We start from the raw sequence: 115,343 nt of genomic DNA on the forward strand, positions 1-115,343 counted from the left end.
TCATTTATTATGTGATGGTCATGGTTCTCACCATCTTAGGCAAAGTGATTGAAAGGAGAATGAGACGCAGTGATTAAAATTGATGGACTCAAAAAAAATTATGGCAAGCTCGAGGTATTAAAAGGAATCAGCACCGAGATAGGGCAAGGTGAAGTGTTAGCGATCATCGGTCCATCCGGGTCGGGAAAATCAACTTTCTTGCGCTGCATCAATATGCTTGAAACTCCAACAGATGGTCAAATCAGGTTCAAAGATCAAATCATCACTGAAAAAAAGACCAATATCATGAAGGTACGTGAAAATGTCGGAATGGTATTTCAGCATTTTCATTTATTTCCGCATAAAACCGTACTGGAGAATCTGACATATGCACCTATGAAGGTGAAAAAATTGTCAAAGGCCGAGGCTGTAAAACAGGCTCGTGAGCTTTTGACTAAAGTCGGTTTGGCCGATAAAGAATCGGCTTATCCGAATCGACTGTCAGGCGGACAAAAACAAAGGGTAGCTATTGCACGGGCATTGGCAATGAACCCGGAAGTAATGCTTTTCGATGAGCCGACTTCAGCGCTTGATCCCGAGATGGTAAAAGAAGTGCTCGAGGTTATGAAGTCACTGGCACATACGGGGATGACCATGCTGATCGTAACGCATGAAATGGGATTTGCCAAAGAAGTGGCCGATCGAGTACTATTCCTGGACGATGGTCTGCTCGTTGAGGAAAGTGCTCCGGAAGAATTCTTTTCCAATCCGAAAAGCCAGCGCGCAAAAGACTTCTTGGAAAAAGTTTTATAAGTTAAAGCAAATAGTATATAATTGTGAAAAAAAGGTAACGTTTAGGTTACCTTTTTTTGTTTTTTTCCTATAATGTATTTTTGCGTGAATGTATTTAGAAAAATTGGAAATTTAACTCGCAAAGGACTGTGAAAATATCTCATTTCCTGATAGTATTATAATAGATAGAGAAAGAGCCAGGTGATACATAACAATGTTTAAAATCGGATACAGGACGATTAAAACTGCTTTGGGGGCCACCCTGGCAATTATTATTGCACAAATGCTTAATCTCGAATATTTCTCTGCTGCTGGAATCATTGCGATCTTATGCATTCAAGTTACGAAAAAGAAGTCGGTGTATGCCTCCTGGCACCGGTTATTAGCTTGTTTGATTGCAATGGCCTATGCATCCCTATTGTTTCATTTCGTCGCATTCCACCCGCTGGTAATAGGTTTGATCCTCTTGATTTTCATTCCAACGACAGTTGCCTTGAAGATTAATGAGGGGATTGTAACGAGCAGCGTCATCATCATGCACCTATATGGGGCGGGTGACATCACTCTTTCCCTGCTCATCAATGAAACGATATTAATTGCAGTTGGAGTTGGAGTGGCGCTTGTCATGAACCTGTACATGCCCAGTGTCGATGACAAACTGCTGGCCTATCAGGAAAGTATCGAAGCTAATTTTAGTGCGATCTTGATGGGGATTGTCCGTTACTTAAGGGATAATGATCACACATGGGATGGTAAGGAAATCACCGAAACGGCCAATCTTCTTAATCAGGCCAAAAGCCTCGCCTTCAGGGATGTGGAAAATCATTTTTTAAGGGAAGAAGACCTGTATTACCATTATTTCAAAATGCGTGAAAAGCAGTTTGAAATAATTGAACGAATTCTTCCCCTAGTCACGAATATTCCGTTGGTCGTCAAGCAAAGCGGGATAGTGGCTGATTTTATAGAAGATTTGGCAGAAAACGTCCATCCGCAAAATACGGCCATTCTTTATCTGAAAAAGCTTGAGGAGATGGAGATTCATTTTAGGGGAATGGTACTGCCGCAGACACGGGAAGAGTTCGAATCCAGGGCCGCATTACTGCAGCTCATGAAGGAAATGGAACGCTATTTATTGTTGAAGCATTCTTTCAAGGGATTGCCCAAGCTGACCAGCAACCGAATGAAAAAGAGGCACTTGGCTTAAACTAAGCAAAAAAGTAAAGGAATTGATACAAATGAAATGGGTCCTTTCTTTGTTGCTTATGCTATCTTTATGGCCGCTTCAGGTACAAGCCCAACCTCAGTCGGTCAAGCCTGGCGATCCGTTTATCATCATCAATAAAGCGAACAATAAATTGGCGTTCATTGATGGTAATGAAGTCAAGGAGATTCTGCCGGTCGGTACGGGAAAGAGTCAGGAACTGACGCCTGAAGGGATTTTTACGGTAAAAGTAAAAGCGGTCAATCCATATTACCGGAAAAAGAATATTCCTGGAGGCGATCCAAGGAACCCTCTGGGGTCGCGGTGGATTGGATTCGATGCACGAAATACCGATGGGAGGATTTACGGCATTCATGGTACGAATCAGCCATCATCAATTGGTAAATACATATCAAATGGCTGTGTACGGATGCATAAATCCGATGTAGAGCGTTTGGACGAAAAAGTCCCCATCGGCACTAAGGTGTTAATCACCATATCGAACGAGGATTTCAAAACGTTGGCAAAGAAAAATGGAGCGATAAAATAAAGAGAGGGAAGCGTTGCTTCCCTCCCCATTACAGAGTCTATTACAAAAGAAATGCGATACCTGATAATAAGCTTGTTAATAACATTGAGATAAGCATTAAATATACGACGATTTTTCTGATTTTCTTGTTTCCCATATGCCCTCTCCCTTAAAACAGTTTAATTGATTTTATTTTAACTTGAACATTTAGTAGAAACAAGTAAAAGTATAATGTTCATATTATTCCGAACTTTAAGAGGCTTTAATGCAAGATTAGTAGTATTTTAATGGAGTCATCCAATAATACATAGCATGGAGGTTTTTATGATGATTAAAAATATCGATCATATCGGTATTGCCGTCAAGTCACTGGATGATGCCTTGCCGCTTTACACGGAAACGTTGAAATTGCAGCTTGAAGGAATCGAAACAGTGGAGAGCCAAGGAGTGAAAGTGGCATTCATCCTGGCAGGCAATACGCGTTTGGAATTGTTGGAAGCGTTATCACCGGCAAGCCCAATCGCCAAATTCATCGAAAAACGCGGTGAAGGAATTCATCATGTGGCCCTTGGCGTCGATGACATCGAAGATAGAATAAAAGAAATCAAAGAATCTGGATTGCGCATGATTGATGAATCATCAAGAAAGGGAGCGCACAATGCCGATGTTGCTTTCGTTCATCCCAAGTCAACCGCAGGTGTATTATATGAGCTTTGTGAACATGCATTATCAAAGGAGGAGCAGGAATGACGGACATCTATGATACGATCAATGACCTATATGACAGACGCCGCAAAGTGGAAATGGGCGGCGGTGAAGAAAGAATCGATAAGCAGCATGAAAAGGGCAAACTTACTGCAAGGGAAAGAATTGAACTTTTAGTTGATCCGGGTACTTTCATAGAGCTTAACCCTTTTATCAAACACCGTAATACCAATTTTGGCATGGAAAAGGCAGAAGGGCCGGGAGAAGGTGTTGTCACCGGCTACGGAAAGGTCAACGGCCGCGACATTTATCTGTTTTCACAGGATTTTACTGTTTTTGGCGGAGCACTCGGTGAAATGCATGCTCTGAAAATTGCCAATGTTATGGATTTGGCAGCGGAAAATGGGGCGCCATTCATTGGTTTGAACGATTCTGGCGGAGCTCGTATTCAAGAAGGTGTAGTTTCGCTTGATGGATATGGCCAAATATTTTACCGGAATTCGATTTATTCAGGGGTCATTCCACAGATTTCGGTCATTATGGGACCATGTGCAGGCGGAGCCGTCTATTCCCCAGCCATAACCGACTTTGTCTTCATGGTAGAAAAAACGAGCCAAATGTTCATAACAGGGCCTAAAGTCATTGAAACGGTTACAGGTGAAAAGATTTCTTCTGAAGGATTGGGTGGAGCCACTGTACATAATACCATAAGCGGTAATGCCCATTTCAAGGGGGCATCTGAGGAGCAAGTATTGGCGGACGTCAGACGTCTCCTGAGCTATCTTCCACAAAATAATGAAGAGAAGCCGCCGGTTTTGGATGCGGACGATGGAGATGACTACCGTCCGGATTTAACGGATGTGGTACCTTATGAAGGGATCCGTCCATATGATGTTAGGAAAGTATTGGAGCAGGTTGTCGATGAGGATTCCTTTATGGAAGTTCAAGAGGGCTTTGCGAAAAACATAGTGGTCGGCTTGGCGCGCATCAAAGGGAAATCAGTGGGGCTTGTCTGTAACCAGCCAAAGGTGTTGGCAGGGGGGCTTGATATTGATTCATCAGATAAGGCTGCCCGTTTTATTCGTTTCTGTGACTCATTTAACATTCCCCTAATTACGTTTGAAGACGTTTCGGGTTTTTTCCCGGGCGTTAAACAAGAACATGGCGGGATCATTCGCCATGGTGCAAAGCTCCTATATGCTTATTCGGAAGCGACAGTACCAAAATTGACGATCATCCTGCGTAAAGCCTACGGAGGGGCTTACGTGGCACTGAATAGTAAATCCATCGGTGCGGATCTTACGTTTGCATGGCCGAATGCTGAAATCGCGGTAATGGGTTCTGCTGGAGCGGCAAATATCATTTTTGCCCGTGAAATACAAAATAGCGAAGATCCGGAGGCGACACGTGCAGCTAAAATTGAAGAGTACCGTGAGAAGTTCGCCAATCCTTATGTTGCCGCAAGTCTTGGAATGGTTGATGATGTTATTGATCCCCGTGAAACCAGGATTAAGATCATTCAATCTCTAGAAATGCTACGCAACAAAAAAGAAACTCGACCATGGAAAAAACACGGAAATATCCCGTTGTAATTCAACATTACAAGGAGCCCAAACTAGTTGTTTTGGGCTCTTTTCCATACTGGGAAATATCATTTTTAAAATCTCTTTTTGTAAAGATTGTTGTTTTTAAGACAAAACGATTTAAGGTTGATTGGAGCGGAAGTGCGAGACTCCTGCGGGAGGAGCGGGACAGGTAAGACCCCACAGGCGTTTACGCCGAGGAGGCTCACCGCCCGCCCCGCGGAAAGCGAGCTTCTGGAGGGGAAATCAACCACACCGCACTACTTGGTAAATAGCAGTAATTAGCAACAAAGGATGCGAAAACAGCATTTTTAAAAAAACATAATAAGTCATTATTCACCTTTTAACAAGGCCTTCTGGCAGGGAAATGACCAGCATGCTTTTTCAGGCGGGGTTCTTCCTTTCACATTATTTGCCGGGGCGCGGCTTTTAGAAGTATAATTAAAGAGGAAAACTTTTTTGGAGGTTTTATTTTATGATTAATGAAGAACGTTTAGTTAATGAATTTATGGAATTGGTGCAGATTGATTCCGAAACGAAAAATGAAGCAGCCATCGCCAAAGTGCTGAAAGAAAAATTCGGGGCACTGGGTGTAGACGTTTTTGAAGATGATACAACAGCAGTTACCGGTCATGGTGCGGGGAATTTAGTGTGTACTTTAAAAGGAATGAAAGAAGGCGTAGATACCATTTATTTCACCTCCCATATGGATACGGTTGTTCCAGGGAACGGAATCAAGCCTTCCATCAAAGATGGATACATAGTGTCAGACGGAACGACCATTTTAGGGGCGGATGACAAAGCTGGATTAGCGGTCATGTTAGAAACGCTTAAAGTGTTGAAAGAACAGAATATAGAACATGGAACAATCGAATTCATCATAACAGTCGGTGAAGAATCCGGCTTGGTTGGTGCAAAGGCATTGGATCGCTCCCTTGTAACGGCTAAATTCGGTTTTGCACTTGATAGTGATGGAAAAGTGGGCAATGTGGTTGTTGCAGCACCTACTCAGGCGAAAGTGTCTGCAACCATTTTAGGCAAGACTGCTCACGCTGGTGTCGCTCCTGAGAAAGGCGTTTCGGCCATTACAATTGCTGCCAAAGCAATCTCTAGAATGCCATTAGGCAGAATCGACGAGGAAACGACAGCCAATATCGGACGTTTCCAGGGTGGACAGCAAACGAATATTGTTTGTGACCATGTGGAAATCCTTGCAGAAGCAAGATCCTTGATTCCTGAAAAAATGGAAATACAGGTAGCGAAAATGAAAGAGGCATTCGAGACTGCAGCCATTGAAATGGGCGGACGTGCTGAAGTTGAAGTTAACGTCATGTATCCTGGTTTTAAATATGGTGCTGGTGATCATGTAGTCGAAATCGCAAGGAAGGCAGCAGAGAAAATCGGCCGTCCATGCGAGCTGGTTAAAAGCGGCGGAGGAAGCGATGCGAATGTCATTGCAGGCTTTGGCATCCCTACTGTCAATCTCGCAGTGGGCTATGAAGATATCCATACTACGAATGAAAGAATTCCGGTTGAGGAATTAACGAAGCTAGCTGAAATGGTCATCACTATCATCCAAGAAGTATCAGGGGAATAATCACCTGTAATATGACAGGGTAATATAGGAGTTTTCCTGAGTAATCGAAAAAGGCGGTCGCATTATGCGAAGGATGAGGAATATGCCTTGTCGATTGAACCCTTGAAATTCTTGATTTATACCCTTTGAACGGTGTCTTATTAAGCAATCGGTGTTGCCGTTTGATTACGACATTGATCAGCAACAACTTGTATATAATTGTAAGGCGTTCAAAGTATGGAAGGAATACAGTCATCAATGACATGATGGCTGTTTTTCTTCGAGTGGAGCATCTTTCGCCGAGGTTACCAAAGATAAATAGGGGTACGTTAATAGAAATGGTTTTTTATTGTCCCTATTATCCGGTGTTTTTTATTTTTACAAGGATGTGACGGTCGAACATGAAGGACATGTATCCCAAAAATGGCAGGGTCATTCTCCATGTAGACATGAATAGTTTCTATGCCTCAGTGGAAATGTCATATGATGTTTCATTGAAAGGCAAACCGCTTGCCATTGCGGGCAATGTTGAAGAGAGAAGGGGGATAATCGTCACCTGCAGCTATGAGGCGAGGAAGTTCGGGGTTAAAACGACCATGCCGATTTGGCAGGCAAAAAAACTATGTCCTCAATTGGTCATTCAGAAACCGAATTTCGAGCGCTATCGAAAGGCATCACTGGCTATTTTTGATGTATTGAGGCAATATACAGAGATGGTTGAACCGGTTTCGATAGATGAGGGGTATCTGGATATTAGTGAATGCGCCGAATTGGGTTCGCCTTTAGATATAGCCAATAGCATTCAGGAAAGAATTTTTAATACGATGGATCTCCCTTGCAGCATCGGGATTGCCCCTAATAAATTTTTGGCTAAAACTGCTTCTGATATGAAGAAGCCAATGGGAATCACCGTGTTAAGGAAACGGGACATTCCGGAAAAGCTCTGGCCTTTACAAGTTGGCGAAATGCATGGCATCGGGGGTAAGACCTCGGAAAAGCTTCAAACTATCGGGATAAAGACGATCAGGGACCTTGCACACGCCAATGATAGTCAACTTAAACAGCTACTTGGTATCAATGGCATCCGTTTGAAGGATAGGGCTAATGGAATCGACCCCAGAGTAGTGGATCCCGAAGCGATTTTTGAGCATAAAAGCATTGGGAACTCCACAACTCTCCCGCATGACTCCGCGAATCAAAAAGAACTGATTGGTGTATTGGTAAAGCTTTCCGGTAAGGTAGCCGTCCGTTTGAGAAATAAACGCCTGCTTGGTCAAAAAATAGGTGTGACGATCCGTTACAAAGACCGCCGCACTATAACGAGAAGCAGAACGGTTCCTAATCCAGTTTTTGAAAAAAAGGATATTTTGGATGAAGCTATCGACCTATTCATGAAAAATTGGAATGGGGAAGGAATCAGGCTTCTTGGTGTCACTGCCTATGATGTCATCGAAAAAGAGTCAGCCTTCAAGCAACTGGATCTTTTCTCCTTTCAAGAGGATGCAGAAAAAGAACCCTTGTATGAAGCGATGGAACACTTGCAAAATAAGTACGGAGAAAATATTATTAAAAAGGGATTACCCTTGAAAAATCGTTCAATTGGAACAGACACTAGCTTCAGTAAAGATTTCTTTGAGCAATCCAGGAGGAATGATCCTTCTTTTGACAAAGAATAGCGTACAAGCTGTGTAAAGATATAGAGAAGGGAAAGATGAAGCATGACAAAACAGCAGATTGGCGTTATCGGACTAGCCGTAATGGGCAAGAACCTTGCATTTAATATTGAAAGCAGGGGATATTCTATTTCCGTGTATAATCGCTCAGGATCAAAAACGGACGAAATGATGAAGGAAGCGGAAGGCAAAAACGTAACAGCCGCTTATACGCTTGAAGAATTCGTCAATTCCTTGGAAACACCCCGCAAAATTTTATTGATGGTTAAAGCTGGAGCGGCAACGGATGCAACAATCGAGCAATTAAAACCGTTACTTGAAAAAGGTGATATCGTTATTGATGGAGGGAATACCTTCTTCAAGGACACTCAGCGCCGCAATGAGGAGTTAAGCAAGCTTGGCATCCATTTCATCGGTACAGGCGTGTCAGGAGGGGAAGAAGGAGCTTTGACAGGTCCATCCATCATGCCTGGAGGTCAAAAAGAAGCATACGAACTGGTTGCACCGATCTTGAAGGACATTTCCGCTAAGGTCGATGGGGATGCTTGCTGCACGTATATCGGACCGGATGGGGCAGGTCATTATGTTAAAATGGTACATAATGGCATTGAATACGGGGACATGCAATTGATTTCCGAATCTTATTTCCTTCTGAAAAATCTTCTTGGATTATCTGCTGAAGAATTGCATGAAGTCTTCTCTGAATGGAATGAAGGGGAACTTGATAGCTATTTAATTGAAATTACTGCTGATATTTTCAAAAAATATGATGAAGAAACCGGCAAACCGATGGTCGATGTCATCTTAGATAAAGCTGGCCAAAAAGGTACTGGGAAATGGACAAGTCAAAGTGCGCTTGATCTTGGTGTTCCGCTTCCAATCATTACCGAATCCGTATTCGCCCGGTTTATTTCAGCAATCAAGGACGAGCGTGTTGAAGCGAGTAAAATCCTTCGTGGGCCAAAAGCCGAATCATTTACAGGCGATAAAAAGGCTTTGATTGAAAGTATCCGTAAAGCACTTTATATGAGCAAAATCTGTTCATATGCACAAGGATTTGCACAAATGAAAGCAGCATCGGAAGAAAATGACTGGAACTTGCAATATGGGGAAATCGCGATGATTTTCCGTGGCGGCTGTATCATCCGTGCACAATTCCTCCAAAAAATCAAGGAAGCGTACGATCGTGAAGCGAACTTGAACAACCTTCTTCTAGATCCTTACTTCCAAGGAATCGTCGAAAGCTATCAAGGGGCTTTGCGTGAGGTGGTATCAACGGCAGTGATGAATGGAATCCCGGTTCCTTGCTTGTCATCAGCACTTGCCTATTTCGACAGCTATCGTACAGAAACGCTGCCAGCTAACCTTATTCAAGCTCAGCGTGACTATTTTGGAGCTCATACTTATCAACGCATTGATAAAGAAGGAACGTTCCATACCGAATGGATGGAAAAATAAAAAGTTCAAGCCGGCTTAAAAGGGGATTCCCTTTTAAACCGGCTCTTTTTTTTACTATCTCCGATGCTCTACAAGGTCAATGACCCCTAATACAACATGGGCCAAACCGAAACCAAAAACCGTATTAGCTACCATTTTGTTTGAGCCCCGGGTTTGCTTCATTGCATAACCCGCAGCTGTCACGGCTGTGCCCAAGGCTGTTGGAATTAATCCTTCACGAATGTCCATCGTTTAATCCCTCCACATCGAAGTTAGTGGTGCCGTCACAGGCGCCTTTTCTAGTGTAACCTTAGCAAGGACTTACCATTCTATTTCTATAAAGTGGTTAGAAGGGTAAAAATGGTAAAGATGAACTAGTTGTAAATAGTTCCAATTATTTTACCTTTTTTAGGGAAAACATAGTATGATGTAAGTCATTCATCCTTGCTTTTTAGGTTTAAACACCTGCGGAAAAAGGAATATAAACATTGAAAGAGATGGACGGACCGTAGGATACAGTAGGCAGAGAGAAGAGAGAAGGAGCGGATGATATATGTTCATCATTTGGTGGGCTGTAGCCATATTTTTATTTTTCATCGCCTTAGAATTCGGTGTTTCATTTTGGCTCAATTCGGAAGTGGAGGAAGAAATGTCTAAGCCCAAGGAAATGTATCATATTATCCGTGATAAATTGCTGAGGAAGAGTGTTTCATGAATGAAAAAAAGGGATGCAGATTCAAATCTGCGTCCCTTCTTCATTTCAATCATTATTATTTTCGTTTTTCTTGACTTGCCACCAAATATGTCCATCTTCTTCCAGGAGTTCATCGGATGCGAGTGGACCTGTGGATCCAGCTTCATAGTTAGGGAAAGATTCGTCTTTAGTGTTTTCCCACGCATTGGAAATGGTATCGACGAACTTCCATGAGAGGGCAACCTCGTCCCAGTGCGTAAAGTTTGTAGCATCCCCGCGCATGCTATCAAACAATAGCTTTTCATATGCCTCGGGAGAATTGATGTGTTCGATCCCTTTGTTCGAGACGGTCAGCTTCATTGGCTTTGTATTGGATGTCGTCCCGGATTTCTTGACATTTAGGTACAATGTGATGCCTTCGTCAGGCTGGATATTGATAACGAGAAGATTCGGGTTCAGTGTTTCTTCCGTTTTATAATACAGGTTCATTGGGATATCTTTGAATTGAACAACGATATTCGTTGATTTGACATCCATTCTCTTACCGGTGCGGATATAAAAAGGAACACCGGCCCATCGGAAGTTATCAATCATCAATTTACCCGCAACATAGGTCTCTGTGTTGGATTCCGGATTTACGTTATGTTCATTGCGGTAGGCGGGAAGTGTTTGACCGTCTATCGTTCCTTCACCATACTGGCCACGGACGAAGTATTGATTGACTTCGTCCACTTTCATTGGTCGAAGTGAACGCAATGCCCGCACTTTTTCGCTTCGAATCTCTTCTGTCGTCAAAGCGATCGGGGGTTCCATGGCTAGAAGGGCAACCATTTGCAGCAGATGGTTTTGGACCATATCCCTTAGAGCACCGCTGGTTTCATAATAACGCCCGCGTTCTTCAACTCCAAGTGTTTCGCTTGAAGTTACCTGGATGTTGGATATATATCTGTTATTCCAAAGCGGCTCGAATAGGGCATTGGAAAAACGGATGACCTCAATATTTTGTACCATTTCCTTACCTAAATAATGATCGATACGGTAGATTTCATCTTCAGCGAATGCAGTTCGAATCTGCTCATTCAATTTTTGTGCTGTTTCGAAACTGTGTCCAAATGGCTTTTCTATGACCAGGCGCTTATATCCATTTGTGTCACTCAGGCCTTGTGCTTTAATCTGTTCGGCAATCGTTCCGAAAAACTCAGGCGCCATCGCCAAATAGAAGATCCGGTTTCCTTCTAATTGATATTGTCCGTCTAATTGTTCGGCAATGTCTTTTAACTGCAGGTATGATTCCGAGCTGGAAACGTCGTGGGAGTGATAATGGAAATGGGAAATGAATTCGTCGACCTTTTCTTCCGCATGTCCGAACGTAAGTATCGAGTCCTTGACACTTGTTTGAAACTCCTCGTTCGTCAATGGCCTCCTTGCCACTCCAACGACGGCGAACTTATTGATTTTCTCTTTTTGAAATAGTCGATATATGGAAGGAAACAATTTCCTTTTCGCTAAATCTCCGGTAGCACCAAAAATCATGATCAATGCTGTGGGTTTATTGTTTTCTGTCATGTTTAAAACCTCAACTTTCCGTTAAATCTGTCTATAAAGTTGGAATTCCCGTATGTGTACCAATTTCTAATTTTACGTTTAGCTTTCCCTCAAAGCAATTAATTTGCGCATTTTTTCTCTATATTTCATTAAAAGTTTCATTTGGTTTCGGTTTTAATGGGTGATAAATGAAAGAGCACCTTGGTTATGCTATAGTTAAGTCATAAAGTATTTGCAACGGAGGTAGTATGAGTGGATTTCGTTTTATTGGGTACAGGCGCTGGCGTTCCGGCTAAAGCGCGTAATGTGACATCGATCGCCCTTCAATTATTGGAAGAACGTGGAACGGTTTGGTTATTCGATTGTGGGGAAGCAACACAGCATCAAATATTAAAAACGGCGGTCAAACCGCGAAAGGTTGAAAAGATCTTCATCACCCATTTACATGGTGACCACATTTTCGGACTGCCTGGATTTTTAAGCAGCAGATCATTTCAGGGCGGAGTGGATAAACTGACCGTATATGGTCCGCAAGGTATAGATGCATTTATTATGACGAGCTTACAGGTGAGTGGAACTCATTTAAAATACCCCTTGGAAATTATCGAAATAGAAGAAGGCGAAGTGTTTGAGGACGAACAATTCACAGTGACGGCCATGTCGCTTGATCATGGCATTTATAGCGTCGGTTACCGGATTGTGGAAAAAGATCGTCCGGGAAGCTTACTGGTCGACCGGCTGCGGTCTGAAGGTGTGAAGCCGGGGCCTCACTTTAAAGCATTGAAAAATGGACAAACCGTCTGTCTCGATGATGGCCGTGTCTTAAATGGGAAGGACTATATCAGTGCTCCTCAAAAAGGCCGGATCATCACGATTCTAGGGGATACAAGAATGTGCAGCAATGCGCTCATTCTTGCTGAATCGGCGGATTACCTTGTTCATGAAGCTACATTTTCAGCGGAAGAAGCGGAAATGGCATCAGCCTATTATCATTCGACCACCGTTCAGGCTGCAGAAACGGCTTTGAAAGCGGGGGCTAAGCATCTAATCCTTACGCATATCAGCTCACGGTATACTCCGGAGGATGCTGAGAGGCTAAAAGAGGAAAGCAAGGCGATTTTTCCAAACACGATTATGGGTGAAGATCTAATGGCCATTAAAATTCCTTTGTATTCAGAGGAATTGGGCAGCTGAAATCAAAGCCGATGTTTGATATAATTAATCAATTGTTCATTGGATATTTAAAGGAGTGTATATATGACTGACAAAAGTGCCCTACATACTAAAGCAATGGATTTTCTCCTAAAAACAAGCCGGACTTTTTTCATTCCGATCAGCTATCTTCCAAAGGAATTACAAGAGGCCATTGGAGCTGCATACCTTTGCATGCGAGCCATTGATGAAATCGAGGACCACCCAGGTCTTCCAGCAGATATTAAGGTTTCCCTGTTACAGGCTCTTAGTGAGCGTGATGGGGATTTCAGTGAAGAAAATCTTCAATCGTTATTTGAACCATATAAGGATGAACTGCCCGAGGTGACCCTGTTTCTTTCGGACTGGATTGAATTTTGTCCTCCCGGTGCAAAATCCAAGGTCTTGGAGTCGACAAAGGAAATGGCCGAAGGCATGGCAAAATGGGTTACTAAGGACTGGCAAATCCATAATGAAGAGGAACTCGATGATTACACCTATTATGTTGCAGGTTTAGTGGGGGTCATGCTGTCCGATATGTGGAACTGGTACGATGGAACCGAAACGGACCGTGAACTTGCCATCGCATTTGGCCGTGGACTCCAAACAGTCAATATCCTGCGTAACCGTGAGGAAGATGCAGAACGTGGTGTGAACTTTTATCCGGATGGCTGGGGTTTCGACGAGATGTTTGCCCATACGGAACATAATCTTGCATTAGCCGATGCGTACATTGGAGAGATTGAAACGAAAGAGATCATCCAATTTTGTAAAATACCCTTGGAATTGGCAAAAGCCACATTGGAAGCCCTAAAAGAAGGCAAAGAAAAAATTGATCGTGCTACAGTTACCGAAATTGTCAGCCAGGTCGTCGAACACTGATTTTTCATAAAGCTGCTGTGAAAGTTACCATACCTTTCACAGCAGCTTTTTTCATGTTTTATATTTAGAACTCAAAAAATTCAAAAAAGTTAAAAAATATATTGGAATAATTGGGACTAAACGATTATAATTTAGGACATAAAAGCGAAAAAAGCTGGCGTCGTTAGAAAAACATTATTTTAAATAAGGAAAAAGCGGGGGGAAAATATGAAAAAGAAATTATATTCAACTGCAGCCATGACATTGGTCGCAGGTTTATTATTGGCTGGGTGTGGAAATGACAAGGAAAAAGATACAGCAAAGGATGAAAGCGGAAAGGATACCTTCAACATTGGGGTAACGCAAATCGTTCAGCATGATTCCCTGGATCAAGCATATGAAGGATTCCAGGCGGCACTGAAGGACAGTGACATCAAAGCCAAATATGATCTTCAAATTGCACAGGGTGACCAAAATAACAGTCAGACGATTGCCAATAACTTTGTTGGGGATAAAGTGGATCTGATATTTGCGAATTCGACTCCTAGTGCTCTAAGTGCTTTAAATGCGACCAAGGATATTCCAATCGTCTTTACATCGGTTACCGATCCTGTAGCTGCAGAGCTTGTTACTTCTTTGGAAAAACCAGGCGGAAATGTGACGGGTACAACGGACTCCCATCCTGAAGCCATTGCAAAATCAATGAAATTCCTAGCGGAAGAGCTTGGGGCGAAGACAATTGGAACTGTCTATAATACAGGGGAGCAAAATTCAGTCGTCCAAATAAAGAATGTGAAAGCGGAAGCGAAAAAAGCTGGTTTGAAAGTCGTGGAGGCATCCGTCTCGACTTCAGCGGATGTTAAACAGGCAACGGAATCTTTAATCGGAAAAGCGGATGCTTTCTACATCATTACTGATAATACAGTTGTCTCGGCACTGGAATCGGTCATTTCTGTGGCAAATGATCAAGATATCCCATTGTTTGTCGGCGAACTTGATTCTGTAAATGCTGGCGGTTTTGCAGCATATGGCTTCAGTTACTATGATATTGGTTATGAAGCGGGGCAAAAAGCGGTTGAAATCCTGAAGGATGGTAAAAAACCTGGGGATATCCCGGTTCAATATCCACAAAAACTGAAATTGGTCATCAATGAAAAAGCAGCAAAAGATATGGGTGTTGAAATAAAAGAAGAATGGAAAGCAGATGCTGAGTTTGTAAAATAAACTCTGCTTTTGTTCGGGGAAGGAAGAAAAAAATGTTCTCAGCCTTATTCAACTCTTTTGAGTCGGGAATGATTTATGCGATCATGGCACTCGGTGTTTATTTAACATTCAGGATTCTCGACTTCCCGGATATGACTGTGGAAGGCAGTTTTGTGACAGGGGCCTCCGTTGCCGCCATTATGATCGTTAACGGTTTCTCGCCAATCGTTGCCACGTTGAGTGCCATGGTGGCAGGGTTCATCGCTGGGACGATAACTGGTTTCCTGCATACGAAAGGGAAAATCAATCCTCTCTTGGCAGGTATTTTAATGATGATCGCGCTCTATTCGATCAATTTGAGGATCATGGGTGCATCCAACATTCCGTTGCTTTCTCAAACGACCATTATCACGAATATCCAGGATGCCTGGGCTGGCACCGGGCTGGACAATTTGTTGAATGGTCTTTTATCCTTCATGGGTCTCGGTGACAGCCTGCCAAAAACATGGGCCATATTAATCGTCATGCTGATTGTGGCTGTCGTCATCCAAGCTGGAATGTCAGCTTTTTTAAAAACGGAAATTGGTCTTGCCTTACGTGCGACTGGTGATAATGAAGCCATGGTCAAGAGTTTTTCCGCCCATACTGGCAACATGAAGATTCTGGGACTTGCAATCGGAAATGCACTTGTGGCTTTTTCGGGATCCTTGGTCGCCCAATATAACGGTTTTAGTGATATAGGCATGGGGATTGGTATCATTGTCATCGGATTGGCATCCGTCATAATCGGTGAGGCTCTATTTGGTGCAAAAACGATTGCACGTGCGACGCTGGCCGTCATTGGAGGGGCGATCATTTACCGTATCGTCGTAACTTTGGCACTTCGCGTAGAATTCCTTGAAACGGGTGATGTTAAATTAATTACGGCACTTATTGTGGTCGGGGCACTTGTCATTCCTAAAATTTCCGATAAACAAAAGGAAAAAAACCGGAAGAAAAGGCGGCTTAAAGAAATACAGATGCGTCATGATGGGACTTTACCGACAGGGAGGGAAGAATATGCTTCGGTTAAATCAGATTTATAAAGTTTTCAATGAGGGAACACCAGATGAAAAGTTAGCCCTTGGAAATCTGGAACTGCAGATGACAAAAGGTGAATTTGTAACAGTCATCGGAAGTAATGGAGCAGGTAAATCGACGTTGATGAACATGATTTCCGGCAAGATTCTCCCTGATGCAGGTGAAGTCATCATCGATGGTGAAAACGTATCGGCCATTGAAGAACATGCCCGTGCCAAAATGATTGGCCGTGTTTTTCAGGATCCCATGCTGGGTACGGCACCACATATGACGATTGAGGAAAATATGGCGATTGCCTATGGCAGAACCAATAAAAGAGGTTTAGGCTTTGGGGTGACAAAAAAACGGAAAGAACTGTTTAAAGAGTGTTTGGGCACCCTTCATTTAGGCTTGGAAAATCGGATGACTGCAAAAGTGGGATTATTATCAGGTGGGGAGCGCCAAGCACTATCATTGCTGATGGCGACCTTCACCGACCCTAAAATCCTGCTACTTGATGAACATACAGCAGCACTTGATCCTTCACGTGCGGAGCTCGTTACAAACCTGACGAAGGAAATCGTCGAAAAGAACCAGTTAACGACGTTGATGGTGACTCATAATATGCAGCAGGCAATCGATCTTGGAAATTCCTTGATTATGATGGACAAGGGACAGATCATTTTTGAAGCCAGAGGCGCTGAAAAGCAGAAGCTAACCGTCGAAAAACTGCTTAACGAATTCCAGCGCATCAAAGGCGAAAAAATGCTCAATGACCGTGCAGTATTGATTTAAGATGATGAAAAGGCCCGACCCAGGTGAGATTAATCTTGGGTCAGGGCCTTTTTATTTTGGGGTAATTAATAAGATCAGGTCCTGAAGAAATGCTTTGCATAAGAAAAATGGCTATCGCGGGGTGCTCTTGAACGATCTTGATACTCGATGTCAATCGCTGTCGGCTGTGCTCCATGATGAACTATCGTTCTTTCTGTTTCCGAAAATCATTTTTATGAATGGCCTTTTCTTCGTCTTTTTAGTGGCAGCAGCCTCTTCAGCCGCGAGGAAATAATCAAAGTGCTGACCCATTGGTTTTTCTAACGCTTCGATACGGGCTTCGAGCTTCTTAACGAGTTTGTGCATTTCTTCCATTTCGCTTCTGTGCTGTAAAAGCTGATAGGATACAACATCGTCCGCTTTAGTTTTCAGTCCATTTTCAAGCCGGATGATGCGTTCTAGCAGTTGATCATTTCCTTTATTCGGTTCAGGATGTTTCTGGATTGTCGCTTTTCTAAGCTTCTTCTCTGAGATGCTAACCTTTTGGAGAATGATGCCCTCGTTCAGCTGATCTTGGATTTTTCTTAATAATGTAATGTCTTCATCCGAAAACTGGTAGTGACCAAGCTGATTCCGTTCTACTTCCATGTTCAATTGGGTGACCCAGCGTTGAATCGTACTATGGGAAACATTCAGTAACCGGGCAACTGCGCTTGTATTCATCGAGATTCCCCCTTTTGGTTGTTGAATTCGATAAGTATGAGGGAATTCCTTTACTGTTGACAAAACATGTATTCATTCGGCAAAGAAAGTGGAATTCCAACGTAATTTGCATGAGGGTCAATTCAAGGTGGAATTCCCCGTGGAACAGCTTTTTGCAAATGGTAGCGTTGTTAGGAACTTTTAGATGCATTTGTGATGGCGTGGCTAATGGTAATCAAGCTAAAAAGGGAAATGTGATGCAGATGTCGAATTTACCCTTAAAACATGGAAAAAGGAGGACCAGTATGAACAGGATCAACATTATAACTTTAGGTGTCAGGGATATTGCTGAATCATTAAGGTTTTACCGGGACGGGTTGGGATTTCATACAACGGTTAAAGAGGACGAACCCGCAATCGTCTTTTTTAATAATGCCGGAACAAAACTTGCTTTGTATCCTTTAGAGGAGCTGGCAAAAGACATCAATGAGAAAGAACCGCCTAAGAAAAATGGGTTCCCGGGTCTTACGCTTGCTTATAATGCTAAATCAATTGAAGAAGTGGATGATGTGATCAACAAAGCTGAAAAGGCCGGGGGAACAATCGAAAAATCACCTCAGGATGTTTTTTGGGGAGGGTACAGCGGATATTTTTCAGACCCCGATGGTTATTATTGGGAGGTTGCATATTCGAAGGATTGGAGTTTTGATGAAAATGACATGCTGATTATAAAGTAACGCACACTACGGAAGGATTACCCCTTAGAAAAAAGGGCTGTTGCCTGGCAACAGCCGATCATCATCATGCACGTTACTGCGAAACTACATATTTGGCCAGTTCTTTACTTATTTGATTGCCCATTCGTTTTGATTGCTCAGTCGCTTCTTGTACACAGGCAATGAATGCTTCTTCCACTTGATGTGCTTGAAGTGCTTTCAGACCTGCTTCTGTCGTTCCGCCTGGTGAAGTGACTTCCTTTCTTAGTACGGCAGGCGTTTTAGGTGATTTCTGCAACATATCGGCCGCACCCATCAGTGTCTGGAGAATCAATTGCTTAGCGGTTTCGGAATCGAGACCTATTTTTTCTGCTGATTTTTCCAATGCCTCGACCAAGTAATAAATATAAGCCGGACCGCTGCCCGATAAGCCTGTTACCGCATCTAGCTGGGTTTCGTCGACAACTGCCACTGTACCTACCGTTTCAAAAAGGGTAATCGCCGTTTGTAATTGCGCGTCTTTCGTATGACAGTTAGCCGCAAGGGCCGTTGCTGATTTTCCTACAGCTGCCGATGTATTAGGCATGGCACGGACGATCGAGAACCGCTTGTTGGCGATACCTTCCAAGCTTGTTGTATGAACGCCGGCAACAACGGAAATGAACAGCATTTCTTCACGAATATATTCTTTTATTGATTGCATCGTTTCTAAAATATCTTTCGGTTTCACCGCCAGTACGACAAGGTTTGCATCCTGTACTAATAGCTGCAGCGATCTTGTGGCAGTTACACCATATTGCTTCTTTAAATAATCGAACCGATCATCATTTGATTTATTTGTGACAAAAATATTTGCTGGTTCAATTACCTGTTGGGTCACCAGCCCCGAAATGATTGCTTCTGCCATCGATCCAGCTCCGATAAAGGCGATTTTATTCATACTTCCCGCTCCTTTTTCTTTTAAAGTTTTCGGCTTTTTTGAAAACAAAAAGACCCCTCATCCAATAAAGGACGAAAGGTCTAGCTTCCGTGGTACCACCTTTGTTCAACTTTTCCATAATAAATAAACAGAAAAGCTGCACTTGAATCCTCTAACGCGGGAATTACGTCAGGTTTTCCTGAAGGCTCATAAGGTAGGTTCAATAATGAGAGGGCGATGAAGCCTTTCAGCACATTCCGAGCTTCACTCTCTTTACGCCATCAATAATTTACTTGGCCTTAATCAAAGCCATGCCGTCTTTAATTACTTGTGATTATGAAGGATATATTAGCACTCTGTCAATGATAATATATGCATGGACGAGAAAAAATAGACATGAATTATGTGAAAATAATGACAGTAATTAAAAATACATGTAAAATGGTAATTATACATGATAAGTATACTTAGAATTCTGTTTAGTGTATAAAAAGTTTTATATAAATATAATTTTCTAAGGTGGAAAAGATTATGGTGAATTGGACTGGAGATATTGCAAAAATTACTTTGCCCACGCCATTTGCAGTGGGTGATGTGAATGTTTATGTAGTTAAAGGGGATGCTTTAACGCTAATCGATACTGGAGTGAAAACAAAACGATCAAAGGAAGCCTTGACTAACGGGCTTGGGGAATTGGGTCTAAAACTGACTGATATCGAACAAATCATTTTAACCCATCATCATCCTGATCATGCTGGTGGACTCGATTTCTTTGAAAAAGAGATCCCGGTTTATGGACACAAAAACAATCAGCGCTGGCTGACTATCAGTGATGAATTCCTTGATACACATAATCGTTTTTTCCTTGAATATGCCACAAAGTTCGGAGTGGCAGAAGAGCTGAAAAATAAACTGATTCATAATCGTGACGAAATCAGTTTCCTTAGTGAACGGAAGCTGCATGGATATTTGGCTGAGGGAGATGAACTCCCTGGTCTTCCAGGCTGGAAAGTGATCGAGACTCCAGGGCATGCGCAAAGCCATTTATCCTTTTACCGGGAAAGTGACGGGGTCATGATCGTTGGCGATCATTTGCTTGCCAAGATTTCACCTAATCCATTAATGGAACCACCTTTACTTCCCGGAGGCATGAGACCTCGTCCGTTACTGCAGTATAATGCATCACTTCAGAAATTATTGGATTTTTCCATATCCACCGTTTACTCCGGACACGGATCTGAAGTGGATGGAGATGCGGTTGCTGACTTGATTCACTATAGATTCGAACGGCAGCATAACCGTGCCATGCAGGTGAAAAGCATGCTTCAAGATAAGCCTTTATCGGTCTTTGAAGTATGTCAGCAGCTGTTTCCGAAAGTATACCTTCAGGAAGTGGGCCTGACACTTTCGGAAACGGTCGGTCAGCTGGACTATTTAGAAGACTTGGGTGAAGTCGAAACAGAAATCCAATCAGGGGTCATTCTGTATTCAATCGCCTAATGTTCGCAAGGAGGCTCACTTTTTTGAATAAATTGCAAGGCAAAGTCATTGTTATTACCGGAGCTTCCGGAGGGATTGGCAAGGAAGTCGCCATTCAAAGTGCAAAGCAGGGGGGCCGTCTCGTCCTCTTGGCCAGAAGCATGGATAAATTACTGCAGCTAAAGAATGAACTGATCACCCAATATGGGATTGATGCGTATGCCTATAAGCTTGACGTGGCAGACACTGATCAGGTGACAAATGTATTTAATGACATCCATGCGCAAATAGGTGAAGTGGATGTGTTGGTCAACAATGCTGGTTTCGGCACGTTTAAAGAAGCGCAGGATACGGAATTAAATGAAACGAAAGCGATGTTTGCTGTCAACGTCATTGGATTGATGGCCTGCACAAAGCTGGTTCTTCCGTATATGAAGCAGAGAAAATCGGGGCATATCATCAATATCGCTTCACAGGCCGGTAAAATCGCCACTCCTAAATCAACCTTGTACTCATCGACCAAGTTCGCGGTTCTTGGCTATTCGAACGCACTTAGGCTTGAGCTGATGGAAGATCATGTTTTTGTGACCACCGTCAATCCTGGCCCCATAGAAACGAATTTCTTTAACATTGCGGATGAATCAGGTACATATTTAAAGAATGTTGAAAAATTCATGCTTAAGCCAGGAGATGTCGCTGCTAAAATCGTAGCGGCGATGCTGACCAATAAGAGGGAAATCAATCTTCCTGGCTGGATGAATTTTGCTGGGAAATGGTATAACATGTTTCCGAAAATCACCGAAACATTAGGGAAAAAAGCATTTTTTAAAAAGTAGCTAGACTTTAATGCGGGACAAATTATAGGCAAAGGGGAATGTCGATGACATTCCCCATTTTGAAATACCCAAAGTTTTCTATGTTAAATAAATTGGTAACTATTCCAGGGGGAATTCGTCTATTTCTAGTAGGAGGGATTTGTATGAAGAGGATTGTAAACCTTTATATATCTATATTCGTTGCCTTTATTCTGGGTAGCTGTCAATCCCCTGATTCATGGATGAAGCCATTGATAAGGGGGAAGAGGGTTTCATTACGGATCTTGACGATAAAAGGATTTTGATTAAAGAGACGTATTATAAGGTGACCACTGATACATCCATTCAAGATCAACATGGTAATGACCTCGATTATTCCGACCTGGAAATCGGGATGAAAGTGAAACCATGGCACCGGGGCGGGGTGAGGAAATCATTTCCTGGGAAAGCGGAAGCGGAACTGATTCTTGTTTTGACCGATGAAAAAAGCTTGGCCGAACAAAGGGCGGTCACTGCTGCCCTCGATCATGTCAGCAAAGCGGAAAGTCAGCGATTCATGGTTCTCGAAGTCGTCCATTTACCCTCAGAGCATGTTTATAATATCGAAATGATGAACCGTTCCAACTTGGACTCTTCATTCATGGTGACTGTTGAGGATGTAACGGAGGAAATATTATATATAAAATAAAACAACCGGACTGAATCACTTTGAATTCCGTCCGGTTGTTTGTCCTCGGTTTTATAAAGTTTTCGCACCCAAATATTTTGGTTTCCAATATGAATTATCCATATCCGTGATGGTTATTCCTTTAGAAGACGTAGCACTGATGAATTGACCATTTCCGATATAAATCCCAACATGGGATACCCCTGTTCCAGAAGTATTAAAGAATACAAGATCACCCTTAGCTGGTGAAGATACTTTTAAACCTGTATTGGAATAAAGCAAGGATGTTGTACGCGGTAAGGTGATTCCTTGTGATTTCTGGAATACGTAATAGACGAAGCCTGAGCAGTCGAATCCAGTTGGTGTTGTTCCGCCCCATTTGTAGGGTTTGCCTATTAAGGTTTTTGCATAGCTGATCAAGCTAGTATTATTGACATTATAAACACCAAGCGCATTAAATGTGCCTCGGCCGGCAATTCCGTCGGCAGTCAACCCTTTAGCTTTTTGGAATTTTTTTACTGCTGATACAGAATTGGTGCCGTAATATGTAGTCAGTGAACCTGAATATGTGAAATAACCTTTGGTTTTTAAAAGTTGTTGTAGTTGTTTGACATCACTATGTGTCATTCCGGGTCTGAGGGTTTGGTCTCCAATATTGGCAAAGGCTTGCAGTGGGGTTAGCATCATGGCAGAAGCAACAGCTGCTGAAGCGATCCATTTCTTCATAATTTTCATTTCCTCTCTATCTATCTCTCTATGTTCTTAACAATATTATCCTACAATACCATTATGACAATTAGACATAATTTCGGTTACAGTTTCATTACAAAAAATGAGTAGTAAGACTACATATAAAATGGACGAAAGCCTGTTGAAAAGGATGAAAAAATTTAAAAAAACTAAGTATAAGGATCCATTAAAAAATATTCAAGCTGCGAATGGATTCTTTTTAAAAAAACTATTTGGATATGCAGTTTAAATTTGGTATTTTAACCATTTTTAGTATCTATTATATTTTTCAAGGAAATTACAATAAAAAGTAGAAATTTGTATGAAAACTTCCATTGAATAAGAACGTATATTCGGTTAAAGTTATGAATATAATAAAAGCGAACATATATTCTTGTTAGGGTGAGAAATGATGGATTATGGGACGATGCCGAACCAATCAATTATGTGTATCGATATGAAAAGTTTTTATGCAAGCTGTTCAGCGGTCATGCTTGGTCTGGACCCGCTTGATTGTTATCTGGCGGTGGTTGGTGACTTGAAGAGGACAGGGAGCATTGTGCTTGCGGCTTCTCCAAAGATGAAGAAGGAATTTGGCATCAAGACAGGTTCGCGGATGTTTGAGATCCCGAATGATCCGAGGATTGTCGTCGTTGAACCTAAAATGGCGACCTATTTAAGGGTTTCGACGGAAATCACCCGCTTGTTCAACCGTTATGTGCCCAAAGAAGCGATTCACGTATATAGTGTGGACGAAAGCTTTGTGAAAGTCGATGGTGCCGCTTCTTTATGGGGAGATGCCCGCATGATAGCTGAAAAGATAAAGGATGAAATTGAACGGGAATTACAGCTCCCTTGTGCCATTGGAATTGGACCGAACATGCTTATGGCAAAACTTTGCCTTGATTTGGAAGCCAAACATAAAGGGATTGCGGAATGGAAGTATGAGGATGTGCCAAGCAAACTTTGGCCAATTTCCCCGCTTCGTGAAATGTGGGGGATCGGCAGGCGCGTAGAAAAAACCCTTCATGGAATGGGCATATTTACGGTTGGGCAGCTTGCCAATTATGATCTTGAATTACTTGAAGCCAAGTTTGGAATTATGGGCAATCAGCTTTACCACCATGCGTGGGGAATAGATTTATCCGATATGGGGGCAGTGATCATCGAAGGGCAGGTCAGCTTCGGCAAAAGTCAAATCCTGCTGCGGGATTATAAGGAGGAGCATGAGGTAAAGCAGGTCATGCTGGAAATTTGCGAAGAAGTTGGAAGAAGGGCACGCACCCATCGCAAGGCAGGAAGGACGGTGAGCCTCAGCATTGGTTACAGCAAGGACGAGTTTGGCGGAGGTTTCCATCGTTCGCGTTCGATTAGCGAACCGACCAACATTACGATGGAGTTATATAAAGTTTGCCTGGAGCTTTTTCATGAGAACTATAGGCAAAAAACGGTTCGGAGCATAGAGGTCAGGCTCTCGAATATTGTGGATGATAACGAAATGCAGCTGACTTTATTCGATGCTTCGCGCTGGAAGAAGCGGGAGTTGAGTTACACGGTTGATCGAATCCGCCATAAATATGGAGCCAAATCGTTATTGCGTGCCGTTTCGTATACAGAAGCAGGTACAGCCGTTTACCGAAGCAAGCTGCTTGGTGGGCATAAGGCGTAAGGTTGATTTTGAAGGGAGGGAAAAGGATGATACGTGATCGCGGCCGTATCAAATGGACATCGATGATGTTGCCGGAGCATGTGAAGATGCTTCGGGATTGGGTGGTGGAGGATGGCTATGAAACGAAGCGCATCCTGGATGAGCAGCAATTGGAAGAAATGAATGCGGTAATGGGGGAAGCGATGGAGGAAAGAAAGGATGTCACGATTGCTCATTATGAAGGAAACCGGTATCAGCTGTTAATCGGCAGGATCCATTATTATAATGAGCTCACCCAAAAGCTTCATATCGTCGATCGGTTTCAGCAGGCTCACTATATCAGGCTTTCCGATATCGCGGATGTAAGGATAATGGAGTGATGAGCGGAAAGGCTGTTCCCAAGGGACAGCCTTTCTGATGAAAGGAATTGGCGTTAGAAAATCGGCATTTGTTGGATCGGCCATGAAGAAAATGATTTTCGTGTCGGCTGACGCTTGCAAAGGAAGGCAGTTTCTTTAACAGAAGCGTTTTTATCGTTTATAATGGGGGGAAAGGAAAAGACATCGGGAGGCGTGCAATCATGTATATTGAATGGACGGAAACAGCGGCTGAGAAAATGGCCGATAAGGTACAGGGACAAGAAGGATATTTACAGTTGAAATATGATACTGATGGCTGTGGCTGCGTGGTAAGCGGTGTGACCGCGCTATGGTGGGTCAACGAACCTGAAGAAGGTACCGAAAAAGTGGAAACAAACGGGATTCCGCTATATGTGGAGAAATCAAAAATGATTTTTCTTGATGAAGTGATGAAAATAGACTTTGTTCCGGAAGCGAACAGCTTTCAATTAAAAAGTCCGAATCAAATCTTGAATCCGAGGATGAGTTATTTTAATAAAATCTGATTAAAAGCAAAGAGGGATCTTGGATACCCTCTTTTTTCTTCTCAGACAAGTTTTAGAAACTGATCGATTTGATCTTCATATTCTTTTGGATTTTCATTATAAGATTGAGCGTGGGCCCCTTTTTTAGCGATGTAAAGCTGCTTTGGGCCCTCTTTTGCTGCATATAATTCCGCTGTCATGGAAGCGGGAATGAAACTGTCATTTTCACTATGGATGAAGAGCACCGGGTTTCGGATATTTTTTATATAATCGATTGGGGACACTTCATTGGTCCAATATCCGTCACGGAGTTTGATGAACATACGCCCAAGCGGAAACACAGTCCAGGAAGGAAATGGGACTTCATGCTTGAGCTGGTATTTGATTTGATCCTCGAAATTTGAAAATGGACAGTCGGCAATGTAAAAATCAGCACCATCTTCAAGCAGTCCGGCATATAAAAGCAGGGTTACGGCTCCCATGGATTCACCATGAATGCCAATATGAAGGTCGGGACCTTTACGTCTTTTCAATTCATCGATTACGGCCTTCAGGTCGAATTTTTCATAATGTCCGTAACTGCTCGTCTTGCCACCGGAATCCCCATGCCGGCGGTGGTCATAAATGATCGCATTGAAGCCCCGCTTAAGAAATATATTCATGTACTTAATCGAATTGACTTTGTTTTCCGTCACACCATGAGAAATGATCACCCACTTATTGGTGGCATGCGGTTCGATAAACAAGCATTTCAAGGAATATCCGGATGGTGACGATACCCAAATTTCCGTTTTAGGCAGATTATCAAAATCCTCCCGGATCAGGCGTTTAGCCATGATTTCACGATTCTGGATAAAGTCATCTTCCTTCTTTTTCATATACATGATCCGATTGGAAAAATAAATGCCGACGCCAACGATATACGATAAGATTCCGGCGAGTGTAAACCACCATTTCTTCATGAAAGGTCCTCCTAGGTTGATTTTCTTTATTTTACCATGTGGGAAATGGGAAAACACTGTTTGAAAACCATGACGAGGAAAACGGCAGTCGTGATATAATAATTTCATAAATGGCCAGGAGGTTTTAAGGATGAAAAAGAAACAGCCGCGAAATCAAAATCAAAGCAAAAACCAAGATAAAGATTCATCTTCATTGAAACTTGGTGATATGATCAATCAAGATATCATGTCCCAGCTTCGTCAAAAGCAAAAGGAACTTAATGAGGCTGAGCAAGAAAAAAGGGCAGCGGAAGAAGAAAAGAAACGCGAAGAAAGAAAGCGGCGGGAGAAGAATAAATCATTTGAAGAACTATTGGGTGAAAGCAACCTGAACTGGAAGAACTATAAATGAAGGACAGGGAGCAGTTTAAGTTTTAAGTGGGCTGGCTCCCTTTTTTTCGTTCAGGAAGACCATTCCTTGCCGATACTCCTTTATTTTATAAAGTATAACGATTATATTAAAGATAAGTTCGATATGACTTCATATCGGATGGACTACTATTAGCTGGTGATATGATGCAAAGTAAAATAGAAAAAGTGCTGGAAGACCAATTATGTTTCCTGCTTTATGCAAGTTCAAGGGAAATGACGAAGAAATATAAACCGCTGCTTGATAAACTCGAAGTGACATATCCTCAATATCTGGTCCTGCTTCTATTATGGGAACAGGATACACTTACAGTAAAAAAACTAGGGGAGCTCCTTGCCCTCGACTCAGGAACGCTTACCCCCATGTTGAAACGAATGGAGCAGAATGGCTTGATTGTCCGTGAACGTTCGACTGAAGATGAACGGTCTGTCATGATTAAGTTGACGGAAAAGGGACTTGGTTTACAGGAAGAGGCCTGCTTCATTCCCGATCGCATTTCGGCTATGTCGGGTGATGATAAGAAGGTGGTTGAGGATTTAAAAGCTTCCTTGATCCAACTATTGAAAACTTTACAGCAATTTTAGCAAAGAAAAGACGCTTGGGGTTCCCCAAGCGTCTTTTTGTCGGATTTAATCTACACTTATTTCAAAGGCGACATCCACATTGCCGTTGATTGCTTTTGAATAAGGACACATTTGATGTGCTTTATGAACAAGGGTTTCGAATGTCTCCTTATCGATTCCGGATCCCTTCACAGCCAAAGTTACAGCCAAGCTGTACTGATGCATCTCACCCATCAATAGGCTTACGCTTGCGGTGACTTTGGAATCGAAGGAAACGCGTTCGATTTTACCAACTGATTGCAAGGCACTATCAAAACATGCAGCATATCCAGCTGCAAAAAGCTGTTCCGGATTAGATGCTTCAGGCATCTGTTTAGCTCTTGGTGTTCCAGGCATCGCAATATCAACCGTGAAGTTGCCGTCAGCAGAAATAGCCGTTCCTTCTCTTCCGCCATCAACTGTTACAGACGTTGTAAATAATGTTTTTGTCATCATTTTTTCTCCCTTATCTTCGTATTTTGGTTGTGCACAATTTAATTGTATAACACTTGATTTGTATTGTCCAATGAATAATTTCAATTGGTATGAAGTAAATTTGGTTTGGAAAGGGGGTAAGAATGATGGGAAACTTGAAAGCGGTACAGAAGCAGAATGGTGAAAAAAACGTTGGAACGGAAAAAGGCTGCCTATCACGTTATTAAACGGAGATAGTGCAGCCTGATTTATTTGAAACATTTAATTTAGTTCTATTCTTTTTAATCCCGGTGACTTTCATATTTGTTCGCTTTGGTCAACTGCTTTAAGATATCCAACTCGGTTTTGGACAGTGAAGGACTGTTGGCAGCCTGGCAGTTCTCGCGGAGCTGCTGTACTGAACTTGCTCCTGGTATAACGGTAGCGACGCTTGGATGGGACAATACATATTGAAGTGCCGTTTCATTCAACTTCCTATGGGAAAGTTTGTCCTTTATTTGCGGAAGCAAATCTTTAAGTTCGTGATAGCTAAAGTCAAGGTATCCATCCTCATTTGCCTTTTCAAGCATTTTTTCACTGAGCAGCCCTTTGGCAAGGGGGCCACGGGCAATAATGCTGATCTGTTTGTTGGCCAAAAGGGACATCCACTCTTCTGGGCGGCGGTCGAGAAGATTAAACTGCATCATCACGGAATCAAGCTCAGACTTTTCAGTGAATTCCTTGATCACATTCGGACGAATCGAGGAAATTCCATAATATCGGATATAGCCTTCTTTTTTCAAATCTTCAAATGCTTCTACCGTTTCTCCGATATTGTCTGAAATGGTGCCGCCATGTAACTGATAAAGATCAATATAGTCAGTTCCCAATCTCTTTAAGCTATCTTTTACTGCCGTTTTAATATATTCGCCAGATGGATCCCAGCTCCAGGAATCTTTGTTTTCATTCCAGCGGTTTCCGACCTTGGTAGCTATGTATACCTTATCGCGGACCAATTTTAAATTCTTTCCGACGATTTCTTCATTCATGCCGAAATCATATAAGTCAGCAGTATCAAAATAATTGATTCCTTCATCTAAAGCGGCCTGTATGATTTCGGATGCCTGATTTTCATCAGTCCCCAATGACATGCATCCGAGCCCGATTTCAGAAACTAGCAAGTCTGAATTTCCTAGTCTGCGTTTTTTCATGTTATCCACTCCCTTACACTTCATTGTAAAGGAGAAATCCATTTCACTCAAAGAATTCACTTGATCCTTTTTAAAGGAGTGGGCGGCACCTGATCGTGTATGTCGGCTATCCAATCATTGATATAGACATATTGATTTTGCAATTGTTTTAGTTTTTGAAGGATTTCCCAACTCTTTCCGGATAAAGTAACGCTTTTTTCCAGTACGTAAACTTTCATTAAATCGCCCTCCATCTCTAGTATGGTAAAATGTATGAGGAATCATGCTGCAATTAGAACAGAGGAGTGGTCAGGATGAAAAAATTTGAAGAAAAAACGCTGTCTTCGGAAAAAATCTTCACAGGAAAGGTAATCAGCCTGCAAGTGGATGATGTAGAGCTTCCTGATGGGAAAACGGGTAAACGTGAAATAATCAAGCATCCGGGAGCGGTTGCTATCATAGCTCTCACGGCAGAAAATAACATCATCATGGTTGAACAGTACCGTAAAGCGCTGGAGAGAAGCTTGGTGGAAATTCCTGCAGGAAAGCTTGAAAAAGGCGAAGAACCGGTTCTGTCGGCTAAACGGGAGCTGGAAGAGGAGACGGGTTATGAATGTGAAAAAATGGAGCACATCATTTCCTTCTATACATCCCCAGGATTCGCCGATGAATTGGTCCACCTATATGTGGCCCACAATTTGAAAAAGAAAGAAAATGCGGCCCCGCTGGATGAAGATGAATTCGTCGAGATGATTGAACTCACGCTGGAGGAAGCTCAGACTTATATGGATGAAGGGAAGATCCAAGATGCCAAAACGGCATATGCAGTTCAGTATCTGCAGTTGAAAAAGGCGATGAAATCGTAAATGAAAGAGTTTTACGCTGACCTTCATATCCATATAGGCAGAACGAGAAGCGGAAGAGCCGTGAAAATAACAGGTGCTAAAACGTTAACCTTCAGCAATGTGCTGCAAGTGGCAAGTGAAAGGAAGGGCCTTGATCTAATCGGGATAATCGATTGCCATTCTCCTGAAATTATCGAAGAAATCGAAGCGGGGATGCTGGACGGCGAAATCACGGAGAAGATTGAAGGCGGACTTCAATATAAGAATACAACCATCATTCCAGGCTCGGAGATTGAAATTTATGATCAAAATTGTAATGGACCGATCCATGTCCTCGCTTATTTTCCCACTATAAAAGCGATGAAGGAATTCTCCTCATGGATGAGCGGACATGTTAAAAATATTACCTTGAGCTCCCAAAGGATTTATTGTGATGGAAGAACGCTGCAAAGGATCGTGAAATCATTGGGCGGCCTGTTTATCCCGGCACATGTTTTCACCCCATTTAAAAGCTTATATGGAAAAGGGGTGCGATCCAGTCTGACTGAAGTATTCGATCCGAAGCTAATTGATGCCATCGAACTTGGTTTAAGTTCTGATACAGAAATGGTCAAGGATATCGAGGAGTTGGACTCCTATGTATTCGTAACGAATTCCGATGCGCATTCGCTTGGGAAAATCGCTCGTGAATATCAAAAAGTCCTGCTAGAAGAACCGAGTTTCAATGAGCTGGCAAAAGCACTTGAAGAAAAAGGGGATCGTAAGGTGACCGTTAATTATGGATTGAACCCCTTATTGGGAAAGTATCATCAAACTGTATGTTCAGGGTGTTTACACCAGGTATTGAGGGAGAGTGAACAATGTCCCGAATGCGGAAATAAATCCATTATAAAAGGGGTATCGTCCAGGATTGAAGAGCTCTCCATTTCCGGGATGGAAGGGAGAAATGGCAGGGAAAGGCCGCCGTATATCCATCAAGTACCACTTGATTTCATCCCGGGACTCGGTCCTAAATCCATGGAAAAACTGCTGGTGGCATTTGGAACAGAGATGAATATCCTACATGAAGTTACGCTTGAACAGCTCAAGGAAATCGTTCCTGAAAAATTGGCGGGCTACATCGATTCTGCCAGAAAAGGGACGCTATCTTTTGAAGTGGGGGGCGGAGGAAAGTACGGAAAGGTCAAAAAGGAATGAACTGAAAAAAGTCCTGACAGATGAGATCTGTCAGGACTTTTTTAGTTTGTTGTTTTTGCATAAATGGAGGTGTCCCGCACTTCCTTGCCATCTGCACTAAGGCAGTCATTACGTAAAATACCTTCAAGCGAATATCCCAGCCTCTCAGGAATCCGTTTGCTGGCAATATTATTAGGGTCACAGCGGATCTCGACCCGCTTTGCGCCATAATGGTAAAAGGCGAATTTAGTTAACTTTTCCACTGCCTCCGTTATGTAGCCTAGTTTACTGTATCTCGTATCAATCCAATAACCAATTTCGAATTTAGGGATGTCCCAGTTAATTCGGTGCAGACCAGTGGAGCCGATGAATTGATCATCTTCTTTCCTATAAATATGGAGCCTGATATCCTCTTTTAAAATAAAGTCCGCAAAGGACTTAAGGACATTCTGTTCAGAAGTTTCCAACGAGACATCTTGATGGGCAAACGGCAGCCACTGTTTCAATTCAGGTTTAGAATGGACAATGGCTTCGTAAAGGTCCAGGCCATCGCCAGGCTGACAAGGTCTTAGATATAATCGTGGGGTTTCAATTTTTTCGGGAAAATCCATTAATATAGCTTTCATATCCTGCCTCCATCCATCATTGATATGGAAAATTATAACACGGATTGGGTTCAAGGCGTTCGGCTGATGGGGGAAGTTTTCTTAGCATAAATGAGAGAGTGAAAACATAGATTCTAGTAAGCGGAGTTGGGAGGATGAAAGATGAAAAAAAAATCTGTCGTACAAAATGCCGTAATGAAACATATTAACGAACATTCCTCATTATATGTCTTTATCACTGTGCTTTTTTTGATGGGTGTCATTTTTGGGGCAATATTGGTGAATAGTTTGAGCTTTACCCAAAAGGAAGACTTGTTCTATTATTTATCGCAATTTTTCGGACAAGTATCCAAGGGTGAATTTGCCTCTTCGCATGATATGTTCAGCCAAAGTATCATGCATAATATAAAATATATCGGGGTCATCTGGATTCTCGGAATATCGGTCATCGGTTTGCCTGTCATCCTGGTTTTGTTATTTATAAAAGGGATGGTTGTTGGATTCACAGTCGGCTTTTTAGTCAATCAAATGGGATGGAGCGGATTTTTATTATCATTTGTCGCTATTTTGCCCCAAAATATATTCATCGTCCCGATATTCATCGTGATAACCGTCCTTGCCGTCTCACTATCAATGAAAATGATCAGCCGAATTTTCCTAAAGCAGGTTCGTGAACCGCTGAAGCCGATAATTTCGCGGTATATTTTCTCATTGATTTTGTCGGGATTGTTTTTGATTACGGCTGCTGCGTTTGAAGCGTACCTATCCCCTTCTTTAATGAAAAATGTCGTAAGTTTATTGGGTCATTGATGAAAATTTACCTTTCCCGGAAATTTTTTTATCATTAACAAGAAATCTATTTTGACAGTTTTCCCTCTTTTGATATAATGGATAGGATAGCGGCGCGGGAGGGAATATTAGGTATGGAAATAGAAAACAGAATTGATAGGATAAAAAAGCAGTTACACTCGTCCAGCTACAAATTAACGCCTCAGCGAGAAGCGACCGTCCGCGTTTTACTTGAGCATGAAGAGGATCATTTAAGCGCAGAAGACGTTTACCTCCTTGTCAAAGAAAAGTCGCCGGAAATTGGATTGGCAACAGTTTACCGTACGCTAGAGTTGCTGACTGAATTGAAGATAGTAGATAAAATTAACTTTGGAGACGGGGTTTCCCGTTATGATTTAAGACAAGAAGGAGCTGCGCATTTCCATCATCATCTTGTTTGTGTGGAATGTGGTGCGGTAGATGAAATTCAGGAAGACCTGCTTGAAGACGTAGAAGACATTGTGGAACGCGACTGGAACTTCAAGATTAAAGACCATAGATTAACCTTTCATGGCATTTGTCATCGATGTCATGACAAAGAAGAAAATAAAGGTGAATGAAGCCAGACCTTTTCCATTTAATGGAGAAGGTTTTCTGCATTTTTAAAAGCCTATTTCTTAAATAAGAGTTGTTTTTGTTTTCTCCTTCCGAAACACGTATAAAACTTGTCCTGTTGGGCATAGATTGATACAAAGGATCGAATGGGAGGGGAAAGCTGATGAAAACATCATTATCGCTTGTTTTGCATACGGCTAAAGTGATGATTCTCTTTGTTAGCTTCACTGTTCTTTTTTATATAGGAATGGTATGGTTAAATCAGGAATATCAAGATTATCATCGTTATGATGAACCGAAGGGCATGGCAGTAAAAGTATCGAAGGCTGTAGATACGGGTGATGATGCATGGCTTGAACGCTTAATGTTGTTTTATTTAAACGGGGAGTAATAACATATGGAGAATCAAATTAGGGATTTCATTCATTTTTTAACCATTGAAAAAGGGCTTGCCAAGAATACGCTCGTTTCTTATGAGCGTGACTTAAGGTCATATTGGAGCTTTCTGAAAGAGGCTGAAGCCATCGAAGATTGGAATGATTCACGGCGGGTCAACATCCTGCATTTTCTCGTGCATTTGAAGGATCAAGGGAAATCATCGAAGACGGTGGCGCGTCATATAGCCTCCATTCGGTCTTTTCATCAATTTCTTCTAAGGGAAAAAGTAACCGATCAGGATCCGTCCATACATATAGAGACGCCAAAACCGGAACGAAGTCTTCCAAAGGTATTAAGCATGGAAGAAGTTGAAGCACTATTGGAAGCCCCAAAGAAAATGGATGAATTCGGTTTACGCGATAAGGCAATGCTAGAACTGATGTATGCGACGGGTATGCGTGTCAGTGAGTTGATATCCATGGATGTAAGTGATGTCCATGCATCGATGGGTTTTGTCCGTTGTGTAGGGAAAGGAAATAAAGAGAGGATCATTCCGATTGGCCAAACTGCATTGGGTGCCATTGAACATTATATGGAAAGTTCCCGGGGGAAAATGGCCAGCCCCAAGCACAGGACAGATTCACTTTTTTTGAATCATCATGGAAACAGGCTGACAAGGCAGGGATTTTGGAAGATTCTAAAAAAACTTGTAAAATCGGCACAAATTGAAAAAGAAATTACACCGCATACACTAAGACATTCTTTCGCGACACATCTATTGATGAACGGGGCTGATTTACGTGCGGTCCAAGAAATGCTTGGTCATGCGGATATTTCAACAACTCAAATTTATACACATATTACGAACGTACGGATCAAGGATGTATATTCAAAATTCCATCCGCGAGCTTGAAAGAATAGTAGAATGATAGAAAGGCTGTGAATTTAACTGCGAAGCGGTTGAAGGAGCAGCCTTTTTATTTCAGTGTGGACTGACTGGTAAGGGGGCTGATGCTTCTAAAGCAAGGTCTGGTGGCACTTTGTTTTATTCCGAAATATATTATTTGTCTCCATCATGGTAATCGTTTACAATGTAGAGAGGTCAGACTTCTGACGTTCTCGCGGTTTCATTTAAAATGAAGAGTAACTGAGCAGAATAAGGGTATTATAGAGAGTATAAAAAGTGATTTACTATTTTAGGAGGAATGACTCATGAAAGGAAATTCAGCATTTAATCGAATATTTGTAATAGTTATGGATTCAGTTGGAATTGGCGAAGCACCTGATGCAGATTTATTCGGTGATAAAGGGGCGGATACACTTGGCCATATCGCAGAAAGAATGAATGGATTGAACATGCCGACTCTTGCAAAATTGGGTTTAGGCAATATCCGTGAAATCAAGGGAATTGAAAAAGCTCAGCAACCTCTCGCATACTATACGAAAATGAAGGAAGCCTCTACAGGAAAAGATACGATGACTGGGCATTGGGAAATTATGGGTTTGAATATATCAACTCCATTCCGTGTATTTCCGGATGGTTTCCCAGAATTATTAGTCAATGAACTCGAGGCGAAGATGGGTCGGGGAATTATTGGGAATGTCCCGGCAAGCGGCACGGAAATCATTGAAAGGCTCGGCGAGGAACATATGAAAACGGGTGCACTGATTGTATATACATCAGCAGATTCCGTATTACAGATTGCCGCACATGAAGACATCGTCCCGATAGACGAATTGTACAAGATTTGTGAAATTGCCCGTGAAGTGACAATGGCTGATGAGTTCAAGGTTGGACGCGTGATTGCCAGACCTTTCACAGGTGAACCAGGAAACTTCCAAAGAACGCCTAACCGTCATGATTATGCATTGAAGCCTTTCGATCGGACAGTAATGGATGAATTGAAAGATTCTGGATATGATGTGCTCGCAATCGGGAAAATCTCGGATATCTTTGATGGGGAAGGCGTCACTGAATCATTAAGGACCGTATCCAATATGGATGGAATGGATAAATTAATCCAAACGGTAGAACAGGATTTCAAAGGGTTAAGTTTCCTTAATCTAGTCGACTTCGATGCTTTATACGGTCACCGCCGCGATCCTGAGGGATACGGAAAGGCATTGGAAGAATTCGATGCTAGGATGCCGGAAGTCCTTGATAAACTGAAAGAGGATGATTTATTAATCATCACTGCCGATCACGGGAATGACCCGGTCCATGAAGGAACCGATCATACACGTGAATATGTACCTTTATTAGTCTATTCCAAACGATTTACAGAAGGTGCCGAACTCCCGATAAGAGATACATTTGCTGATATCGGGGCGACGGTGGCTGCTAACTTTGATGTGAAAATGCCTGCATACGGGAAAAATATATTGGGCGATCTAGATTTAGGGGAGATTAAATAGATGTTTAATAAAATGGAAACTGCTGCGTCATTTATAAAAAGTAAAATTGAAGGCTCTCCGGAAATAGGCCTGATTCTTGGTTCCGGACTTGGAGTATTGGCGGATGAAATTGAAAATCCCATAACGATTCCATACCACGAAATCCCGGAATTCCCGGTATCCACTGTTGAAGGACACGCTGGACAGCTTGTCATCGGACAATTAAGTGGCAAAAAAGTTGTAGCCATGCAAGGGCGTTTCCACTTTTATGAGGGGTACTCCATGGAGAAGGTCACTTTTCCCGTACGTGTAATGAAACTTCTTGGTGTTGAGCAGTTAATTGTAACGAATGCTGCAGGAAGCGTTAATGAAAGCTATGAACCAGGTGACTTGATGCTCATTACGGATCATATTAATTTAATGGGGGCAAACCCATTGATTGGTCCTAATGAAGAGCGTTTCGGCCCTAGATTCCCTGATATGTCGGAAGCTTATAATAAAGACCTTCGGACACAAGCGAAAAAAATAGCAGCTTCATTAGGATTGGATATTAAAGAAGGTGTCTATATCGGGAATACAGGACCAACCTATGAAACACCTGCAGAAGTGAAAATGGCACGGATCCTTGGCGGGGATGCAGTTGGTATGTCTACCGTTCCGGAAGTGATCGTAGCAAGGCATAGCGATATGAAAGTGCTCGGAATCTCATGCCTTACCAATATGGCCGCAGGCATCCTGGATCAGCCTTTGTCGCATGAAGAGGTCATTGAAACGACGGAAAAAGTGAAAAGCAGCTTTCTGGAATTTGTTAAACACATCGTTAAAGACATATAAAACCGACCAAAAAATACAAGTACACCTAAAAAAGTGGGGATTCTAATATGAGAATGGTAGATTTAATCGAGAAAAAGCGTGATGGAAACGCTCTTACTACAGAAGAAATACAGTTCATCATCAAAGGGTTTACCGACGGATCGATTCCGGATTACCAAATGAGCGCTTGGTCAATGGCTGTTTATTTCAAAGGAATGAATGAGCAGGAACGTGCTGATTTAACCATGGCAATGGTCGAATCAGGAGATCAAATCGATTTATCGATGATTGAAGGAATTAAGGTCGATAAACATTCAACAGGCGGTGTTGGTGATACCACAACATTAGTGCTTGGACCATTGGTTGCTGCTGTAGGTGTTCCGGTGGCAAAGATGTCAGGACGGGGTCTTGGCCATACAGGGGGAACGATCGATAAGTTGGAGTCTGTAAAAGGATTTCATGTCGAAATAGAAAATGACGAGTTCATTCGACTTGTTAATAAAAATAAGATAGCTGTCATTGGACAAAGTGGCAACCTGACTCCAGCCGACAAAAAGCTATATGCATTGCGTGATGTTACCGCTACCGTTAACAGTATCGGTTTGATTGCTGGCTCGATTATGAGTAAGAAAATCGCCGCTGGTGCTGATGCAATTGTACTTGATGTTAAAACGGGAGCGGGCGCTTTCATGAAAACGCTTGAAGATTCCGAAGAGTTGGCGCATGCAATGGTTAGCATCGGAAACAATGTAGGGCGAAACACGATGGCTGTCATTTCCGATATGAGCCAACCGTTGGGTTACGCAATCGGAAATGCTTTAGAAGTGAAGGAAGCCATCGATACACTTAAAGGAGAAGGACCGGATGATTTGACGGAACTTTCTTTAACACTAGGGAGCCATATGGTATACCTTGCCAAAAAGGCAAACTCTCTGAAAGAAGCAAGAACCTTGCTGGAAAATGCGATTAAGGATGGTTCTGCACTTAACTCATTCAAGGTTTTCCTAGAAGCGCAGGGAGGCGATGGTTCGGTTGTGGATCAGCCGGAAAAACTGCCGCAGGCTGCTCATACTTTCGAACTGGAAGCGAAAGAGGACGGATATGTATCGGAGATCATCGCTGATGAAGTAGGAACGGCAGCCATGCTGTTAGGTGCCGGGCGGGCGACTAAGGAATCAGAGATTGATTTGGCAGTCGGACTGGTACTTCGTAAAAAAATCGGGGAAACCGTGGCAAAAGGTGAATCCCTTGTGACGATTTACAGCAACTTTGAAGATATTTCAAAGGTAAAAGAAAAATTGTATGAAAGCATTGCGATTTCAAAAGAGAAAGTAGAAAAACCTACATTGATCTATAAAGAAATCATGGAATAAATATTTTCCAAAAAAAGGCCGCGCTTTTGAGCGGCCTTTTTACGTTTATTTGATTGAATGTTTAAAAGAGGATGCCCATGCGCATCCTCTTTTAATTTGGTTCACTTTGTTACCCTATATCCAGTATATGTTCAAAATTCATCTTTATTTGTATAAAAATGGGTTTAATGGAAAAAATAAATCCTATAAAGATTGGAGGGTATGGAGATGAAGCGGATTCTTTCTCTATTTTTAACCGTATTGGTAGCAATGGGTTTTAGTGTCCCACAGACAAAAGCAGCTGAGGAAAAAGGAGTCGAATTGGCGGCAAATGCTAAATCGGCTATTTTAATTGAACGGGATACAGGTACTGTTCTCTATGATAAAAATGCAGACGTTCGTCTTTCGCCGGCAAGTATGACGAAAATCATGACAATGCTGCTGATCATGGAAGCGATCGATAAAGGCGAACTTAGCATGAAGGAGAAGGTCAGGACTAGTGAGTATGCAGCATCGATGGGCGGTTCCCAGATCTTCCTTGAGCCAGGTGAAGAAATGACCACAGAACAAATGCTCAAGGGCATCTCGATTGGTTCGGCGAATGATGCATCGGTGGCGATGGCAGAACGTCTAGCTGGATCGGAAGAAGAATTTGTTAGGGAAATGAACAAAAAGGCGAAAGACCTCGGATTGAAAAATACAAAGTTCCAAAACGCAACAGGCCTTCCTGTTAAAGATCATTACAGTACGGCACATGATATGTCGATCATGGCCAAGGAATTATTGAAATACGAAACGATTACAAGGTTCACGGGTACATATGAAGATTATCTCCGTGAAAATACAGAAAAGAAATTCTGGCTTGTCAACACGAACAGATTAGTGAAATTTTACCCTGGGGTCGATGGACTGAAGACAGGATTCACAAATGAAGCGAAGTATTGTTTGACAGCGACCGCCAAAAAAGGGAATATGCGTGTCATTGCCGTCGTTTTCGGAGCCGTTTCTCCTAAGGAACGAAACGCTCAGGTCACCAAGATGTTAGATTATGCATTTTCACAATATATCACCTACCCGATTTATAAACGCGGCGAGGTGCTAGGTGAAGCCAAGGTAAGTAAAGGCAACAAGAAATCCGTGGTGGGAGTGACAAGTGAACCAATTTCAGTTTTGACAGCCAAAAACGGAACGGCAAAGGACTTTACAAAAAAAATCTCGCTTGATAAAGATTTGGATGCCCCGATTAAAAAAGGTGATGAAATTGGTACGCTTGAATTGAAGAAAAACGGCAAGGTATATGTCGAATCTCCGATTGTTGCGAAGGAAACTGTTGAAAATGCCAGCTGGTGGCAATTGTATAAACGGGCTTTCGGCATGTTTACCCAAGCGAAATAGAATAAATTGTCGCAATGCCTGTTAATCGTACTAATTTAGGCGAAACTCCACTAGTTTTGCTAGTAAGGAGGAATCGTCAGGTGAAAAAGAGAATTTGACTCTTTATAAGACAGTGAAGGAGGCTGTATATAATGAGTCTTACGATTAATATGGAGGCGAAAAATCGCGTACTGTGCATTCGTCTCAAAGGTGATTTAGATCATCATACAGCAGAAAAATTGAAAAACCAGGCAGAGGCAGCCATTCAAAAGCATAATATCAAACATATCATCCTTAACATGGAAGAATTGGATTTTATGGACAGTTCAGGCCTCGGGGTTATTTTAGGGCGCTATAAGCAGGTGAATAAAAAGCAAGGTGAAATGGTGGTCTGTGCAATTTCTCCAGCAGTAAAGCGGTTATTTGAGATGTCAGGGTTGTTTAAAATTGTTAAAATGGAACTATCCGAAAAAAACGCTTTGCAAAGACTGGGGGTTGCCTAAAATGAAAAATAAAATGGAAACGAAATTTTCTGCACTTAGCCAAAATGAATCTTTTGCCAGGGTAACTGTTGCGGCATTCATTGCCCAATTGGACCCGACGATGGATGAATTGACTGAGATCAAGACTGTCGTGTCAGAGGCCGTTACGAATTCGATTATCCATGGATATGAGAATGACCCGGAAGGTTGGGTATACATTTCAGTGATCATCGAAGACGATACTGTGGAATTGACCATCCGGGATGAAGGACTGGGCATTGAAGACGTCGAGGAAGCTAAACAGCCGTTATTTACAACAAAACCCGAACTTGAACGTTCCGGCATGGGATTCACCATCATGGAAAACTTCATGGATGAAATCAATATAATTTCCCATAAGGGCGAAGGCACGATTATTCGATTAAAAAAGCACTTAACTACAAGCAGAGCTTTGTGCAATTAAGGGAGACTTGCATATGGATGTGGAGGTTAAAAACGAGAAAAGCAAGAAAGGCCAGCCCCATTTAAAAGATGAGGAATTGCGGAATTTAATCCAACGCAGCCAGAGTGGTGACCAAGATGCGAGAAATCTGATTGTCAATAGCAATCTGAGGCTTGTATGGTCAGTAGTGCAAAGATTCCTCAATCGAGGTTACGAACCGGATGACCTTTATCAAATAGGCTGTATTGGTCTGTTAAAGTCCGTGGATAAATTTGACTTATCGTTTGAAGTGAAATTCTCAACGTATGCTGTGCCTATGATCATTGGTGAAATACAACGTTTTATCCGTGATGACGGAACGGTTAAAGTAAGCCGGTCATTAAAGGAAATGGCGAATAAAATTCGCAGGGCCAAAGAGGAGCTTTCAAAAACGTATGGCCGCGTTCCGACTGTCAATGAATTGGCGGAACATCTAGAGCTGTCGCCAGAGGAAATCATCATGGCCCAAGAAGCTAGCAGGAGCCCTTCATCCATCCATGAAACGGTTTACGAAAATGATGGGGATCCGATTACTCTTCTTGACCAGATTGCCGACAATAATGAAACCTCCTGGTTCGATCAAATCGCTTTGAAAGAAGCCATACAAGAATTGAATGAACGTGAAAGGCTGATTGTTTTCCTGAGGTATTATAAAGATCAGACGCAATCGGAAGTGGCGGCAAGGCTTGGTATTTCCCAAGTCCAGGTGTCAAGGCTGGAAAAGAAGATTCTTCAGCAAATGAAAAACCACATGAATCAATGATTCATGTGGTTTTTCGTTGATCTTGAAAATAAATATTGATTTTAGGAAAAAGTAAAAGTGCTTCTTATCAAGTAGAATGAAAAAAGAGCTGGATCGAATTTTTTAGTTGAATTTAGGAATAAAAACGAATATTATAGTAAAGGTCGCGTTTTTCATTCGTTTTTTTAGCTTTCCTTTACTCAATAATGGGTAAGATAAACGTCGATGCAGTACAATATTAGGACACCTTGTCTTTTCGTGCAAACGGTTGTCGGTGTTTCCTTTAGATCTGGAGGTCTAAAATATGTTTATGGAAAAGTTTTTCTCCCTGAAAGAAAATGGGACGGATGTCCGTACAGAAGTCATGGCGGGTGTTACGACATTTTTAACTATGGTTTATATCCTAATCGTGAATCCGGCTTTATTGTCTTCAATCGGAATTCCATTTGAACAAGTTTTCATGGCAACGGTCATATCAGCGGTGATTGGTACCCTTATCATGGGACTCGTTGCAAAATACCCGATTGCAATAGCACCAGGGATGGGTTTGAATGCGTATTTCGCCAGCGTAGTGGGGGCACAGGGCCTTTCATACCAGACCGTATTCGGTACGGTTTTCATTGCTGGTTTACTATTTCTCTTAATTAGTGTGACAAGCTTGCGTAAAATGATAATTGATGCGATTCCTAACTCATTAAAATATGGCATCACATCAGGAATTGGTTTATTCATTGCGTTTATCGGATTAAAAAATGCTGGAATCGTAGTTCCTAATGAATCAACGATGGTGACGCTTGGAGATTTGCATCAGCCTGGAACCGTTTTAGCATTAGCAGGTTTATTCATTACCTTGATTTTTATGGCCCGTAATATAAAAGGGGCAATTTTCATCGGTATGATCGTTACGGCAATCATTGGCTACTTTATCGGTTTGCTCAATTTCGATGGGTTCTTATCCGTACCTCCAACACCGGTATTTTTCGATATCGATATCGCTGGGGTCTTCACGAATTCTTTATATTCAATTGTTTTCGCCTTTTTACTTGTGACGATTTTTGATACGACAGGAACCTTGATTGGAGTGACGGAACAGGCAGGACTAACGAAGGATGGGAAAATCCCTCGTGCCAAGAAAGCCTTTTTAGGTGATGCGATTGCGACGACAGTCGGCTCGGTGTTTGGTACAAGCCCTTCGACTGCCTATGTTGAATCAAGTACGGGAGTGGCCGCAGGGGGACGTACGGGGTTAACCGCTACTGTCGTGGCAATTTTGTTTGCTGTATCGATTTTCTTTTCTCCATTGATATCGGCAATTTCTTCCGTTCAAGCAATCACAGCTCCTGTTTTGATCATCGTGGGATGTTTCATGATGGAAGGGCTGGCTAAAGTCAATTGGAAAATTTTCGATGAGGCATTTCCGGCATTTGCGATCATTTTAACGATGCCGCTTACTTCAAGTATATCTACAGGGATTGCAATCGGGTTCATTACTTATCCCCTTATGAAGGTATTCAGTGGAAAAGGAAAATCCGTACATCCGCTCATTTATATTTTTGGATTGATATTTTTGATTCAGCTGATTTTCTTCCCCACTCATTAAAGTATGAATCTACATCAAAAAGACATGCTGTCATTGCAGCGTGTCTTTTTTTTGTTTTCAAATTAGTAATATTTGGACATGGTTCACTTCCTGCATTTTCAAACTGTTTCCAATCCATACTACTAGCATAAGGAAATAAAAGGTCGGGATGTGATGATAGTGGCAGTTGTATATATCAGGATGAGGAACCGTGTACAGGTAAAGGGAAATCAAACAGTGAGAATAAAAGATATTGCAAGGATAATCGGACCTGAAGAAGTGATTGCCTTAATTGAAGAAATCATATTATTAACGGTCAAGAAGGAAGATAGGAATATTATTGTCATTGATTTGGCTCAAGTTATCATGGCCATCCGCAAGGTGGATCCGACTATTGAAGTGGAGACATTCGGGCCCTCCCAAACGATCATCGAAATCATCCTCTCGAAAAAGAAAATGTCATACCTGACATTCGCCTTAGTTTGGTTTTTGTTATTTGTCGGCGGCGGAATGACGATCATGAATTTTCATGTGGATGTCAGCATGGGGGAAGTGCATCAAAAAATCTTTACTATAATAACGGGAAAAGTGGAAGAAAAGCCGTTATTAATCCAAATCCCATATAGCTTCGGCCTTGGTATGGGCATGATTCTATTTTTTAATCACTTCTTTAAAAAACGCTTCAATGAGGAACCTAGTCCGCTCGAGGTTGAAATGTTCAACTATCAGCAGGATTTGGACCATTATGTAATCATGAATGAAAATAAGGAGAACGTGCGCCACCTTGATGACCGGTAAAATCATCTTCGGAATCTTTGTCGGTTTAGCTGGGGGTTTTGCGACAGGTGCCGGTTTTGTAGCGTTTTTAACTGTACTTGGGGTGATTCCGAGGCTGACCCAGCTGACAAAAACAATGAAAATGATACATTACTACGAAGGAGCCATCATAGCCGGAGTTGTCGCAGGAACATGGTTAGGATTACAGGAAACGGAACTTTCCCTCCCGCATTTTTTATTAATTCCGATCGGTTTGGCTGACGGGATATTTAATGGGATGCTTGCTGCTGCTTTAACTGAAGTCCTTAATGTATTTCCGGTTCTTTCAAAACGTATCGGAATTCAAGAAAAGATTATTTATCTGTTGATGGCACTCGTATTGGGAAAAGTAGCCGGATCATTATTCCAATGGATTTATTTTGTCGATTTATAAGTTTATAAGGTAACTATTCCTGATGATGAAAGGTAGGCCCAAGATGGTGACCAAACGAAAAGTAATATTGATTACGGATGGAGATGAGTATGCAAAACGGGCTGTCGAGCATGTAGCCATGGAAATTGGGGGAAGATGTATCTCCATGTCTCAAGGTAATCCATCACGATATACGGGCTTGGAGTTAGTTGAATTAATAAAAAAGGCCAAGTATGATCCTGTATTGGTCATGTTTGATGATAGCGGTTTTATAGGAGAAGGATCAGGCGAACAGGCAATGAAGGTAGTTGCAGGACACCCTGATATTAACGTCCTTGGCGTAATAGCGGTCGCTTCAAAGACTAGAAGGGAAGAATGGACCAAGGTGGATATCTGTATTGACCGTGATGGTAATTTGACACCGAATGGGGTTGATAAATACGGCGCCGAGGAATTTGAACTGGGCAAGTTAACAGGAGATACGGTGTATTGCATCGATCAATTACATGTTCCCATCGTAGTGGGGATAGGAGATATAGGGAAAATGTCCCATCAGGATGATTTTAAAAGAGGAGCACCGATAACGAAGCTAGCGGTGGAAATCATATTGGAAAGGAGTGGTCATGATGACTTCAGAAAAACCTGAAAACATGAAACCGATTCCGAGTAGGGTAGCGGAAGTTGACGCGTACATGGAAGAGAATGTAGGTCTAGGCGTCAGCTTCGACTTAGGAGTAAGAAAGATAAAGGTCTTAAGAAAAGATGTCCATCTTTACTATATAAACGGGCTGACGGATACAGAGTACATCATTGATATCCTTGATTCTCTTATTCATAACAAAAATGCCGATATCGTGTCAACTAAAGTTTTTGATACAGTCAAAGACTTGCTCGTACACCAATCCGTTCAAGAAATAAAGACGATGGATGAGCTTGTTGATCAGGTATTATCCGGTTTAATAGTCGTTGTTGTGGATGGTAAACCAATAGGATTGGTTGTGGATGTCAGGAGTTATCCCGGGAGACAGCCTGTAGAACCAGATACGGAAAAAGTCGTCCGTGGATCAAGGGATGGTTTTGTCGAGAATATCATCATTAACACAGCGATAACCAGGCGGAGAATCCGGGATGAAAGATTACGTTTCGAAATGCTGCATGTAGGGGAACGATCGAAATCGGATATTTCCATCGGCTACATTAAAGATATTGCCGATCCCGATTTAATAGAAATCGTTCGTAAGGAATTGAATAGTATTGAGGTTGATGGTATAACGATGGCTGATAAAACGATCGAAGAGTTCGTCGTCAAGCAAAAATATAACCCATACCCGCTTGTCAGATACACGGAACGGGCTGATGTAGCGGCAACGCATTTGCTTGAGGGTCATGTCCTTATTTATGTGGATACTTCACCGAGTGTCATCATTACCCCGTCCACTCTTTTCCATCATATGCAGCACGCTGAGGAGTATCGGCAGGCACCTGCCGTTGGGACCTTGGTGCGCTGGGTCCGGTTTCTCGGGATTTTCGTTTCGTTATTCTTGCTGCCGATTTGGTTGCTGTTTTGTTTAGAGCCTTCCCTCCTGCCGGAAAAGTTTGAGTATATCGGACCGAATGATAAAACCCATATACCCATTGTATTCCAAATCTTCATATCCGATATTGGGATAGAATTCCTAAGGATGGCAGCCGTTCATACTCCGACCCCGCTTTCTACGGCGATGGGCTTGGTTGCGGCAGTTTTGATAGGGCAGATAGCGATAGATGTTGGCCTCTTTGTTCCTGAAGTGGTCCTCTACGCTTCAGTGGCAACAATCGGTACATTTGTCACTCCAAGTTTAGAACTAGGGGTTGCGAATAAAATTTCCCGTTTGGCCCTGCTAGTTTTGGTCGCTTTATTTAAAGTGCCTGGTCTGGTCATAGGCGTCACGCTCTACATTATCATGCTTACTAGCATAAAAACGTTAAATACACCTTATTTATGGCCGCTTCTACCGTTTCAGCCGAAAGCCTTGTCACATATAATATTTAGAAGACCTTATCCAGGTTCTATAGAACGTCCGAGTATTGTACATCCCCAGGATCTATATAGGCAGCCGAGAAAATCTAAAGGTTGATGTTGTCGAAAAGTTGTGGTAATTTAATTTTATTCGGATAAAGCGGTAAAGTTAGGCTTCACAAAGAGATAAAGCTACTATGACTCTTTGGAGTTTAAACCAATCTGTCTTTCCCTTCGAACTACCAAGCAGTCATAGAGGACAATATTTACATGGAATAATCGATTTGGATGAGGCTTGTTCATATAGAGAACCTCTCATAGGGTTTCTTTATTTGAGGCTGCCTCATTTCTTATTAATCTTTAGTTTTAAGTCAGGAAGGTGAGGCTATCATGCATTTGTACGGAACCGGTGGTGTCAATGAACGTGGACATCTGGAGATTGGCGGAGTGGACACGATCGAATTGATCAAACAATTTGGCACACCATTATATGTTTATGATGTAGAGCTAATTCGCGAACGGGCAAGAGGGTTTAAGAGAACTTTTGAGGAATTGGGGATTTCAGCTCAAGTTGCTTACGCAAGTAAGGCCTTTTCTTCGATCGCCATGATCCAGTTGGCTGAGCAAGAAGGACTTTCTCTCGATGTTGTCTCAGCGGGGGAATTGTATACGGCAATTAAGGCAAACTTCCCAACAGAACGGATTCACTTTCATGGAAATAACAAAAGCGAAGAAGAGCTACATATGGCTTTGGACTATGACATTGGCTGTATAGTAGTCGATAATTTTTCAGAGTTGACACTGTTGGAAGAGATTTGTACAAACCGTGAACAAAAGGTGAAAATCCTTCTTCGTGTAACACCAGGCATCGAAGCCCATACGCATGATTATATTTTGACAGGGCAAGAAGATTCGAAATTTGGTTTTGACCTTATTAACGGCCAGGCCGAAGCAGCCCTTAGGCAAGCGCTGCAAAGTGATTTCCTGGAAGTTCTAGGGCTGCACTGCCATATTGGTTCCCAGATCTTTCAAACGACGGGTTTCCTTCTCGCGGCCCAAAAAATTATTGGCAAGCTGAATGATTGGCACGATTCGGTAGGGTTTCAACCAAAGGTATTGAATCTCGGAGGGGGATTCGGGATTCGATATACACAAGAGGACGATCCACTACCGGCGTCTCAATATGTTGAGGAAATCGTTAGAGAAGTGCAGAACCTGATTGCTGATTCCGATTTAGAAATGCCTGAAATCTGGATTGAACCTGGCCGTTCTTTAGTCGGAGACGCCGGTGTGACGTTATACAAGGTCGGTTCTGAAAAGGAAGTTCCTAATGTCCGTAAATATATTGCCGTTGATGGGGGCATGAGTGATAATATACGCCCAGCTCTTTATGAGGCGAAGTATGATGCAATTCTGGCAAACCGGCCGCTTGACCCTGTAGAAGAGACAGTGTCCATTGCCGGGAAATGCTGTGAAAGCGGGGATATGCTGATTTGGGATTTACCATTGCCAAAAGCCGGACGCGGTGATGTTTTGGCGGTATTTTGTACAGGGGCATATGGATATTCCATGTCGAATAATTACAATCGGATTCCGAGACCGGCAGTCGTCTTTGCCGAAAATGGAGAAGCCCGGTTGGTCATCAAACGTGAGACGTACGAAGATCTTATCCATTTGGATTTGGCCCTTCATGAAGCGGCAGTCGTCAATAAAGAATAGAAAAAAAGGATGGCATTGGCCATCCTTTTTTTATTTTATTCAGCTGAAAAGTGACTTGATCGCGTCTATTAAACTACTGAAGACTTCTTTCAATTTATCCAAAAATGATTGACCTTCTTCGGATTCAAGAAAATTGGAAAGCTTATCTTTAGTTGCAGTAAGCTGATCGCCGACGGCGTTCCAATCAATATTCAATTCTTTTAGCTTATTGAATAAATCAATTAAACTTTGGACTTGAGCATCGTTTAAGGTGATTCCAAGGTCTTTTGCTGAAGACTCGACAACCTCGCGGACCTCCTCAGTATTGGCTGGTGGATTTGCAGCCATTTCCTCTTTGATTTTCGTAACAAGTGCAGAGGCTTCTTCTGTACCGATTTCGTCACCCAATTTTGCTGTTTTCACCATTTCTTCATTCGCTGCCTGTTTCACATCTTCAGGAATTTTCTTATCTGCAGAGATTTCATAGGCTTTAATGACCCCTGTCAAAGCCGCTGTACCGGAGACGGGTATAGGTGCAGTGACATAAACGGTAGCATCCTTTACTCCAGCAGTTGCCAGTGCATTGATATACATTTCATCGGAAACCCAGTTAATGTTTTTCGACTCCAATTTAAGTCCGGTCCCTTTTTCCTCCAAAGTAATCGCAGAAGATGAAATCGCTTTTGTACCGATCAGACGGCTAGCAATATAGTCACCTAAGTATTCATGTTCCTCCGCATTTGTAACCGTAAGGACCTCAACATCATTAGGTGCTTTCATTTCAGATAAAATCATATTTTTTTGTTCATTCGTCAAATTTTCACCAAGTGTGACGATCATTTCACCAACAGCTGCATCTGCAAAAGCCTTATATGGCAATAATAGACATAATAAAATGGTTACAATGACCCATTTATTCATTTTTTTCATGATAATCCTCCTTAACTTTTCCTGCTGATTTGGGAATCTTTCAATAAAAGGGCAGCACTTTAAATCAGATTCATAGTATATGACGAAACAAAGGATAAAAAAGATACATATTTTCCTGAAAAAAATTTTAGTAGCCCAAGATAGCGGCGTTTTTTTAACGAAAAAGTTTGGTATATCTTTGTCTTTTATACCTAAGAGGGCATTCTATGAACCTAGATCACTTTACCAATGTAGTAAAATCGAAGCAAGATTGCAAGGATATTTGTCAGATTGTGTTAAGTTATAGTAGAATGAATTCGTTATTTAAATATTTGGACCTTTCATAAAGGGAGTATGGGATGAGGAAAAGTAATAAGACTCTTTTACTTATGATGCTTATTATCGCTTTGATGTGGGGAATCGTATACTGGCTGTTTATCGCTTAGCACATAGCACATCGATAAATCAAGTGCTGAAAGTGATGTTGAAACGAACGAGGTTTTTATGTATGATGTAAATGTTATATGTGAGGATTATTATTCAAAGCAAATTAATTGTTAACAGGAAGATAATAAAAACGTTATTTAGTAACGAGGGATATTATGTTGATTAAGTATAAGAAAAGTTATGAGAAGTTTGCCATGGGATTATTATCTTTCATGCCAAATGAAAAAGAGATAAAAACGCTTCGGAATACGATGAAGAATTATGAAACGGATGAAAACTTACAGCTGTTCTTATGGAAAGATGAAGAGATTACGGGCTTGATCGGGATAGAAGTCTCTCCAAATCACATTGAGATACAACATATATCTGTAAATCCATCATTCCGGAAGCAAGGTATCGGTAAAACGATGGTCAGGGCCATCAAGGAGCAATATCCTGACAAAGAATTAAAAGCAAATGAGTTTACCGAAAGCTTTCTTGACAGATGTGAAGAATACTGAATATGAAAGCGTGAAAGGAGGACCACCTTTAAGGGCGGTCCTCCTTTCTTGATTTTCGAAGGGATAGCTGCCGAGCCCTTTCAGAAATGACATCCGAGCGGTCACGCATTAGGTGCTTATCGACTATGGATGAATTAGCCATGTCGCTGTCTGCCCCCCATATATACCCTCCTTGCAAACACATGGTCTGGCATATTTCGATCAAGCCTTGATCCGTAATCGGCAGATTAATGCTTTCATATGGCTTTTGAGATAATATTCGCTCATGGGTGTCCTCGAGCAATTTGGACAGTCGTTCTGGATCGAGTCCCAACTCCAGGAGCTCGGCCTTTTTAAGGTGGAGATTTGACAGGGCTTTAGACAGGGTCCTTGCAGCCCCTTTTTTGTTTCCCCTGCGATCATGATACAGGGCAACCGCAATTTGAATGAGCCCAACCCAATGAGAGTCACGCTCTTTTGGCGCAGTTTCTTTCCAATATTCTTCAAGAATTTCATGACATTCGAAGTAATCCCTAGTCCCATGGAAATGGACAAGGAAGGAAAGGTAGTCTTCCGCGTAATTCAATAGGAGCACCCCTTTTGTTTGATGGAATTTTCTAATGTAAGGCAAAAAACATTTTCTTATAGCCTAACACCCGCTATGTATACTCACCAAGTTTAGCATAGAATTTTTTCTTGGAAAATAAAGAAAGCCGATTGCAAGGCAATCAGCTTGATTCGTCAGTCTTCAATTAACACCAAGAAGCACCAACGATAACTAATAAAATGAACAATACTACAATAAACGCGAATCCGCCGCCGCTTCCAAAACCACCTGCACCCATAATGAGTACCTCCTTTGTTCTGCTATTCTTACATTTCTAGGTTATGTTGGATTTCGTAATGTGATTGGGCAACGACCCATTTGTCGGAAATCCGTAATAAAAACTTTTCTAGGGACAGTAAATAATTATTTGGATAAAGGGCGGCAATCCACTATACTTGATTAGTAAAAGAAATAGGCCTTTTCCGGCCAATTAGATTTAAATGAGGTAATTTAATGGGTTATAATATAAAAATTGACGCTTTCGAAGGTCCGATGGATTTACTCCTGCATTTGATTAATCGCCTGGAAATAGACATATACGATATTCCGATGGCTGATATTACAGATCAATACCTAGGGTACATCCATACAATGCAGCATCTGGAATTGGATGTGGCCAGCGAATATCTGGTGATGGCTGCAACATTGCTTGCCATCAAGAGTAAAATGCTGCTTCCAAAGCATGAAGATGAACAATTGATCGATGAAGATGGGGAGATATTTGAGGAGGATCCACGGGACGAGCTTGTGGAAAAACTATTAGAATATAAAAAGTATAAATATGCAGCCGAAGAATTTAAAGGGATGGAAGAAGAACGCAGCTTGCTGTTCACTAAACCCCCAAGTGATTTATCTGATTATGTTAAAGAAGCGGAAAGTGATAAACAAGAGTTGAATATAAGTCTATATGATATGTTGGGTGCTCTGCAAAAACTGCTTCGGAGGCAAAAAATTCAAAAGCCGCTATACACGAAAGTAACGAAACAAGAGATATCGATAGAGAAACGAATGGATGAAATCATGATTGAGTTACAATCAATAAAAGGGAAGAAAAGTTTTTTTGAACTGTTTTCGCTCCCGGTTAAGGAGCATATCGTCATCACTTTCATGGCGGTGCTGGAACTGATGAAACTAAATGAAATCATCGTTGAACAGGAAGATAATTTTTCGGAAATCATGATTGCTGCTAAGGAAGGTGTAGAACCAGTTGGAAGTTATTAATTGGAAAGGGATTCTTGAGGCATTATTGTTTGCAGCCGGAGATGAAGGGCTCTCCGTCAAACAAATTGCCTCTGTCCTGGAAATTACGGAATATCAAGCAACGGACATCGTTGAAAGTTTGAAGGAAGAATATATATCTGATGTACGCGGGATTCAGGTGATCGAAATAGCGGGTGTTTATCAAATGACGACAAAGAAAGAGCACTCGGATTACTTGAAAAGGCTAGTGGAAACATCAAGCACTCAAGGATTGTCCCAGGCGGCCTTGGAAACACTTGCAATCATTGCCTATAAGCAGCCGATTACCAGAGCGGAAATTGATGAAATTCGCGGAGTGAAAACGGAACGCCCCATTCATACACTTGTCACTAAAGTATTAATAAAAGAGGTCGGACGTGCTGAAGGCTCCGGCCGGGCTTATTTATATGGGACAACAAAAGAGTTTTTGGATTACTTCGGCCTGAATTCCATAGATGAATTGCCGCCTCTCGCCGATAATTCGGATGATAGCTTTGAAAATGGTGAAGCCGATCTGTTTTTTGAAAAATTTCAGCAAACAATCGAATAACATTTTTCTTTAAATTGTGATAATATAGAAAAAAATGAATGCGGGGGGATTGCGGGTGCAAATTGTAGCATGCAATGGATTTGGGCTTGAAAAATCAAAGTCAAATTCACCTGAGGACTTCTTTAATCGATCCGTTATACAATACATAAAGGATGGAGAAGAAAAGACGCTGAATGTACTGTATCTTCGCTATTTTGATGAGATGGTCACCCGTTGGACCCCATATCCCGCCAATCCCATTTTCAAAAGCCCTAACAGGGATATTTATATGGCTGATGTCATTGCCATGGTCTGTCTACTCAAGGACCCGAGCCTGGTTAACCGAAAACGTATATATATAAATACAGAAAAAGAGCTGGCTGGTTATTTCGAAAATATGGATTTTGAAAAATTGGAGAAAGTGTTTATATCTATTGACCAAGCTAAACCATATGATATAGAATCACATGTTGACTATTATATTCAATCTTAATCATTTTGAGGAGGGTTCACGGTTGGGGAATACATTGGTAAAATCTCAGCTTGAGGATGTAAAAGGCTTTTTAGAAACGACAGTGGCTCAGCTAGAGGAATTTATAAATGAGACGACCTATTCTAAGCTGCAAGAAGAAAAAAGCGGGGATGAAACCTATTATAAAGGGATCCTTTCCAGTTTAAGAAGAATGCTTGTAAGTTGTGAAGAGGGCTTGGAGGCTTGCCAAATCGTTCTGAAAAATGATGTTTTCAATAAAGCTGCAGCTGAAAAGACGCTTTATAGAATTTATCATCAATGTATCGAAGAATACTTTTCCCCAAAATCAGATCGGTGGTTTGAGGACAGCAGATCTGCCTATACAGGGAAAAACTCGATTAAATTTCACCAAAGTGTACCTGACAGCATAATATCCATTCTGAAAGACGTGGAAAGTGGATTCCAGACCATGCGTGAAGAATTGGAGTTTTATGAAACGGATTACCGGACGAAAATGTTGCAGTCAAGATAATGAAACAGCTAGGCTTAATAGGCCTTGCTGTTTTTTTTATTTATAAATGGAATCTCCGCTTATTCGAAACATAAAATACTTTGATGATTTATGTGCATAAGGCCAAGAGGAGGTTGCAAGATGTCTGATGTAAGAGATTATGCTAAAGAGGTAAGTGATTGGGTTGATGGAGTGATGGAATATCTTGAGAAGATCGATATCACCGATTCGCCATTGCTGTCAAACATTGAACGGCTTTCCGAAATGACAAAAGATATGGATGAGGAAGAAATGGATTATGATGATCTGGTCCTGATTGAAGAAGAGATGGCTCGGGTCTACGAGGAAATTGAAGAGCTAGCTAGGGAATTCAATATACGGGAAAGGCAATCGGTGCCGATTGGGAAGCATACGCTACCGCCGTTACCTTATGCCTATGATGCGTTGGAGCCGACGATTTCGAGGGAAATCATGTATCTGCACCATGATAAGCATCATCAAGCATATGTCGATGGACTGAATAAAGCGGAATTGATGATGAAAAAAGCGAGGGAAACAAAAGATTTTTCCTTGTTGAAACATTGGGAAAAGGAAGCAGCCTTTCATGGGTCAGGCCATTATCTCCATACGCTGTTCTGGGAAGAGATGATCCCGGGAGGTGGCGGACAGCCAAAAGGGGATTTACTTAACCAGATAGAAAAGGATTTTGGAAGCTTTGCCGCTTTTAAAAGTCATTTTAGTGAAGCTGCCAAACAAGTAGAAGGTGTTGGCTGGGCGATTTTAGTCTGGGTTCCGCGTGCGGGGCGGCTAGAAATACTTCAATCGGAGTTGCATATGGTTTTGACCCAGTGGGATACGATCCCAATCCTTGTTCTTGATGTATGGGAACATGCTTATTATCTGCAATATAAAAATAATCGGGCAGCTTATGTGGATAAATGGTGGGATGTAGTAAACTGGCCGAAAACAGCCGTAAGGTTCACCGAAGCGAAAAAGCTTATTTGGAAAAAGCAATAACAGGTAAAATATAGTGAAGTTTTTGGAGAACCAAATACAAATACACGAGTCGTAAAGGTTCGTTCCAGACTGTAGACAAACTCGATGAAAACTCAGTTTGCCTGCAGTTTTTTATTTGAAAAGTTCTTTTGATTTCAGAAATCCGCTCCCTTTCAGCCAGCCAAGCCGAATCAAAGCAAGCGCCTTGGATGTCTCAGCTACCCAGTTTTTCGGCAGAAGTGTCGCTAATTTCTTAATTCAATGAAGATTACAGTAAAAAACCATAAAGACCGCTTTATTCGACCCACAGCACGGTCTTGGGAGGTTAACACAGTTAATCGACCTAAATCACACTTTATTCGACCTACCCAGCACAGTATTCGACCGTTCACAAATTTTTTTCGATCTTCACCTTACTATTCGGAATCCGAACAACATTTTGCCGCCAAACTGACACGAGCCGTAAAGGGTCTTTTTTTTTGCCTGAAATTTTGTATCAAGAATTTTTTAGGGAAATTATGGCAAGGATATGAAGGAGAACCATCTAATTTACTTTTAGAGCGACTTATAATTCTCATTTGGATATTATAATTAGATTGAAAGGGAGATGATATCATTTCACGAAATAATGAGGATATGACTTATTTAAATCCTTGAAATAGCATTGGAAATGTGTTAATAATGCTAATTTGAGGTACAATGGGTTTTTAAAAATAATTAATTTATATCAATATAAAAACTGTGACCAATTTGTGAACTTAAAAATTATTAAGGTATATTTATTGACTAGTTTCTATTTAATAATTATTATAAATAGGAGCAGATAAAAAAATAGCTATTGGAGGAATTTATTATGTCATTGATCAATAAACAAGTTGAAGATTTTAAAGTACAAGCTTACCATGCAGGAGAGTTCAAAGAAGTTACACTTGAAGATGTTAAAGGAAAATGGGCAGTATTCTTTTTCTACCCAGCTGACTTCTCTTTCGTATGTCCAACTGAATTAGCTGATCTTCAAGATAACTATGAAACATTCAAGGAAATTGGTTGTGAAGTTTACTCAGTTTCAACAGATACTCATTTCAGCCACAAAGGATGGGCTGATGCTACTGATACAATCGGTAGAATCCAATATCCAATGCTAGCTGACCCGGCAAACGTTTTATCCCGTCAATTCGGTGTATTGATTGAAGAAGATGGTTTGGCTCTACGTGGAACTTTCATCGTAAATCCAGAAGGACAAATTAAAGCATACGAAGTCAATGATTTAGGAATTGGCCGTAATGCAGAAGAACTTGTAAGAAAAGTTCAAGCTGCACAATTCGTAGCGGAACATGGAGATAAAGTTTGCCCTGCAAAATGGACTCCAGGTGAAGATACTCTTGAACCAAGCCTAGACCTTGTAGGTAAACTTTAATTTTTAATGGGAGGGTCCATTTCTACAGGTAATGGACATAGACATACCCAGCATTGATTACGATTACTGTACAAATCGTCCGGCATGATCTAATGACAAAAGGCACTTACCTAAAATAAGTGCCTTTTGTTTTTCAAAATAATCAGTTTAGCACGTTATAATCATTCAGCAAGGAGCACAAAAGATGAAAAAAATATATGATTTATTAATTATTGGTGGCGGTCCTGCAGGCCTTTCAGCCGGTGTTTATGCAGGAAGAGCTAAGTTAAAAACAATAATCCTAGAAAAAGGAACTGGCGGCGGACAAGCTGCAACTACGTCGGAAATAGCCAATTATCCTGGTATCCGTCATATATCGGGCCCTAGATTAGTTGAAGAAATGAAGCTTCAAAACGAAGATTTTGGCGTTGAGTTCGCCAAAGCCGATGTAACGGGCGTGGATTTCTCCGGTGAGGTGAAAATCGTTAAAACCCTTGGCGGGGACTACCATGCACGGGCCGTCATCATTGCAACGGGTGCTTCTCCAAGAACACTGGGATTTCCAGGTGAAGAGGAATTTACCGGTCGCGGTGTAGCTTATTGTTCAACATGTGATGGTGAATTCTTTGAAGGGTTGGAAGTATTCGTTATCGGGGCAGGATATGCAGCTGCTGAAGAAGCTATTTTCCTGACACGCTTTGCAACAAAAGTTACAATCATCGCCCGGGAATCAAGCTTCTCGTGTGCCCCGTCCATTGTTGATAAAGTAATGGCCAATGATAAGATTGAAGTGAAATTCAACACGGAGATCCTTGGGGTATATGGAGACGGGATGATTCAAAGTGCCCGTTTCATCAATAATGCGACTAAAGAAGAATTTGAATATAAGGCGAAGGATGAAGACAGTACGTTTGGCGTATTCGTTTTCATAGGTTATGAGCCGAAAACAGAGATTTTCACTGGCCATATCGAAATGGATGGTGCTGGTTACATTTTAACCGATGATGATATGAAGACGAATGTGAAGGGTGTTTATGCTGCGGGCGACCTAAGGCCAAAATCCTTGCGCCAAATCATCACAGCTGTATCCGATGGAGCGATAGCGGCAACGGATGCCGATAAATATATTGCAGAAGAAAAAGATCGCCTGGGAATCAAAGATGAACCTGAAGTTGAGAAACCGGCGAAAAAAGAACAGGCCGCTGTCCCGGCTGGCAAGAGCGCTTTATTGAGTGATGCGTTACGTGGCCAATTAAAGGGAATCTTCGGCAAGATGGAGAGCGACGTTACATTAGTGTCCATCGTCGATGAAAGTTTGCCAAAATCAGTCGAATTACGAGACTTCTTGTTGGATGTTGCGGAATTAGGAGATAAGCTTCATCTTGAGTTATACAACAAAGGGGAAAATACGGAAATTGAAGAAAAAATCAATGCAGACAAGTTCCCTGTCGTTTCCCTCTTAAATTCGAATGGTGAATACAGTGGCGTCAAATACCACGGTGTACCAGGCGGCCATGAGTTGAATTCCTTCATTTTGGCTATCTATAACCTGGCCGGGCCTGGTCAAGCATTGGATTCAGCCGTATTGAATTCAATCAAGGGTATCAGTAAAAAAGCGAACATTAAGGTTATGGTTTCATTGGCATGTCACTACTGTCCTGACGTTGTAGTGGGCGCTCAGCGCATAGCGATTGAAAATCCTAATGTTGAAGCGGAAATGGTCGATATAAGCAATTTCCAGGAAATCAAGAAGAAATATAAAGTCATGAGCGTGCCGGCCATGATCATCAATGATGAAGAAGTGGTATTCGGAGCTAAGAAAATTGATGAAATTGCTGCATTATTAGTATGATAGAACACTAAATCGATAGGGGTCCCCCTATCGATTTTTTTTATGGGAAATCAAAGAGAAAATCAGTAGATATCATGATGGTTTACATTCTTTTATTCATAACCCTTGTCCCCTTGCATAAACTTGTACAAAAACAAGTAAAGAGACGAGGGGGCACTCATGCGTTTTCCATATAAAGGGTTATCAAGTTTGTGTATCGTCATTCTCCTGTTGTCTTTTATGGCTCCTGTACAAAGCGCCAAAGCAAATGTATCCGTAAGTGCCCATAGTGCGATTTTAATGGATGAGGATAGCGGAAGGGTCATTTATGAAGTGAATGCCCATGAAAAGAACCGTATTGCAAGCATTACGAAAATAATGACGGCTATCTTGGCAATTGAATCGGGACAAATGGATGAAACAGTGAAGGTAAGCAGCGATGCCTTCGGGACGGAGGGCTCTTCACTTTATTTAAAAGTAGGAGAAAGAATTAAGCTCGAAGACTTGGTTTATGGCTTGATGCTTCGTTCAGGTAATGATGCAGCAGTCGCAATCAGCGAAAAGGTTGGCGGAAGCGTGGAGGGATTCGTCTGGATGATGAATCAAAAAGCTGAAGAAATCGGAATGAAAAATACCCATTTTTCAAATCCACATGGTTTGGATAATACGAAGAACCATTATTCAACCGCATATGATATGGCCATACTCACTCGTTATGCCATGCAAAATAAAACGTATGTAAAGATTGCCGGCACAAAGGAACACAGGGCACCTAATTCCAATGAACAATGGGATTATGTATGGAAGAACAAGAACCGTTTACTTACACAACTATATGAGTATTGCACAGGAGGGAAAACAGGGTATACCAAACTAGCAAAACGAACCTTGGTCACGACGGCAACAAAAAACGAACATGACCTGATTGCTGTGACATTGAATGGCCCGGATGATTGGAATGATCATATTCAAATGTACGAATCCGCCTTTAAGGATTATAAGCCGACAGAAATTTTACCCGAAGGCATGGTAAAAAATATGGAAAATAAAATATATAAAGGGCATGTCTACATTAAAAATGATTTTTCGTACCCACTGACAAAAGAAGAGAGGGAATTGGTCAATGTAAAAATGAAATTGCTGAAGCCCCAGAAGGCTTGGAAAGATAAAAGGAAAATCCCGGAAGTGGTCGGCAGAGCATCCATCTATCTCGATGGAAAGAAAATAGGCACTCGTTCGATTTTTTATGGGGAAGCAAAAGAAAGCTTCAAACAACAATCATTCCAATCTTCATGGGCTGAGGTATTTGAAGCGGTATTGGGAATCGGACGAAATGGTTAATTACATTTGGTTCGGGATGTTTGTGATCGGTATTGTCTTTGGCATGGTTAATGGGACGATGGAACAGGTGAATGAAGCTCTTTTTGTCAGCGCAAAGGAAGCGGTCACCCTTTGTCTGGGATTGATGAGCATACTTGTTTTTTGGCTGGGTCTGATGAAAATAGCGGAGGAGTCGGGGCTGTTAGATAAACTATCCAACTTGTTCAAGCCATTCATGAGATGGCTGTTCCCAGAAGTTCCTCCTAATCATCCCGCTATGGGGTATATACTTTCCAATATGATGGCAAACACATTCGGATTGGGGAATGCAGCTACGCCCCTTGGTATAAAAGCCATGGAACAGCTAAAGAAACTAAATGGGGGAAAAGCAACGGTCAGCCGCTCGATGGTCACTTTTTTAGCAATCAATACCTCAAGCGTAACGTTGATTCCAACTACTGTCATTGCGATCCGCATGAATTACGATGCCCACTCCCCGACGGACATCGTTTTTCCGACCATAATAGCAACGGCCATTTCTGCCGTTGGAGGAATCGCGATAGATCGATATTTTTATTACAGGAGAAAGAGGAACGGGAGGGAATAGGATGTTGCACTGGATGACCACCATTTCAATTTGGATGATACCGATTTTGATTCTCTGTATATTACTGTACGGCACATTGAAAAGAGTTCCCACCTATGAGACCTTCGTTGAGGGGGGGAAAGAAGGAATCAGCATGTCCTTTTCCCTCATCCCTTTCCTGGTAGGGATGCTTGTGGCGATTTCAGTATTTAGGGCATCAGGGGCCTTGGATTTCATTGTACAATCACTGCACCCCTTGCTTTCCTTTCTTCATTTTCCGTCCGAGGTTTTACCCCTTGCGATTATTAGACCAATATCCGGAACAGCCGCTTTAGGAATCACGAGCGACCTGATATCGGTTTATGGACCCGATTCCTTTGTTGGGCGCTTGGCTGCCACGATTCAGGGAAGTACAGATACCACCTTCTATGTATTGACCGTTTATTTTGGAGCCGTCGGAATCAAAAAAATGGGTGATGCCCTTAAGGTCGGCCTTTTGGCAGATTTGATCGGAATCATAGCTGCCGTTATTGTCGTCACACTGGTTTTCGGTATGAATTAAAGGTAGGGAAATGGGTGATTCCATTTCTTTTTTTTTGTCATTTTTCTTAAAATTGGCCCTCCATTAATAAGGTGCAATCAAACTTTCATCAAAAGAAACATTTTTTTGTATGGAAAAATAAGCTATGTTACACTCATTATGGAAACAAACCCATTTAACCGTCCCGTTATTGGTGTAATAATAAAAGAAAAGCTCTTAATCGCGAAAAACCTTTTGTTTTTGCCTCTCCATATGTAATAATTGTATGATTGTGTATGTATAGACAATAACAAACGAATGATTATACTATGGGGTGAAGATAGATGGAACGATTACAAAAGGTGATAGCACATGCTGGACTGGCTTCCCGCCGTAAAGCAGAAGAGTTGATTTTAGAAGGTAAGGTAAAAGTGAACGGCAAAGTAGTGAAGGAATTAGGTGTGAAGGTTGGGCCTAATGATAAGGTTGAGGTTAATGAAGTCCCGCTTGAAAAAGAAGCCCCGGTTTATTTCCTATTCTATAAACCGCGCGGCGTCATTTCGGCAGTTTCTGATGATAAGAATAGAAAAGTCGTAACGGACTTTTTCCCTTACATCAATGAACGGATTTATCCAGTTGGCCGCTTGGATTACGATACTTCGGGCTTATTGATTTTAACGAATGACGGAGAATTTGCAAACACGTTAATGCATCCGAAGCATGAAGTGGATAAAGTGTATGTGGCAAAAGTGAAAGGAATGCCTTTGCGTGAAAGCTTGAAAAAGCTGGATAAAGGTATCAAGTTGGAGGATGGCAAGACTGCTCCAGCCAAGACAAGGGTATTGTCTACCGACAAGAAAAAGGAAACAGCCATCGTTGAAATCACAATACATGAAGGCAGGAACAGGCAAGTCCGCAGGATGTTCGAAGCAATTGGCCATCCCGTCATTAAATTGAAAAGGGAACAATATGGTTTCTTGACCTTGGACGGTTTAACAGCAGGAGATTCCCGGGAGCTGACTCCACATGAAGTTAAATTAATGCGGACATTGGCAACGACCGAGCCTAAACAGCGGAGAATGTAGATTAGAATTTTTCCTGTATTGATAGGCTGAAACCACTATCCCATTCTTCTCCTGGAAGAATGGGTGGTGGAAAACAACCTATAAATACCTTTTCCTTCATGAATCGGGAAAGAATGTCACAAAACCTTCAGAAATGTAAATAAAAAGGACATGGTGTTAAATGGTATAATGGTATGGTTAAATTTAGTGTGGCCTTAGGAGGATATCTATGGATAAAAAGAAGCGACGCCTCATTAGCAGAACCATCATTCTCCTGCTTTTAGGTGCAGCTTTAGTGTTTGCCCTTTATACGAACTTCACTAAAGATAAGAATGAAAGTCTGAGAAAAGGATCTGATGCACCCAATTTCGTCTTGACTGATATGGAAGGCAAAGAGCATAAACTTTCCGATTACAAGGGAAAGGGCGTCTTCCTGAACTTTTGGGGTACATATTGCAAGCCGTGTGAATATGAAATGCCTTATATGGAAAATCAATATAAAAACTTTAAAGACCAAGGTGTTGAGATATTGGCGGTTAATGTCGGGGAATCTGACTATGCTGTCGATAATTTCATTACAAAGCATGATCTTACCTTTCCTGTCATGATCGATAAAGGTAGGGAAGTGGAAAATGCTTATCGCGTGGATATATTGCCTGTCTCCTTTTTGGTTGATAAAGAGGGGAAAGTGATAGATATCATCACCGGAGCTTTGACAGAAGAGAGCATCCAAAAGCATATGGAGAGAATTAAACCATAATATTGGGGAGTTTTTGACATGAAAGAAGTAAAATGCGATTGTGGTCATGTAAATCCGTTTGGCACAAAGATTTGTGGGAAATGCGGAATGGTGCTTGATAACGAAAAAGAGAATAAACTTATTGATATGAGATATGAAGGAAGTGCCAGGCGTTCACAAACATATAAAAAAACGATCATCGATAAAATATGGAACTTCTTTTCTTCCGTTAAGGTCGGTGTGACGCTCATTGTCATTGCCTTGATCGCTTCAGCTATCGGGACGATTTTGCCCCAGGAAATGTACATCCCTGCAACAGCGACGCCTGCTGAGCATTATGAACTGGAATACGGCTGGTTCGGAATGGTGTATTATGAACTCGGGTTTCACAACTTGTATAGTTCATGGTGGTATTTGATTATCATAGGCATGCTGGGCATATCACTGTTGATTGCCAGTATCGACCGGTTCTTTCCATTATATCAATCGTTAAAAAAACAAGGGGTCACCCGTCATGACGGGTTCATGAAACGTCAGCGGATTTATGGGGTGACAAAGCTTGAAGATCAAGATATAAACCTTGAAGAAGTAAAGGGTAGACTAAAAAGGCAGCGTTATCATATACGAGAGGAAAACGGTCATATACTTGCCGAAAAGGGTCGTTTTTCACGTTGGGGACCCTATGTAAACCATATTGGACTTATCATTTTCTTAATTGGAGCATTATTGCGGTCCGTCCCTGGGATGTATATCGACAAAGTACTTTGGCTGCGTGAAGGCGAGAGAAAAGAAATCCCGGGTACAAATGGTGAATACTACCTCCAAAATAATGAATTTACCTTAGAGGTATATGACAAAGAGAATGAAGAAGATGAGCAGTACAGTGCTGCCATTGATAAAACCGGTACGATCGCAAAAACCTATCAATCCGATGTTACGCTCTATGAGCGCAAGGGAGAAACTTTACCAGGGGAAAAAGTGGACCTTCAAAAGCTTAAAGATTATAAAATCAAAGTCAATGAACCTCTGAAACATGATCATTATGCTCTCTACCAAGTAGACTATAAATTAGATGAACTCAGTACGATGGCTTTTAATTTGATAAATAAAAAAACGGAAGAGAAATATGGCAGCTTAAAGGTTGATTTGAATAATCCTCAAAAGAAATACGAGTTGAAAGAAGGATATTCGGTTGACTTGATCAGTTACTTCCCTGATTTCGAGTTCGATGAAAAAGGCAAACCTAGAACGATATCGAAGATTCCGAATAATCCAGCATTTATCTTTAAGATGCATACTCCGGATAAGCCAGAGGGTGAAGTCAGTTTCGTGGCGATTAAGGAGACTGTGGAGCCTTTAGGGGAAAACACTTATAAAATGGCTTTTAATGGTGTCGAAACCCAAGATGTCACGGCTTTGACCGTCAGGAAGGATTTAACGCTTTGGATCCTATTCACGGGTGGAATCATTTTCATGATCGGCGTTATCCAAGGGTCTTATTGGAATCACCGGCGTATATGGATCAAGAGGAAAGATGATGAGATATTAATGGCCGGCCATACAAACAAAAACTGGCACGGCATTAAAAGAGATATAAAACAAGCGATAGAATCAACATCACTTTCCGAACCAATGGATCAACTTGAAGAGGAGAAATCTTCTAGTAAGGGGGAAGTTTTAAATGGCTGAATTAAGCAGTAACCTTTTATATGCAGCTTTTATTTTATATCTGATCGCTACCTTTTTATTTGGGGGATCGATCAAGGATAAACGCGGAGCGGAGGAAAAGAAACAAAACAAATGGGCTAAGCTGGGCATTTTCATTACCATTATCGGATTTGCAGCGCAAATTGGGTATTTCATCACAAGATGGATTGCTGCCGGCCATGCTCCGGTAAGTAACCTGTTTGAATTTACGACCTTTTTCGGAATGATGCTGGTCGGTGCTTTCATATTAATTTATTATCTTTATAAAACACCTGCCCTTGGGCTATTCGCTTTGCCGATTGCGTTATTGATAATCGCATATGCAAGTATGTTCCCTACAGAGATTTCGCCACTTATCCCTGCTCTGCAGAGCGATTGGCTTCATATTCATGTAACGACTGCAGCGGCAGGACAGTCCATCCTTGCCATAAGTTTCATTACTGCCATCATTTATTTAATCAAATTCGTCGATCAGACACAATCAAGCAAAAGAACGTTCTGGCTTGAAACCATCATGTTCACCTTAGTCTGTACCATCGGTTTCGTCATCATCACTTCTTCTTTTGCTGCCATGGATTATAAGGCGAATTTTGATTGGGTCGATAAAAAAGGTGTACCGGCTAAGCAAGAATTTAACCTACCTGCACTTGTAGGTCCCCATGAAGGGAAACTTATCGAGACGGATCGGTTTGAACCACTGGTGGACATGCCTGCACTGATCAACGCCAAGAAACTGAATACTGTAATTTGGTCAATCGGTGCGGGACTCATCCTGTATGGTTTAATAAGGTTGATTGCTCGCAAAAGAGTGGCGGCATTGATTAAACCGATCGTTAAAAATGTGAATTTGAATTTATTGGACGAGATTAGTTATCGTTCGGTCCTTATCGGTTTTCCGATCTTTACACTCGGTGCCCTCATTTTTGCAATGATCTGGGCTCAAGTGGCATGGACACGATTCTGGGGATGGGATCCGAAAGAGGTCTGGGCACTGGTTACTTGGTTGTTTTATGCGGCTTTCTTGCATCTGCGCATGTCAAAGGGGTGGCAAGGGGAAAAATCAGCTTGGCTTGCCGTAATCGGTTTTGCCATCATCATGTTTAACTTGATATTCGTTAATCTTGTTATTGCTGGTTTGCATTCATATGCTTGATTCTGTATTGTAATATTTAGATGAAGGGGGTCTTTTGATAGAAACGTCGAGGAGTTGGCTTATCGATTTTTCTAGAGAATGATCCCTTTTTCCGTCACTCCTTTTATAAAAAATATTTCGCTTAATTAGCATTTGTTAATTCTTGGTAGCGGTCGAAGTCTTTTTTTTTGTGACAAAATGGTGAAAGGTTCATGGAAGCCATGCGAAATACGCTCTTTATCGTACTTTGTAAGGAAAAAGTATTAGTCATGGAAGTTTTCATTTTGTAGAATATATGAATAGGAGGCTGATTACATAATGTATAATGCTATTAAAATTCTCGTGGTGGATGATGAGGAAAGAATTCGCCGGCTGCTAAAGATGTATTTGGAAAGAGAAGATTACATGATCGATGAAGCTGAAAATGGAGATGTGGCTTTAACAAAAGCCCTTGAAAATGATTATGATTTAATTTTATTGGATATTATGATGCCTGGTAAAGATGGAATCGAAGTTTGCCGTGAATTAAGGGAAAAGAAAACGACACCGATTATCATGCTGACTGCTAAAGGGGAAGAAGTGAACCGCGTACAAGGGTTCGAAGTGGGGACCGATGATTATATCGTAAAACCCTTCAGTCCCCGTGAAGTCGTGTTAAGGGTTAAGGCTTTATTACGCCGCTCATCAAGCACAAGTTACATGCAGACGGAAACGACGGCAAAAGATGTGATCGTCTTCCCGCATCTAACCATCGATAATGATGCCCACCGTGTGCTTGCGGATAACAAAGAGGTTTCATTAACACCAAAAGAATATGAATTATTATATTTCTTGGCGAAATCCCCAGATAAGGTTTTCGATCGGGAGCAGTTGTTAAAAGAAGTGTGGCACTATGAATTCTTTGGAGATCTTCGAACTGTAGACACGCATGTTAAACGCTTACGTGAAAAATTAAACCGCATATCCGAAAACGCAGCCAAGATGATTGTCACCGTTTGGGGTGTAGGTTACAAGTTCGAAGTCGTTAATGACTGATGCTATGGGGCAGTGTTGTAGGGAAGCTATGGGCAACGATCCTATTGCTCGTGTCATTTGTATTAATCGTCTTAACCGTTCTGCTGGTCGAATTCTTTGAGAATTTCCAAATTGAAAATATTGAAAATGATTTAACCAAAACCGCTGAACAAATCATTAAGGTTACCAATGAACATCAGGGATCCAGCAATGAGGTTTTACAAATAGCTTCGGAAATAATAGGCAACGAATCGAAAATGATCATTCTTAATGATGACAAAATGATATTCTCATCCATCGGAGGAGATAATGAGTTCGAAATCACACCGGAACTCATAAAAAATGATTCAGAATTACTCAAGGTTTTTACGGAAAGAAAGACTGTAAAAAAGGAAATGGCGCTATCCGATGAAACGGGTAACGAAGAATTGTCAGCAATCGTAGTAGGCATTCCACTTGAATTGAATGGGGAACAGGATGAAGTTTTTCTATTTCAATCGTTGGAGTCCATGGAAGAAACCACAAAATCTACAACACAGTTCATTTTATTGGCGGCGGGCATCGCCATTATTTTGACAACGATTTTTGCTTTCTTTTTATCCACAAGAATCAATGCCCCATTGGTGAAGATGAGGGAAGCCGCTCTAGCGATTGCCCGGGGGAAATTTGATACCAAGGTTCCAATTCTGACTCAAGATGAAATCGGTGAGCTGGCAATAGCGTTTAATCAGATGAGGAAGCAGCTAAAATTCAATATGAATGCACTTAGTCAGGAAAAGGAACACCTCTCAAGCATTCTTAGCAGTATGGCAGATGGGGTCATTACCTTCAATAAAGATGGCACCATTCTTGAAACGAATCCGCCCGCGGAAAGGTTTCTGCAATCCTGGTACTTTGAAAAGGGCTCTAACCGTGAAGATAATGTGAATGTTCCCTTGGTTTTAATGAATCTTTTTGACGAATCAGAATCCTTCGATAAGGAGAAGGTCGGTGAAATTACCTTGCAGGGACGTGATTGGGGATTGATTGTCAGTCCGCTATATACAAATGCCGACAATATTCGGGGAGCGGTCGCCATCATACGGGATATGAGTGATGAAAGACGTATGGACAAACTTAGGACTGATTTCATAGCGAATGTCTCCCATGAGTTAAGAACGCCGATTTCAATGTTGCAGGGATATAGTGAAGCAATCGTAGATGACATTGCGAGCAGTGAAGAGGAAAAGGTGGAAATGGCCCGCATCATCTATGATGAGTCTTTGAGAATGGGACGTTTAGTCAATGATCTGCTCGATCTTGCTAAATTGGAATCTGGTAAAATGAATCTTAGCTATGAATGTGTACCTATTTCACCTTATTTAAAGAGGATTACAAGTAAGTTTTCCGGACTAGCTAAAGAAAAAGGGATCACAATATCAGCCAGTCTTGAAGATGATCAAATTCAATGGCATTTCGATCCGGACCGTATTGAACAGGTTTTAACCAATTTAATTGATAATGCGATTCGTCATACTCCTTCAGGAGGTAACATTGATGTCATTCAGAGGACAAATGATCGAAGGGGTCTGATCATTGATGTGAAGGACTCTGGATCAGGAATTCCCGAAGAAGATTTACCTTTTGTATTCGAGAGGTTTTATAAAGCGGATAAAGCAAGGACCCGCGGGCGTTCGGGAACCGGATTGGGTTTGGCCATCGTAAAAAATATAATCAATGCCCATGATGGCTTCATATCGGTAAACAGTTTGCCTAATAAAGGGACGACGTTCAGTTTTATCCTGCCTCGAATTTTGGAGAATGCTGAATGAATGACGGGTGGCTTGCCAAAAAATCTTGTTTCATAAGGAACTGAGAAGACAAAGGCAATTGGATTCTTTCCAACTTGCCTTTGTTTTTTTTAGGAAACAGATAAGTCCCGAATATGTGGAAATTAACGGAATTTTATAATAAGATAAAAGCCGAAGTATGTAACTTTTGTTTAGGATTGACGACTATATTTATGAACGGATGTGGGGAAATGATGGATTCCGTTTTCCACGATCTTTATGAGAAATATCATCAGGAAATTTATCAATTTATATTTTATATGACTAAAAATCGAGAAACGGCTGAGGACCTTGTCCAGGAGGTCTATATCCGGGTGATGAAGGCGTATGAACGGTTTGAAGGAAAGAGCAGTGAAAAAACGTGGATGTATTCGATTGCTAGAAATGTGACGATTGATTACTTTCGGAAACAAAAAGGGTGGAAAGACAAAATCTTTCCTAACTTTGATTGGGATAGGCAATTGATAAAAGATAAAGAACCCATTCCCGAAGAAGTGGCTATCATGAACGATAAAATCCAAGATATTTATCAATGCTTAAACCGGTGTACCACGAATCAAAGATCCGTCATCATTTTACGATATATTCAGGGATTGTCCATTACGGAAACTGCTGAAGTATTGAATTGGAGTGAAAGTAAGGTAAAAACAACCCAGCACCGTGCTTTAAAGGCTATTAAAAAGTTGATGGAGGATTTATCAGGGAAGGAGGGCCACCGCATTGAGAAGGTCCCGTTGGAAAGAAAGCGAAATTGAAGACATGCTCCGAGAGCTTCCGAAATTTAAAGATGACCGAACCAAGGCAGAGGTGTTTGCAAGAGTGCATGATAAAAAGAGAAAGAAACACTGGATACCTCTAATTGCGGGTGTTGCCTCCTTATTCTTAATGGTTGTTTTGGCATCATCGTTAATTATTGAAAAAAAAGGAACGACAAGTCAAGAGGGTAGCGGCAGTAGTGGGAAATTATCTCTATCTGAAGATAAGGAAACGGCAGATCGTGAACGGCAGGATGCAAGCAACAAAGAAAATCCTCCAGAAGATAAACAGGATATTCAAGAGTTTTCGAGTAAGCAAGCAAAAATCGAATCTAAAGACGGGGTTTCTGAAATGGAACCCGGAAAAGGGAAAAAGGAAAAAAACTTTGCACAAGCGATCTATCAAGATGACCTACACAATTCATCGATCATTACGATGGGTATCCCAGATGATCAAATGAATTTCATCGTTCCCATTTCAATTAAACTCAAACATTATGATCAAAGTGATACATTGAAACAGTTAGTTAATCAAATGTCCGATATCAATGAAGAGCAATATGGGTTATCTGACTATTTTCCACTTGATATAAAGATTAGCCAAGGAAACGATATGGCCACTGCTCATATTGATTTTCAAGAAAAAAGCCAACTATTGGATGAAGATACACTTTTTCTCCATTCGATGGAGGAAACGCTTTCCTACAATAATATAGAGAAATTGACATTTTCTACAGAAGGTAAGAAAGGTGCCAAGTTTGCACATGCGGGATATTTAAAGGAGGTGGCAATACCTCATCAAAAAAATCGCACATACCTGCTTTACCAAAAAGATAAGTCCTCCCCAAGGTTTCTTGTTCCAAGCAATATGGGATATCAGGACTTTGAGGAGGCGCTGCAAGCTGGAAAAGGGGAGGCAGACATCGAGGGAATTTCTCCTGCAATCCCGCCTGACCTGAAATGGGAAAAGATAAGCTCTAATGGAGATCTTGTGATCATCCAATTATCAGATCAAGCTGCAATTGAAAATAATGAGGAATCCCTTCAAGCCTTAGAAGCCATACTCTTCATAGCTAAGGATTTTGGTTTTGAAAAAGTGAAGTTTGAAAATGCTCCAATTGAAGAGGTAGGCCAGCTGAATTTAACTGACGACATATTGGTGCCCAAAGCACCGAACCGAGTGAATTGATGCAGCGGGCAATGCGTTTATAAACACCCTGTCCATGGTTGGCAAGAGCCCCATGCATTCACAGAAAAAGTGCCCGCGCTAACGGGCACTTTTTTTCTTATAATGAAATACGGGCCATGAATGTAATGTCTTCTGTTTCCATTAAAAATTGTTTCATGTTATCTTCCAATGGTAAATCAAAGCTCAAAACCATGATGGCTTCCCCGCCAGCTTCTTTTCGGCCAACCTGCATGGTGGCGATATTGACTCCGTGATCTCCCAGGACCTTACCTACGTTACCGATTACACCAGGTTTATCGGTATGCTGGATATAAAGTAAATTCGGTTCTGGGTGAAAGTCGATTTTGAAACCATTCAAACCTACGATTCGAGAACCGTAATTTTCGATATAGGTCCCACTGATTGTTAATTCACGGTGGTCACCTTTTACTTTTAGGCTGATCAAATTCGAGTAACCTAAAGAGTCCGTAGAGATTTTTTCACCAACGGTTATGCCGCGCTCTTTTGCGATCAACAAGGCATTCACTTCATTTACTGATGCATCGACCCTTGATCTGAAAAATCCAGAGATTAGACTTTTTGTAAGAATCGCTGTATCGAAATCCAATGATTCTCCAGCATACGTAACGGAGATTTCCTGAATTCCTTCATTCATGCACTGAGAAGCAATGGATCCCATTTGCTGAACAAGCTGATAAAACGGCTGTACCTTTTCAAACACTTCTTTAGATATGGCTGGAAGGTTGATCGAACTTGAGACTGGATTTCCTTCGAAATAGGTCAACACTTCTTGGGCAACCTGTACGGCAACATTTAATTGTGCTTCTTTAGTGGAAGCGCCCAGATGCGGTGTAGCAATGACTCTATCCAGTTCAAGCAGTTTATGGCCAAGTGGAGGTTCTTCGACGAAAACGTCCAGTGCCGCCCCTGCAACATGTCCTTGAACTATCATTTCATATAAATCATCTTCGTCCAGAATACCGCCCCGGGCGCAGTTCAGTACATACACCCCTTTTTTACAGGTAAGCAGTTTTGCTTTATTGATTAATCCTCTAGTTTCATTCGTAAGTGGTGTATGAACAGTAATGATGTCTGCTTTAGGAAGCAATTCATCTAACGGCAGGGCGGATACGGACATTTTCTTTGCTCGATCGACAGTAAGGAACGGATCATAGACAATGACATCCATGCCGAATACCTTAGCGCGTTTGGCAATTTCCCCTCCGATACGTCCAAAGCCAATTATTCCTAATGTTTTCCCGCGCAGTTCAGTACCCGTATATGAAGAACGTTTCCACTCCCCATTCTTCAGTGAAGCATAAGCTTGCGGAATGTGGCGCATTAATGAAGCCATCATGGCGAATGTATGTTCAGCTGTTGAAATGGTGTTGCCGTCAGGTGCATTAACCACGACAATCCCGCGTTTTGTCGCCGAGGGGATATCTATGTTATCAACACCGACACCAGCGCGTGCTATAATTTTTAGCTGCGGCATACGGTTCATTAAATCCTCCGAAACCTTCGTAGCACTCCTTACAAGAATTGCATCAATCTGATCAAGTTCGTTTGCAGCTTCCTCTACGGTCTTCTGAATGAGATGAATATTGGATGCCTCAGATAGCGGTCCGAGTCCTTCTGGTTTAATGGCGTCTGCTACTAAAATCCGATACACGTCTAAACACCTTCCTAGGAAAAGAATTATCTTAAATTTCAGTTAATTTTACAATTGAAATGCTGAATATGTCAATTTGGCTTATCTGGATGTAAGCGCTTAATAGAAAATCTATCATCTAATCATCTGCTTAATGTCGCGATATAAATGGCTTCATCAAGGATTGAATAATATAAAAAAATAATTTTCATTATTTTGTATTTTCATTTTGTGTATCCACTATGAATCAACTGAAAAAAAAGTGCTATCAAAAAACGTGTAATTCAGATATAATGGGAAGTATAAAAAATTTTATAGATCTATCTTCGGGGCGGGGCGCAATTCCCCACCGGCGGTGATGAAGGATTTCTTCTTCTAAGCCCGCGAGCCTTACAAGGCAGGATTTGGTGCGAATCCAAAGCCGACAGTATAGTCTGGATGGGAGAAGATGGAGGTTCCTGAGTGCGTTTCAACAGTTTTTTGCTGAACGTTTGTTTGATGTAACCTTTAATTTATCCCTTTAATTCTATTGGAATTAAAGGTTTTTTTATTGAGCATCAACATATTTTGGAACCCTAACCTCTTTTTCAGGTAGATCGGAAAAGAAGGAGAGAGACCTATGAAAAAGAACAAAGTGAAAAAAACGGTTACACTTGCCATGATGGGAAGCATTTCTTATTTATTAATGCTTTTAAATTTCCCGTTTCCGGGATTCCCTCCTTTTCTCAATGTTGATTTTAGCGACATACCAGCACTGATGGCGGCATTAATTTTCGGTCCAATGGCTGGAATTCTGGTCGAGTTCATTAAGAACCTATTGGATTTAGTCATGACAGGGACCTTGACTGCTGTACCTGTCGGGCATATCGCTAACTTTATAGCCGGAATACTGTTTGTCTTGCCGACTTATTATGTATTTCAGAAAATCAATTCAAAAAAAGGGATGACATTCGCTTTACTTGCGGGAACAGTTTCCATGGCAGTATTCATGAGTGTTTTAAACTATTATGTCTTCTTACCGGCTTATACCTTCTTTATGGGATGGGATGCAATGTCGGCACCCGAGTCAAGAAAGTTCGTTACGACGGCAATCTTGCCTTTCAATGTAATTAAAGGCCTACTCATCACATCTGTATTCATGCTGCTGTTCATTAAATTACAGACATGGATCAATAAGCAAACATTATATAAAAATGCTTAATGGCATTGACGATAGAAATAAAAAAACAACCGGATATTCGTATTCGGTTGTTTTTTTATGCCTGTTTTAGTATGGGAGATGACAAAAGAAAAGCCATTTTCGATAGAAAATGGCTTGTACGTTATTCGAATTTAAGTGCATCTCCGTCAAATGCTTCGTCAGCAACTTTAATAGAATCCGTTGGGCATCCTTCAAATGCATCCATCATGTCATCTATAAGTACATCAGGAATTTCAACGATTCCCTCGTTATCGTCAAGGGTAACAAACGCAATCCCTTCGTCATCGTAATCATATATATCTGGTGCCGCTGCTCCGCAAGCTCCACAAGCTATGCATGTTTCTTTATCCACAATAGTAAATTTAGCCATGAATATAACCCCTCCTAAGTTGATTGACAACTGATAATCTTTTTATTTCAGATTATTATCTCTTTCTTATTGTAAGACCGAATGCCAAACTTTTCAATAGAAATTGTATTGATAATAACTATCATGTAGCACAATGACAACGGATAACATCGAAATAATTAACTTGGTTCTTTCCATGATTCGTCATTTAGTCACATGATTTCCATTGTATTCATCAATAATAACGGCGATTTTTGCAGTTATTTGTTACAATGGGTTTATTGGTTAAATGAAACAAGGATGTGAGTCCCATGAATAATTATCTACAGGCCATCATTCTATATGCGATAAAAAAATTTCAAGGCGAACGCTCCATTTATGCTATATACCATATGCTGCAGGGGAAGAAATCGTCACAAACAATCCAAGATGCCCATTTATTCGGGCTAACGGATATTTTTGGGACAATACCTCGATTTACCCGTCAGCAATTAAATCAAAACATTGAACTTTTACTTAAGCATGATTTGATTAATTTAACGGATAAACCAGATGCATATGAGATTAGTATGCAAGGTGAGGGGAAGTTAGTCGATTACTTTAAAAATAATCCTTTTCCAGCGTATATAAATGGTTGGAAGTATCACAATATCACCCCGGTTTTCTGGGGAAGGTTAAACTTACTCATTCAAACCATATCCCATATTGTCCACAATGAAAGACGTTTTTATCCGATACAAAGAAATCCCAAAATCCAATTCTTCGTAAAGGAATTTTTACAGGCCAATCGTCAGGATCGAGCGTTGATTGCCCAACATCTATATGATGAACTGATATCCCTTTTAGAAAGTCAAAGTGATATGAAACGAGACATTTTCATTTTGAAAATAACCGGGATTAACAGGATTGGACTTACGTTTGAACAGATTGCAAAAAGGAAAGACGTAGAAGAAGAGTATGTTCGCTTTACATTCCTTGACTCATTGCATCAAATGCTTGCCGAATTGGAAATGGGAAAGGATTACCCTCTCTTGTCCAGATTAACAAATGATTGGAAAAGTAGTGGATATCCTCATTTGACACAATCTACACAGACTACTTTACGATACATCCAGGAAGGGAAAAGTCTGGGTGAGATTGCTGAAATCCGCAGATTGAAAGTCAACACCATCGAAGATCACCTCGTAGAAATTGTCTTATCGGACAAGAGTTTTCCGATTTCAGATTATGTGACTATCGAGGATGAGAGGAAAATTGCTGAAGCTATTAAGGAACTTGGAACGAAAAAGCTTAAAGCAATTAAGCAGATGGTCGATAATAAAGAGATAAGCTTTTTCCAAATAAGACTTGTACTTGCGAAAATAGGTGAGTGATGATGAAAATAGAACGAGTCCTCAAAGAAAAATTCGGTTTTGATGAATTCCGTCCTGGACAAAAGGAAGTGGTCGAATCATTGATGTCCGGCAATCATACTTTAGCGATGCTACCGACCGGGTCAGGTAAATCATTATGTTACCAGCTGCCGGCTTATCTTTTAAATAAGACTGTCCTAATTGTCTCCCCGTTATTATCATTAATGCAGGATCAGGCAGATCAGCTGAAGATGAGTGGCGAAAAAAGTGTATTGACCCTCAACTCTTTTTTGTCATTAAAACAAAAAAGGAAAGCTTTCGACCGGTTGCATAGTTATCGTTTTATCTTTTTATCTCCTGAAATGCTAAGCCTGGATGGTGTGATAAAATCCTTGAAATCCATAGATATAGGCTTGTTCGTCATAGATGAAGCACACTGCATCTCACAATGGGGGTATGATTTCCGTCCCGATTATTTGAATTTAGGAGAAGTGAGGCGTGAATTAAGCAATCCGTTGACTCTTGCCCTGACAGCAACTGCAACCGATGAGGTCCGGAGGGATATCGTTGGCAAACTCAATATTGAGCCGGTCAAGGAAACAGTCTCATCAGTTGATCGGGAAAATATTGCAATCATTGTCGAACGACTGTTCAGCTACGATGAGAAGCTAGCACGTGTGCTGGAGCTTGTAAGGAAATTTACCGGAAGCGGGATTATTTATTTTTCCTCTAAAAAAGTGGCGGAATCGGTCACAGGGTTTTTACAGGAAAACGGGATCGATAGTGTCAATTATTATCACGGTGGAATGGAACAGGATCAAAGGATGCTCATTCAGCAGCAATTCATTTCCGGCCAGTTAAAGATCATATGTGCAACAAGTGCTTTTGGAATGGGTGTGAATAAGTCCGATGTCAGATATGTTATCCATTTTCATATGCCATCGACGATGGAAGCATATCTTCAGGAGATAGGCAGGGCGGGACGGGATCGGAAGCAAAGTGTGGCTGTCTTATTATATAGCGAAGGGGATGAAGGGCTTCCGCTGCATTTGATGGAGCAACAGTTGCCTACGGATTCGCAAATCGATGGTGTATGTTCTTTCCTTCATGCATCACAAAAAATTCCGCTGAATTTGACCCTCCCAGAAAAAGAACAGCTGTCTCAATCCTTTTCGTTGAACGAAATCCAGCTGCGTTTTTTTACCCAGTTTATTGCGGGCAATAGCCCACATCAAGTGGCAGAGATGAAAGAGTATTGTCAAAAGAGGAAGTCCAGTAATCAAGAAAAACTGCATAAATTCCTGCACTGGATCTATGCACAGGAATGCCGCCGTTTAGGGATACTGGACTACTTTGGGGAAAAGCATCGGGAAGTGAACCCCATCTGCTGTGATAACTGTGGGATGAATACCGAAAAAATGGCTGATGTATGGCCGGAAGTCAAGGTAGGTCCGGTCAATTCCTTTTCCTCGTGGAAAAAGGAATTGGCTTATATCTTATTAAAGAAGGAAAATGGCGATGAAAAATAAGCAAGCTGAAATGATTAAACAACTTACAGATAGACAGTTGCTATATAATTTGTTTCTTACACAAATTATTCTCTTAACGTTAGCCATCTTTTTAGGTATTATTTTATTTAAGGACCGTTCTGCCTTTTTCGACTTATTTATCTATGATGACCTGAACATTTTGCTGATTGGAATTCCCGCAGGAGTCATTGTCGTGCTATTCGACTTATTGCTTATGAAAGTGACACCCTCTTCCTATCAGGATGATGGTGGTATTAACGAACGCATTTTCAGTAATTTGTCATACCCGATGATTTTTGTCGTAGCTTTAGCGGTAGCGATAAGCGAAGAATTATTATTCCGTGGAGTGCTGCAAACACATTTTGGCTTGCTTCTTACGAGCCTCATTTTTGCAGCCGTTCATTATCGTTACCTTTTTAATTGGTTTTTATTTTTAAACGTTTTGGTTTTGAGCTTCTTTATCGGTTTTCTATTTGAAATGACTAATAATATCATCGTGACGATCACGGCCCACTTTTTGATTGACTTTATCCTTGGTATCTTAATCAGGAACAAAAAGCAAAGAGGGTTGAGCAAGAAAGGGGGTGACTTGAATGAGCCGGGTACAAAAGTATGAAAAAGAAAATGATCAGGCTGGTGAACTTCGTTCGCGAATTGAACGTCAGAAGGCTAAATCATCATTGCCCAAGCGCAGCAAAGTCCACCAGAATAAAAAGAAAAAAAGTAAAGGGAAGATTAAGTTCCCAATGATACAATTATTAGCGTTATTTTTTATTTTGCTTCCAATTGGATTTTATACCCTTTATACATATCTGCAGGATAGGCCTGTACAGGGTACGAAAAGTGACCAAGTCATCTTGAGTGGGGATGATAATGAATCGATTCCAACTACAGCAACGGCAGAAGATTTAATGGGAAAAGAGTCGGCAAAGGCTGAAGAGGAGAAGGAAAAAGAAGAAGCAGAGGCCAAAGCGAAGCAAGAAGCTAAAGAAAAGGCCAAAGCGGAGCAAGAAGCTAAAGAAAAGGCCAAAGCGGAGCAAGAAGCTAAAGAAAAGGCCAAAGCGAAGCAAGAAGCTGATGAAAGAGCCAGAGCGGAGCAAGAAGCTGAAGAAAAAGTAAAAGCCCAGCAAGAAGCTGAGGCTAAGGCCAAAGCGAAGCAAGAAGCTGAAGAAAAAGCCAAAGCAAAGCAAATAGCTGACGAAAAAGCAAAGAAGGAAGCAGCAGAAAAGAAAAAGTCTGCCGAAAATGTTCAAGCCTCGAAAACGGATAAAGAGGGATACAAAGTTGTCTTACATACTGTTCAAGGTCAAGAAACATTATTTCGCATTTCCATGAATTATTACAAATCACAGGAAGGGATTGCTCTGATCAAGGAGTGGAATGGGCTGAATGGCAATGAAATTTCCAAAGGGCAAGTATTAAAAATTCCGATCAAGAAATAACGATGGCACTCTGTCTTTATAGGCAGGGTGTTTTTAAAATGGCTTGACTTGGCCCGGTATGAAGCCAAACGTGACAGGTGCTTAATCATTTTTTCCTCTACTCTTTCATATCATGATTTGAAAGAGTAGAGGAGGAAATGCGATGGAATCGACAATCATTTTATTGGATGAGAAAACGGATCAAGCAACAAAACAAATGCTGCAGAATGTCGTGGATCGAAAGAAAAAATTCGAGGCACTTAAGAAGAAGCACCTGCAAAGCTTATGGGCAACCATGTTAGTTGCTGCCCTTTTTATGATTTATCTTTATTTTTATATCGTTGTACCTTATTCCTATTCCTTTTTCAGTATGTTTAGTGTTTTCGTCGATCATTTTAGTCATTTCCTTTTTTTGGCGGCAGCAATTGGCCTATATGGATATATGGTTTTAATTAAAAAAAAGCTTGATAAAGCTGAGAAGGAGTTTCAACTGCTACGCTGTGAAATCATTAATAAAAGTAAGCAATTGTGGGAAAAAGAGGAGGAATGGAAAAATCGCCATAAGGTTTTTGAAATGATGAAGAAGAATTATGATATTAACTTATATCATGAAAATAAATGATGGGCACGTTACATTAAATTTGATTGCGGGTAATTTGGTTTTATGGTTATATGAAAGTACGTTTGGGATAAGGATGGAAAGAAGGTTTAACTAAGATGTATTGGTTATCTGGTTTATTTTTAATCATCATTCTGCTGTCATTTGCCACGGTCATTTACATGTGGCGTACGGCTATGCAAGATAGGGTGATTTTTCAAGACTTATATTTCAAAGACTTCCCTGAAGGCTTTGGCGATGTTCGGATTTTTTTCATTTCCGATCTTCATAGGCGGATTGTTGCGGATAAATTAATTGAGGAAGTTCGTGACAAGGCAGATTTGGTGATAATCGGCGGTGACATTAGGGAAAGCGGGGTTCCCTTAGAACGTGTGGAAAAAAATATATTGAAACTTAAAGAACTTGGCCCCCTTTATTTTGTTTGGGGCAATAATGATTATGAAGGAGACTTCCATGAACTGGATGCGACTCTTCTGAAACATGGTGTGAAAATACTTGATAATACAGCTGTTTCTTTTGAGTCTAAATATGGCAGCAAAATAGCTCTTCTCGGCATTGATGATATATCGGAAGAACGTGATAGGCTTGACCTTGCACTGTCTGATTGCGGGAATGAAGGTTTTCGGATTTTGGTGAGCCATAATCCATTGGTCAAGAATCAGTTGACACCTGAACACCGTATTCGTTTTGTCCTGTCAGGTCACACCCATGGCGGGCAAATACGCATATTCGGATTTGGGCCCTATCAGATCGGCAGCATTAAAAAAGAGGGAGATTGCTTATATATGACGAGTAATGGCTATGGGACGAGCGCAGTGCCTTTAAGGCTTGAGGCTAAGCCGGAAACGCACCTGTTCACCCTGAAAAGGGGGACGGTCACTGAAATAGGCGAAGCGCTGGAAAAAACCTATTAGGCTGCTTTTAGACGAGCATATCGGGATTTTACAGACATTGAAAAATCCACTATAATTTCAACAAATGATCGTACAGTTATTGGAGGCCTTGTAAAACCATGCAAGAAGGTAAATATAATATAAAGGCAGTTTCAAAACTGCTGGACATACAGCCGGGAACCCTAAGGGCATGGGAAAGGCGCTATAAATTTATCGAGCCTGTCAGGAATGAATCAGGGCATCGGCTTTATACAGAAAAACATCTGCAAATCCTTAAGTGGCTCATCAATAAAACAGAGAAAGGCTTTACAATAAGCCAAGCCGTTTCACTTCTAGAAAGTACTGGCACTCTAGCTACAGAAGCACCTGAAACAAACGGTAAGGATAAACAAACGGTTAAATTATCCGATGAGTTGATCGAAGCCTTATTGAATTTCAATGAAAATAAAGCCCATATGCTGATAAGCCAAGCATTCAGTATGTATACAATCGAACAAACCATAGTTGATATCCTCGGTTCTATATTGGTTCAGATTGGGGATAAGTGGGAAAGGGGAGAAATTACTTCTGCTCATGAACACTTTGCGTCGAACATCCTAAAATCCAGGATCAGTTCAGTCATGCATGCAATTCCGACTAATGGTTTCCTTCCGAAAGCCCTTACTGTTTGTGCTCCAGGTGAGAAACATGAATTTGGACTGTTGGTCTTCACCATTTTCTTGAAGCGGAAAGGGTATGAAACCATTTATTTAGGTGAATCCATTGCTGATAAGGACCTTTTCACTGTTTTAAACATTATAAAGCCCTCATACCTATTCATGTCATGTTCACTGAAAGAGAATCTTGATGGAACATTTAGGCTGGTTGAAGCGTTAATAAAGGATTTTCCGGATTTGAAGGTGGGTCTTGGCGGCGCGGCGCTGAGCCTTATATCCGGAGAAAACCGTACAGCCTTCAGCGGGGTTTTAATGGGGGACACGCAATCAAATTGGGAGGAATGGTTGAGAGGTTAGCTGCTGCCGGCTTAGGCGAAATAATGGATATGCACCCTGCGACCAAGGCTTCATATGATGTATGAAGATGGTAACCAGGGGGCATTTTTTTATGAAGCTGGAGCGATTAACTAATAATAAAATCAAGATTTTTTTGACCCTTGATGATTTAATTGATAGAGGCATTACAAAAGAAGATATTTTAGGGAATTCCTTAAAGGTCCACAAGCTATTTCAGGATATGGTCGAAGAAGCATGCGAAGAACTCAGCTTTAAAATGAGTGGCTCCATTGCAATTGAAATTTTCTCCTTGCCTGCTCAAGGATTGATAATCATTGTGACTAAGGACGAAGAGGAATTATTGACAGACGAAGAGGAGTACTTGGATTTACAAGTGAAAATTGATGACTTCCCCCATATTCTGTATGCTTTCAATGACTTTGAAGATATCGTCCAATTATCTCATAGATTATCTTTTCAGGGTTTGCTTAAAAGTACTCTTTATCATTTTGAGGGAAGATACTATTTACTTATCGAAAATGTCAAAGACACGACCTATGACACGGTCATATCTTTAGCGGCTGAGTATGGCCATGCATCTACATTGACACTCTGCCGCATCAATGAATACGGAACATGCATAATCGAAAATGAAGCGATACATGTTTTGCTCACACACTTTAGTTGATGTAAAACGAATGAGACAAGGCAGCCACATTATGGATAAAGCAATGCGGTTTGCCTTATTTGTCTCCATTTACGGCCGAAGGAGATTTACGGTAGAAGTGTATGAAAACAATTGATATGATAACGTTTTCATTTTTAGAATATTTCCAACTTTTAATTTCCCGTTTTTACTCTTGCATAAATGTAACGAAGGTGTATACTAGCACATGAAGAGGACTATTTGTACATTATAATTTAATATATGGATGAGATTTTCTAGGAGGTACTTTTAATGGAATCGGCAAAAGGCAATAGCCATGTAAATGAAGAAGAAAAACACGACGTACTGAGGTCTACCCAAACTGTCATACATAAAGCTTTGGATAAGCTGGGTTACCCGGAAGAAGTGTTTGAGCTGTTGAAGGAACCATTGCGCTTATTAACGGTGAAGATACCAGTCCGCATGGATGATGGCTCGGTTAAGATTTTCACGGGTTACCGTGCACAGCATAACGATGCTGTTGGGCCTACAAAAGGTGGTATCCGTTTTCACCCTAATGTAACGGAACGTGAAGTCAAGGCATTATCCATTTGGATGAGTTTGAAATGCGGCATCGTTGATTTGCCATACGGCGGGGGTAAAGGCGGTATCGTATGTGATCCTCGTAATATGTCGTTCCGCGAGCTTGAAAGGCTGAGCCGGGGCTATGTTCGCGCAATTAGCCAAATCGTTGGGCCGACTAAAGATATCCCGGCACCTGATGTGTTCACAAACTCTCAAATCATGGCTTGGATGATGGACGAATACAGCCGTATGGATGAATTCAACTCGCCAGGATTCATTACGGGTAAACCGCTAGTGCTTGGTGGTTCCCATGGCCGTGAATCAGCCACTGCCAAGGGTGTAACGATTTGTATCAATGAAGCTGCCAAGAAACGCGGCATCGAAATTAAAGGGGCACGGGTCGTCATTCAAGGTTTTGGTAACGCCGGTAGTTTCTTAGCTAAATTCATGCATGACGCAGGTGCCAAAGTTATTGGGATTTCGGATGCATATGGGGCTCTTCATGATCCTGAAGGTTTGGATATCGATTATCTTCTCGATCGTAGAGATAGTTTCGGAACCGTAACGAAATTGTTTAAAAGCACAATTTCAAATAAAGAACTGCTTGAATTGGAATGTGATATCCTAGTTCCAGCCGCAATTGAAAACCAAATCACTGAAGAAAATGCTGCTGATATCAAAGCATCGATCGTTGTCGAGGCAGCTAACGGACCAACAACAATAGAAGCGACACAAATCCTAACGGATCGCGGAATCCTTCTTGTTCCTGATGTCCTTGCTTCTGCTGGTGGTGTAACGGTTTCTTACTTCGAATGGGTACAAAATAACCAAGGATATTACTGGTCTGAAGAAGAAGTGGACGAAAAGCTGGAAAAAATCCTTGTAAAATCCTTTAATAACATCTATGATCTTGCACAATCAAGACGTGTTGATATGCGCCTAGCTGCCTATATGATTGGCGTAAGAAAAATGGCTGAAGCTTCTCGCTTCCGTGGTTGGATCTAAAAGATTCAAATCATGTATGAATTTATAGTTAAAATCATGTTCATTGCTTTATCATTGAAATGATTTGTAAAAACTCCTATCATGTATTGATAGGAGTTTTTATTATTTAGACGAACGAATTACATAGTGCATGGAAAGGCAGTGGAATAAAGATGAATGTTGAAGAAGTCATTATTATAGGTGGGGGCCCTTGTGGATTGGCTGCTGCAATTGCTCTTAAAGAAGTGGGAATACAGTCCCTGATTATTGAAAAAGGCAATGTGGTTGATTCCATTTACCGTTATCCGACACATCAAACATTTTTCAGTTCGAGTGAAAAACTGGAAATTGGTGATGTCGCTTTTATAATTGAAAACCGTAAACCGGTCCGCAATCAGGCGCTAGCCTATTATAGGGAGGTAGTCAGAAGGAAAGAATTGCGGATTAATAAATTCGAAAAAGTGGAAAAAGTAGAAAAGCGTGAAGATGGGAAGTTTTTAGTCAAAACATCGAAGAGTGACTATACAGCTCTGCATGTGATCGTATCGACCGGTTACTATGATCATCCGAACTATATGTGCATACCGGGTGAACAGCTTCCTAAAGTGTTTCATTACTTCAAGGAGGGCCACCCCTACTTTAATAGTGATGTTGCCGTCATCGGTGGCAAAAACTCAAGTGTGGATGCAGCTCTGGAATTGGTCAAATCAGGAGCAAGGGTCTCTGTCCTTTATAGAGGATCGGATTACTCTCCAAGTATCAAACCTTGGGTCCTTCCTGAATTCGAATCATTGGTCCGCAATGGAACGATCAAGATGGAGTTTAATGCGAATGTTGACAGGATAACGGAAGACAGCGTTATCTATCGTGTAGGTGATGAGGAAAAAGTCATTAAAAATGATTTTGTATTTGCTATGACTGGATACCATCCTGACCATTCATTTTTAGCTTCAATGGGCATTACTATTGATAAGGAGACTGGAAGGCCTGCATATAACGAGGAAACGATGGAGACGAACGTTAAAGGTGTTTATATAGCAGGAGTTCTGGCTGCTGGAAATAATGCGAACGAAATCTTCATCGAGAACGGCAGGTTCCATGGTGGATTGATTGCTAATCATTTGGCTTTGAAAGAAAAGTGAGTGAATTATATAAATAAGGAGCTGGGCCGTATGGGAAAAATATCATTAATAACGACTGGTGGGACTATTGCCAGTAAAGAAACTATGAATGGTATGCTGGCCTCTGGTGCATTGACAGGCCATGAGTTGGCATCACTTTGCGAGTTACCCACCGATATCGAGGTTAAAGTGGTTGATCTTTTCCAGATCTCAAGCATGTCCATGTCCTTTGAGAAAATGGAACAGCTTAAATCAACCATTCAAAAGGAATTGGAAGATCCTGATGTCACGGGAATCGTCGTGACCCACGGTACAGATACACTTGAGGAAACGGCTTATTTCCTTGATGTCACGATAAAGGATCAACGTCCAATCGTAATAACCGGCTCTCAACGTTCTCCTCAAGAGGTGGGCACCGATGTATATTCCAATCTAAGGAATTCGATATTATGCGCTGCGAGTGACCTTATTAGGGACGTCGGCGTAGCAGTCGTTTTTAATGAGCGGATCTATTCAGCCAAGTATGTCAAAAAAGTCCATGCTTCCAATTTGCAGGGGTTCGTATCTTTTGGCTATGGATATTTGGGGATAATTGATAATGATGTCGTCAGCATTTATCAAAAGCCATTACATAGGGAGTATTTTGATATACAGCGTCGCATTCCAAGGGTGGATATCATCAAGTGCCATACCGGATCTGATGGCCTCTTCATTGATGCGGCGGTTGCAAACGGTGCGAAAGGCATCGTGCTCGAGGGTGTAGGAAGGGGACAGGTTACCCCTGTAATGGTAACTTCCATACAAGCTGCAATCGATAAAGGCATAACGGTCATCATGACTACCAGTGCGGAAGAAGGTAAAGTTCACCCAGCATATGATTATGAAGGCAGCGCATTTGATTTAAAACAGCGCGGTGTGATATTAGGCGCTGACTATGACAGCAAAAAGGCCCGGATTAAGTTAGCTGTCATTCTGGCAAGCGAAAACACTATAGATGAAACATTCTTTAAGTACTGAAGGATTAAATAAAATTTGGAAGACTTGATTCTTGGATTCAGTTTTTGATCATTCCATGTTACGATTAAGGAAACGAAGATGAAAAGAGGGTCAGCTAATGCTGGTCATGTTGTCAGCTGCCATCGCGCCTGGATTGGCGCTACTGAGCTATTTTTATTTGAAAGATCAATATGAAACCGAACCGATATCGGTTGTGGTCAAAACATTTTTATTCGGTGTCTTTCTTGTATTGCCGATTATGTTCATACAGTATGTGCTCGAAACCGAACATATCTTGAATACCGATTTAGCGAATGCTTTTTTATGGGCTGCACTGCTTGAGGAATTCTTCAAGTGGTTCATACTCATTTATGTTATCTATCAGCATGTAGCATTCGATGAGCCGTATGATGGAATTGTTTACGGAGCTGCAGTCTCCCTTGGTTTCGCTACAATGGAGAATATTTTGTACCTGTTGGCCAACGGGGTGGAACATGCTTTTCTTAGGGCCGTTCTCCCTGTATCCAGTCACGCTTTATTCGGTGTGATCATGGGATATTATTTGGGCAAGGCGAAATTTTCAGCTTCGAATAATAGGGTCTATTTATCATTGGCATTGATCATACCAATTTCGTTGCATGGAGTTTACGATTATATTTTAGTTTCCCAAAAATTTTGGGTGTACTTTATCATGCCTTTCATGATTTATCTCTGGTGGTTGGGCATGAAAAAAGTAAAAAAAGCACGTTTGTTGTCTGATTTTCATGCAGAAAAAGTTTCTCAAAATCAATTCCTTAGCAAGTGAAGAATACTCTAAAAACGGAGTGCTGGCATATTTTGCCCGCTCCGTTTTTTTTATGCTTGGAATAAAAAAGCCAGTAAAGAAGAAAATAGAATTACATTAATTCAAGAAAAAGAGGAGTGTTTTTGATGAAAGGAATTTCGTCAAAATGGAAATGGCTTTTGCTGTTTTCGTGTATAACTATTTGTTTCGGAATTTACCCGGAAACAAGAACAAATGCCTTTTCGAACCAAATCATTCAAAAAGGTGCGGTTGGAGATGATGTAATTGAATTGCAGGCACGCCTGCAAAACATCGGTTACTATAATGGAAAGATTGATGGAGCCTATGGATGGGGCACTTATTGGGCACTTCGAAACTTTCAACAAGATTTCGGGCTTCCAATCGATGGTTTGGCAGGGACTACAACAAAACAGAAGTTGACGAATGCGTCTAATTTCAATAAAGCATGGGTTCATGAGCAAATCAATAAAGGAAACGAGTTCACCTATTATGGGGGAGTCCCCATTGAAAAACAGGTAAAGGCGAAAGGAAATGGAACTGCGTCTGGAGGCGCCGCTTCCGGAAAAGCTCCTTCCAAAACAACGACATCAGCCAATCTTCCAGGCGGATATTCTCAAAACGATATACAGCTGATGGCCAATGCCGTTTATGGAGAGGCACGGGGGGAGCCATATACAGGTCAGGTTGCCGTTGCGGCAGTAATCCTTAATAGAGTGGAAAGTGCTGCATTTCCTAACACCATTTCCGGAGTGATTTTTGAACCTGGGGCCTTTACGGCTGTTGCAGATGGACAGATTTGGCTGACACCGAATGAAAGGGCAAAAGAAGCCGTGGTGGATGCAATCAATGGGTGGGATCCAAGCGGAAATGCAGAATATTATTTTAACCCCGCTACGGCAACAAGCAAATGGATTTGGTCAAGGGAACAAATTAAAAGAATCGGAAAACATATCTTTTGTAAGTAAAGAGGTGAAGGAAAATGATCAGGAATATAGTGATTGCCCTGCTCGTTGTAGTTGTTGCGGGAACTGCATTCTGGGGCTATCAAGAACATAAGGAAAAAAATGCTGTGTTAATTAACGCGGAAAATACGTATCAGCGAGCCTTTCATGATTTAAGCTATCAAGTGGATATATTGCATGATAAGGTCGGCAGTACTTTGGCCATGAATTCACGTTATTCATTAAGCCCGGCTTTAACAGATGTTTGGCGCATCACTTCCGAAGCCCAAAGTGATGTCGGGCAGTTGCCATTGACCTTGCTTCCTTTTAATAAGACAGAAGAATTTTTATCGAAAATTGCAGACTTCAGTTATAAAACAGCCGTACGTGACCTTGAAAAAGAACCATTGAATGATAAGGAATATGCGACTCTACAATCCTTGTACACACAGGCTGGGGACATCCAGGGCGAGTTAAGAAAAGTGCAGTATCTAGTCCTGAAAAACAATTTAAGATGGATGGATGTCGAAATGGCTCTTGCATCAGGGAAAGAAAATTCGGATAACACGATCATCGACGGATTAAAGACGGTGGAGAAAAAAGTATCTGGGTACGGCGAAACGAATGAGATGAATCCTACTTTCACATCTGCACAACAGAGGGATGAAAACTTTAAAAATTTGCAAGGTGAAACCATAACAAAAAAAGAAGCCATTGCGACAGCAAAAAACTATGCACACTCAAAAAGCGGAAATCTGCAGGTGAATGTGGAGGAAAACGGAAAAGGTTCCGATTTTGGATTTTATAGTGTGAGCATTCTCGATAAAGATTCCGATACCGAGTTGAATATGGATTTGACAAAAAAAGGCGGTTACCCTATCTGGTATATCAATAATAGGGACGTGAACAAAACAAATATTGATTTGAATCAAGCCTATACAAAAGCCGAAGAATTTTTAAAGGAACATGATTTTAGTTCACTTGAATTATTTGAAAGTGCTCAGTACGATAATATCGCATTATTGAATTTCGTGACATCAGAAAATGGCGTCAAGATTTATCCGGATTCAGTCAAGGTCAAAGTCGCCTTGGATGATGGATCCATCATAGGATTTTCAGCCGACGAGTATTTAAAATCACATAAAACCAGGGAATTAGCGGATCCGAACATATCCGAGAAAGAAGCTAAGGACAAAATCAACAGTAATGTAAAAATAATGGAAGAAGGAAAGGCGTTAATCACCAATGATATTGGGGAAGAAGTTCTATGTTATGAATTTCTTGGTACGATTAAAGATGATACCTACCGTATTTTCATAAATGCAGATACCGGTCAAGAAGAAAAAGTGGAAAAATTAAAGAATTCCGAACCGATATACGAGAATTTAATGTAATCTTAACTGAAGTCATGAATCATTAGTTGTGGGGAAATGTGCTTAGTCACTTTCCCTTTTTCTAATTTCATGACATAATAACGTAAATGATTATTGGATAATATGGGGAATTAATAGGTAATAGTATGTAGTTTCCTTTCTATCAAAGGACGTGGATAACGATGTTTAAAATTGGTGATATATTAATGCTCGAACCGAAATACTCATCACAGAAGGAAAAGTTCAATTGTATGGTTGTCGAAATGGTACAGGGTTGTGTTTATACCGACTTTCCTATCAATTTAGAGACTGGTAAAACTGCATTCCTTATGGATGGGACACAGTTGAACGTCACATTTTCCAATGAAGAGCAGGCTGTTTATGTATTTGATTCTGAAGTGCTTGGAAAAGTGAAAGGTAGAATACCCATGATGCAAATTTTACTGCCTGAAGCAGAAACGTTTGTGAAAATCCAACGGAGGCAATACGTGCGCCTGGAGGTAACCCTGGATACAGCCATTCATCCAGAACATTCCGAGTTTCCACCTTTTCGCACATTAACAGAGGATATAAGTGCAGGCGGAGCTTCCATAAGGCTTTTAAAAGGCACTGATATACAATCGGTTTCCCGCTTATACCTCTGGATGGCGCTCACGCTTAAATCAGGTGAGATTCATTATTTAAGGTTAAATAGCAAAGTCATTCGCGTAACGGAAAAAGAGCATGGAAATATGCTGCTCCACGTCCAATTTCTTGAGCCTACAAAAAATGATGTACAGACATTAATGAGATTTATATTTGAAAAGCAGGTCGAATTAAAGAAAAAAGGCTTGCACGCTTAACATGATTGAATGAAAAACAGCGATTCCATCCATACTGCTAATATAAACAGATGGAGGGTGCGGCTTATGAAAACAGTTGAAAGACTATTAATTAAAGTGATCATTATTCAATTGGCCTGCTTATTTTTTTTTCAGTTCCTTTTGAGCAGGGAGGATCAAATCTTTGATTTGACCAAGCTCTCGAGATATGAAGGTGTCACCAGCAATAATTATACGAAAATCATTGAAACATTCAATGGGACCGATAAGTAAAAGTGTTGGTTCATTTCATGATGAGGAATCTCCTCCGAACCGTGATTTTAAAGTAAAATATATTTTTCTTTTTATATGGAAAAAAACCTACCGAATTGAAGAATTTAATGAAAATACTGTGGTAAACAGTCTGATGCGGTGATTCGCTTTTTTGTATGAAGATTTTCAAAAAAGGATAACGATTGATGGCTGCAGTGATAAAAAAAGAAGATAGGTGATTTTGAACCTGCACATCCCTTTTATTAATGATTTTCCCGCTAGTTGTGATAAAATGAAAGGGTACTAAATAATCAGCATGATTGTAGGATTCTTGGGAGGATTTATGGAAAAAAAATTATCAGTCGCAATCGATGGACCAGCTGCTGCTGGAAAAAGCACGGTTGCTAAAATTGTTGCAGAAAAGTTCAATTACATATATGTGGATACAGGTGCAATGTATAGGGCCCTTACCTATAAGGCCCTTAATCAAAAGATTCTTCTTGATGATGAACAAGCATTATCAGAAGTTCTCATCAATACGGAAATCGAATTAAGACCAAGTGAAAATGGGCAGTTGGTGTTCTTGGATAATGAGGACGTGACAGCCCAAATCAGGAATAATGAAGTGACTGGTTCCGTTTCGGAAGTGGCAAAGCACCGAAGCATCCGGGAAGAATTGGTTCGCAGGCAGCAAATCTTTGGTGAAAATGGCGGTGTCGTCATGGATGGCAGGGATATTGGTACGCATGTTTTACCTAACGCCGAAGTAAAGGTCTTTCTTATCGCATCTGTGGATGAAAGGGCACAGCGGAGGCATCAGGAAAATATATTGAAAGGTTTTCCTTCAGATATCGAAAAGTTAAGGGAGGAAATTGCAACAAGGGACAAGCTGGACTCGGAACGCGAGGTATCGCCACTGAAAAAGGCTGCGGATGCTATCGAAATCGATACGACTTCATTATCGATTCAGGAAGTTGCAGAAAGTATCATGTCTTTAATAGAAGAGAGGAAAAGATGACATTGGATTTTTACACATTTGCCAAGAACATCGTAAAAGGCGTTTTAACACCTTCGTTTAGGGTTAAAGCGCTCGGAAAGGAACATATCCCTAAAGAGGGCGGAGTATTGATCTGTGCCAATCATATTGATAATTTGGATCCGCCCATAGTTGGAATGACATCTCCAAGGGATATTCATTTCATGGCGAAAGAAGAGTTGTTTCAAGCACCTGTTTTAAAGGGTATATTACCCAGAGTAAATGCATTTCCCGTGAAGCGGGGCAATAGCGATCGGGAATCCTTGAGAAAAGGTTTAAAGCTTTTGAAGGAGGGCAAGGCGATTGGTCTGTTTCCCGAGGGAACCAGAAGCAAGACTGGGGAATTGGGAGAAGGTTTGGCGGGTGCTGGATTTTTCGCTTTGCGGTCTGATGCCGTTATCATACCTTGTGCAATCATCGGCCCATATAAATTTTTGCGTCCGTTGAAGGTCGTTTACGGTCCGCCAATAAATTTTACTGAATATCGCGAACAGAAAATATCAGCCGATGAAGCTACCAAAATCATCATGGGCCAAATTGGGAAATTGATTTCCGAGCATAAATAGTCCTTCATACTTGACAATTTTCTGATTTTGTTAGAATTTATAAAATAAGGGTATTGTTCCTTATTGTAGATAAAAAGGAATATAACTTTATTAATCTAAAAAAACTGTTTTTATCTTTATTAGGAAAGTGTTTTTATTGAACCACTTTAAATAAAATATGTGGCCGATGAAGAGGAAGTTTGCTGATCAGTCATGGGTTAAGGAGGAGTTAGTAATGACAGAAGATATGAACCAGGTAGAAGTGAACAATTACAAAGTTGGGGATCAAGTTAAAGCAACCGTTTCAAAGGTAGAAGAAAAACAGGTCATTGTCGATGTGGAAAACAGCAAGACTGATGGAATCATACCAATCAGTGAGCTTTCAAGCCTTCATGTCGAAAAGGCGTCAGATGCCGTTTCGGAAGGTGATGAATTGGAGCTGGAAGTCATTAAGGTCGAAGAAGAAGCTCTCATTCTATCAAAACGCAAAATTGACGCTCTTAAAGCATGGGATGACCTTGAATTGAAATTTGAAAATGGAGACGTATTTGAGGCTGAAGTTAAAGATGTCGTCAAAGGCGGGCTTGTTGTAGATCTAGGCGTACGTGGTTTTGTTCCGGCTTCTCTAGTAGAAGACTATTTCGTTGAAGATTTTTCTGATTACAAAAACAAAACTTTAACATTCAAGATCGTTGAGCTTGAGAAAGACAAGAATCGCTTAATCCTCTCGCATCGGGCTGTCGTCCAAGAACAAAAGGAAAAGCAAAAAGCAAACGTTTTGGATAAGATTGAAAGCGGGCAAGTGCTCGAAGGCGTGGTCCAAAGGATTACCGATTTTGGTGCATTCGTGGATATCGGGGGCGTAGACGGTCTTGTCCACATTTCCCAGCTTTCCCATCAGCATGTAGACAAGGCATCAGATGTCGTTTCCGAAGGGGATAAAGTGCAAGTTAAAGTACTATCCATCGATCGTGATAATGAAAGGATCTCTCTTTCCATTAAAGATACACTACCGGGACCTTGGGCGGGCATTGCAGAAAAAGCGGCCAAAGGCTCTACGCTGGAAGGTATCGTCAAACGACTTGTTTCTTTCGGTGCATTCGTGGAGATTTTTCCAGGGGTGGAAGGACTTGTTCATATTTCCCAGATTTCCCACAAGCATATTGCCACACCGCAAGAAGTGCTAAAAGAAGGCCAGTCTGTCGAAGTGAAAGTGCTGGAAGTCAATGAAACGGATCAACGTCTATCATTGAGCATTAAGGAACTTGAAGAACCTCAAGCCAATTACAATACATCGGATTATGAGATCCCTGAAGAATCGAAGGGCTTTCAGCTAGGTGAAATGATCGGTGATCAATTGAAAAAACTAAAATAGGATAATAATGGTGATGGCCTTGGAGAGAAAACAACGAAAATTAGATCATATAGAATTTGCGCTAAAGACAGGGCAGCAGCATAAAACCGGACTTGAAGATATTTCGTTTATTCACCAAAGCTTACCAGGTATTTCCTTGAATAATGTGAACCTCACAGCAGAAGTTGGCGGACTTGAATTAAGTTCGCCAATTTTCATAAATGCCATGACCGGAGGCGGAGGCCCTGAAACCGAAAAACTGAACGGTGACCTGGCCATTGCTGCTCGGGAAACAGGAATCGCCATGGCGGTCGGATCACAAATGGCAGCCATCAAGGATTCTAGCCAGCAGGCTTCTTTTAAAGTTGTAAGGCAGGAAAATCCTAATGGTGTGTTGATTGGTAATCTTGGTGGCGAAGCAACAGTCGAACAGGCTATGAGGGCCAGTGATATGATTGGGGCAAATGCCCTTCAGATTCATATCAATGTCATTCAAGAATTGACGATGCCAGAAGGGGACAGGGGATTTGCCGGTACCCTTTCGAGAATTGAAAAAATCAACAGAACGATCGGAATCCCTGTCATCGTAAAAGAGGTTGGATTTGGGATGAGTATGGAAACGGTGCAGCAATTACATTCTATTGGTGTTTCGATCATTGATGTAGGCGGGTTTGGCGGAACGAATTTTGCTAAAATTGAGAATGAGAGACGCGCAAAAATACTCGGATATTTCAATGAATGGGGGATACCGACAGCCGCTTCGATTGTCGAAGCAGTTAATGTTTCACCACAGGTATCAGTCATTGGATCAGGCGGCATTCAAAGTCCTCTGGAAATTTCAAAAAGCCTGGCATTAGGAGCGAAAGGTGTCGGTTTGGCCGGACATTTCCTCAAGCTCTATAAAGAGTTGGGCTTGGAACAACTGATTAAAGAAATAAATTACATACATGAAGATTTAAAGATTATCATGACCGCACTCGGTTGCGGTAATATCTCAGAGCTAAGGAAATCAAAATTAGTCATCAAGGGCAATACCTATCATTGGCTATCTCAAAGAGGCATTGATTGTTCGGCATATGCTAAATGAATGACCATAAAAAGAAGCATCTCAATTGAAACGGATTGAGATGCTTCTTTTTGTTCAGGGATAGACTTAACTATTCCTTTTTCGAGCCTCTTCAGGGCTTTCCATTCTAGTTGCCCCTTTATGCTCCAGTGATTGGTCCCTGTCGGACTCCACCCGTTTACTTTCTTTCAATTTCTTCTCTTGCCGATCTTTTCCCATGTTAACACCTCCTTTTCTAATGGTAGGAGGAAGTTTCCTCATTAAATGCCGTGCTATACGTTTATACTTTGAATAAACAAGCCATAATGTTCCTAAAAGGGGGGGCGCTGCATGGATGGAATAATATTTTATTGGATTTCATGGATAGTTTGGGTCATTGTCATGTATTTTATTCCGAAAACGGTTCCCTTTCGTTTTGATTTTCTATTTCATCTATTAGCCGTTATGGTTTTAGCTGGCTATAAACTGGATGCTCCCTTGGTTTCCATGCATTTGAGCGGGCCGTATATTTTCTTTATTCTGTGTGTGTATATTAGGAATAAGTCCATCATCAAGATAATGGAACTGATCAGCGGAAGTCTTATTATCACTCTCGCTTATGCCAGTTTTCAACTTTTTTCTTTGCTTGATCCTGTATGGCTCATCATGAATCCGGCTTATCTTTTGTGTGTTTTCCTGAATTATCTTATCCTTTTACTTTTTAAAAATTGGAAACATCGATTGTTCGTCCTTTTAATTGGGATGATGATGGGAGATATCATATATTCTTGCTTGCTTGCTTACCACTCTTTACCTTATGTGGCCCTAGCTTACGCATGGCATGATAATGCCGTGCTGGTTTTGGGCGCAAACATACTGTGGAGAATGTTGGAACTGGCTGGCCAATACATTTATTCAATATCTCAGTCGAGACTTTTATCAAAGCAAGGAAAAGAGAATTTTAATCAATGAAGAGAATGATGAATTATTTTTCAAATGGCGCAAACTGGAATTAGAAGGCTTTTATTCATACAATCATTGTTGATTGGCGAGAAATTTGTTACTATAGGATAGTTAGAGGTCTGTAGATAATCGTAAAATGCTCTAAACAATTAAAAAGGAAGCCGTATGTCGAAGCTTTCTTCATTTTTTTTGGCTGTTTATAATCAAGTTTGAGCATGCAGAGGGGTCAGCTTCATATCACCTCAGGAACTGGGGCGTCAAGTGGACAAACTGCCAGTGAATACTTGATACATTTAACTGAACATCAGTTTCGAATCCTCTTACTGATAAAAGATTCCTTTAAATGATGATGGATACAGCTCTTTCCTTTAAAAGGAAATAATGAAAATCAATAATGCAAAGCAACCGTATAAATGCATTCATGAATTTCGTGACTTTGACAGAGATATAGTAGCAGAAAGGGTGAATAGCAATGCCAAAACCGGTAATTGCGATAGTCGGTCGTCCGAACGTGGGAAAATCGACAATCTTTAATAGAATAGTTGGAGAACGGGTTTCGATTGTCGAAGACGTTCCTGGAGTGACCCGGGACAGGATTTATAGTTCTGGCGAATGGTTGACACATGATTTTAACATTATTGATACAGGTGGAATTGATATCGGTGACGAGCCGTTCCTTGAACAAATTCGCCAGCAGGCTGAAATTGCCATCGACGAAGCTGATGTGATAATTTTTATGACGAATGGTCGTGAAGGGGTAACGGCTGCTGATGAAGAAGTCGCTAAGATTCTCTATAAATCGAGAAAGCCAGTTGTCCTTGCAGTAAATAAAGTAGATAACCCAGAAATGAAGGATCAAATTTATGATTTCTATGCATTAGGTTTTGGCGATCCATTCCCGATATCCGGGTCCCATGGGCTTGGTCTAGGTGACCTTCTGGATGAAGCGGCTAAACATTTCCCTAATTTCACTGGCCAGGATTATGGTGATGATGTCATTAAATTCAGTTTGATCGGAAGACCGAACGTAGGTAAATCATCTCTGGTCAATGCTTTGTTAGGTGAAGAACGTGTCATTGTAAGCGATATTGAAGGTACGACTCGTGATGCGATTGACTCTCCGTATAAGTACAATGGCAAAGAATATGTCATTATTGATACAGCAGGGATGAGGAAAAAAGGTAAAGTGTATGAAAGCACGGAAAAATATAGCGTACTTCGTGCATTAAGGGCAATTGAACGTTCAGACGTTGTTCTTGTGGTCCTGAACGCTGAAGAAGGTATTCGTGAGCAGGATAAAAAAATTGCCGGTTATGCCCATGAAGCGGGTAGGGCGGTCATCATCGTCGTCAATAAGTGGGATGCCATCGAAAAAGATGAAAAAACGATGAAGGATTTTGAAGAAAAAATCCGTGCCCATTTCCTATTCTTGGATTATGCACCAATCATTTATCTTTCTGCCTTAACGAAAAAACGGACACATACCTTAATACCGGTCATTGATCAGGCTAGTGAGAATCATGCTATCCGGGTTCAGACAAATGTATTGAATGAAGTGGTCATGGATGCCGTGGCGATGAATCCGACACCGACACATAATGGCAACCGTTTGAAAATTTATTATACGACTCAGGTAGCGATCAAGCCGCCAACTTTCGTTGTATTCGTTAACGATCCGGAATTATTGCATTTCTCATATGAGAGATTTTTAGAAAATCGAATTAGGGATGCCTTTGGTTTTGAAGGAACACCAATACGAATTTTTGGACGCCAGAGAAAATAGTAAAGGTGGTTATACCATGGTGAAAGATAAAGAAAGTATCGCAGTGATCGGTGCAGGGAGCTGGGGAACTGCTTTAGCGCTCGTAATCGCTGATAACCAGCATGAAGTGAGATTGTGGGGACATAATCAGAAACAAATCAATGAAATAAATCAAAATCATACGAATGAAAAATACTTGCCGGGGATCGAATTGCCTTTGGGGATTAAAGGTTATTCTTCGATTAAGGAAGCATTGGTCGGGATAGAAATAATCATTTTGGCTGTGCCGACCAAAGCCTACCGGGAAGTGCTTGGTCAGATTGAAGAGGCTCATGATAAGCCATTGACAATCGTTCATGTGAGTAAGGGGATTGAACCTGATTCCCTGCTTCGTATATCGGAAATGATTGAAGAAGTCTCTTCGGCGGATTGGCTTAAAGATATAGTGGTTCTTTCAGGACCGAGTCATGCTGAAGAAGTCAGTCTACGTCACCCGACAACAGTCGCCGTTTCTTCAAAGAATATGAAAGCTGCCGAAAGGGTTCAGGACATCTTCATCAATAATAATTTCCGTGTGTATACAAATCCGGACTTGATTGGTGTTGAAATCGGAGGGGCATTAAAGAACATCATTGCATTGGCTGCCGGAATTACGGATGGTTTAGGCTATGGGGATAATGCCAAGGCTGCATTAATGACACGAGGATTGGCTGAAATATCCCGTTTAGGGGTGGCCATGGGGGCTAACCCGCTTACGTTTTCAGGTTTAGCTGGGATTGGCGACTTGATCGTCACTTGTACAAGCGTACATTCCCGTAATTGGAGAGCTGGGAATATGCTTGGAAAAGGGCAAAATCTTGAAGAAGTTTTAGAAAACATGGGTATGGTCGTTGAAGGTGTCAGAACCACTAAAGCCGCCTATCAACTAGCTCAAAAGTACGAAGTGAACATGCCGATCACTGAAGCCCTGTACGATGTTTTATTCAATGGGGAAGAAGTGAAAAAAGCAGTTGACCTCTTGATGAATCGTTCAAAAACGAATGAGATGGAAGAACTTTATAATATTTTGGATAGCAGACAGCAGGATTGAAATCCGAATCTGTTGATTTTCATAAAAGAATTTCATTAAATTAGGCATTTGATGATGCGCCTTGCCGTGTATCAGCATACAATGCAACGAAAGTAAACTAGTAATTTGACCTCGGCACGGGGGATTTAGTCAAATGAGCAGAAGATATCTAATATCTTCTGCTTTTTTTTATGGGCAAAAAATCATCTGTTCTCATATGAATAATTGAATAGGTTATTCAAATTTGCATAAAGCAGTCTCCATATTTCCTTGTTTTTTGTTATAAATCGACTATTTTTTTTTGGTATGAAAATTGCGAGGTGTAATATGACCAAAGAATTATAGGGGAGGCCAGAAAAGTTGGTTATCTTTTCTCGCTAAAAAAGGAAGGGGAATGATACATGCAAACAGGTAATCTGAAAAGGTCTTTAAACTTGTGGCATATTGTATTGCTTGGTGTTGGATATATGACGCCGATGGTTGTTTTTGATACATTTGGGATAGTTTCCGAAAAAACGGGGGGGCATGTGCCAACCGCTTATGTCATTGCTCTTTTAGCGATGTTGTTTACTGCTGCCAGTTATGGGAAAATGGTAAAAATTTATCCGCAGGCAGGTTCATCCTATACTTACACACAAAAAACGATCAATCCACATTTAGGCTTCCTTGTCGGGTGGTCTTCGTTACTTGATTATTTATTTTTACCGATGGTGAATGGCATATTAACAAAAATATACTTAACCGCTCTTTTTCCGGATGTGTACCCGTGGATATGGGTGGTGGCATTTGTCCTTTTAATGACAGGCATTAACTTATTCAATGTTAATTTTGCAGCCAACTTTAATAGCTTCCTTGTTTTTTTTCAAATGTTGGTGATCGTTATATTTGTGGCGCTTGTCATCAAAGGGGTCATGGGTGGAGAAGGGACTGGAGAGGTCTTATCGGTTCAGCCACTCTTCGGGCATCATATGGAAATGTCGACGCTCATAACTGGTGCTACAATCCTGTGTTTTTCTTTCTTGGGGTTTGACGCTGTCACTACTTTATCGGAAGAAACACCGAATCCAGCTAAAACGGTTCCCCGGGCCATCTTTTTGACCGCCCTTATCGGAGGGGTTTTATTTGTGACGGCATCATTCTTTACACAGTTATTTTTCCCGGATGTTTCCCGCTTTAGCGATCCAGAAGCAGCTTCTCCGGAAATTGCCCTTTTTGTGGGCGGGAAGTTATTTCAAGCCTTCTTTCTTGCAGGAACTTTATGCGGGACACTTGCCTCCGGGCTTGCATCCCATGCAAGTGTTTCTAGGTTGCTATATGTCATGGGGCGTGACCAAATGATCCCGAAGAAACTATTTGGGTTTATCCACCCCAAATACAACACGCCATTTTTTAATGTCCTATTTGTCGGGTCCATTTCATTGGTTGCCTTATTCCTTGATTTGGTTACCGCCACTTCCCTCATAAACTTTGGGGCATTAATTGCTTTTACTTTCGTGAATATTTGTGTAATCGTCCATTCAATAAGAAATAAAAGCTTCAGAACGATTAAAGGATTTCTTTCAACTATTCTGTCCCCGGTTTTAGGTGCTGCATCGGTCTTCATCCTTTGGCTTAATCTCGAGACGAGTTCATTGATCCTAGGAATTGTATGGGCGGTAATGGGGATTGGTTATCTTCTGTATCGGACAAAATGGTTTACGGAATCCCCTCCGCTATTCCGTTTTGAAGAGGCACAGTGAGTTTACTCACTTCATGAACGAAAGTGGTTTATATGGCTGATGAGAAAATGAAAAGGTCTTTAACGCTCTTTCTATTCGTTTTCTTGTTCAAGGATTTAGCAACAGTGATTTAGCGCTTATGACAATGGTCCATTACTTGTTTTCAGCTTTTTTCTTTTCGGCAGCCATTCCTTTTGTACCGGCTTCTACATGGGTGCCGAATTTACTGATTATTGTGACGGTTATCGATATCATGGTGGTGAAACCGCCTGGTTCTGTACTATAGCTGTATTTCATGGTTATATTCATCGTCTTATCTATCTTGATCAGGAACAATAAGAAAAGCTGAACGGTCCTTTATAAAATAAGTCAAGGGTGCATAGCAGGTTTCAAAAGGGTCCGTTAAAGGACCCTTTTGTTGTGGAATCGATAAAGGAAAATGCTGGATATGAGTAATCGTACATGTTATTTTTTTATCTAGCAATTCAGAATTGTGATAAAATATAGGTTAGGTTACAAAAGGAGAGTGAAACTGTGTTATCTATACCGGATGATAAAATAAGACCATTCATAACTATAACAATTGATCAGCCTACATTATCAGACCAAAAAATTCATGAGATAAAGGAGCCTTTCTTCTTTCTTATGAAGGAAAATCAAGTGTTTGCGTATATCCGCATGGATGACCTCCCGTTAAATGAAAATATAACAACAGTCGATCAGCTTTTACAGTATGCTTTTTCGATTGATAATGTCTGTAAATTAACCCCTAACATATCCTTGCCGCTTCTGTTTCAAATTATCGGAGAACCTATCGTGCTAATAAAAACGGATGATGGCCTGCTTACCGGCTATGTAAAAAGGGAAGATGTGTTAGCAGAATTATTCAAGCAGGACAGCAAACAAAATTTAGACCTGCTAAATGTGATTTTAACCTCCATTCCTATGGGGATTTTTGTAGCTGATAAAGATAAAAATATTGTGAACTTCAATGAATCAGGCTTGAAGATGATAAAAAAGCCTTCTGAACAAGTCCTAAATGAACCGGCTGCGGACATCTTCAATAAGCAGCATATACATAGCGTGTTTGCCAGCGGGAGCAGTATTCTGAATCAGTTGGAGATTACTGATGTCAGGAGTGTGCTTGTCGACTATAGCCCGATTCTGAACCATGAAAAAGAAGTCGAAGGCCTGATCATCATCGTTCAGGATTTACCGATGGTTGAGGAAATGGCCATGGAAATAGAATTGATAAAAAGCTCGAATAAAGACTTGAATGCCATTTTAGCGAATATCTATGATGAAATACTTGTAGTCAATCAAAAAGGAGAGCTGCTGCGATATAGTGACAGCATCATCTCAGGATTCTGGGGGAAGAATTTAAAAGATTATATTGGAAAGAATCTTTTGCAATTAGAAGATGAAGGGATTTTTAATCCTTCAGTCACCCGGTTAGTCCTTGAACAAAAAAAGAAAGTATCGATCGTCCAAGATACGAAAATGAATAAGAAAGTCCTTTCCGTCGGCACCCCTGTGTTCAACGAAAAAGGGGATATAGATCGAATAGTCATTGCATCAAGGGATATAACGGAAACGACACAATTGAAATCGGAATTAAATGAAATGAGGAAAGAACTGGATTCTTTCAAAAAACAGGATCAATTTTATAAAGAGTTGGTTTTTGCAAGTCCTAAAATGGAGCAGATAATCAGCCAAGTCAAGAAAATCGCTCATTTCTCATCAACTGTATTGATCAACGGGGAGTCGGGAGTAGGTAAAGAAGTGATAGCCGAAGCCATTCATAAAATGGGCAGGCGGTCCAAGCAGCCTTTCCTTAAGATAAATTGCGGGGCGATTCCGGAAAACCTCCTCGAAAGTGAATTGTTTGGTTATACAAAGGGTTCCTTTACAGGAGCGGATAAAAATGGGAAGGTAGGATACTTTCAGCAGGCTAATAAAGGTGTTTTATTTCTTGATGAAGTGGGTGACATGCCCACACACCTGCAAGTCAAGCTGCTTCGGGTCCTCCAGGAACAGGAAGTGATTCCGATTGGCAGCACGACACCCATTCCCATTGATGTTCAAATTGTTGCGGCCACGAATAAGAGTCTGGAAAAAATGGTCGAGATGGGGACGTTCAGAGAAGATTTATTCTATAGATTAAACGTCATACCCATACATGTGCCACCTTTAAGGGAAAGGCCGGAGGATATACCGCCGCTAGCCTTTCATTTCCTGCAAAAACTGAATGAAAGGTATCAACGGAATTACCACTTTTCCCCTGATGCGTTGAATATACTGGAAGTCTATACATGGCCGGGGAATATCCGTGAATTGCAGAACATGATTGAAAGATTAGTTGTTTCTGCTGATGAAGAGATGATCGATGCTGATTTCATTCAAAGGTTCATACCTGTGGGCAGTGACTTTAAACAATCGAAACCCATCATTACGAGAATCCTTCCGCTGCAGGAAGCCCAGGATCATGTCGAAGAGCAACTGATCATGCTTGCCATGAAACAGTATAAAACTACGACCAAAGCGGCAAAAGCGCTCGGGATAAGTCAATCGTCAGTGAGCAGGAAGTATCAAAAAGTGTTAGCTGAACAGAGTAAGAAAATCGAAAAAAATGCATATTGAATAAAGCCGTTGCCGAGTGATGAAAAATCACTTGTCAACGGCTTTTATTTTTATAAGAGCATTTGGAAGGTTTTTTATGATTTACAAGAATGATTATGCAAGTTGAAATATTGGTATGCAAATATGCATAACTTTAGCATGATTAATCAAAAAGAATGCGGTTTTATTGGTTAATTAACTTGGCATGGTTCTTGCTTGATTAGTAAGTATAAGAAAAAAGGGAGGTAAGCATCAAAGTTTCATAAAAGAAGCAATTTCAAATAACCATCCACTAAAGTTATAAAAAAAGGAGCTTATAAAATGTCAATTAACGTAGAAAGTAAAAATACTCAAGCTAACCAATCAGCAACCCAAGATTATATTAAAAAAGTGCTTCAATTAATCGAGCAAAAAGAAATTTCAAAAGAAGACGCGCAGTGGGTAACAAGAGAAACGGTCGAGAATTTCCGTAACCATGTAAACCCTGGATTTTTGGAATATCGGAAGACGGTCACTAAAGACACGCAATTCGCTTCGGTGGAGTGGTCTGATCAAGATTCCTGTTTTACGGATGTAAATGGAAAAAAATATATTGATTGTTTAGGTGGCTTTGGTATTTATAATGTTGGCCATCGTAACCCTAAGGTAGTAAAGGCCGTAACCGATCAATTGCAAAGACAGGCCCTTCATAGCCAAGACTTACTTGACCCATTACGTGCAATGCTTGCCAAGATCCTTGCCGAAATCACACCGGGAGATCTAAAATACTCGTTCTTTACGAACAGCGGTACCGAGAGCGTGGAGGCTGCACTTAAGCTGGCTAAAATGTACAGTGACCGATTCACGATCATTTCCACGACAAAATCATTTCATGGGAAAAGCCTTGGTTCCCTATCTGCAACGGCAAAGGGCATGTTCAGAAAACCGTTCCTCCCGTTGGTACCAGGTGTGCGTCATGTACCATTCGGTGATGTGGATATGATGAGAAAAACGTTTGAAAGTTGTGCGTTGGTCGGTGAAGATGTTGCTGCTGTGCTGTTGGAGCCTATTCAAGGTGAAGGAGGGGTCATTCTTCCTCCGCAAGATTATTTAAAGCAGGTTCGGGCATTGTGTGACGAATATGATGCGTTATTGATCTTGGATGAAGTGCAAACAGGGATGGGACGGACAGGTAAAATGTTCGCTTCTGAGCTATATGATGTTGTTCCGGACATAATTTGTTTAGCGAAAGCATTTGGCGGCGGAGTAATGCCTGCAGGGGCTGTCGTAGCCAATGAGAAAGTGTTTAAAAGCTGGTTTGACAATCCATTCATGCACACAACCACATTTGGAGGAAATCCACTCGCTTGTGCTGCGGCCATTGCTACGATCGACGTACTTTTGGAAGAAAACTTACCGCAGCGTGCTGCAGAAGTTGGTGAATACTTCCTAAATGGGTTAAGGGAAGTGGCTGCTGAGCACAAAGATAAGGTTTTGGAAATCCGCGGCCAAGGATTGATGATTGGCATTGAGTTCCATAAAGATGAAGTGGGTTATGAATTCTCAAAAGCCCTCTTTGATAAAGGCATCTTGGTGGCAGGTACGCTTATCAATTCCAAAACAATCAGGATTGAGCCTTCATTGACTATTCAGTTGGATGAAGTCGATACAGTCATTAAAGCGTTTAAAGAGGTCTTGCCGACGCTTCAATCTTAATTTAAAAGCAGAAAAACAGCCTTTGTGCTGATTCAGACTTTAGATAAAAAGGTTTCGGAATGGTCATTCCGAAACCTTTTTAATTTTTTTTGATTTGTAGCAGTTTTCTCAAGGTCATTATTTAGACTATTTCTCCCCTTCGTCAAGTCCAGTTGGCCATCTTCTTACATTAATGGCAGCCTCCATTTTACTAACCAAATGGTTCGCTGTACCCTGTGGTCTAAAGTAAACATTTCAAGCTGATCATAGGTATCCTCATCCCTCAGGTTTCATCCTTCTAATTAAAGAGCTTATCTTACTGTTAAAGCAAAGTTGATTGGATCGGGTGTACGAGACCCCTAAGGGGAAGCGGGGCCAAGGGAGACCCGGCACAGGAGCTAATAGCGTCCAGGAGTCTCCCGGACCGCCCGCGGAAAGCGAGTGTCCTACGTTCCAATCAACGGCCAAATTTCAAACACCTAAAAAAACTGTCCACAAACTCAATTATTATCGAGATTGTTTATAAACTGAAACAGCCTTTTGCTGTTTTTTTGTTGCTTGGATGGAGGAAGTATGGAAATTACTTACTATACTTATTTTCGTTTTATATTTTTTTCATGAAAATGAGTCATGATAACGGGAATTACACAGATTGGACAAGGATTTAATTCCTTTAACGTAATTTGGTATGTTATAATAATTTCTGGAAAAAGGAGTGATGAAGATATGACACCTGCTCTGCAAAAAATGTGGATATCCTTTATAGCAATGGGTTTTATGATTATCTCTATATTTCTAATCTACTTAAGCCGCTATAAATTAAAAGGTTTTTGGAGAGTCTTGACAGCAATTATCGCATACATACTTATGATTCTGGCCGGCTTGATCATCCTTATCGTTGTTCTTAGCGGGCCAACCACTTGATAGGTGAGGAGAAATGATGAGAAATTTTTTCAAAATATTATGTTTATTTTGCATCTCTGTATCATTATCTGGCTGCTTATATCCGGAGAAGCAAAAAATGCAAAACCAATTGCCTTATAAAGAGCAAATACAATCCGTCCAAAGTGCAGTGGATCAATTTCAGAAAGATGAAGGGGGCATATTGCCCATCGTCACAAAAGATGCAGGTACACCGATTTATCAAAAATATGTCATAAAATTTTCAAAGATTTCACCAAGGTATATGGCTGAACCGCCGGACAATGCATTTGAATCAGGAGGCGTCTTTCAATACATCCTCGTTAATGCTGAAAATGATCCGACCGTAAAGCTGTTGGATGTCAGGATGGCGCAGAAGATACAGGATGTTTCCTTGAGATTGACTGCCTATCAGCAAAGCAACGGATACCCGCCATTTAAGGAAAGGTTATCCGATAATGTCTTCACGCTTGATTATGAAAAAATGGGCCTGAAGGAAGCTCCGACGGTCACGAGTCCATTTTCACAAAAAGACTTATATCTCGTAGTTGATGGTCAAGGCAGTATTTTTGTTGATTATACCCCGGATTTAATGGAGGCATTGAAGAAGCATGAGGGGGAAATGAAGCCAGGTGAAGATATCCGTGAACTGCTGGTGCAGAGTTCGGAGTTCGTCCCTGCCTATTCACTGCCATATACAATTGATGAAAAAACAAAAAAACCAATATTCCTTACAAATTAGGCATAACCCTTCTTCTGCAAAATATATTGTAGGGGAAGGGTTATTTCTTTTATCTTTATTTCATCTTACTTTTAAAATAACAACCCTTATATAAAATTTCTGGTGGAGGAAGGGATTGAACCAGGGAAATAATTGGAATAAATTTTTAGGACAACATCATAGATATATAATGTCCTAAATAAATGCAAATGGATAAACGAAATCCCAAAACTCTAATTCGGGAGGGGATACCTTGGAAAAGGTAGATATTTTTAAAGATATAGCTGAACGGACCGGTGGCGACATATATTTGGGGGTGGTCGGTGCCGTCAGGACGGGGAAATCCACATTTATTAAAAAATTCATGGAGCTAGTCGTCATTCCGAATATTCCGTCAGAAGCGGACCGTGCAAGAGCACAGGATGAATTGCCTCAAAGTGCTGCTGGAAAGACGATCATGACGACGGAACCCAAATTCGTACCGAACCAGGCAGCATCGATTCAAGTGGCTGAAGGTCTCGACGTGAATATTCGTTTAGTTGATTGTGTCGGTTATACAATACCTGGGGCTAAAGGATATGAAGATGAAAATGGTCCGCGTATGATTCACACGCCTTGGTATGAAGAGCCGATTCCGTTCAATGAAGCGGCTGAGATCGGTACTCGTAAAGTAATTCAGGATCATTCCACATTAGGCGTGGTCGTTACGACGGATGGGTCGATAGGAGAAATTCCGCGAAGTGATTATTTAGAGGCCGAGGAAAGGGTTGTCGAAGAATTGAAGGAGGTTGGCAAGCCATTTATCATGATTGTCAATTCCGTTCAGCCTCACCACCCGAATACGATAGCCCTGAAGGAATCCCTGCAGGAAAAGTATGATATCCCTGTATTGGCGATGAGTGTCGAAGGAATGCGGGAATCGGATGTTTACAGTGTACTCCGCGAGGCCTTGTACGAATTCCCAGTTCTCGAGGTCAATGTAAATCTTCCGAGCTGGGTAATGGTTCTGCGCGAAGATCATTGGTTAAGGGAGAGTTACCAGGAAGCGGTTAAAGAGACAGTCAAGGACATCAAACGCCTGAGGGATGTAGATCGTGTAGTCGGTCATTTCAATGAATTCGAGTTCATTGACCGGGCAGCGCTTGCAGGCATTGAGATGGGGCAGGGTGTTGCAGAGATCGACCTATACGCCCCTGATGAACTCTATGATGATATTCTGAAGGAAATTGTCGGTGTGGAGATTCGGGGCAAGGATCATTTATTATCTTTAATGCAGGACTTTGCGTATGCCAAAGCTGAGTATGATCAGGTGGCCGATGCATTGAGAATGGTCAAACAAACAGGATATGGTGTCGCAGCCCCTTCCCTTAACGATATGAGTCTTGATGAACCGGAAATCATCCGTCAGGGAGCCAGGTTCGGTGTCAGGTTAAAAGCCGTAGCTCCTTCCATCCATATGATCAAGGTCGATGTCGAATCCGAATTCTCGCCAATCATCGGTACTGAAAAGCAAAGTGAAGAATTAGTCCGGTATCTGATGCAGGATTTCGAAGACAATCCACTTTCTATTTGGAACTCAGATATTTTTGGCAGAAGCCTAAGTTCCTATGTAAGGGAAGGCATACAGGTGAAATTAGCTATGATGCCTGACAATGCCCGCTACAAATTGAAAGAAACACTGGAAAGGATTATTAATGAGGGCAGTGGGGGATTGATTGCCATCATCTTATAAAAACGTTGAAAAGCTGGACCAACTCCATTTATGGATTGGTCTTTTTGCATGCGGAATACTCAAAATCACAATAAAAATATCATATTGAACGCTAAAATTTGAAATAATCTGCTGTTTTTTAGTATAATCTTGAAAAAACCCTGTGGTTAAGCGATTTTCAGCAATATAATAAGTTTAATTTCTATAAAAAAGGGAAATGATGAATAGCGAAAGACAAAATTTATAATATATACAATTATTAATGAAAAGATTCCCATTATTTTTTGAATTCCCTTGCTAAGCTAATAGGATTTGTGATAATCTACATACAGAAAACGCGTTATAACAGCGATTTCAACCTATTTATACTTTTCTGGATGAATTATTTGGAAATTAATTCGGCTTGGTAATCCTTGATTGTCAGGGAATGAAAAATTTTGGACCGAAGCTAATATCAAATCACTATTATAGTGTTGTAATAATGATTTTTTATAAAGATTCCTTTTGGGAGGAGGTGAATGGCATGAACAAAACAGAATTAATTAATGAAGTTGTTACAGCAACTGAAATTTCTAAGAAAGACGCTACAAAAGCTGTTGATGCTGTTTTTGATACAATCTTAGAAGCTCTAAAAAACGGTGATAAAGTCCAATTGATTGGTTTTGGTAACTTTGAAGTCCGCGAACGTGCGGCTCGTAAAGGCCGTAACCCACAAACTGGTGACGAAATCGAAATTGCAGCTAGCAAAGTGCCAGCTTTCAAACCCGGTAAAGCGCTGAAAGATGCAGTGAAGTAATTCTACCATTACATACGGGTGCTTAACCGAAAAGGGCCGCGTGAAAACGCGGCCCTTTTTTTGCTTCTTAAATTCCATCTGTGATAATATAAAAGACAGTGAATATTTTAGAAACGCTGCAGAGGGTTAATCCGTCACAAGGAAATGCCCATCCAAAAAAAGCTTCCGGCGAAACTGCCGTTCAAGGGCTCAAAGTAGGGGTCTTCTTTAATAATTGCAATTATGGATATCCGGGTGCAACGCGCTTTGGATTTTTTATCTGAATACATAATATTATTGATTTTTTAGGAGGTACAAAAGATGGCTAATGTTGATCATGCCAAATTGGAAGAAGCGGTTAAAATGCTTCTTGAGGCTGTAGGGGAAGACCCAACGAGGGAAGGACTGCTGGATACCCCTGGCCGTGTCGCCAGAATGTATGAAGAAATTTTCTCTGGTCTTAATCAGGATCCAAAGGAATATTTCGATACTGTTTTTGGTGAGGACCATGAAGAACTCGTACTTGTAAAAGACATTCCATTTTACTCAGTATGTGAACATCATTTAGTCCCTTTTTACGGGAAAGCCCATGTAGCATATATTCCGAAAAACGGAAAAGTGACTGGCTTAAGTAAATTGGCACGGGCGGTTGAGGCTGTATCGAAGCGTCCGCAACTTCAAGAGCGCATCACTTCCACAGTTGCTGACTCGATAATGGAAAAGCTCGAGCCTCATGGTGTAATGGTTGTAGTAGAGGCTGAACATATGTGCATGACCATGCGAGGTGTAAAAAAACCTGGATCTAAAACAGTGACTTCAGCTGTAAGGGGAACGTTTGCGAAGGATCATCGTACTAGAGCTGAAGTGCTGGCATTCATTAAAGACTAAGGACATGGGGGCAGGAAAAAATGAATGAAAAAAAGATCTTGAATGATTTTGTCGTAATCAAAGCCATTGAGGATAGTGTGAATGTCATCGGGTTGACAAGGGGAACGGACACCAAGTTTCATCACTCCGAAAAACTAGACTCAGGAGAGGTGATGATCGCACAATTCACGGAGCATACCTCGGCAATTAAAATCAGGGGCCATGCAAAAGTCTATACTCCATTCGGAGAGATAGAAAGTGATTCCAAAAAGAATTCACCTGAGAAATGATAGCTTCTCAATACTTGGTTAATTAGTAAATCAATCATCTGATATCACGTTTAACAAGCTGTAAATTTCCCGCATCCATTTTTTTGAAGAGCAAAAGACGATGGTTTCCTTACCTTTGGAAGTTTCATTTTATAAACGTTGACCATTTCATCTGATTGTTTTTATGGTATAATAATGTGTATTTTACACAGACAGAAAAACCAATATGTATAAAAAAATTATCTTTCGGGGATGCAAGGGTGATCTCAATTGTTAAACATAACGGACGACATAAGGCAATTAAAGCGGTTAATAGAAACGAAAGCTCAACATCCATATTTATTGAAGTATATACAAAAGCCAAGCTTGGACGAAGATAAACTGATATTGCTTTGGGGATTGTTTAACGATTTGGACGTTTTAAGCGAAAAACGAAATCAATACATCATTTCAACCATGTTAGTGCAAATAGCTCTGGATACCCATGAAATCGTCTCGAATTCAGGAGAAGGAACCGAGTTGCCCGAGGTATTGAAAAATCGTCAATTACAAGTGCTTGCCGGTGATTACTATAGTGGCTTATATTATCAAGGGCTTGCCAGTGTAGGTAATGTTGATATGATCCGAATACTTTCGAGCGCGATAAAAAAAATAAATGACAATAAAATCATTCTTTACCAACAAGGGTCCATTAATGATGTCCCAACGCTTTTAATGACGATCAAAGCGATCGAGGCTTCGCTGATTCATAAACTGGCGGATTACTATAATGAGCCTGCCTGGATAGAAATTGCCGAAGATCTGCTGCTTTTAAAACGGTTGCATGCCGAGAAGAACCGTTATATGGAAACGGGGCAATCGATAGTGTTTGATGTCCTAAGGGACATGCCTCTCGATGACTCGATTGGCGGGGAAGTGACCATTTCGGAAAAAGAAGAACAGGTACGCACTCAATTCGACAAGTGCCTGAGGGATGCCAGGCAATCCGTACAGTGCTCGATGCGGAAGCTGGCAAAGGTGGATGATGAACTTCTGGAAAGAGTGAAGGCCGTCTTGGAACAAACAGAGAGTATAGCAAATTCATATGTGAAAGAAGGGTGAATCATGGAGCAGTCTAAAGAGCAAAAAGTTCATCATGTCTTTGAAAAGATCTACGGAAATTATGACAAGATGAATTCCCTCATCAGCTTTAAACAGCATCTTAAATGGCGGAAGGCTACAATGGCCATCATGAATGTCCCAAAAGGCGCCCATGCACTGGATGTATGCTGTGGAACAGCGGACTGGACCATTGCCCTTGCTAATGAAGTAGGACCAGAAGGAAAGGTTGTTGGTCTGGATTTTAGTAAGAACATGCTGAAAATCGGCGAACAGAAGGTAAATGAACTCAATCTGGAGCAAGTGTCCCTAATGCATGGGAATGCAATGGAGCTTCCTTTTGAGGATAATAGCTTTGATTATGTCACGATCGGTTTCGGGCTGCGGAATGTCCCCGATTACATGAAAGTGCTTAAAGAGTTAAACCGGGTAGCCAAGCCGGGTGGAATGATCGTTTGCCTGGATACTTCACAGCCTACGATGCTTGGCTTTAAACAGGGCTATTATTTTTATTTCCGTTTCATCATGCCCATGTTCGGCAAATTATTCGCAAAAAGCTATAGCGAATACTCATGGCTGCAGGAATCGGCTCGGGATTTCCCTGGCATGAAAAAGCTTGAAAACATGTTCAAGCAGGCGGGAATGGAAAATGTCAGTTATAAGGCCCATTTCGGTGGGGTAGCAGCAACACATTTCGGGTACAAGCCTTCAAAATAAGCATAATAGCAATGGACAAAGCTGGGTGGAATGTATGAAATTTAAAATGATGTATTCATTTTTGAATGCAGATTTGCAATTAATAGAAAAAGAACTGGAAGCCGCAATCGAAGCGGATTCCACGGTTTTAAGGGAAGCTTCCCTGCATTTGCTGCAATCCGGTGGAAAACGGATCCGTCCGGTATTCGTCCTATTGGGTGCGAAGTTTGGCAACTATGATATTCATGTCGTAAAGCATGTCGCAGCGACTTTGGAACTGATCCACACAGCTTCCCTTGTGCATGATGATGTTGTGGATGATGCGGATTTACGCAGGGGATCTGCTACCATTAAATCAAAATGGGATAATCGTGTCGCCATGTACACAGGCGACTTCATTTTTGCTCGTGCACTGGAAATGATGGCGGTTATCGAGTCTCCGCTGGCGCATCAAATTCTCGCTGATACTATGGTTGAACTATGTCTTGGGGAGATTGAACAAATAAAAGATAAATATAATTTCGAACAGAATTGGCGGATATACTTTAGAAGGATCAAACGGAAAACGGCATTGCTCATTGCATCCAGTTGCCAGTTGGGAGCCATTTCAGCGGGCGTTGAAGAGAGAATTCACCAAAAGCTATTTAAATTTGGATATTATGTCGGTATGTCTTATCAAATCACCGATGATATATTGGATTTTACTGCTTCGGAAGAAGAGCTTGGGAAACCAGCCGGCAGTGATTTGATTCAAGGTAATATCACTTTACCCGTATTGATTGCTATGGAAGATCCAAAGTTAAAAAAGCTTATCGAAACAGTTCGGGAAGATACGCCAAAAGAGGAAATGTCCCATATAATTCATGCGATAAAAACTTCAGGTGCCATTGAAAAGGCAGCGAGGATCAGTGATATGTATCTAGAAAAGGCTTTTACTGAGTTGAAAGGTCTTCCTGCCATTAAAGCTAGAAAAACTTTATCGGATATCGCGAAAAATATCGGAAAAAGAAAGTTTTGATAATGGGAGTTGCGAAACTCATCAAACAATGGTAATATTCTAAAAGTATTGCCTTATATAGGCAAATAACAATGATACATATTAGGAGTGACATTCATGGAAAGAACATTTTTAATGGTTAAGCCTGACGGCGTTCAACGCAATTTAATCGGTGAAATCGTTTCCCGTTTTGAAAAAAAAGGCTTCCTTCTTGCAGGAGCAAAATTAATGGTCATTTCTCAAGAATTGGCTGAGCAGCATTATGGCGAGCACAAAGAACGTCCTTTCTTTGGCGAACTAGTGGACTTCATTACTTCAGGTCCTGTCTTCGCAATGGTTTGGGAAGGTGAAAACGTAATCGCTACTGCACGTCAAATGATGGGTGCCACTAACCCTAAAGATGCAGCAGCAGCAACAATTCGTGGCGATTTTGCCGTAACTGTCGGCAAAAACATCATTCACGGATCTGATTCGGCTGAAAGCGCTGTACGTGAAATCGGTTTATTCTTCAAAGAAGAAGAACTTGTTGAGTACTCTAAACTTGTTAACGAGTGGGTTTATTAATTAATACGATCTCTTTAAAAAAAAGCGGGTTCCATCGTCATTATGCGATGGAACCCGCTTTTTTAATGGCATTATTAGTTTCAAGCAGCAACGTAAAGGATCATTTTAGTTTAAAGAAAAAATGCCGCTCTCCGATATAAATAAAGGGAAGAACCACTTAAAATAATTATGTGCAGGGGAGTCGTGGGAATGCCTCAAGAATATGAAGAGTTTATTCGTAATATCAAAATGCTGACAGGTATTGATTTGGCGTTATATAAGGAAGGGCAAATGAAAAGGCGACTAACATCTCTATATGAAAAAAGAGGATATCATTCATTTCGTGAATACTACAAAGACATTCAAGCCAATTCATGTGTTTTAAATGAGCTTTTGGATAGAATGACAATCAACGTTTCCGAATTTTATAGAAATGCGAAAAGATGGGAAGTGCTGGAGAGGAAAATCCTGCCTGGGTTATTAGAAAGCAAAAAAAAGTTGAAAATTTGGAGTGCTGCCTGCTCAACTGGCGAGGAACCATATACGATTGCCATGATATTATCCAATCTGGTCCCACTTAGCCAGATAGAAATATTGGCGACGGATCTCGATGAAAATGTATTGGCGAGAGCGAAGTTGGGGATGTATCCTGAACGTTCCTTAAATGAAGTGCCTGAGGAAATTAAAAGGAAATACTTTGAAAAAAAAGAAGATTTTTATCGTGTCGATGATGAAATCAAGAGAAGGGTGACATTTAAAAAGCAAAACCTTCTTGCTGACCGATTCGACCAAGAGTTCGATTTAATCGTTTGCCGCAATGTTTTAATTTATTTCACGGAAGAAGCAAAGAATTTATTATATGAAAAATTTAGTGCATCGCTAAAAAGCGGCGGGGTATTTTTTGTAGGAAGTACTGAACAAATATTCACCCCAGCAAAATATCAATTTGAAACGATCGACACATTTTTTTATAAGAAAAAGTAAATACTTTAGAAAAAAGGGACTGATTCTGCACGTGCGCAGTCAGTCCCTTTTCGTTTGCCGTGTAATAGCCATTCCAGTAGAACTCTAATTTGGAAGAATAAACTATATCGAAAATGTTTAAGTACTTGTAAAATAGAAAGAAAAGTGATTAAATTCAAACAATATGGTTTTTACGTTTTACATATACCCACGTTTCATAAAATTGTGGTATATTGATACATATACACTTTAAAGTGCTAAAAGGGGGCTGGAAGATGAGATATTTAACAGCGGGAGAATCACATGGTCCGCAACTGACTACTATCATTGAAGGATTACCGGCAGGAATGCCGATTTCGAAAGAGGATATCAATCAAGAATTAGGACGCCGGCAAAAAGGGCATGGACGTGGAAGAAGGATGCAGATCGAGAAAGATCAGGCTTTTATTTCTTCGGGAATCAGACATGGCTACACACTCGGTTCACCGGTTGCTTTAGTGGTTGAGAACGATGATTGGAAGCATTGGACAAAAATTATGGGAAGCGAAGGGCTTTCAGAAGAGGAAGCTGAAGAAATTAAACGTAAAATCACCCGGCCACGTCCTGGTCATGCCGACTTGAACGGCGGGATTAAATATGGGCACCGCGATTTAAGAAATGTTCTGGAGCGCTCTTCAGCCCGTGAAACGACAGTAAGGGTGGCAGCAGGAGCTGTCGCGAAAAAGCTATTGTCTTTATTGGGGATAGAAGTGGCATCGCATGTTTTGGAAATTGGCGGAGTGAAGGCAGAACCGCCAAAATACGATAGCATTCAGCAATTGCAACAAGTAACAGAAGAATCTTCTGTTAGATGTTTTGACAAGAACGTAGAACAGCAGATGAAGGATGCAATTGATGAAGCGAAACAAAAAGGAGACTCCATCGGCGGCATCGTTGAAGTCATTGTAGAAGGAATGCCGGTGGGTGTAGGAAGTTATGTGCATTATGACCGTAAACTTGATGCAAAACTGGCCGCAGCGATAATGAGCATCAATGCATTTAAAGGGGTGGAAATAGGTCTTGGATTTGAGGCTGCCCATCTATTTGGCAGTGATGTCCATGATGAAATCGCATGGGACGAAGAACAGGGCTATTACCGGAAAACCAATCGCCTTGGCGGTTTTGAAGGCGGTATGACAACGGGGATGCCGATAGTTGTACGCGGTGTGATGAAGCCGATTCCCACTTTATATAAACCTTTGAAAAGCGTTGATATTGATACGAAGGAAGTGTTTGAAGCAAGTGTCGAACGTTCCGATAGTTGTGCGGTTCCTGCAGCAGCAGTGGTTGCTGAGGCGGTAGTAGCATGGGAACTGGCGGCAGCCATCGTTGATCAATTCCCTTCAGATCGTTATGAGCAATTAGCGGAATACATAAGATCATATCGGGAAGAAGTAAAGGGGTTTTAAATCATGGAATCCATCCAAATAAAAACGGCTTCCAAGCAATATCCGGTTTTAATTGGCAAGAAGGCAATAAATGAATTGCCCGAATTAATATCACATGAATTAAATCATCTAAACAAGATTCTGATCATAACTGATGAGAAAGTGGCGGCACTTCATTTGCAGACCGTGAAAAACGCCCTGATCAAGACGGGGAAACCTGTCCTGCACCATGTGGTGCCAGAAGGGGAGCATGCTAAAACATTCGATGTGTTTTATGAATGCCAAAGCTTCTGCTTAACTCAACAGATTAATCGCAAATCATTGATTATCGCCCTTGGCGGTGGTGCAGTAGGTGATTTGGCTGGATTCGTTGCGGCTACTTTTATGAGAGGGATTCCATTTATACAGGTTCCGACGACTTTACTCGCCCATGATAGTGCAGTGGGCGGCAAGGTTGCCATCAATCACCCGCTAGGGAAAAATATGATTGGGGCCTTTCATCAGCCTGAAGCGGTGATTTATGATCTTGAATTTTTAAAAACTCTGCCTCTTAAAGAATTAAGGTCAGGTTTTGCGGAAGTCATTAAACATTCATTGATAGCCGATAATGAGTTTTATCTTTGGTTAAAGTCGAATATTGTTGATTTGAATGATATAACGGATGAGCAATTCCTGACAATGATTACAAAAGGGATTGGAATTAAAGCTAAAATTGTCGAAGAGGATGAAAAGGAAAACGGCATTCGTGCCTTTTTGAATTTTGGTCATACGCTCGGACATGCAGTGGAAGGTTCAATGGGGTACGGAAACTTTACGCATGGGGAATCCATTTTAATCGGGATGGTTTATGCCCTCAAATTGAGCAGAAAGAAAGTGGATCTCGATTTTAAACTGGATGAGTTTATTAGCTGGGTATCTTCTTTAGGTTATCAAATAACGATTCCAACCAGGCTTGAACATGCAATGCTGCTTGAGTTAATGAAAACAGACAAAAAATCGGTCAATGATTCAGCTACTTTTGTCCTGCTAAACGAAGTGGGGTCACCGCTATTAATGGATATAGCCGACTCCGAGCTGATAGAGGAAATGGCGGATATGATATAAAGTTCAGGAGAAGGGGGGACTATGTGTGATAAGAGGAATAAGGGGTGCCACTACTGTAGAAAGAGACACGGAAATGGAAGTGATTTCCGCTGCCGAAAGGTTGATGGCAGAGATCATTCAGGTCAACGAGATTGATCCCGAAATGGTTGCTTCTGTGTTTTTTTCTGCTACGGAAGAGATTCGTTCTGTCTTCCCTGCCAAAGCCTTGAGGAAATTCGAAGGCTGGACTTATGTACCGGTTACTTGCATGAAAGAAATACCGGTCAGCAATTCCTTGCCATTTTGCATTCGGGTCATGATCCATGTAAATACGACGAAATCTCAAAAAGAGATACAGCATGTATACCAGGCAGGGGCTACGGTATTACGGCCAGATTTGACAAAGCAAATATAAGATGATTTTAAATCTATGAATATGATATACTATTCTCACACTTTCTTACTTTAAAGTGATAAAAATATAGAGGTGATTGACATGAAATGGAATGAAGCGGTCCTTTCCTTGAAGTCTTATCAACCGGGAAAATCCACTGATGAAGTGAAAAAATTATACGGGTTGGAAAAAATCACGAAATTAGCTTCAAATGAAAATCCTTTCGGCTGTTCGGAAAAAGTAAAGGAGTCCGTTAGGAATTCAACCCATTCGTTTGCGATCTATCCAGATGGATATGCAACGATGCTAAGGGAAGCTGTTGCAAAACATACAGGTGTAAAAGAAACTCAGCTTATTTTTGGAAATGGATCTGATGAGAACATTCAAATCATCTCCCGAAGCCTATTGGGAGCTGGAAAGAATACGGTCATGGCAACAGGCACTTTTTCACAGTATCGCCATAATGCCACGCTAGAAGGTGCGGAAATCAGGGAAGTTCCTCATATCGATGGTGCTCATGATCTAGAAGGAATGCTTAAAGTTATAGATGAAAAAACAGCAGTTGTCTGGCTTTGTACACCAAATAATCCAACAGGTAAATACATTTCGGAACAGAACTTATTATCATTCATTGAAAAAGTGCCGGAAGATGTACTTATCGTTTTGGATGAAGCTTACTGTGAATATGCAACGGCTGAGGATTACCCGAGAACGAATCAATGGATTAATAAATATAAAAATTTGATCATACTCCGGACATTCTCAAAAATCTATGGACTTGCCAGTTTTAGGGTAGGGTACGGATTGGCGGATGAGGATATCATCCAGAAACTAGATCCATCCCGGGAACCATTCAATGTCAACACATTCGCACAGAATATTGCTATCGTCGCTTTGGAAGATCAAGCCTTCATTGAAAAATGCAAGGAAGAAAATCAAAAAGGGCTCAAGCAGTACTATGAATTTTGCAATAAGGAAAATTTAGCTTATTACCCGTCACAAGGTAATTTCATCTTTATCCATTTTAAACAGGATGCCGATGTGGTGTTTCAATATTTGCTTGAGCGCGGATACATTGCAAGGTCGGGGAAATCTTTCGGTTTTCCTAACAGCCTAAGGGTCACGGTTGGTTCTACGGAAGAAAATGAAGGAATGATTAACGCTATTAAATCTTTTTTGAATGAAGTTGAGGCACCTTCTGATTCGCTGCTTTAACGTTTCATCAAACCTAGAGGAGCACAAAAGATGCGGGGGAGAGAAGAGTGAAGGGTAAGGTTTTCGTAATAGGTCTAGGTCTAATTGGCGGATCATTGGCCATGGCTGTACGCCATGCGCATCCCGAAGCCGTGATTGTTGGTACGGACCTAAGTGAAAAGAATATTCAACTATCGATGCTATTAGGGATCATTGATGATTCTGTATCATCATTGGAAGCGGGAGCATGTGATGCTGATTTGATTCTACTTGCAGTGCCTGTCAATGAAACCGTGAAGATTTTAGCTCAATTAGCTGAAATGGATTTAAAAAGTGATGTCCTCATATCGGATGCAGGGAGTACGAAGGATACAGTCGTTAAGGCAGCAAAACCATTGATAGATAAAGGGGTGGCCTTCATCGGGGGGCACCCTATGGCTGGTTCCCATAAAAGCGGTGCTGCGGCAGCCAAATTGCATTTATTCGAACATGCATTTTATTTGCTTACTCCCGGAGATTCCATCGAAGAAGAAAAAGTTGAGCAACTGAAAGGGTGGCTGCAAGGGACAAGAGCGAACTTTCTGGTTGTAAGTCCTGCCACACATGATAAGCTGACTGGGGTCATTAGTCATTTTCCGCATATTGTCGCATCGGGGCTCGTTAAGCAAGC

Annotated in this window: 123 protein-coding genes and 1 riboswitch (2 of these 124 only partly in view); of the genes, 105 read left to right on the plus strand and 18 right to left on the minus strand. The window is 41.1% G+C overall.

Features of this window, described 5'->3' with window-relative positions:
- The 4 genes from ACFVS1_RS05200 to ACFVS1_RS05215 all read left to right on the plus strand — a co-directional run.
- Positions 1–77 carry the 3' portion of an amino acid ABC transporter permease gene (locus tag ACFVS1_RS05200; RefSeq protein WP_207439437.1) on the plus strand. 583 nt of this gene lie to the left of the window's left edge, so the window shows 77 of its 660 coding nt (coding positions 584–660); its start codon lies beyond the left edge, outside the window; the stop codon is at positions 75–77.
- Complete coding sequence (locus tag ACFVS1_RS05205; RefSeq protein WP_387545470.1) at positions 70–792, plus strand: amino acid ABC transporter ATP-binding protein; 723 nt, start codon at positions 70–72, stop codon at positions 790–792. Before ACFVS1_RS05200 ends, ACFVS1_RS05205 begins: the two co-directional genes overlap by 8 nt.
- A 193-nt stretch (positions 793–985) precedes the next feature.
- Complete coding sequence (locus ACFVS1_RS05210; RefSeq protein ID WP_387545472.1) at positions 986–1,975, plus strand: aromatic acid exporter family protein; 990 nt, start codon at positions 986–988, stop codon at positions 1,973–1,975.
- 31 nt (positions 1,976–2,006) lie between these two features.
- On the plus strand, positions 2,007–2,522 hold the full coding sequence (locus tag ACFVS1_RS05215) for a L,D-transpeptidase (RefSeq protein ID WP_241592380.1): 516 nt from the start codon (positions 2,007–2,009) through the stop codon (positions 2,520–2,522).
- A 40-nt stretch (positions 2,523–2,562) separates the two neighbouring features.
- Here ACFVS1_RS05215 and prli42 read toward each other — a convergent pair whose 3' ends face one another.
- Complete coding sequence (gene prli42 / locus ACFVS1_RS05220) at positions 2,563–2,658, minus strand: stressosome-associated protein Prli42 (protein ID WP_155726463.1); 96 nt, start codon at positions 2,656–2,658, stop codon at positions 2,563–2,565.
- A gap of 167 nt (positions 2,659–2,825) precedes the next feature.
- Between prli42 and mce the strand changes: the two genes are divergently transcribed.
- From mce to gndA, 5 genes are all read left to right on the plus strand, one after another.
- Positions 2,826–3,251 (plus strand): methylmalonyl-CoA epimerase, encoded by a 426-nt coding sequence (gene mce / locus ACFVS1_RS05225; RefSeq protein ID WP_387545476.1) that lies wholly within the window; start codon positions 2,826–2,828, stop codon positions 3,249–3,251.
- Positions 3,248–4,798 carry an acyl-CoA carboxylase subunit beta gene (locus ACFVS1_RS05230; protein ID WP_352920082.1) on the plus strand — a complete coding sequence of 517 codons (1,551 nt, stop codon included), beginning with the start codon at positions 3,248–3,250 and terminating at the stop codon, positions 4,796–4,798. Before mce ends, ACFVS1_RS05230 begins: the two co-directional genes overlap by 4 nt.
- Before the next feature lie 466 nt (positions 4,799–5,264).
- Positions 5,265–6,386 (plus strand): tripeptidase T, encoded by a 1,122-nt coding sequence (locus ACFVS1_RS05235; RefSeq protein WP_387545479.1) that lies wholly within the window; start codon positions 5,265–5,267, stop codon positions 6,384–6,386.
- Positions 6,387–6,766: 380 nt separating this feature from the next.
- Positions 6,767–8,041 carry a DNA polymerase IV gene (locus ACFVS1_RS05240; protein ID WP_387545482.1) on the plus strand — a complete coding sequence of 425 codons (1,275 nt, stop codon included), beginning with the start codon at positions 6,767–6,769 and terminating at the stop codon, positions 8,039–8,041.
- Positions 8,042–8,083: 42 nt separating this feature from the next.
- Positions 8,084–9,496, plus strand: coding sequence for an NADP-dependent phosphogluconate dehydrogenase (gene gndA, locus ACFVS1_RS05245; RefSeq protein ID WP_352920090.1), 1,413 nt, complete (start codon positions 8,084–8,086; stop codon positions 9,494–9,496).
- A gap of 54 nt (positions 9,497–9,550) precedes the next feature.
- Here the strand turns inward: gndA and ACFVS1_RS05250 are convergent, their stop codons facing one another.
- Positions 9,551–9,724, minus strand: a complete 174-nt coding sequence (locus tag ACFVS1_RS05250; protein WP_034308217.1) for a hypothetical protein — start codon at positions 9,722–9,724, stop codon at positions 9,551–9,553.
- A 304-nt stretch (positions 9,725–10,028) separates the two neighbouring features.
- Between ACFVS1_RS05250 and ACFVS1_RS05255 the strand changes: the two genes are divergently transcribed.
- Positions 10,029–10,190: a hypothetical protein gene (locus ACFVS1_RS05255; protein WP_387545484.1), complete on the plus strand. Its 162-nt coding sequence runs from the start codon at positions 10,029–10,031 to the stop codon at positions 10,188–10,190.
- 45 nt (positions 10,191–10,235) lie between these two features.
- Here the strand turns inward: ACFVS1_RS05255 and zwf are convergent, their stop codons facing one another.
- A complete protein-coding gene (gene zwf / locus ACFVS1_RS05260; RefSeq protein ID WP_352920099.1) occupies positions 10,236–11,735 on the minus strand; it encodes a glucose-6-phosphate dehydrogenase in 1,500 nt (499 codons plus the stop codon).
- 231 nt (positions 11,736–11,966) lie between these two features.
- Between zwf and rnz the strand changes: the two genes are divergently transcribed.
- From rnz to ACFVS1_RS05285, 5 genes are all read left to right on the plus strand, one after another.
- Positions 11,967–12,908 (plus strand): ribonuclease Z, encoded by a 942-nt coding sequence (rnz, locus tag ACFVS1_RS05265; protein ID WP_387545487.1) that lies wholly within the window; start codon positions 11,967–11,969, stop codon positions 12,906–12,908.
- A 63-nt stretch (positions 12,909–12,971) separates the two neighbouring features.
- Complete coding sequence (locus tag ACFVS1_RS05270; protein ID WP_387545488.1) at positions 12,972–13,787, plus strand: squalene/phytoene synthase family protein; 816 nt, start codon at positions 12,972–12,974, stop codon at positions 13,785–13,787.
- 207 nt (positions 13,788–13,994) lie between these two features.
- Entirely contained in the window at positions 13,995–14,990 is a 996-nt protein-coding gene (locus ACFVS1_RS05275) for an ABC transporter substrate-binding protein (protein WP_352920107.1), read from the plus strand.
- A gap of 32 nt (positions 14,991–15,022) precedes the next feature.
- Positions 15,023–16,054 carry an ABC transporter permease gene (locus ACFVS1_RS05280; protein ID WP_387545490.1) on the plus strand — a complete coding sequence of 344 codons (1,032 nt, stop codon included), beginning with the start codon at positions 15,023–15,025 and terminating at the stop codon, positions 16,052–16,054.
- A complete protein-coding gene (locus ACFVS1_RS05285; protein WP_137016145.1) occupies positions 16,029–16,823 on the plus strand; it encodes an ABC transporter ATP-binding protein in 795 nt (264 codons plus the stop codon). The genes ACFVS1_RS05280 and ACFVS1_RS05285 overlap by 26 nt, the downstream gene beginning before the upstream one ends.
- A gap of 150 nt (positions 16,824–16,973) precedes the next feature.
- Here the strand turns inward: ACFVS1_RS05285 and ACFVS1_RS05290 are convergent, their stop codons facing one another.
- On the minus strand, positions 16,974–17,525 hold the full coding sequence (locus ACFVS1_RS05290) for a MerR family transcriptional regulator (RefSeq protein WP_387545493.1): 552 nt from the start codon (positions 17,523–17,525) through the stop codon (positions 16,974–16,976).
- 284 nt (positions 17,526–17,809) lie between these two features.
- On the opposite strand from ACFVS1_RS05290, the gene ACFVS1_RS05295 reads away from it, so the two are divergent.
- Positions 17,810–18,241: a VOC family protein gene (locus ACFVS1_RS05295; protein WP_101222493.1), complete on the plus strand. Its 432-nt coding sequence runs from the start codon at positions 17,810–17,812 to the stop codon at positions 18,239–18,241.
- A 73-nt stretch (positions 18,242–18,314) separates the two neighbouring features.
- Here the strand turns inward: ACFVS1_RS05295 and proC are convergent, their stop codons facing one another.
- The gene (proC, locus tag ACFVS1_RS05300; RefSeq protein ID WP_352920116.1) at positions 18,315–19,160 is read right to left on the minus strand and encodes a pyrroline-5-carboxylate reductase; all 846 of its coding nucleotides are present in this window, start codon (positions 19,158–19,160) and stop codon (positions 18,315–18,317) included.
- Between the two features lie 510 nt (positions 19,161–19,670).
- Between proC and ACFVS1_RS05305 the strand changes: the two genes are divergently transcribed.
- From ACFVS1_RS05305 to ACFVS1_RS05315, 3 genes are all read left to right on the plus strand, one after another.
- Positions 19,671–20,639 (plus strand): MBL fold metallo-hydrolase, encoded by a 969-nt coding sequence (locus tag ACFVS1_RS05305; RefSeq protein ID WP_352920119.1) that lies wholly within the window; start codon positions 19,671–19,673, stop codon positions 20,637–20,639.
- Positions 20,639–21,454: an SDR family NAD(P)-dependent oxidoreductase gene (locus ACFVS1_RS05310; protein ID WP_387545497.1), complete on the plus strand. Its 816-nt coding sequence runs from the start codon at positions 20,639–20,641 to the stop codon at positions 21,452–21,454. Before ACFVS1_RS05305 ends, ACFVS1_RS05310 begins: the two co-directional genes overlap by 1 nt.
- A gap of 217 nt (positions 21,455–21,671) precedes the next feature.
- Positions 21,672–22,121 carry a hypothetical protein gene (locus tag ACFVS1_RS05315; RefSeq protein WP_387545499.1) on the plus strand — a complete coding sequence of 150 codons (450 nt, stop codon included), beginning with the start codon at positions 21,672–21,674 and terminating at the stop codon, positions 22,119–22,121.
- Positions 22,122–22,172: 51 nt separating this feature from the next.
- On the opposite strand, the gene ACFVS1_RS05320 is transcribed toward ACFVS1_RS05315, so the two are convergent.
- Complete coding sequence (locus ACFVS1_RS05320) at positions 22,173–22,826, minus strand: C40 family peptidase (RefSeq protein ID WP_387545501.1); 654 nt, start codon at positions 22,824–22,826, stop codon at positions 22,173–22,175.
- 412 nt (positions 22,827–23,238) lie between these two features.
- Here ACFVS1_RS05320 and ACFVS1_RS05325 point away from each other — a divergent pair, with 412 nt between their 5' ends.
- The 3 genes from ACFVS1_RS05325 (at position 23,239) to ACFVS1_RS05335 (ending at position 25,381) form a co-directional block, all read left to right on the plus strand.
- Positions 23,239–24,498, plus strand: coding sequence for a Y-family DNA polymerase (locus ACFVS1_RS05325; RefSeq protein WP_352920128.1), 1,260 nt, complete (start codon positions 23,239–23,241; stop codon positions 24,496–24,498).
- 26 nt (positions 24,499–24,524) lie between these two features.
- Positions 24,525–24,857 (plus strand): YolD-like family protein, encoded by a 333-nt coding sequence (locus ACFVS1_RS05330; protein ID WP_101222486.1) that lies wholly within the window; start codon positions 24,525–24,527, stop codon positions 24,855–24,857.
- A gap of 200 nt (positions 24,858–25,057) precedes the next feature.
- Positions 25,058–25,381, plus strand: a complete 324-nt coding sequence (locus ACFVS1_RS05335; RefSeq protein WP_101222485.1) for an iron-sulfur cluster biosynthesis family protein — start codon at positions 25,058–25,060, stop codon at positions 25,379–25,381.
- A gap of 41 nt (positions 25,382–25,422) precedes the next feature.
- Here ACFVS1_RS05335 and ACFVS1_RS05340 read toward each other — a convergent pair whose 3' ends face one another.
- Positions 25,423–26,322: an alpha/beta hydrolase gene (locus ACFVS1_RS05340; protein ID WP_387545505.1), complete on the minus strand. Its 900-nt coding sequence runs from the start codon at positions 26,320–26,322 to the stop codon at positions 25,423–25,425.
- A 130-nt stretch (positions 26,323–26,452) separates the two neighbouring features.
- Here ACFVS1_RS05340 and ACFVS1_RS05345 point away from each other — a divergent pair, with 130 nt between their 5' ends.
- Together ACFVS1_RS05345 and ACFVS1_RS05350 are read left to right on the plus strand one after the other, a co-directional pair.
- Entirely contained in the window at positions 26,453–26,713 is a 261-nt protein-coding gene (locus ACFVS1_RS05345; protein WP_095389715.1) for a YqkE family protein, read from the plus strand.
- A gap of 164 nt (positions 26,714–26,877) precedes the next feature.
- The gene (locus ACFVS1_RS05350; protein WP_241592324.1) at positions 26,878–27,315 is read left to right on the plus strand and encodes a MarR family winged helix-turn-helix transcriptional regulator; all 438 of its coding nucleotides are present in this window, start codon (positions 26,878–26,880) and stop codon (positions 27,313–27,315) included.
- Between the two features lie 45 nt (positions 27,316–27,360).
- On the opposite strand, the gene ACFVS1_RS05355 is transcribed toward ACFVS1_RS05350, so the two are convergent.
- The 3 genes from ACFVS1_RS05355 to mciZ all read right to left on the minus strand — a co-directional run bounded on the left by ACFVS1_RS05355 (position 27,361) and on the right by mciZ (position 29,176).
- Complete coding sequence (locus ACFVS1_RS05355) at positions 27,361–27,786, minus strand: Ohr family peroxiredoxin (RefSeq protein ID WP_352920135.1); 426 nt, start codon at positions 27,784–27,786, stop codon at positions 27,361–27,363.
- 263 nt (positions 27,787–28,049) lie between these two features.
- Positions 28,050–28,958, minus strand: coding sequence for an aldo/keto reductase (locus ACFVS1_RS05360; RefSeq protein ID WP_387545509.1), 909 nt, complete (start codon positions 28,956–28,958; stop codon positions 28,050–28,052).
- 56 nt (positions 28,959–29,014) lie between these two features.
- Positions 29,015–29,176 carry a Z-ring formation inhibitor MciZ gene (gene mciZ / locus ACFVS1_RS05365; protein WP_076365517.1) on the minus strand — a complete coding sequence of 54 codons (162 nt, stop codon included), beginning with the start codon at positions 29,174–29,176 and terminating at the stop codon, positions 29,015–29,017.
- Positions 29,177–29,251: 75 nt separating this feature from the next.
- Between mciZ and ACFVS1_RS05370 the strand changes: the two genes are divergently transcribed.
- Positions 29,252–29,803, plus strand: coding sequence for an NUDIX hydrolase (locus tag ACFVS1_RS05370; RefSeq protein WP_387545512.1), 552 nt, complete (start codon positions 29,252–29,254; stop codon positions 29,801–29,803).
- The gene (locus tag ACFVS1_RS05375; protein WP_387545514.1) at positions 29,804–30,979 is read left to right on the plus strand and encodes an endonuclease Q family protein; all 1,176 of its coding nucleotides are present in this window, start codon (positions 29,804–29,806) and stop codon (positions 30,977–30,979) included.
- A gap of 41 nt (positions 30,980–31,020) precedes the next feature.
- Here the strand turns inward: ACFVS1_RS05375 and ACFVS1_RS05380 are convergent, their stop codons facing one another.
- Positions 31,021–31,584 carry a GNAT family N-acetyltransferase gene (locus tag ACFVS1_RS05380; RefSeq protein ID WP_241592301.1) on the minus strand — a complete coding sequence of 188 codons (564 nt, stop codon included), beginning with the start codon at positions 31,582–31,584 and terminating at the stop codon, positions 31,021–31,023.
- A gap of 141 nt (positions 31,585–31,725) precedes the next feature.
- Between ACFVS1_RS05380 and spoIIM the strand changes: the two genes are divergently transcribed.
- From spoIIM to lysA, 17 genes are all read left to right on the plus strand, one after another.
- Entirely contained in the window at positions 31,726–32,373 is a 648-nt protein-coding gene (gene spoIIM / locus ACFVS1_RS05385; protein ID WP_241592299.1) for a stage II sporulation protein M, read from the plus strand.
- A 119-nt stretch (positions 32,374–32,492) separates the two neighbouring features.
- Positions 32,493–32,951, plus strand: coding sequence for a ferric iron uptake transcriptional regulator (gene fur, locus ACFVS1_RS05390; RefSeq protein WP_101223459.1), 459 nt, complete (start codon positions 32,493–32,495; stop codon positions 32,949–32,951).
- 158 nt (positions 32,952–33,109) lie between these two features.
- Positions 33,110–33,337 carry a YqzK family protein gene (locus ACFVS1_RS05395; RefSeq protein ID WP_101223458.1) on the plus strand — a complete coding sequence of 76 codons (228 nt, stop codon included), beginning with the start codon at positions 33,110–33,112 and terminating at the stop codon, positions 33,335–33,337.
- Positions 33,338–33,343: 6 nt separating this feature from the next.
- Positions 33,344–34,237 carry a site-specific tyrosine recombinase XerD gene (gene xerD, locus ACFVS1_RS05400; RefSeq protein ID WP_101222475.1) on the plus strand — a complete coding sequence of 298 codons (894 nt, stop codon included), beginning with the start codon at positions 33,344–33,346 and terminating at the stop codon, positions 34,235–34,237.
- Positions 34,238–34,536: 299 nt separating this feature from the next.
- The gene (gene deoB / locus ACFVS1_RS05405) at positions 34,537–35,739 is read left to right on the plus strand and encodes a phosphopentomutase (protein ID WP_352920149.1); all 1,203 of its coding nucleotides are present in this window, start codon (positions 34,537–34,539) and stop codon (positions 35,737–35,739) included.
- Positions 35,740–36,552 (plus strand): purine-nucleoside phosphorylase, encoded by an 813-nt coding sequence (locus tag ACFVS1_RS05410; RefSeq protein WP_352920152.1) that lies wholly within the window; start codon positions 35,740–35,742, stop codon positions 36,550–36,552.
- Positions 36,553–36,599: 47 nt separating this feature from the next.
- On the plus strand, positions 36,600–37,904 hold the full coding sequence (locus ACFVS1_RS05415) for a pyrimidine-nucleoside phosphorylase (RefSeq protein WP_387545519.1): 1,305 nt from the start codon (positions 36,600–36,602) through the stop codon (positions 37,902–37,904).
- 207 nt (positions 37,905–38,111) lie between these two features.
- Complete coding sequence (locus ACFVS1_RS05420) at positions 38,112–39,278, plus strand: D-alanyl-D-alanine carboxypeptidase family protein (protein WP_387545521.1); 1,167 nt, start codon at positions 38,112–38,114, stop codon at positions 39,276–39,278.
- Between the two features lie 131 nt (positions 39,279–39,409).
- On the plus strand, positions 39,410–39,760 hold the full coding sequence (gene spoIIAA, locus ACFVS1_RS05425; RefSeq protein ID WP_034308142.1) for an anti-sigma F factor antagonist: 351 nt from the start codon (positions 39,410–39,412) through the stop codon (positions 39,758–39,760).
- Between the two features lies 1 nt (position 39,761).
- The gene (gene spoIIAB, locus ACFVS1_RS05430; RefSeq protein ID WP_352920161.1) at positions 39,762–40,202 is read left to right on the plus strand and encodes an anti-sigma F factor; all 441 of its coding nucleotides are present in this window, start codon (positions 39,762–39,764) and stop codon (positions 40,200–40,202) included.
- Between the two features lie 13 nt (positions 40,203–40,215).
- Positions 40,216–40,983, plus strand: coding sequence for an RNA polymerase sporulation sigma factor SigF (gene sigF, locus ACFVS1_RS05435; RefSeq protein WP_137016104.1), 768 nt, complete (start codon positions 40,216–40,218; stop codon positions 40,981–40,983).
- Between the two features lie 289 nt (positions 40,984–41,272).
- Entirely contained in the window at positions 41,273–42,562 is a 1,290-nt protein-coding gene (locus tag ACFVS1_RS05440; RefSeq protein WP_387549198.1) for an NCS2 family permease, read from the plus strand.
- A 156-nt stretch (positions 42,563–42,718) separates the two neighbouring features.
- A complete protein-coding gene (locus ACFVS1_RS05445) occupies positions 42,719–43,339 on the plus strand; it encodes a stage V sporulation protein AA (RefSeq protein ID WP_352920848.1) in 621 nt (206 codons plus the stop codon).
- Positions 43,329–43,751, plus strand: a complete 423-nt coding sequence (locus ACFVS1_RS05450) for a stage V sporulation protein AB (protein ID WP_352920850.1) — start codon at positions 43,329–43,331, stop codon at positions 43,749–43,751. Before ACFVS1_RS05445 ends, ACFVS1_RS05450 begins: the two co-directional genes overlap by 11 nt.
- Before the next feature lie 43 nt (positions 43,752–43,794).
- Positions 43,795–44,376, plus strand: a complete 582-nt coding sequence (gene spoVAEA, locus ACFVS1_RS05455) for a stage V sporulation protein SpoVABEA (protein WP_241592260.1) — start codon at positions 43,795–43,797, stop codon at positions 44,374–44,376.
- Positions 44,377–44,380: 4 nt separating this feature from the next.
- Positions 44,381–45,847 carry a spore germination protein gene (locus ACFVS1_RS05460; RefSeq protein ID WP_387549201.1) on the plus strand — a complete coding sequence of 489 codons (1,467 nt, stop codon included), beginning with the start codon at positions 44,381–44,383 and terminating at the stop codon, positions 45,845–45,847.
- A 272-nt stretch (positions 45,848–46,119) separates the two neighbouring features.
- The gene (gene lysA / locus ACFVS1_RS05465; protein WP_352920167.1) at positions 46,120–47,448 is read left to right on the plus strand and encodes a diaminopimelate decarboxylase; all 1,329 of its coding nucleotides are present in this window, start codon (positions 46,120–46,122) and stop codon (positions 47,446–47,448) included.
- A 39-nt stretch (positions 47,449–47,487) separates the two neighbouring features.
- On the opposite strand, the gene ACFVS1_RS05470 is transcribed toward lysA, so the two are convergent.
- On the minus strand, positions 47,488–48,357 hold the full coding sequence (locus ACFVS1_RS05470) for a DUF1002 domain-containing protein (RefSeq protein WP_387545524.1): 870 nt from the start codon (positions 48,355–48,357) through the stop codon (positions 47,488–47,490).
- 581 nt (positions 48,358–48,938) lie between these two features.
- Here ACFVS1_RS05470 and ACFVS1_RS05475 point away from each other — a divergent pair.
- Entirely contained in the window at positions 48,939–49,283 is a 345-nt protein-coding gene (locus ACFVS1_RS05475; RefSeq protein WP_352920172.1) for a GNAT family N-acetyltransferase, read from the plus strand.
- A gap of 28 nt (positions 49,284–49,311) precedes the next feature.
- On the opposite strand, the gene ACFVS1_RS05480 is transcribed toward ACFVS1_RS05475, so the two are convergent.
- Positions 49,312–49,848 (minus strand): DUF309 domain-containing protein, encoded by a 537-nt coding sequence (locus ACFVS1_RS05480; protein WP_352920175.1) that lies wholly within the window; start codon positions 49,846–49,848, stop codon positions 49,312–49,314.
- 166 nt (positions 49,849–50,014) lie between these two features.
- Positions 50,015–50,107 carry a YjcZ family sporulation protein gene (locus tag ACFVS1_RS05485; RefSeq protein WP_082630362.1) on the minus strand — a complete coding sequence of 31 codons (93 nt, stop codon included), beginning with the start codon at positions 50,105–50,107 and terminating at the stop codon, positions 50,015–50,017.
- Positions 50,108–50,322: 215 nt separating this feature from the next.
- On the opposite strand from ACFVS1_RS05485, the gene ACFVS1_RS05490 reads away from it, so the two are divergent.
- From ACFVS1_RS05490 to ACFVS1_RS05575, 18 genes are all read left to right on the plus strand, one after another.
- On the plus strand, positions 50,323–51,090 hold the full coding sequence (locus ACFVS1_RS05490) for a segregation/condensation protein A (RefSeq protein WP_241592251.1): 768 nt from the start codon (positions 50,323–50,325) through the stop codon (positions 51,088–51,090).
- Positions 51,077–51,658 (plus strand): SMC-Scp complex subunit ScpB, encoded by a 582-nt coding sequence (gene scpB, locus ACFVS1_RS05495; protein ID WP_076365560.1) that lies wholly within the window; start codon positions 51,077–51,079, stop codon positions 51,656–51,658. The genes ACFVS1_RS05490 and scpB overlap by 14 nt, the downstream gene beginning before the upstream one ends.
- A 55-nt stretch (positions 51,659–51,713) precedes the next feature.
- Positions 51,714–52,130: a hypothetical protein gene (locus ACFVS1_RS05500; RefSeq protein ID WP_387545529.1), complete on the plus strand. Its 417-nt coding sequence runs from the start codon at positions 51,714–51,716 to the stop codon at positions 52,128–52,130.
- Positions 52,131–52,152: 22 nt separating this feature from the next.
- Positions 52,153–52,641, plus strand: coding sequence for a YpuI family protein (locus ACFVS1_RS05505; protein ID WP_352920180.1), 489 nt, complete (start codon positions 52,153–52,155; stop codon positions 52,639–52,641).
- Positions 52,642–52,761: 120 nt separating this feature from the next.
- Positions 52,762–53,637, plus strand: a complete 876-nt coding sequence (locus ACFVS1_RS05510; protein ID WP_352920182.1) for a superoxide dismutase — start codon at positions 52,762–52,764, stop codon at positions 53,635–53,637.
- Between the two features lie 832 nt (positions 53,638–54,469).
- Positions 54,470–55,033, plus strand: coding sequence for an alkyl hydroperoxide reductase subunit C (ahpC, locus tag ACFVS1_RS05515; RefSeq protein WP_352920185.1), 564 nt, complete (start codon positions 54,470–54,472; stop codon positions 55,031–55,033).
- A 184-nt stretch (positions 55,034–55,217) separates the two neighbouring features.
- Positions 55,218–56,864 carry an FAD-dependent oxidoreductase gene (locus tag ACFVS1_RS05520; RefSeq protein ID WP_387545533.1) on the plus strand — a complete coding sequence of 549 codons (1,647 nt, stop codon included), beginning with the start codon at positions 55,218–55,220 and terminating at the stop codon, positions 56,862–56,864.
- Between the two features lie 159 nt (positions 56,865–57,023).
- On the plus strand, positions 57,024–58,184 hold the full coding sequence (locus tag ACFVS1_RS05525; protein WP_352920189.1) for a D-alanyl-D-alanine carboxypeptidase family protein: 1,161 nt from the start codon (positions 57,024–57,026) through the stop codon (positions 58,182–58,184).
- Positions 58,177–58,770 (plus strand): nucleoside recognition domain-containing protein, encoded by a 594-nt coding sequence (locus tag ACFVS1_RS05530; RefSeq protein ID WP_101222457.1) that lies wholly within the window; start codon positions 58,177–58,179, stop codon positions 58,768–58,770. Before ACFVS1_RS05525 ends, ACFVS1_RS05530 begins: the two co-directional genes overlap by 8 nt.
- A 1-nt stretch (position 58,771) precedes the next feature.
- Entirely contained in the window at positions 58,772–59,311 is a 540-nt protein-coding gene (locus tag ACFVS1_RS05535) for a spore maturation protein (protein WP_137023788.1), read from the plus strand.
- 302 nt (positions 59,312–59,613) lie between these two features.
- Positions 59,614–60,354: a 23S rRNA pseudouridine(2605) synthase RluB gene (rluB, locus tag ACFVS1_RS05540; RefSeq protein ID WP_034308106.1), complete on the plus strand. Its 741-nt coding sequence runs from the start codon at positions 59,614–59,616 to the stop codon at positions 60,352–60,354.
- Positions 60,355–60,562: 208 nt separating this feature from the next.
- On the plus strand, positions 60,563–61,093 hold the full coding sequence (gene resA, locus ACFVS1_RS05545) for a thiol-disulfide oxidoreductase ResA (protein WP_098865316.1): 531 nt from the start codon (positions 60,563–60,565) through the stop codon (positions 61,091–61,093).
- An 18-nt stretch (positions 61,094–61,111) separates the two neighbouring features.
- Entirely contained in the window at positions 61,112–62,761 is a 1,650-nt protein-coding gene (resB, locus tag ACFVS1_RS05550; protein ID WP_352920194.1) for a cytochrome c biogenesis protein ResB, read from the plus strand.
- The gene (gene ccsB / locus ACFVS1_RS05555; RefSeq protein WP_352920196.1) at positions 62,754–63,932 is read left to right on the plus strand and encodes a c-type cytochrome biogenesis protein CcsB; all 1,179 of its coding nucleotides are present in this window, start codon (positions 62,754–62,756) and stop codon (positions 63,930–63,932) included. Before resB ends, ccsB begins: the two co-directional genes overlap by 8 nt.
- Positions 63,933–64,229: 297 nt before the next feature.
- The gene (locus tag ACFVS1_RS05560) at positions 64,230–64,946 is read left to right on the plus strand and encodes a response regulator transcription factor (RefSeq protein WP_352920198.1); all 717 of its coding nucleotides are present in this window, start codon (positions 64,230–64,232) and stop codon (positions 64,944–64,946) included.
- Complete coding sequence (locus ACFVS1_RS05565; protein WP_387549203.1) at positions 64,943–66,736, plus strand: ATP-binding protein; 1,794 nt, start codon at positions 64,943–64,945, stop codon at positions 66,734–66,736. The genes ACFVS1_RS05560 and ACFVS1_RS05565 overlap by 4 nt, the downstream gene beginning before the upstream one ends.
- Positions 66,737–66,948: 212 nt before the next feature.
- The gene (gene sigX, locus ACFVS1_RS05570; protein ID WP_352920854.1) at positions 66,949–67,509 is read left to right on the plus strand and encodes an RNA polymerase sigma factor SigX; all 561 of its coding nucleotides are present in this window, start codon (positions 66,949–66,951) and stop codon (positions 67,507–67,509) included.
- A complete protein-coding gene (locus ACFVS1_RS05575; RefSeq protein ID WP_387545538.1) occupies positions 67,475–68,698 on the plus strand; it encodes a hypothetical protein in 1,224 nt (407 codons plus the stop codon). Before sigX ends, ACFVS1_RS05575 begins: the two co-directional genes overlap by 35 nt.
- 97 nt (positions 68,699–68,795) lie before the next feature.
- On the opposite strand, the gene serA is transcribed toward ACFVS1_RS05575, so the two are convergent.
- Entirely contained in the window at positions 68,796–70,370 is a 1,575-nt protein-coding gene (gene serA, locus ACFVS1_RS05580) for a phosphoglycerate dehydrogenase (protein ID WP_352920203.1), read from the minus strand.
- A 297-nt stretch (positions 70,371–70,667) separates the two neighbouring features.
- Positions 70,668–70,803: riboswitch (FMN riboswitch) on the plus strand.
- Between the two features lie 165 nt (positions 70,804–70,968).
- Between serA and ACFVS1_RS05585 the strand changes: the two genes are divergently transcribed.
- The gene (locus ACFVS1_RS05585; RefSeq protein ID WP_352920206.1) at positions 70,969–71,550 is read left to right on the plus strand and encodes an ECF transporter S component; all 582 of its coding nucleotides are present in this window, start codon (positions 70,969–70,971) and stop codon (positions 71,548–71,550) included.
- Positions 71,551–71,671: 121 nt separating this feature from the next.
- On the opposite strand, the gene ACFVS1_RS05590 is transcribed toward ACFVS1_RS05585, so the two are convergent.
- Positions 71,672–71,920: a ferredoxin gene (locus tag ACFVS1_RS05590; RefSeq protein WP_034308087.1), complete on the minus strand. Its 249-nt coding sequence runs from the start codon at positions 71,918–71,920 to the stop codon at positions 71,672–71,674.
- A 290-nt stretch (positions 71,921–72,210) separates the two neighbouring features.
- Here ACFVS1_RS05590 and ACFVS1_RS05595 point away from each other — a divergent pair, with 290 nt between their 5' ends.
- The 20 genes from ACFVS1_RS05595 (at position 72,211) to fni (ending at position 91,251) form a co-directional block, all read left to right on the plus strand.
- Positions 72,211–73,272 carry a YpbB family protein gene (locus ACFVS1_RS05595; protein WP_387545541.1) on the plus strand — a complete coding sequence of 354 codons (1,062 nt, stop codon included), beginning with the start codon at positions 72,211–72,213 and terminating at the stop codon, positions 73,270–73,272.
- 2 nt (positions 73,273–73,274) lie between these two features.
- Positions 73,275–74,780, plus strand: a complete 1,506-nt coding sequence (locus ACFVS1_RS05600) for a RecQ family ATP-dependent DNA helicase (protein WP_387545543.1) — start codon at positions 73,275–73,277, stop codon at positions 74,778–74,780.
- Entirely contained in the window at positions 74,770–75,396 is a 627-nt protein-coding gene (locus tag ACFVS1_RS05605) for a CPBP family intramembrane glutamic endopeptidase (RefSeq protein WP_387545544.1), read from the plus strand. Before ACFVS1_RS05600 ends, ACFVS1_RS05605 begins: the two co-directional genes overlap by 11 nt.
- Positions 75,374–76,222: a LysM peptidoglycan-binding domain-containing protein gene (locus ACFVS1_RS05610; protein WP_387545546.1), complete on the plus strand. Its 849-nt coding sequence runs from the start codon at positions 75,374–75,376 to the stop codon at positions 76,220–76,222. The genes ACFVS1_RS05605 and ACFVS1_RS05610 overlap by 23 nt, the downstream gene beginning before the upstream one ends.
- 142 nt (positions 76,223–76,364) lie before the next feature.
- Complete coding sequence (locus tag ACFVS1_RS05615; RefSeq protein ID WP_352920221.1) at positions 76,365–76,823, plus strand: YpbF family protein; 459 nt, start codon at positions 76,365–76,367, stop codon at positions 76,821–76,823.
- A gap of 95 nt (positions 76,824–76,918) precedes the next feature.
- Complete coding sequence (locus ACFVS1_RS05620; protein WP_387545549.1) at positions 76,919–77,734, plus strand: metallophosphoesterase; 816 nt, start codon at positions 76,919–76,921, stop codon at positions 77,732–77,734.
- Positions 77,735–77,832: 98 nt separating this feature from the next.
- A complete protein-coding gene (locus ACFVS1_RS05625; RefSeq protein WP_387545552.1) occupies positions 77,833–78,726 on the plus strand; it encodes a MerR family transcriptional regulator in 894 nt (297 codons plus the stop codon).
- 91 nt (positions 78,727–78,817) lie between these two features.
- Positions 78,818–79,393, plus strand: coding sequence for a genetic competence negative regulator (locus tag ACFVS1_RS05630; RefSeq protein WP_387545554.1), 576 nt, complete (start codon positions 78,818–78,820; stop codon positions 79,391–79,393).
- A gap of 270 nt (positions 79,394–79,663) precedes the next feature.
- Complete coding sequence (locus ACFVS1_RS05635; RefSeq protein WP_352920232.1) at positions 79,664–80,941, plus strand: Glu/Leu/Phe/Val family dehydrogenase; 1,278 nt, start codon at positions 79,664–79,666, stop codon at positions 80,939–80,941.
- 152 nt (positions 80,942–81,093) lie between these two features.
- Complete coding sequence (locus tag ACFVS1_RS05640) at positions 81,094–82,062, plus strand: YpdA family putative bacillithiol disulfide reductase (RefSeq protein WP_387545557.1); 969 nt, start codon at positions 81,094–81,096, stop codon at positions 82,060–82,062.
- A 30-nt stretch (positions 82,063–82,092) separates the two neighbouring features.
- A complete protein-coding gene (locus ACFVS1_RS05645; protein ID WP_352920237.1) occupies positions 82,093–83,058 on the plus strand; it encodes an asparaginase in 966 nt (321 codons plus the stop codon).
- A 97-nt stretch (positions 83,059–83,155) separates the two neighbouring features.
- The gene (prsW, locus tag ACFVS1_RS05650; RefSeq protein WP_241592185.1) at positions 83,156–83,842 is read left to right on the plus strand and encodes a glutamic-type intramembrane protease PrsW; all 687 of its coding nucleotides are present in this window, start codon (positions 83,156–83,158) and stop codon (positions 83,840–83,842) included.
- 134 nt (positions 83,843–83,976) lie between these two features.
- Positions 83,977–84,807, plus strand: a complete 831-nt coding sequence (gene sleB, locus ACFVS1_RS05655; RefSeq protein WP_387549206.1) for a spore cortex-lytic enzyme — start codon at positions 83,977–83,979, stop codon at positions 84,805–84,807.
- A 14-nt stretch (positions 84,808–84,821) separates the two neighbouring features.
- Positions 84,822–86,177 (plus strand): germination protein YpeB, encoded by a 1,356-nt coding sequence (ypeB, locus tag ACFVS1_RS05660; RefSeq protein ID WP_387545562.1) that lies wholly within the window; start codon positions 84,822–84,824, stop codon positions 86,175–86,177.
- Between the two features lie 161 nt (positions 86,178–86,338).
- Positions 86,339–86,998, plus strand: coding sequence for a flagellar brake protein (locus tag ACFVS1_RS05665; protein ID WP_387545564.1), 660 nt, complete (start codon positions 86,339–86,341; stop codon positions 86,996–86,998).
- A 66-nt stretch (positions 86,999–87,064) separates the two neighbouring features.
- The gene (locus ACFVS1_RS05670; RefSeq protein WP_241592172.1) at positions 87,065–87,250 is read left to right on the plus strand and encodes a YpfB family protein; all 186 of its coding nucleotides are present in this window, start codon (positions 87,065–87,067) and stop codon (positions 87,248–87,250) included.
- Positions 87,251–87,572: 322 nt separating this feature from the next.
- Entirely contained in the window at positions 87,573–88,247 is a 675-nt protein-coding gene (cmk, locus tag ACFVS1_RS05675; RefSeq protein WP_241592171.1) for a (d)CMP kinase, read from the plus strand.
- A complete protein-coding gene (locus ACFVS1_RS05680; protein ID WP_352920248.1) occupies positions 88,244–88,831 on the plus strand; it encodes a lysophospholipid acyltransferase family protein in 588 nt (195 codons plus the stop codon). The genes cmk and ACFVS1_RS05680 overlap by 4 nt, the downstream gene beginning before the upstream one ends.
- A 214-nt stretch (positions 88,832–89,045) precedes the next feature.
- Positions 89,046–90,185, plus strand: a complete 1,140-nt coding sequence (gene rpsA, locus ACFVS1_RS05685) for a 30S ribosomal protein S1 (protein WP_387545569.1) — start codon at positions 89,046–89,048, stop codon at positions 90,183–90,185.
- Positions 90,186–90,204: 19 nt separating this feature from the next.
- A complete protein-coding gene (gene fni, locus ACFVS1_RS05690; RefSeq protein WP_387549208.1) occupies positions 90,205–91,251 on the plus strand; it encodes a type 2 isopentenyl-diphosphate Delta-isomerase in 1,047 nt (348 codons plus the stop codon).
- A 66-nt stretch (positions 91,252–91,317) separates the two neighbouring features.
- On the opposite strand, the gene ACFVS1_RS05695 is transcribed toward fni, so the two are convergent.
- Positions 91,318–91,449, minus strand: a complete 132-nt coding sequence (locus ACFVS1_RS05695) for a YpzI family protein (protein WP_101222431.1) — start codon at positions 91,447–91,449, stop codon at positions 91,318–91,320.
- 111 nt (positions 91,450–91,560) lie between these two features.
- Here ACFVS1_RS05695 and ACFVS1_RS05700 point away from each other — a divergent pair, with 111 nt between their 5' ends.
- The 4 genes from ACFVS1_RS05700 (at position 91,561) to ACFVS1_RS05715 (ending at position 96,742) form a co-directional block, all read left to right on the plus strand.
- Positions 91,561–92,181 carry a YphA family membrane protein gene (locus tag ACFVS1_RS05700; RefSeq protein WP_387545572.1) on the plus strand — a complete coding sequence of 207 codons (621 nt, stop codon included), beginning with the start codon at positions 91,561–91,563 and terminating at the stop codon, positions 92,179–92,181.
- A gap of 463 nt (positions 92,182–92,644) precedes the next feature.
- Positions 92,645–93,955, plus strand: a complete 1,311-nt coding sequence (der, locus tag ACFVS1_RS05705) for a ribosome biogenesis GTPase Der (RefSeq protein WP_241592154.1) — start codon at positions 92,645–92,647, stop codon at positions 93,953–93,955.
- A gap of 16 nt (positions 93,956–93,971) precedes the next feature.
- Positions 93,972–95,024, plus strand: a complete 1,053-nt coding sequence (locus ACFVS1_RS05710; RefSeq protein ID WP_241592152.1) for an NAD(P)H-dependent glycerol-3-phosphate dehydrogenase — start codon at positions 93,972–93,974, stop codon at positions 95,022–95,024.
- Positions 95,025–95,404: 380 nt separating this feature from the next.
- Positions 95,405–96,742, plus strand: coding sequence for an APC family permease (locus ACFVS1_RS05715; RefSeq protein ID WP_387545576.1), 1,338 nt, complete (start codon positions 95,405–95,407; stop codon positions 96,740–96,742).
- Between the two features lie 132 nt (positions 96,743–96,874).
- On the opposite strand, the gene ACFVS1_RS05720 is transcribed toward ACFVS1_RS05715, so the two are convergent.
- Positions 96,875–97,030 carry a hypothetical protein gene (locus ACFVS1_RS05720; protein ID WP_387545578.1) on the minus strand — a complete coding sequence of 52 codons (156 nt, stop codon included), beginning with the start codon at positions 97,028–97,030 and terminating at the stop codon, positions 96,875–96,877.
- A gap of 225 nt (positions 97,031–97,255) precedes the next feature.
- Here ACFVS1_RS05720 and ACFVS1_RS05725 point away from each other — a divergent pair, with 225 nt between their 5' ends.
- From ACFVS1_RS05725 to ACFVS1_RS05810, 18 genes are all read left to right on the plus strand, one after another.
- Positions 97,256–99,361 carry a sigma 54-interacting transcriptional regulator gene (locus tag ACFVS1_RS05725; RefSeq protein ID WP_387545581.1) on the plus strand — a complete coding sequence of 702 codons (2,106 nt, stop codon included), beginning with the start codon at positions 97,256–97,258 and terminating at the stop codon, positions 99,359–99,361.
- Between the two features lie 300 nt (positions 99,362–99,661).
- Complete coding sequence (locus ACFVS1_RS05730; protein WP_352920271.1) at positions 99,662–101,035, plus strand: putrescine aminotransferase; 1,374 nt, start codon at positions 99,662–99,664, stop codon at positions 101,033–101,035.
- 705 nt (positions 101,036–101,740) lie between these two features.
- On the plus strand, positions 101,741–101,938 hold the full coding sequence (locus tag ACFVS1_RS05735; protein WP_101222425.1) for a DUF2768 domain-containing protein: 198 nt from the start codon (positions 101,741–101,743) through the stop codon (positions 101,936–101,938).
- Between the two features lie 13 nt (positions 101,939–101,951).
- Positions 101,952–102,677, plus strand: coding sequence for a hypothetical protein (locus ACFVS1_RS05740; RefSeq protein WP_387545586.1), 726 nt, complete (start codon positions 101,952–101,954; stop codon positions 102,675–102,677).
- A gap of 232 nt (positions 102,678–102,909) precedes the next feature.
- A complete protein-coding gene (gene spoIVA, locus ACFVS1_RS05745) occupies positions 102,910–104,388 on the plus strand; it encodes a stage IV sporulation protein A (RefSeq protein WP_101222423.1) in 1,479 nt (492 codons plus the stop codon).
- 502 nt (positions 104,389–104,890) lie between these two features.
- On the plus strand, positions 104,891–105,163 hold the full coding sequence (locus ACFVS1_RS05750; protein WP_034308023.1) for an HU family DNA-binding protein: 273 nt from the start codon (positions 104,891–104,893) through the stop codon (positions 105,161–105,163).
- Positions 105,164–105,463: 300 nt separating this feature from the next.
- The gene (gene folE / locus ACFVS1_RS05755; protein WP_063233209.1) at positions 105,464–106,030 is read left to right on the plus strand and encodes a GTP cyclohydrolase I FolE; all 567 of its coding nucleotides are present in this window, start codon (positions 105,464–105,466) and stop codon (positions 106,028–106,030) included.
- 20 nt (positions 106,031–106,050) lie between these two features.
- Complete coding sequence (mtrB, locus tag ACFVS1_RS05760) at positions 106,051–106,299, plus strand: trp RNA-binding attenuation protein MtrB (protein ID WP_137016024.1); 249 nt, start codon at positions 106,051–106,053, stop codon at positions 106,297–106,299.
- A 249-nt stretch (positions 106,300–106,548) separates the two neighbouring features.
- Positions 106,549–107,379 (plus strand): heptaprenyl diphosphate synthase component 1, encoded by an 831-nt coding sequence (locus ACFVS1_RS05765; RefSeq protein WP_387545589.1) that lies wholly within the window; start codon positions 106,549–106,551, stop codon positions 107,377–107,379.
- A 3-nt stretch (positions 107,380–107,382) separates the two neighbouring features.
- A complete protein-coding gene (locus ACFVS1_RS05770; protein ID WP_352920278.1) occupies positions 107,383–108,093 on the plus strand; it encodes a demethylmenaquinone methyltransferase in 711 nt (236 codons plus the stop codon).
- Between the two features lie 34 nt (positions 108,094–108,127).
- Positions 108,128–109,090 carry a heptaprenyl diphosphate synthase component II gene (hepT, locus tag ACFVS1_RS05775; protein WP_350299364.1) on the plus strand — a complete coding sequence of 321 codons (963 nt, stop codon included), beginning with the start codon at positions 108,128–108,130 and terminating at the stop codon, positions 109,088–109,090.
- 96 nt (positions 109,091–109,186) lie between these two features.
- A complete protein-coding gene (gene ndk / locus ACFVS1_RS05780) occupies positions 109,187–109,633 on the plus strand; it encodes a nucleoside-diphosphate kinase (RefSeq protein WP_034308008.1) in 447 nt (148 codons plus the stop codon).
- Positions 109,634–109,822: 189 nt separating this feature from the next.
- Complete coding sequence (locus tag ACFVS1_RS05785; protein WP_387545593.1) at positions 109,823–110,596, plus strand: CheR family methyltransferase; 774 nt, start codon at positions 109,823–109,825, stop codon at positions 110,594–110,596.
- A gap of 254 nt (positions 110,597–110,850) precedes the next feature.
- Positions 110,851–112,023 (plus strand): chorismate synthase, encoded by a 1,173-nt coding sequence (aroC, locus tag ACFVS1_RS05790; RefSeq protein WP_241592135.1) that lies wholly within the window; start codon positions 110,851–110,853, stop codon positions 112,021–112,023.
- 3 nt (positions 112,024–112,026) lie between these two features.
- Positions 112,027–113,106 carry a 3-dehydroquinate synthase gene (gene aroB / locus ACFVS1_RS05795; RefSeq protein ID WP_352920285.1) on the plus strand — a complete coding sequence of 360 codons (1,080 nt, stop codon included), beginning with the start codon at positions 112,027–112,029 and terminating at the stop codon, positions 113,104–113,106.
- A 25-nt stretch (positions 113,107–113,131) separates the two neighbouring features.
- Complete coding sequence (gene aroH, locus ACFVS1_RS05800; RefSeq protein ID WP_352920288.1) at positions 113,132–113,500, plus strand: chorismate mutase; 369 nt, start codon at positions 113,132–113,134, stop codon at positions 113,498–113,500.
- Between the two features lie 81 nt (positions 113,501–113,581).
- Entirely contained in the window at positions 113,582–114,694 is a 1,113-nt protein-coding gene (hisC, locus tag ACFVS1_RS05805) for a histidinol-phosphate transaminase (RefSeq protein WP_352920289.1), read from the plus strand.
- Between the two features lie 47 nt (positions 114,695–114,741).
- A protein-coding gene (locus tag ACFVS1_RS05810; protein WP_241592121.1) for a prephenate dehydrogenase crosses the window boundary here: on the plus strand, positions 114,742–115,343 show its 5' portion. It continues 502 nt past the right edge of the window; only the first 602 of its 1,104 coding nucleotides appear in the window; it begins with the start codon at positions 114,742–114,744; its stop codon lies beyond the right edge, outside the window.

This window comes from Peribacillus sp. NPDC058075 (assembly GCF_042885195.1).
Taxonomy (GTDB): Bacteria; Bacillota; Bacilli; order Bacillales; family DSM-1321; genus Peribacillus.

Excerpts from the sequence above, each read along its gene's own strand:
- resA (WP_098865316.1), top strand. The coding sequence starts at position 60,563 with ATGGATAAAAAGAAGCGACGCCTCATTAGCAGAACCATCATTCTCCTG.
- ACFVS1_RS05740 (WP_387545586.1), top strand. The coding sequence starts at position 101,952 with ATGATGAGAAATTTTTTCAAAATATTATGTTTATTTTGCATCTCTGTA.
- ACFVS1_RS05605 (WP_387545544.1), top strand. The coding sequence starts at position 74,770 with ATGAAAAATAAGCAAGCTGAAATGATTAAACAACTTACAGATAGACAG.
- hepT (WP_350299364.1), top strand. The coding sequence starts at position 108,128 with ATGAAATTTAAAATGATGTATTCATTTTTGAATGCAGATTTGCAATTA.
- proC (WP_352920116.1), bottom strand. The coding sequence starts at position 19,160 with ATGAATAAAATCGCCTTTATCGGAGCTGGATCGATGGCAGAAGCAATC.
- der (WP_241592154.1), top strand. The coding sequence starts at position 92,645 with ATGCCAAAACCGGTAATTGCGATAGTCGGTCGTCCGAACGTGGGAAAA.
- ACFVS1_RS05355 (WP_352920135.1), bottom strand. The coding sequence starts at position 27,786 with ATGACAAAAACATTATTTACAACGTCTGTAACAGTTGATGGCGGAAGA.
- ACFVS1_RS05240 (WP_387545482.1), top strand. The coding sequence starts at position 6,767 with ATGAAGGACATGTATCCCAAAAATGGCAGGGTCATTCTCCATGTAGAC.
- ACFVS1_RS05510 (WP_352920182.1), top strand. The coding sequence starts at position 52,762 with ATGTCTGATGTAAGAGATTATGCTAAAGAGGTAAGTGATTGGGTTGAT.
- ACFVS1_RS05470 (WP_387545524.1), bottom strand. The coding sequence starts at position 48,357 with ATGAAAAAAATGAATAAATGGGTCATTGTAACCATTTTATTATGTCTA.
- zwf (WP_352920099.1), bottom strand. The coding sequence starts at position 11,735 with ATGACAGAAAACAATAAACCCACAGCATTGATCATGATTTTTGGTGCT.
- ACFVS1_RS05630 (WP_387545554.1), top strand. The coding sequence starts at position 78,818 with ATGAAGCTGGAGCGATTAACTAATAATAAAATCAAGATTTTTTTGACC.
- resB (WP_352920194.1), top strand. The coding sequence starts at position 61,112 with ATGAAAGAAGTAAAATGCGATTGTGGTCATGTAAATCCGTTTGGCACA.
- ACFVS1_RS05700 (WP_387545572.1), top strand. The coding sequence starts at position 91,561 with ATGGATGGAATAATATTTTATTGGATTTCATGGATAGTTTGGGTCATT.
- mce (WP_387545476.1), top strand. The coding sequence starts at position 2,826 with ATGATGATTAAAAATATCGATCATATCGGTATTGCCGTCAAGTCACTG.
- cmk (WP_241592171.1), top strand. The coding sequence starts at position 87,573 with ATGGAAAAAAAATTATCAGTCGCAATCGATGGACCAGCTGCTGCTGGA.
- ACFVS1_RS05535 (WP_137023788.1), top strand. The coding sequence starts at position 58,772 with ATGTTGCACTGGATGACCACCATTTCAATTTGGATGATACCGATTTTG.
- aroB (WP_352920285.1), top strand. The coding sequence starts at position 112,027 with ATGGAATCCATCCAAATAAAAACGGCTTCCAAGCAATATCCGGTTTTA.
- ACFVS1_RS05600 (WP_387545543.1), top strand. The coding sequence starts at position 73,275 with ATGAAAATAGAACGAGTCCTCAAAGAAAAATTCGGTTTTGATGAATTC.
- ACFVS1_RS05670 (WP_241592172.1), top strand. The coding sequence starts at position 87,065 with ATGAAAACAGTTGAAAGACTATTAATTAAAGTGATCATTATTCAATTG.
- ACFVS1_RS05285 (WP_137016145.1), top strand. The coding sequence starts at position 16,029 with ATGCTTCGGTTAAATCAGATTTATAAAGTTTTCAATGAGGGAACACCA.
- sigX (WP_352920854.1), top strand. The coding sequence starts at position 66,949 with ATGGATTCCGTTTTCCACGATCTTTATGAGAAATATCATCAGGAAATT.
- ACFVS1_RS05625 (WP_387545552.1), top strand. The coding sequence starts at position 77,833 with ATGCAAGAAGGTAAATATAATATAAAGGCAGTTTCAAAACTGCTGGAC.
- mciZ (WP_076365517.1), bottom strand. The coding sequence starts at position 29,176 with ATGAAAGTTTACGTACTGGAAAAAAGCGTTACTTTATCCGGAAAGAGT.
- ACFVS1_RS05350 (WP_241592324.1), top strand. The coding sequence starts at position 26,878 with ATGCAAAGTAAAATAGAAAAAGTGCTGGAAGACCAATTATGTTTCCTG.
- ACFVS1_RS05525 (WP_352920189.1), top strand. The coding sequence starts at position 57,024 with ATGCGTTTTCCATATAAAGGGTTATCAAGTTTGTGTATCGTCATTCTC.
- prsW (WP_241592185.1), top strand. The coding sequence starts at position 83,156 with ATGCTGGTCATGTTGTCAGCTGCCATCGCGCCTGGATTGGCGCTACTG.
- spoIIAA (WP_034308142.1), top strand. The coding sequence starts at position 39,410 with ATGAGTCTTACGATTAATATGGAGGCGAAAAATCGCGTACTGTGCATT.
- hisC (WP_352920289.1), top strand. The coding sequence starts at position 113,582 with ATGAAATGGAATGAAGCGGTCCTTTCCTTGAAGTCTTATCAACCGGGA.
- ACFVS1_RS05590 (WP_034308087.1), bottom strand. The coding sequence starts at position 71,920 with ATGGCTAAATTTACTATTGTGGATAAAGAAACATGCATAGCTTGTGGA.
- ACFVS1_RS05785 (WP_387545593.1), top strand. The coding sequence starts at position 109,823 with ATGCCTCAAGAATATGAAGAGTTTATTCGTAATATCAAAATGCTGACA.
- ACFVS1_RS05715 (WP_387545576.1), top strand. The coding sequence starts at position 95,405 with ATGCAAACAGGTAATCTGAAAAGGTCTTTAAACTTGTGGCATATTGTA.
- ACFVS1_RS05615 (WP_352920221.1), top strand. The coding sequence starts at position 76,365 with ATGGAATCGACAATCATTTTATTGGATGAGAAAACGGATCAAGCAACA.
- deoB (WP_352920149.1), top strand. The coding sequence starts at position 34,537 with ATGAAAGGAAATTCAGCATTTAATCGAATATTTGTAATAGTTATGGAT.
- ACFVS1_RS05340 (WP_387545505.1), bottom strand. The coding sequence starts at position 26,322 with ATGAAGAAATGGTGGTTTACACTCGCCGGAATCTTATCGTATATCGTT.
- ACFVS1_RS05680 (WP_352920248.1), top strand. The coding sequence starts at position 88,244 with ATGACATTGGATTTTTACACATTTGCCAAGAACATCGTAAAAGGCGTT.
- aroC (WP_241592135.1), top strand. The coding sequence starts at position 110,851 with ATGAGATATTTAACAGCGGGAGAATCACATGGTCCGCAACTGACTACT.
- ACFVS1_RS05395 (WP_101223458.1), top strand. The coding sequence starts at position 33,110 with ATGAAAACATCATTATCGCTTGTTTTGCATACGGCTAAAGTGATGATT.
- ACFVS1_RS05530 (WP_101222457.1), top strand. The coding sequence starts at position 58,177 with ATGGTTAATTACATTTGGTTCGGGATGTTTGTGATCGGTATTGTCTTT.
- ACFVS1_RS05460 (WP_387549201.1), top strand. The coding sequence starts at position 44,381 with ATGAAACCGATTCCGAGTAGGGTAGCGGAAGTTGACGCGTACATGGAA.
- mtrB (WP_137016024.1), top strand. The coding sequence starts at position 106,051 with ATGAATGAAAAAAAGATCTTGAATGATTTTGTCGTAATCAAAGCCATT.
- ACFVS1_RS05380 (WP_241592301.1), bottom strand. The coding sequence starts at position 31,584 with ATGAAAGCTATATTAATGGATTTTCCCGAAAAAATTGAAACCCCACGA.
- ACFVS1_RS05320 (WP_387545501.1), bottom strand. The coding sequence starts at position 22,826 with ATGAAGAAATGGATCGCTTCAGCAGCTGTTGCTTCTGCCATGATGCTA.
- ACFVS1_RS05415 (WP_387545519.1), top strand. The coding sequence starts at position 36,600 with ATGAGAATGGTAGATTTAATCGAGAAAAAGCGTGATGGAAACGCTCTT.
- ACFVS1_RS05270 (WP_387545488.1), top strand. The coding sequence starts at position 12,972 with ATGACTGACAAAAGTGCCCTACATACTAAAGCAATGGATTTTCTCCTA.
- ACFVS1_RS05275 (WP_352920107.1), top strand. The coding sequence starts at position 13,995 with ATGAAAAAGAAATTATATTCAACTGCAGCCATGACATTGGTCGCAGGT.
- ACFVS1_RS05640 (WP_387545557.1), top strand. The coding sequence starts at position 81,094 with ATGAATGTTGAAGAAGTCATTATTATAGGTGGGGGCCCTTGTGGATTG.
- ACFVS1_RS05290 (WP_387545493.1), bottom strand. The coding sequence starts at position 17,525 with ATGAATACAAGCGCAGTTGCCCGGTTACTGAATGTTTCCCATAGTACG.
- ACFVS1_RS05370 (WP_387545512.1), top strand. The coding sequence starts at position 29,252 with ATGAAAAAATTTGAAGAAAAAACGCTGTCTTCGGAAAAAATCTTCACA.
- ACFVS1_RS05475 (WP_352920172.1), top strand. The coding sequence starts at position 48,939 with ATGTTGATTAAGTATAAGAAAAGTTATGAGAAGTTTGCCATGGGATTA.
- ccsB (WP_352920196.1), top strand. The coding sequence starts at position 62,754 with ATGGCTGAATTAAGCAGTAACCTTTTATATGCAGCTTTTATTTTATAT.
- ACFVS1_RS05620 (WP_387545549.1), top strand. The coding sequence starts at position 76,919 with ATGTATTGGTTATCTGGTTTATTTTTAATCATCATTCTGCTGTCATTT.
- ACFVS1_RS05520 (WP_387545533.1), top strand. The coding sequence starts at position 55,218 with ATGAAAAAAATATATGATTTATTAATTATTGGTGGCGGTCCTGCAGGC.
- spoIIM (WP_241592299.1), top strand. The coding sequence starts at position 31,726 with ATGAAAAAAAAATCTGTCGTACAAAATGCCGTAATGAAACATATTAAC.
- ACFVS1_RS05610 (WP_387545546.1), top strand. The coding sequence starts at position 75,374 with ATGAGCCGGGTACAAAAGTATGAAAAAGAAAATGATCAGGCTGGTGAA.
- ACFVS1_RS05375 (WP_387545514.1), top strand. The coding sequence starts at position 29,804 with ATGAAAGAGTTTTACGCTGACCTTCATATCCATATAGGCAGAACGAGA.
- spoIIAB (WP_352920161.1), top strand. The coding sequence starts at position 39,762 with ATGAAAAATAAAATGGAAACGAAATTTTCTGCACTTAGCCAAAATGAA.
- ACFVS1_RS05310 (WP_387545497.1), top strand. The coding sequence starts at position 20,639 with ATGTTCGCAAGGAGGCTCACTTTTTTGAATAAATTGCAAGGCAAAGTC.
- ACFVS1_RS05720 (WP_387545578.1), bottom strand. The coding sequence starts at position 97,030 with ATGAATATAACCATGAAATACAGCTATAGTACAGAACCAGGCGGTTTC.
- sigF (WP_137016104.1), top strand. The coding sequence starts at position 40,216 with ATGGATGTGGAGGTTAAAAACGAGAAAAGCAAGAAAGGCCAGCCCCAT.
- lysA (WP_352920167.1), top strand. The coding sequence starts at position 46,120 with ATGCATTTGTACGGAACCGGTGGTGTCAATGAACGTGGACATCTGGAG.
- ACFVS1_RS05315 (WP_387545499.1), top strand. The coding sequence starts at position 21,672 with ATGGATGAAGCCATTGATAAGGGGGAAGAGGGTTTCATTACGGATCTT.
- ACFVS1_RS05325 (WP_352920128.1), top strand. The coding sequence starts at position 23,239 with ATGATGGATTATGGGACGATGCCGAACCAATCAATTATGTGTATCGAT.
- ACFVS1_RS05440 (WP_387549198.1), top strand. The coding sequence starts at position 41,273 with ATGGAAAAGTTTTTCTCCCTGAAAGAAAATGGGACGGATGTCCGTACA.
- ACFVS1_RS05560 (WP_352920198.1), top strand. The coding sequence starts at position 64,230 with ATGTATAATGCTATTAAAATTCTCGTGGTGGATGATGAGGAAAGAATT.
- ACFVS1_RS05410 (WP_352920152.1), top strand. The coding sequence starts at position 35,740 with ATGTTTAATAAAATGGAAACTGCTGCGTCATTTATAAAAAGTAAAATT.
- ACFVS1_RS05345 (WP_095389715.1), top strand. The coding sequence starts at position 26,453 with ATGAAAAAGAAACAGCCGCGAAATCAAAATCAAAGCAAAAACCAAGAT.
- ACFVS1_RS05250 (WP_034308217.1), bottom strand. The coding sequence starts at position 9,724 with ATGGACATTCGTGAAGGATTAATTCCAACAGCCTTGGGCACAGCCGTG.
- ahpC (WP_352920185.1), top strand. The coding sequence starts at position 54,470 with ATGTCATTGATCAATAAACAAGTTGAAGATTTTAAAGTACAAGCTTAC.
- gndA (WP_352920090.1), top strand. The coding sequence starts at position 8,084 with ATGACAAAACAGCAGATTGGCGTTATCGGACTAGCCGTAATGGGCAAG.
- ACFVS1_RS05215 (WP_241592380.1), top strand. The coding sequence starts at position 2,007 with ATGAAATGGGTCCTTTCTTTGTTGCTTATGCTATCTTTATGGCCGCTT.
- ACFVS1_RS05485 (WP_082630362.1), bottom strand. The coding sequence starts at position 50,107 with ATGGGTGCAGGTGGTTTTGGAAGCGGCGGCGGATTCGCGTTTATTGTA.
- xerD (WP_101222475.1), top strand. The coding sequence starts at position 33,344 with ATGGAGAATCAAATTAGGGATTTCATTCATTTTTTAACCATTGAAAAA.
- ACFVS1_RS05255 (WP_387545484.1), top strand. The coding sequence starts at position 10,029 with ATGTTCATCATTTGGTGGGCTGTAGCCATATTTTTATTTTTCATCGCC.
- ACFVS1_RS05420 (WP_387545521.1), top strand. The coding sequence starts at position 38,112 with ATGAAGCGGATTCTTTCTCTATTTTTAACCGTATTGGTAGCAATGGGT.
- ACFVS1_RS05230 (WP_352920082.1), top strand. The coding sequence starts at position 3,248 with ATGACGGACATCTATGATACGATCAATGACCTATATGACAGACGCCGC.
- rluB (WP_034308106.1), top strand. The coding sequence starts at position 59,614 with ATGGAACGATTACAAAAGGTGATAGCACATGCTGGACTGGCTTCCCGC.
- ACFVS1_RS05335 (WP_101222485.1), top strand. The coding sequence starts at position 25,058 with ATGTATATTGAATGGACGGAAACAGCGGCTGAGAAAATGGCCGATAAG.
- ACFVS1_RS05235 (WP_387545479.1), top strand. The coding sequence starts at position 5,265 with ATGATTAATGAAGAACGTTTAGTTAATGAATTTATGGAATTGGTGCAG.
- ACFVS1_RS05210 (WP_387545472.1), top strand. The coding sequence starts at position 986 with ATGTTTAAAATCGGATACAGGACGATTAAAACTGCTTTGGGGGCCACC.
- ACFVS1_RS05585 (WP_352920206.1), top strand. The coding sequence starts at position 70,969 with ATGAAAAAGAACAAAGTGAAAAAAACGGTTACACTTGCCATGATGGGA.
- rpsA (WP_387545569.1), top strand. The coding sequence starts at position 89,046 with ATGACAGAAGATATGAACCAGGTAGAAGTGAACAATTACAAAGTTGGG.
- ACFVS1_RS05710 (WP_241592152.1), top strand. The coding sequence starts at position 93,972 with ATGGTGAAAGATAAAGAAAGTATCGCAGTGATCGGTGCAGGGAGCTGG.
- ACFVS1_RS05635 (WP_352920232.1), top strand. The coding sequence starts at position 79,664 with ATGGAATCGGCAAAAGGCAATAGCCATGTAAATGAAGAAGAAAAACAC.
- ndk (WP_034308008.1), top strand. The coding sequence starts at position 109,187 with ATGGAAAGAACATTTTTAATGGTTAAGCCTGACGGCGTTCAACGCAAT.
- folE (WP_063233209.1), top strand. The coding sequence starts at position 105,464 with ATGGCTAATGTTGATCATGCCAAATTGGAAGAAGCGGTTAAAATGCTT.
- ACFVS1_RS05750 (WP_034308023.1), top strand. The coding sequence starts at position 104,891 with ATGAACAAAACAGAATTAATTAATGAAGTTGTTACAGCAACTGAAATT.
- ACFVS1_RS05735 (WP_101222425.1), top strand. The coding sequence starts at position 101,741 with ATGACACCTGCTCTGCAAAAAATGTGGATATCCTTTATAGCAATGGGT.
- ACFVS1_RS05360 (WP_387545509.1), bottom strand. The coding sequence starts at position 28,958 with ATGAAAAAACGCAGACTAGGAAATTCAGACTTGCTAGTTTCTGAAATC.
- ACFVS1_RS05450 (WP_352920850.1), top strand. The coding sequence starts at position 43,329 with ATGACCGGTAAAATCATCTTCGGAATCTTTGTCGGTTTAGCTGGGGGT.
- ACFVS1_RS05695 (WP_101222431.1), bottom strand. The coding sequence starts at position 91,449 with ATGGGAAAAGATCGGCAAGAGAAGAAATTGAAAGAAAGTAAACGGGTG.
- ACFVS1_RS05595 (WP_387545541.1), top strand. The coding sequence starts at position 72,211 with ATGAATAATTATCTACAGGCCATCATTCTATATGCGATAAAAAAATTT.
- ACFVS1_RS05305 (WP_352920119.1), top strand. The coding sequence starts at position 19,671 with ATGGTGAATTGGACTGGAGATATTGCAAAAATTACTTTGCCCACGCCA.
- ACFVS1_RS05280 (WP_387545490.1), top strand. The coding sequence starts at position 15,023 with ATGTTCTCAGCCTTATTCAACTCTTTTGAGTCGGGAATGATTTATGCG.
- ACFVS1_RS05330 (WP_101222486.1), top strand. The coding sequence starts at position 24,525 with ATGATACGTGATCGCGGCCGTATCAAATGGACATCGATGATGTTGCCG.
- ACFVS1_RS05665 (WP_387545564.1), top strand. The coding sequence starts at position 86,339 with ATGTTTAAAATTGGTGATATATTAATGCTCGAACCGAAATACTCATCA.
- ACFVS1_RS05490 (WP_241592251.1), top strand. The coding sequence starts at position 50,323 with ATGGGTTATAATATAAAAATTGACGCTTTCGAAGGTCCGATGGATTTA.
- ACFVS1_RS05770 (WP_352920278.1), top strand. The coding sequence starts at position 107,383 with ATGGAGCAGTCTAAAGAGCAAAAAGTTCATCATGTCTTTGAAAAGATC.
- ACFVS1_RS05730 (WP_352920271.1), top strand. The coding sequence starts at position 99,662 with ATGTCAATTAACGTAGAAAGTAAAAATACTCAAGCTAACCAATCAGCA.
- prli42 (WP_155726463.1), bottom strand. The coding sequence starts at position 2,658 with ATGGGAAACAAGAAAATCAGAAAAATCGTCGTATATTTAATGCTTATC.
- spoVAEA (WP_241592260.1), top strand. The coding sequence starts at position 43,795 with ATGGTGACCAAACGAAAAGTAATATTGATTACGGATGGAGATGAGTAT.
- ACFVS1_RS05645 (WP_352920237.1), top strand. The coding sequence starts at position 82,093 with ATGGGAAAAATATCATTAATAACGACTGGTGGGACTATTGCCAGTAAA.
- ypeB (WP_387545562.1), top strand. The coding sequence starts at position 84,822 with ATGATCAGGAATATAGTGATTGCCCTGCTCGTTGTAGTTGTTGCGGGA.
- ACFVS1_RS05295 (WP_101222493.1), top strand. The coding sequence starts at position 17,810 with ATGAACAGGATCAACATTATAACTTTAGGTGTCAGGGATATTGCTGAA.